This window comes from Vibrio sp. TRT 1302, assembly GCF_050113875.1.
Lineage (GTDB): Bacteria > Pseudomonadota > Gammaproteobacteria > Enterobacterales > Vibrionaceae > Vibrio.
On the sequence record NZ_JBNJOF010000005.1, the window covers coordinates 1 to 115,343 of the forward strand.

At 44.9% G+C, this 115,343-nt stretch carries 110 protein-coding genes (1 of these 110 running past the window's edge); 35 read left to right on the forward strand and 75 right to left on the reverse strand.

The window, feature by feature from the left end; translation table 11 throughout:
- Positions 1-228: 228 nt before the first annotated feature.
- The 5 genes from treC to gmhB all read right to left on the reverse strand — a co-directional run bounded on the left by treC (position 229) and on the right by gmhB (position 5,571).
- On the reverse strand, positions 229-1,911 hold the full coding sequence (gene treC / locus ACQEXP_RS08865; RefSeq protein WP_426969494.1) for an alpha,alpha-phosphotrehalase: 1,683 nt from the start codon (positions 1,909-1,911) through the stop codon (positions 229-231).
- 81 nt (positions 1,912-1,992) lie between these two features.
- Positions 1,993-3,417, reverse strand: coding sequence for a PTS trehalose transporter subunit IIBC (gene treB / locus ACQEXP_RS08870; RefSeq protein WP_426969495.1), 1,425 nt, complete (start codon positions 3,415-3,417; stop codon positions 1,993-1,995).
- A 199-nt stretch (positions 3,418-3,616) separates the two neighbouring features.
- Positions 3,617-4,564: a trehalose operon repressor TreR gene (gene treR, locus ACQEXP_RS08875; protein ID WP_426969497.1), complete on the reverse strand. Its 948-nt coding sequence runs from the start codon at positions 4,562-4,564 to the stop codon at positions 3,617-3,619.
- Positions 4,565-4,632: 68 nt separating this feature from the next.
- Entirely contained in the window at positions 4,633-4,977 is a 345-nt protein-coding gene (locus tag ACQEXP_RS08880; protein WP_269376723.1) for an MliC family protein, read from the reverse strand.
- 42 nt (positions 4,978-5,019) lie between these two features.
- Complete coding sequence (gene gmhB / locus ACQEXP_RS08885; protein ID WP_269376722.1) at positions 5,020-5,571, reverse strand: D-glycero-beta-D-manno-heptose 1,7-bisphosphate 7-phosphatase; 552 nt, start codon at positions 5,569-5,571, stop codon at positions 5,020-5,022.
- Positions 5,572-5,794: 223 nt separating this feature from the next.
- On the opposite strand from gmhB, the gene metN reads away from it, so the two are divergent.
- The 3 genes from metN to ACQEXP_RS08900 are packed head-to-tail and all read left to right on the forward strand — an operon-like array spanning position 5,795 to position 8,353.
- On the forward strand, positions 5,795-6,829 hold the full coding sequence (gene metN, locus ACQEXP_RS08890; protein ID WP_426969500.1) for a methionine ABC transporter ATP-binding protein MetN: 1,035 nt from the start codon (positions 5,795-5,797) through the stop codon (positions 6,827-6,829).
- Positions 6,819-7,496, forward strand: a complete 678-nt coding sequence (locus ACQEXP_RS08895; RefSeq protein ID WP_269376720.1) for a methionine ABC transporter permease — start codon at positions 6,819-6,821, stop codon at positions 7,494-7,496. Before metN ends, ACQEXP_RS08895 begins: the two co-directional genes overlap by 11 nt.
- A 47-nt stretch (positions 7,497-7,543) precedes the next feature.
- Positions 7,544-8,353 carry a MetQ/NlpA family lipoprotein gene (locus ACQEXP_RS08900; RefSeq protein ID WP_269376719.1) on the forward strand — a complete coding sequence of 270 codons (810 nt, stop codon included), beginning with the start codon at positions 7,544-7,546 and terminating at the stop codon, positions 8,351-8,353.
- Between the two features lie 52 nt (positions 8,354-8,405).
- Here ACQEXP_RS08900 and ACQEXP_RS08905 read toward each other — a convergent pair whose 3' ends face one another.
- The 4 genes from ACQEXP_RS08905 to ACQEXP_RS08920 form a co-directional block, all read right to left on the reverse strand.
- Positions 8,406-9,179, reverse strand: coding sequence for a substrate-binding periplasmic protein (locus tag ACQEXP_RS08905; RefSeq protein ID WP_426969502.1), 774 nt, complete (start codon positions 9,177-9,179; stop codon positions 8,406-8,408).
- Between the two features lie 218 nt (positions 9,180-9,397).
- Complete coding sequence (locus ACQEXP_RS08910) at positions 9,398-10,984, reverse strand: AbgT family transporter (protein WP_269376717.1); 1,587 nt, start codon at positions 10,982-10,984, stop codon at positions 9,398-9,400.
- Between the two features lie 375 nt (positions 10,985-11,359).
- Positions 11,360-11,485, reverse strand: coding sequence for a type B 50S ribosomal protein L36 (ykgO, locus tag ACQEXP_RS08915; protein WP_009847431.1), 126 nt, complete (start codon positions 11,483-11,485; stop codon positions 11,360-11,362).
- The gene (locus ACQEXP_RS08920; RefSeq protein ID WP_426969504.1) at positions 11,486-11,746 is read right to left on the reverse strand and encodes a type B 50S ribosomal protein L31; all 261 of its coding nucleotides are present in this window, start codon (positions 11,744-11,746) and stop codon (positions 11,486-11,488) included.
- Positions 11,747-11,865: 119 nt separating this feature from the next.
- Here ACQEXP_RS08920 and tsaA point away from each other — a divergent pair, with 119 nt between their 5' ends.
- Together tsaA and ACQEXP_RS08930 are read left to right on the forward strand one after the other, a co-directional pair.
- On the forward strand, positions 11,866-12,561 hold the full coding sequence (tsaA, locus tag ACQEXP_RS08925) for a tRNA (N6-threonylcarbamoyladenosine(37)-N6)-methyltransferase TrmO (RefSeq protein ID WP_426969506.1): 696 nt from the start codon (positions 11,866-11,868) through the stop codon (positions 12,559-12,561).
- Between the two features lie 110 nt (positions 12,562-12,671).
- Positions 12,672-14,387 (forward strand): proline--tRNA ligase, encoded by a 1,716-nt coding sequence (locus tag ACQEXP_RS08930; RefSeq protein ID WP_269376714.1) that lies wholly within the window; start codon positions 12,672-12,674, stop codon positions 14,385-14,387.
- An 83-nt stretch (positions 14,388-14,470) separates the two neighbouring features.
- On the opposite strand, the gene ACQEXP_RS08935 is transcribed toward ACQEXP_RS08930, so the two are convergent.
- Positions 14,471-15,316, reverse strand: a complete 846-nt coding sequence (locus ACQEXP_RS08935) for a class II glutamine amidotransferase (RefSeq protein WP_426969508.1) — start codon at positions 15,314-15,316, stop codon at positions 14,471-14,473.
- A 74-nt stretch (positions 15,317-15,390) separates the two neighbouring features.
- Complete coding sequence (gene lpcA / locus ACQEXP_RS08940; protein WP_269376711.1) at positions 15,391-15,969, reverse strand: D-sedoheptulose 7-phosphate isomerase; 579 nt, start codon at positions 15,967-15,969, stop codon at positions 15,391-15,393.
- Between the two features lie 306 nt (positions 15,970-16,275).
- Between lpcA and fadE the strand changes: the two genes are divergently transcribed.
- Entirely contained in the window at positions 16,276-18,729 is a 2,454-nt protein-coding gene (gene fadE / locus ACQEXP_RS08945) for an acyl-CoA dehydrogenase FadE (protein WP_269376710.1), read from the forward strand.
- Positions 18,730-18,849: 120 nt separating this feature from the next.
- Here the strand turns inward: fadE and ACQEXP_RS08950 are convergent, their stop codons facing one another.
- Together ACQEXP_RS08950 and dnaQ are read right to left on the reverse strand one after the other, a co-directional pair.
- The gene (locus ACQEXP_RS08950) at positions 18,850-20,100 is read right to left on the reverse strand and encodes a TIGR03503 family protein (RefSeq protein ID WP_426969511.1); all 1,251 of its coding nucleotides are present in this window, start codon (positions 20,098-20,100) and stop codon (positions 18,850-18,852) included.
- An 8-nt stretch (positions 20,101-20,108) separates the two neighbouring features.
- Positions 20,109-20,846 carry a DNA polymerase III subunit epsilon gene (gene dnaQ / locus ACQEXP_RS08955; RefSeq protein ID WP_269376708.1) on the reverse strand — a complete coding sequence of 246 codons (738 nt, stop codon included), beginning with the start codon at positions 20,844-20,846 and terminating at the stop codon, positions 20,109-20,111.
- 56 nt (positions 20,847-20,902) lie between these two features.
- Between dnaQ and rnhA the strand changes: the two genes are divergently transcribed.
- The gene (gene rnhA / locus ACQEXP_RS08960) at positions 20,903-21,367 is read left to right on the forward strand and encodes a ribonuclease HI (protein WP_269376707.1); all 465 of its coding nucleotides are present in this window, start codon (positions 20,903-20,905) and stop codon (positions 21,365-21,367) included.
- Here the strand turns inward: rnhA and ACQEXP_RS08965 are convergent.
- Positions 21,364-22,107 (reverse strand): class I SAM-dependent methyltransferase, encoded by a 744-nt coding sequence (locus tag ACQEXP_RS08965; protein ID WP_269376706.1) that lies wholly within the window; start codon positions 22,105-22,107, stop codon positions 21,364-21,366. The two genes, rnhA and ACQEXP_RS08965, sit on opposite strands and share 4 nt — an antisense overlap.
- Positions 22,108-22,145: 38 nt before the next feature.
- On the opposite strand from ACQEXP_RS08965, the gene gloB reads away from it, so the two are divergent.
- The 3 genes from gloB to ACQEXP_RS08980 all read left to right on the forward strand — a co-directional run bounded on the left by gloB (position 22,146) and on the right by ACQEXP_RS08980 (position 25,220).
- Positions 22,146-22,904, forward strand: a complete 759-nt coding sequence (gloB, locus tag ACQEXP_RS08970; protein ID WP_269376705.1) for a hydroxyacylglutathione hydrolase — start codon at positions 22,146-22,148, stop codon at positions 22,902-22,904.
- Between the two features lie 70 nt (positions 22,905-22,974).
- A complete protein-coding gene (locus tag ACQEXP_RS08975; RefSeq protein ID WP_269376704.1) occupies positions 22,975-24,537 on the forward strand; it encodes a LysM peptidoglycan-binding domain-containing protein in 1,563 nt (520 codons plus the stop codon).
- Positions 24,534-25,220 carry a YIP1 family protein gene (locus tag ACQEXP_RS08980; protein ID WP_269376703.1) on the forward strand — a complete coding sequence of 229 codons (687 nt, stop codon included), beginning with the start codon at positions 24,534-24,536 and terminating at the stop codon, positions 25,218-25,220. Before ACQEXP_RS08975 ends, ACQEXP_RS08980 begins: the two co-directional genes overlap by 4 nt.
- 4 nt (positions 25,221-25,224) lie before the next feature.
- On the opposite strand, the gene ACQEXP_RS08985 is transcribed toward ACQEXP_RS08980, so the two are convergent.
- The 21 genes from ACQEXP_RS08985 to rpsB form a co-directional block, all read right to left on the reverse strand.
- On the reverse strand, positions 25,225-26,067 hold the full coding sequence (locus tag ACQEXP_RS08985) for an endonuclease/exonuclease/phosphatase family protein (protein WP_426969514.1): 843 nt from the start codon (positions 26,065-26,067) through the stop codon (positions 25,225-25,227).
- A 57-nt stretch (positions 26,068-26,124) separates the two neighbouring features.
- Positions 26,125-26,463, reverse strand: coding sequence for a nitrogen regulatory protein P-II (glnB, locus tag ACQEXP_RS08990; protein ID WP_004415234.1), 339 nt, complete (start codon positions 26,461-26,463; stop codon positions 26,125-26,127).
- A gap of 101 nt (positions 26,464-26,564) precedes the next feature.
- The gene (locus ACQEXP_RS08995) at positions 26,565-26,879 is read right to left on the reverse strand and encodes a c-type cytochrome (RefSeq protein ID WP_426969516.1); all 315 of its coding nucleotides are present in this window, start codon (positions 26,877-26,879) and stop codon (positions 26,565-26,567) included.
- 50 nt (positions 26,880-26,929) lie between these two features.
- Positions 26,930-28,252, reverse strand: coding sequence for a tRNA lysidine(34) synthetase TilS (tilS, locus tag ACQEXP_RS09000; protein WP_426969690.1), 1,323 nt, complete (start codon positions 28,250-28,252; stop codon positions 26,930-26,932).
- Positions 28,253-28,344: 92 nt separating this feature from the next.
- On the reverse strand, positions 28,345-29,304 hold the full coding sequence (gene accA / locus ACQEXP_RS09005; RefSeq protein ID WP_138973444.1) for an acetyl-CoA carboxylase carboxyl transferase subunit alpha: 960 nt from the start codon (positions 29,302-29,304) through the stop codon (positions 28,345-28,347).
- 38 nt (positions 29,305-29,342) lie between these two features.
- Entirely contained in the window at positions 29,343-32,822 is a 3,480-nt protein-coding gene (gene dnaE / locus ACQEXP_RS09010; protein WP_269376700.1) for a DNA polymerase III subunit alpha, read from the reverse strand.
- A 91-nt stretch (positions 32,823-32,913) separates the two neighbouring features.
- Positions 32,914-33,531, reverse strand: a complete 618-nt coding sequence (rnhB, locus tag ACQEXP_RS09015) for a ribonuclease HII (RefSeq protein WP_426969517.1) — start codon at positions 33,529-33,531, stop codon at positions 32,914-32,916.
- Positions 33,532-33,535: 4 nt separating this feature from the next.
- Positions 33,536-34,678 (reverse strand): lipid-A-disaccharide synthase, encoded by a 1,143-nt coding sequence (gene lpxB / locus ACQEXP_RS09020; protein ID WP_426969518.1) that lies wholly within the window; start codon positions 34,676-34,678, stop codon positions 33,536-33,538.
- A 93-nt stretch (positions 34,679-34,771) separates the two neighbouring features.
- A complete protein-coding gene (gene lpxA, locus ACQEXP_RS09025) occupies positions 34,772-35,560 on the reverse strand; it encodes an acyl-ACP--UDP-N-acetylglucosamine O-acyltransferase (RefSeq protein WP_138973448.1) in 789 nt (262 codons plus the stop codon).
- 1 nt (position 35,561) lies between these two features.
- Positions 35,562-36,014, reverse strand: coding sequence for a 3-hydroxyacyl-ACP dehydratase FabZ (gene fabZ / locus ACQEXP_RS09030; RefSeq protein WP_138973449.1), 453 nt, complete (start codon positions 36,012-36,014; stop codon positions 35,562-35,564).
- Positions 36,015-36,109: 95 nt separating this feature from the next.
- Positions 36,110-37,141, reverse strand: a complete 1,032-nt coding sequence (gene lpxD / locus ACQEXP_RS09035) for a UDP-3-O-(3-hydroxymyristoyl)glucosamine N-acyltransferase (RefSeq protein ID WP_269376697.1) — start codon at positions 37,139-37,141, stop codon at positions 36,110-36,112.
- A 6-nt stretch (positions 37,142-37,147) separates the two neighbouring features.
- Entirely contained in the window at positions 37,148-37,657 is a 510-nt protein-coding gene (locus ACQEXP_RS09040) for an OmpH family outer membrane protein (RefSeq protein ID WP_269376696.1), read from the reverse strand.
- A 16-nt stretch (positions 37,658-37,673) separates the two neighbouring features.
- Positions 37,674-40,085, reverse strand: a complete 2,412-nt coding sequence (gene bamA / locus ACQEXP_RS09045) for an outer membrane protein assembly factor BamA (RefSeq protein ID WP_269376695.1) — start codon at positions 40,083-40,085, stop codon at positions 37,674-37,676.
- A 38-nt stretch (positions 40,086-40,123) separates the two neighbouring features.
- Positions 40,124-41,482, reverse strand: a complete 1,359-nt coding sequence (rseP, locus tag ACQEXP_RS09050; protein ID WP_269376694.1) for a sigma E protease regulator RseP — start codon at positions 41,480-41,482, stop codon at positions 40,124-40,126.
- Positions 41,479-42,687: a 1-deoxy-D-xylulose-5-phosphate reductoisomerase gene (gene ispC / locus ACQEXP_RS09055; protein ID WP_426969521.1), complete on the reverse strand. Its 1,209-nt coding sequence runs from the start codon at positions 42,685-42,687 to the stop codon at positions 41,479-41,481. Before ispC ends, rseP begins: the two co-directional genes overlap by 4 nt.
- Before the next feature lie 41 nt (positions 42,688-42,728).
- A complete protein-coding gene (locus ACQEXP_RS09060; RefSeq protein WP_426969523.1) occupies positions 42,729-43,571 on the reverse strand; it encodes a phosphatidate cytidylyltransferase in 843 nt (280 codons plus the stop codon).
- 11 nt (positions 43,572-43,582) lie between these two features.
- Entirely contained in the window at positions 43,583-44,338 is a 756-nt protein-coding gene (locus tag ACQEXP_RS09065) for an isoprenyl transferase (protein WP_269376691.1), read from the reverse strand.
- 96 nt (positions 44,339-44,434) lie between these two features.
- On the reverse strand, positions 44,435-44,992 hold the full coding sequence (gene frr, locus ACQEXP_RS09070) for a ribosome recycling factor (RefSeq protein ID WP_269376690.1): 558 nt from the start codon (positions 44,990-44,992) through the stop codon (positions 44,435-44,437).
- A 97-nt stretch (positions 44,993-45,089) separates the two neighbouring features.
- On the reverse strand, positions 45,090-45,821 hold the full coding sequence (gene pyrH, locus ACQEXP_RS09075) for a UMP kinase (RefSeq protein ID WP_138973457.1): 732 nt from the start codon (positions 45,819-45,821) through the stop codon (positions 45,090-45,092).
- A gap of 225 nt (positions 45,822-46,046) precedes the next feature.
- Positions 46,047-46,889, reverse strand: coding sequence for a translation elongation factor Ts (gene tsf / locus ACQEXP_RS09080; protein ID WP_269376689.1), 843 nt, complete (start codon positions 46,887-46,889; stop codon positions 46,047-46,049).
- Between the two features lie 131 nt (positions 46,890-47,020).
- Positions 47,021-47,749, reverse strand: coding sequence for a 30S ribosomal protein S2 (gene rpsB / locus ACQEXP_RS09085; protein WP_269376688.1), 729 nt, complete (start codon positions 47,747-47,749; stop codon positions 47,021-47,023).
- Positions 47,750-48,111: 362 nt separating this feature from the next.
- On the opposite strand from rpsB, the gene map reads away from it, so the two are divergent.
- The 3 genes from map (at position 48,112) to ACQEXP_RS09100 (ending at position 52,238) form a co-directional block, all read left to right on the forward strand.
- Positions 48,112-48,990, forward strand: coding sequence for a type I methionyl aminopeptidase (gene map, locus ACQEXP_RS09090; RefSeq protein ID WP_269376687.1), 879 nt, complete (start codon positions 48,112-48,114; stop codon positions 48,988-48,990).
- A gap of 103 nt (positions 48,991-49,093) precedes the next feature.
- Entirely contained in the window at positions 49,094-51,715 is a 2,622-nt protein-coding gene (gene glnD / locus ACQEXP_RS09095) for a bifunctional uridylyltransferase/uridylyl-removing protein GlnD (RefSeq protein ID WP_269376686.1), read from the forward strand.
- A gap of 139 nt (positions 51,716-51,854) precedes the next feature.
- Positions 51,855-52,238, forward strand: a complete 384-nt coding sequence (locus tag ACQEXP_RS09100) for a DUF3461 family protein (protein WP_269376685.1) — start codon at positions 51,855-51,857, stop codon at positions 52,236-52,238.
- A 156-nt stretch (positions 52,239-52,394) separates the two neighbouring features.
- Here the strand turns inward: ACQEXP_RS09100 and pgpA are convergent, their stop codons facing one another.
- From pgpA to ACQEXP_RS09170, 14 genes are all read right to left on the reverse strand, one after another.
- Positions 52,395-52,901 carry a phosphatidylglycerophosphatase A gene (gene pgpA, locus ACQEXP_RS09105; RefSeq protein ID WP_426969526.1) on the reverse strand — a complete coding sequence of 169 codons (507 nt, stop codon included), beginning with the start codon at positions 52,899-52,901 and terminating at the stop codon, positions 52,395-52,397.
- 13 nt (positions 52,902-52,914) lie between these two features.
- Entirely contained in the window at positions 52,915-53,880 is a 966-nt protein-coding gene (gene thiL, locus ACQEXP_RS09110) for a thiamine-phosphate kinase (protein ID WP_426969528.1), read from the reverse strand.
- Positions 53,881-53,957: 77 nt separating this feature from the next.
- Positions 53,958-54,425, reverse strand: a complete 468-nt coding sequence (gene nusB / locus ACQEXP_RS09115) for a transcription antitermination factor NusB (protein WP_138973464.1) — start codon at positions 54,423-54,425, stop codon at positions 53,958-53,960.
- The gene (gene ribH, locus ACQEXP_RS09120) at positions 54,425-54,895 is read right to left on the reverse strand and encodes a 6,7-dimethyl-8-ribityllumazine synthase (protein ID WP_078534915.1); all 471 of its coding nucleotides are present in this window, start codon (positions 54,893-54,895) and stop codon (positions 54,425-54,427) included. Before ribH ends, nusB begins: the two co-directional genes overlap by 1 nt.
- Positions 54,896-55,083: 188 nt before the next feature.
- Positions 55,084-56,193 carry a bifunctional 3,4-dihydroxy-2-butanone-4-phosphate synthase/GTP cyclohydrolase II gene (gene ribBA / locus ACQEXP_RS09125; RefSeq protein WP_426969530.1) on the reverse strand — a complete coding sequence of 370 codons (1,110 nt, stop codon included), beginning with the start codon at positions 56,191-56,193 and terminating at the stop codon, positions 55,084-55,086.
- A gap of 59 nt (positions 56,194-56,252) precedes the next feature.
- On the reverse strand, positions 56,253-56,906 hold the full coding sequence (locus tag ACQEXP_RS09130) for a riboflavin synthase (protein ID WP_269376681.1): 654 nt from the start codon (positions 56,904-56,906) through the stop codon (positions 56,253-56,255).
- Positions 56,907-56,908: 2 nt separating this feature from the next.
- Positions 56,909-58,015 (reverse strand): bifunctional diaminohydroxyphosphoribosylaminopyrimidine deaminase/5-amino-6-(5-phosphoribosylamino)uracil reductase RibD, encoded by a 1,107-nt coding sequence (ribD, locus tag ACQEXP_RS09135; protein WP_426969533.1) that lies wholly within the window; start codon positions 58,013-58,015, stop codon positions 56,909-56,911.
- Between the two features lie 12 nt (positions 58,016-58,027).
- Positions 58,028-58,477, reverse strand: a complete 450-nt coding sequence (gene nrdR / locus ACQEXP_RS09140; RefSeq protein ID WP_138973468.1) for a transcriptional regulator NrdR — start codon at positions 58,475-58,477, stop codon at positions 58,028-58,030.
- A 104-nt stretch (positions 58,478-58,581) separates the two neighbouring features.
- Positions 58,582-59,832 carry a glutamate-5-semialdehyde dehydrogenase gene (locus ACQEXP_RS09145; protein WP_426969534.1) on the reverse strand — a complete coding sequence of 417 codons (1,251 nt, stop codon included), beginning with the start codon at positions 59,830-59,832 and terminating at the stop codon, positions 58,582-58,584.
- A gap of 11 nt (positions 59,833-59,843) precedes the next feature.
- The gene (proB, locus tag ACQEXP_RS09150; RefSeq protein WP_269376678.1) at positions 59,844-60,977 is read right to left on the reverse strand and encodes a glutamate 5-kinase; all 1,134 of its coding nucleotides are present in this window, start codon (positions 60,975-60,977) and stop codon (positions 59,844-59,846) included.
- A gap of 168 nt (positions 60,978-61,145) precedes the next feature.
- A complete protein-coding gene (gene crl, locus ACQEXP_RS09155) occupies positions 61,146-61,535 on the reverse strand; it encodes a sigma factor-binding protein Crl (protein WP_269376675.1) in 390 nt (129 codons plus the stop codon).
- Positions 61,536-61,638: 103 nt separating this feature from the next.
- Positions 61,639-62,886, reverse strand: a complete 1,248-nt coding sequence (frsA, locus tag ACQEXP_RS09160; protein ID WP_269376674.1) for an esterase FrsA — start codon at positions 62,884-62,886, stop codon at positions 61,639-61,641.
- A 99-nt stretch (positions 62,887-62,985) separates the two neighbouring features.
- The gene (tet(34), locus tag ACQEXP_RS09165; RefSeq protein ID WP_138973473.1) at positions 62,986-63,450 is read right to left on the reverse strand and encodes an oxytetracycline resistance phosphoribosyltransferase domain-containing protein Tet(34); all 465 of its coding nucleotides are present in this window, start codon (positions 63,448-63,450) and stop codon (positions 62,986-62,988) included.
- Between the two features lie 239 nt (positions 63,451-63,689).
- Positions 63,690-64,979, reverse strand: a complete 1,290-nt coding sequence (locus tag ACQEXP_RS09170) for an NCS2 family permease (RefSeq protein WP_269376672.1) — start codon at positions 64,977-64,979, stop codon at positions 63,690-63,692.
- 1,018 nt (positions 64,980-65,997) lie between these two features.
- Here ACQEXP_RS09170 and ACQEXP_RS09175 point away from each other — a divergent pair.
- From ACQEXP_RS09175 to ACQEXP_RS09190, 4 genes are all read left to right on the forward strand, one after another.
- Positions 65,998-67,467 carry an aminoacyl-histidine dipeptidase gene (locus ACQEXP_RS09175; RefSeq protein ID WP_269376671.1) on the forward strand — a complete coding sequence of 490 codons (1,470 nt, stop codon included), beginning with the start codon at positions 65,998-66,000 and terminating at the stop codon, positions 67,465-67,467.
- A 283-nt stretch (positions 67,468-67,750) separates the two neighbouring features.
- Positions 67,751-68,191: an ATP-dependent zinc protease family protein gene (locus tag ACQEXP_RS09180; RefSeq protein WP_269376670.1), complete on the forward strand. Its 441-nt coding sequence runs from the start codon at positions 67,751-67,753 to the stop codon at positions 68,189-68,191.
- Positions 68,191-69,096, forward strand: coding sequence for a 30S ribosomal protein S6--L-glutamate ligase (gene rimK / locus ACQEXP_RS09185; protein WP_269376669.1), 906 nt, complete (start codon positions 68,191-68,193; stop codon positions 69,094-69,096). Before ACQEXP_RS09180 ends, rimK begins: the two co-directional genes overlap by 1 nt.
- Positions 69,056-70,144 (forward strand): succinylglutamate desuccinylase/aspartoacylase family protein, encoded by a 1,089-nt coding sequence (locus tag ACQEXP_RS09190; RefSeq protein ID WP_426969537.1) that lies wholly within the window; start codon positions 69,056-69,058, stop codon positions 70,142-70,144. The genes rimK and ACQEXP_RS09190 overlap by 41 nt, the downstream gene beginning before the upstream one ends.
- Positions 70,145-70,250: 106 nt before the next feature.
- On the opposite strand, the gene ACQEXP_RS09195 is transcribed toward ACQEXP_RS09190, so the two are convergent.
- Positions 70,251-71,273 carry a hypothetical protein gene (locus ACQEXP_RS09195; RefSeq protein WP_426969539.1) on the reverse strand — a complete coding sequence of 341 codons (1,023 nt, stop codon included), beginning with the start codon at positions 71,271-71,273 and terminating at the stop codon, positions 70,251-70,253.
- Positions 71,274-71,376: 103 nt separating this feature from the next.
- The gene (locus tag ACQEXP_RS09200; RefSeq protein WP_426969540.1) at positions 71,377-72,285 is read right to left on the reverse strand and encodes a hypothetical protein; all 909 of its coding nucleotides are present in this window, start codon (positions 72,283-72,285) and stop codon (positions 71,377-71,379) included.
- Positions 72,286-72,514: 229 nt separating this feature from the next.
- Between ACQEXP_RS09200 and ACQEXP_RS09205 the strand changes: the two genes are divergently transcribed.
- The 5 genes from ACQEXP_RS09205 (at position 72,515) to ACQEXP_RS09225 (ending at position 79,046) form a co-directional block, all read left to right on the forward strand.
- The gene (locus ACQEXP_RS09205) at positions 72,515-73,696 is read left to right on the forward strand and encodes a hypothetical protein (RefSeq protein WP_426969542.1); all 1,182 of its coding nucleotides are present in this window, start codon (positions 72,515-72,517) and stop codon (positions 73,694-73,696) included.
- 403 nt (positions 73,697-74,099) lie between these two features.
- Positions 74,100-75,290, forward strand: a complete 1,191-nt coding sequence (locus ACQEXP_RS09210) for a hypothetical protein (RefSeq protein ID WP_426969544.1) — start codon at positions 74,100-74,102, stop codon at positions 75,288-75,290.
- Positions 75,291-75,710: 420 nt separating this feature from the next.
- Positions 75,711-76,901: a hypothetical protein gene (locus ACQEXP_RS09215; protein ID WP_426969545.1), complete on the forward strand. Its 1,191-nt coding sequence runs from the start codon at positions 75,711-75,713 to the stop codon at positions 76,899-76,901.
- Between the two features lie 103 nt (positions 76,902-77,004).
- Complete coding sequence (locus ACQEXP_RS09220; protein ID WP_426969547.1) at positions 77,005-77,985, forward strand: hypothetical protein; 981 nt, start codon at positions 77,005-77,007, stop codon at positions 77,983-77,985.
- An 80-nt stretch (positions 77,986-78,065) separates the two neighbouring features.
- Positions 78,066-79,046: a hypothetical protein gene (locus tag ACQEXP_RS09225; RefSeq protein ID WP_426969549.1), complete on the forward strand. Its 981-nt coding sequence runs from the start codon at positions 78,066-78,068 to the stop codon at positions 79,044-79,046.
- A gap of 64 nt (positions 79,047-79,110) precedes the next feature.
- On the opposite strand, the gene ACQEXP_RS09230 is transcribed toward ACQEXP_RS09225, so the two are convergent.
- From ACQEXP_RS09230 to ACQEXP_RS09240, 3 genes are all read right to left on the reverse strand, one after another.
- Entirely contained in the window at positions 79,111-80,475 is a 1,365-nt protein-coding gene (locus ACQEXP_RS09230; protein WP_426969550.1) for a sodium-dependent transporter, read from the reverse strand.
- Between the two features lie 221 nt (positions 80,476-80,696).
- Entirely contained in the window at positions 80,697-81,440 is a 744-nt protein-coding gene (locus ACQEXP_RS09235; RefSeq protein ID WP_269376655.1) for a YggN family protein, read from the reverse strand.
- A 56-nt stretch (positions 81,441-81,496) separates the two neighbouring features.
- Positions 81,497-81,973 (reverse strand): GreA/GreB family elongation factor, encoded by a 477-nt coding sequence (locus ACQEXP_RS09240; protein WP_426969552.1) that lies wholly within the window; start codon positions 81,971-81,973, stop codon positions 81,497-81,499.
- Between the two features lie 78 nt (positions 81,974-82,051).
- Between ACQEXP_RS09240 and ACQEXP_RS09245 the strand changes: the two genes are divergently transcribed.
- On the forward strand, positions 82,052-83,986 hold the full coding sequence (locus ACQEXP_RS09245) for a RecQ family ATP-dependent DNA helicase (protein WP_426969554.1): 1,935 nt from the start codon (positions 82,052-82,054) through the stop codon (positions 83,984-83,986).
- Here ACQEXP_RS09245 and dinB read toward each other — a convergent pair.
- Complete coding sequence (dinB, locus tag ACQEXP_RS09250; protein WP_426969556.1) at positions 83,983-85,074, reverse strand: DNA polymerase IV; 1,092 nt, start codon at positions 85,072-85,074, stop codon at positions 83,983-83,985. The genes ACQEXP_RS09245 and dinB overlap by 4 nt on opposite strands.
- A 129-nt stretch (positions 85,075-85,203) precedes the next feature.
- Between dinB and ACQEXP_RS09255 the strand changes: the two genes are divergently transcribed.
- Complete coding sequence (locus ACQEXP_RS09255) at positions 85,204-86,448, forward strand: GGDEF domain-containing response regulator (protein ID WP_426969558.1); 1,245 nt, start codon at positions 85,204-85,206, stop codon at positions 86,446-86,448.
- 33 nt (positions 86,449-86,481) lie between these two features.
- Here ACQEXP_RS09255 and nqrM read toward each other — a convergent pair whose 3' ends face one another.
- The 9 genes from nqrM to bolA all read right to left on the reverse strand — a co-directional run bounded on the left by nqrM (position 86,482) and on the right by bolA (position 94,460).
- A complete protein-coding gene (nqrM, locus tag ACQEXP_RS09260; RefSeq protein ID WP_138973485.1) occupies positions 86,482-86,715 on the reverse strand; it encodes a (Na+)-NQR maturation NqrM in 234 nt (77 codons plus the stop codon).
- Positions 86,716-86,737: 22 nt separating this feature from the next.
- The gene (locus ACQEXP_RS09265) at positions 86,738-87,742 is read right to left on the reverse strand and encodes an FAD:protein FMN transferase (RefSeq protein ID WP_269376650.1); all 1,005 of its coding nucleotides are present in this window, start codon (positions 87,740-87,742) and stop codon (positions 86,738-86,740) included.
- Between the two features lie 132 nt (positions 87,743-87,874).
- Positions 87,875-89,098, reverse strand: a complete 1,224-nt coding sequence (nqrF, locus tag ACQEXP_RS09270; protein WP_426969560.1) for an NADH:ubiquinone reductase (Na(+)-transporting) subunit F — start codon at positions 89,096-89,098, stop codon at positions 87,875-87,877.
- Between the two features lie 33 nt (positions 89,099-89,131).
- The gene (gene nqrE / locus ACQEXP_RS09275) at positions 89,132-89,728 is read right to left on the reverse strand and encodes an NADH:ubiquinone reductase (Na(+)-transporting) subunit E (RefSeq protein WP_269376648.1); all 597 of its coding nucleotides are present in this window, start codon (positions 89,726-89,728) and stop codon (positions 89,132-89,134) included.
- A 7-nt stretch (positions 89,729-89,735) separates the two neighbouring features.
- Positions 89,736-90,368 (reverse strand): NADH:ubiquinone reductase (Na(+)-transporting) subunit D, encoded by a 633-nt coding sequence (locus ACQEXP_RS09280; RefSeq protein WP_269376647.1) that lies wholly within the window; start codon positions 90,366-90,368, stop codon positions 89,736-89,738.
- Positions 90,368-91,138, reverse strand: a complete 771-nt coding sequence (locus ACQEXP_RS09285) for a Na(+)-translocating NADH-quinone reductase subunit C (RefSeq protein WP_269376646.1) — start codon at positions 91,136-91,138, stop codon at positions 90,368-90,370. Before ACQEXP_RS09285 ends, ACQEXP_RS09280 begins: the two co-directional genes overlap by 1 nt.
- Positions 91,128-92,372, reverse strand: coding sequence for an NADH:ubiquinone reductase (Na(+)-transporting) subunit B (locus ACQEXP_RS09290; protein WP_269376645.1), 1,245 nt, complete (start codon positions 92,370-92,372; stop codon positions 91,128-91,130). The genes ACQEXP_RS09285 and ACQEXP_RS09290 overlap by 11 nt, the downstream gene beginning before the upstream one ends.
- A gap of 6 nt (positions 92,373-92,378) precedes the next feature.
- A complete protein-coding gene (locus ACQEXP_RS09295; protein ID WP_269376644.1) occupies positions 92,379-93,719 on the reverse strand; it encodes a Na(+)-translocating NADH-quinone reductase subunit A in 1,341 nt (446 codons plus the stop codon).
- 432 nt (positions 93,720-94,151) lie between these two features.
- Entirely contained in the window at positions 94,152-94,460 is a 309-nt protein-coding gene (gene bolA / locus ACQEXP_RS09300) for a transcriptional regulator BolA (protein WP_426969563.1), read from the reverse strand.
- Positions 94,461-94,597: 137 nt separating this feature from the next.
- On the opposite strand from bolA, the gene ACQEXP_RS09305 reads away from it, so the two are divergent.
- The 4 genes from ACQEXP_RS09305 (at position 94,598) to ACQEXP_RS09320 (ending at position 98,363) form a co-directional block, all read left to right on the forward strand.
- Positions 94,598-95,728, forward strand: a complete 1,131-nt coding sequence (locus ACQEXP_RS09305; RefSeq protein ID WP_426969565.1) for a methyltransferase — start codon at positions 94,598-94,600, stop codon at positions 95,726-95,728.
- A gap of 60 nt (positions 95,729-95,788) precedes the next feature.
- Positions 95,789-96,358 (forward strand): YajG family lipoprotein, encoded by a 570-nt coding sequence (locus tag ACQEXP_RS09310; protein WP_269376641.1) that lies wholly within the window; start codon positions 95,789-95,791, stop codon positions 96,356-96,358.
- Complete coding sequence (locus ACQEXP_RS09315; RefSeq protein ID WP_269376640.1) at positions 96,358-96,903, forward strand: peptidylprolyl isomerase; 546 nt, start codon at positions 96,358-96,360, stop codon at positions 96,901-96,903. Before ACQEXP_RS09310 ends, ACQEXP_RS09315 begins: the two co-directional genes overlap by 1 nt.
- Positions 96,904-96,974: 71 nt before the next feature.
- Positions 96,975-98,363: an AmpG family muropeptide MFS transporter gene (locus tag ACQEXP_RS09320; RefSeq protein WP_426969567.1), complete on the forward strand. Its 1,389-nt coding sequence runs from the start codon at positions 96,975-96,977 to the stop codon at positions 98,361-98,363.
- Between the two features lie 55 nt (positions 98,364-98,418).
- Here the strand turns inward: ACQEXP_RS09320 and ACQEXP_RS09325 are convergent, their stop codons facing one another.
- The 3 genes from ACQEXP_RS09325 to ACQEXP_RS09335 all read right to left on the reverse strand — a co-directional run bounded on the left by ACQEXP_RS09325 (position 98,419) and on the right by ACQEXP_RS09335 (position 100,300).
- Positions 98,419-99,081 (reverse strand): ChrR family anti-sigma-E factor, encoded by a 663-nt coding sequence (locus ACQEXP_RS09325; protein WP_426969568.1) that lies wholly within the window; start codon positions 99,079-99,081, stop codon positions 98,419-98,421.
- Entirely contained in the window at positions 99,078-99,662 is a 585-nt protein-coding gene (locus tag ACQEXP_RS09330; RefSeq protein WP_269376637.1) for a sigma-70 family RNA polymerase sigma factor, read from the reverse strand. Before ACQEXP_RS09330 ends, ACQEXP_RS09325 begins: the two co-directional genes overlap by 4 nt.
- Before the next feature lie 65 nt (positions 99,663-99,727).
- The gene (locus ACQEXP_RS09335; protein ID WP_426969570.1) at positions 99,728-100,300 is read right to left on the reverse strand and encodes an LON peptidase substrate-binding domain-containing protein; all 573 of its coding nucleotides are present in this window, start codon (positions 100,298-100,300) and stop codon (positions 99,728-99,730) included.
- 345 nt (positions 100,301-100,645) lie between these two features.
- On the opposite strand from ACQEXP_RS09335, the gene ACQEXP_RS09340 reads away from it, so the two are divergent.
- The 4 genes from ACQEXP_RS09340 to csdA all read left to right on the forward strand — a co-directional run bounded on the left by ACQEXP_RS09340 (position 100,646) and on the right by csdA (position 104,277).
- Entirely contained in the window at positions 100,646-101,470 is an 825-nt protein-coding gene (locus ACQEXP_RS09340) for an outer membrane protein OmpK (protein WP_426969572.1), read from the forward strand.
- Between the two features lie 109 nt (positions 101,471-101,579).
- Positions 101,580-102,467 (forward strand): 2-dehydropantoate 2-reductase, encoded by an 888-nt coding sequence (panE, locus tag ACQEXP_RS09345; RefSeq protein WP_426969574.1) that lies wholly within the window; start codon positions 101,580-101,582, stop codon positions 102,465-102,467.
- Complete coding sequence (locus ACQEXP_RS09350; RefSeq protein WP_426969576.1) at positions 102,467-103,066, forward strand: DJ-1 family glyoxalase III; 600 nt, start codon at positions 102,467-102,469, stop codon at positions 103,064-103,066. The genes panE and ACQEXP_RS09350 overlap by 1 nt, the downstream gene beginning before the upstream one ends.
- Positions 103,066-104,277, forward strand: a complete 1,212-nt coding sequence (gene csdA, locus ACQEXP_RS09355) for a cysteine desulfurase CsdA (RefSeq protein ID WP_426969578.1) — start codon at positions 103,066-103,068, stop codon at positions 104,275-104,277. The genes ACQEXP_RS09350 and csdA overlap by 1 nt, the downstream gene beginning before the upstream one ends.
- Positions 104,278-104,308: 31 nt before the next feature.
- Here the strand turns inward: csdA and radA are convergent, their stop codons facing one another.
- The gene (gene radA / locus ACQEXP_RS09360; protein ID WP_138973504.1) at positions 104,309-105,688 is read right to left on the reverse strand and encodes a DNA repair protein RadA; all 1,380 of its coding nucleotides are present in this window, start codon (positions 105,686-105,688) and stop codon (positions 104,309-104,311) included.
- A 152-nt stretch (positions 105,689-105,840) separates the two neighbouring features.
- Here radA and ACQEXP_RS09365 point away from each other — a divergent pair, with 152 nt between their 5' ends.
- Complete coding sequence (locus ACQEXP_RS09365) at positions 105,841-108,180, forward strand: PilZ domain-containing protein (protein ID WP_426969579.1); 2,340 nt, start codon at positions 105,841-105,843, stop codon at positions 108,178-108,180.
- A 27-nt stretch (positions 108,181-108,207) separates the two neighbouring features.
- Here ACQEXP_RS09365 and serB read toward each other — a convergent pair whose 3' ends face one another.
- Positions 108,208-109,188, reverse strand: coding sequence for a phosphoserine phosphatase (gene serB / locus ACQEXP_RS09370; protein ID WP_426969581.1), 981 nt, complete (start codon positions 109,186-109,188; stop codon positions 108,208-108,210).
- A 104-nt stretch (positions 109,189-109,292) separates the two neighbouring features.
- On the opposite strand from serB, the gene ACQEXP_RS09375 reads away from it, so the two are divergent.
- Positions 109,293-109,898 carry a YtjB family periplasmic protein gene (locus ACQEXP_RS09375; protein ID WP_269376628.1) on the forward strand — a complete coding sequence of 202 codons (606 nt, stop codon included), beginning with the start codon at positions 109,293-109,295 and terminating at the stop codon, positions 109,896-109,898.
- 159 nt (positions 109,899-110,057) lie between these two features.
- On the opposite strand, the gene deoD is transcribed toward ACQEXP_RS09375, so the two are convergent.
- From deoD to deoC, 4 genes are all read right to left on the reverse strand, one after another.
- Positions 110,058-110,777, reverse strand: coding sequence for a purine-nucleoside phosphorylase (gene deoD, locus ACQEXP_RS09380; RefSeq protein WP_005473519.1), 720 nt, complete (start codon positions 110,775-110,777; stop codon positions 110,058-110,060).
- A gap of 75 nt (positions 110,778-110,852) precedes the next feature.
- On the reverse strand, positions 110,853-112,073 hold the full coding sequence (locus tag ACQEXP_RS09385) for a phosphopentomutase (protein ID WP_426969583.1): 1,221 nt from the start codon (positions 112,071-112,073) through the stop codon (positions 110,853-110,855).
- A 66-nt stretch (positions 112,074-112,139) separates the two neighbouring features.
- Positions 112,140-113,468: a thymidine phosphorylase gene (gene deoA, locus ACQEXP_RS09390; RefSeq protein ID WP_426969585.1), complete on the reverse strand. Its 1,329-nt coding sequence runs from the start codon at positions 113,466-113,468 to the stop codon at positions 112,140-112,142.
- A 93-nt stretch (positions 113,469-113,561) separates the two neighbouring features.
- Positions 113,562-114,338: a deoxyribose-phosphate aldolase gene (gene deoC / locus ACQEXP_RS09395; protein ID WP_269376625.1), complete on the reverse strand. Its 777-nt coding sequence runs from the start codon at positions 114,336-114,338 to the stop codon at positions 113,562-113,564.
- Between the two features lie 115 nt (positions 114,339-114,453).
- Here deoC and ACQEXP_RS09400 point away from each other — a divergent pair, with 115 nt between their 5' ends.
- Positions 114,454-114,609: a hypothetical protein gene (locus ACQEXP_RS09400; RefSeq protein ID WP_331418456.1), complete on the forward strand. Its 156-nt coding sequence runs from the start codon at positions 114,454-114,456 to the stop codon at positions 114,607-114,609.
- Here the strand turns inward: ACQEXP_RS09400 and ACQEXP_RS09405 are convergent.
- Positions 114,602-114,772, reverse strand: a complete 171-nt coding sequence (locus ACQEXP_RS09405) for a XapX domain-containing protein (RefSeq protein ID WP_138973512.1) — start codon at positions 114,770-114,772, stop codon at positions 114,602-114,604. The two genes, ACQEXP_RS09400 and ACQEXP_RS09405, sit on opposite strands and share 8 nt — an antisense overlap.
- Before the next feature lie 372 nt (positions 114,773-115,144).
- Positions 115,145-115,343, reverse strand: partial view of a NupC/NupG family nucleoside CNT transporter gene (locus tag ACQEXP_RS09410; RefSeq protein ID WP_269376624.1) — the end only. It continues 1,064 nt past the right edge of the window; 199 of the gene's 1,263 nt are visible here — the last part of the coding sequence; its start codon lies beyond the right edge, outside the window; its stop codon occupies positions 115,145-115,147.

Here is a 115,343-nt window from a genome sequence, read left to right on the forward strand (position 1 = left end):
GAGTGGCCAAAGGGATCAGACTGTAAATCTGCTGGCACTGCCTTCGATGGTTCGAATCCGTCCCCCTCCACCATATTGAAGAAACCAGCTCATCGAGCTGGTTTTTTTTCATCTCTACAAAATCACACCCATCTCTATCTATTTAGAATCAAACAAAAAAAGCCCCGACAATGCGGGGCAAGTATCAGAACCAATAGGTTCTGATGAAGCAAACACGACTAGGGGGTGTTAGCTTTCGACTAAAATAATACGAGTTTCATAAGGTCTAAGTTTCTGCACCTTGTCGACCTGCGGTCTAAGCTCAGCATAGTTAGCTAACAGGTACCTAGCACGTGACACATCGAAGTTGTCTGGCAAAGTACACTCTGTCTCTTGACCATAATAGTTGTTTAGACAGATCAAAGTGGCTGTTTCGGTTTGACGTCGATAACCGAATATCGCGTCATGATTAGGGTAAAGATCCAGATAATCACCTGTTGTGATCACATCCCACTCTTTACGTAACTCAATCAGCTTCTGATAGAAATAAAAGACCGAGTTTTCGTCTTCTATGGCCAACTTGGCATTCACTTCACGGTAGTTTTCTGCCACTTCAAGCCATGGTGTCGTTTTGGAGAAACCAGCAAACTTATCGTCATTCCACTGCATTGGTGTGCGGGAATTGTCGCGAGACTTTTGTGCCAGAATAGCCATCATATCGTCGTGTGAGACACCTTGCTGATTGACCATTATGTCGTACATATTGGTGCTTTCCACATCACGATACTGATCAATGCGGGTATAGCCAGGGTTGGTCATGCCAATCTCTTCGCCTTGATAAATATAAGGCGTCCCCTGCATCATGTGTATTGATGCGCCAAGCATTTTGGCGGATTCAACCCGATACTGTTGATCGTTACCTAAACGGCTTACCACTCGAGGTTGGTCATGGTTACACCAGAATAACGCCCCCCACCCTTTGCCATTAAGACCCGTTTGCCAGTGGTTGAAAATTTGTTTTAACTGGATAAAGTCAAAAGGAGCCTTGGTCCACTTTTCTCCATTTGGGTAATCCGCTTTCAAGTGGTGGAAGTTAAACACCATCGATAACTCTTTGTTATCTATTGACGAGTATTGCTGACAATGCTCCAGTGTTGTCGAAGACATCTCACCAACGGTAACACTGCCATACTTATGAAATACCGCTGAACTAATCTCGCGGAGAAATTCGTGAACACGAGGACCGTCGGTGTAAAAACGACGTCCGTCACCGATATCATCGTTCGGAAAGTCTTGCTGCTTAGAAATCAGGTTAATCACATCAAGACGGAAGCCATCGACCCCTTTTTCAGCCCAGAAGCTGATCACCTCTTTAACTTCAGCGCGAACCTGAGGGTTCTCCCAGTTCAGATCGGCTTGCTGCTTAGCAAATAGGTGGAGAAAATACTGTCCCGTTTGTTGATCGAATTCCCATGCACTTCCGCCAAATTTTGATTGCCAGTTATTTGGGCACTCTCCATTAACCGGATCTCGCCAAATATAGTAGTCACGATATGGGCTGTTCTTGTCGCCCAACGCAGACTGGAACCAATGATGATCAGTTGAGGTGTGATTCACGACGATATCCATAATGATACGAATACCGCGTTGATGGGCTTGCTCAAGCAACTGATCAAAATCCGCCATAGTGCCAAAGTCTGAATTAATGGCGTAGTAATCCGAAATATCATAACCATTATCAATCATTGGCGACTGGTAAATTGGAGTCAGCCAGATTGCATCGACACCAAGGCGCTTTAGATAGTCGAGCTTAGAAATAATGCCTTGAATATCCCCCGTACCCTTACTTCCGCTATCACAGAAACTTTTTGGATAAATTTGATAGATCGAGGCGGTTTTCCACCAATTTGGATCATTAGCCATAGCTGTCATTTCTAAACTCACTTACCAAATAAAAAATTGAATCTTTGAAAAGAGGAGCGGTGACTGCCCGCTCCTAAATGTATTGCGGAATTACGCGTTAACAGGCTCCAATTCGCCCTTCGTTTGTGCGCGCTTATAGAAGAACAGAGTTAATACTGCTGGAAGCGCGATTGCGACTAGCATCGCAACAGCATAAATGCCCCAAAACTGTGGTTGGATTGAGAGAATGCCAGGTAAGCCACCCACACCAATACCATTTGCCATCACGCCAGCACTACCACAGATTGCCGCTGCAACCGCGCTACCGATCATGGCACTAAGCATAGGGAATTTGTATTTGAGGTTAATACCGTACATAGCAGGTTCCGTGACACCTAGGTATGCAGAGATCGCTGCTGGTACAGAGATATCACGCTCGCCATGTTTTTTACTGATGATAATGATTCCAGCAACTGCTGAGGCCTGAGCGATGTTTGACAAAGCAATCAAAGGCCAGATAGGGGTACCACCAAGATCTTGCATCAACTGAAGATCCACAGCATTGGTCGTATGGTGTATACCCGTGATAACGAGTGGCGCATAGAGGAAGCCAAATACCATTGAACCAATGACTGCGAAGTCGCCTGTCATGGCTGCTTTAGCGGCAAAAGCCACACCGTCACCCAAAACTCGACCAAATGGACCAATTAGTGAGTGCGCCAGAACCACAGAAACGATAATGGATACAAATGGGACAACAACTAGGTAGAGGTAAGATGGAACAATACGTTTCAAATTAGTTTCGATAAAGGCGAGTGCAACACCCGCTAACATCGCAGGGATGACCTGAGCTTGATAACCCACCTTCTCAATGACAAAGAGGCCGAAGTCCCATGCTTCTGGTACTTGCTTACCAATCAAATATGCATTCATCAACTGAGGAGAGACAAGCGTCACACCCAATGTGATACCTAAAATTGGTGTACCACCCAGTTTCTTCACCGTAGACCAACACACACCGACAGGAAGGAAGAAGAAAATGGCTTCGCCGATTAACCACAGGAAGCTGTGTACCGTTGCCCAAAATTGACTGATTTCAGTCAGAGTCTGACCATCAAACATCTTGATGTCACCAATGACATTACGGAAGCCTAAAATTAAACCACCAGTAATAATCGCAGGTAGAAGCGGAACAAAAATTTCAGCTAAATGGGAGATTCCACGTTCTAGGATGTTCATGTTTTGGCGAGCCGCGAGCTTAGCCTCATCTTTCGATGCCGCTTTTTGTCCAGTCAGCTCAATCAGAACTTTATACACTTCATCGACTTCAGTACCGATAACCACTTGGAACTGACCCGCATTGGTAAAGCAACCTTTTACCATTGGCAGCGCTTCTAATGCTTTCTCATCGGCTTTCTCAGTATTGTTTAGTACAAAGCGAAGACGCGTTAAACAGTGGCTTACGCTCGCGATATTGTCGCGTCCACCGACTAACTCAATCAGACGCTCAACTTCTTGTTTCGCAATCTTACTCATATCCATGTCCACCCTAATTGGATTCTCATTCATGTCTAAATCAACATCAGACTTACAAACTGACCTGTTTTTATAGTTATGGGAATGTTCCCATTTATGCTTGTTATATTGTCAGATCCTATACTAGATAAAAATGGGAACAGTCCCATTAATTGAATGAGATCACAGTATAATTTTAATTCACTTTGAAACTAATGGCTTAGAGAGCAAGCGGCTGCTGAGTGATGTGAACCTGTTTTAGCTCACCATTTATTTGAGAGATCAATAAGTTAGCGGCCTTTTCTCCCGCAAGGGAATAACCAGGATCAATGCTAAAGACTTTTGGAAAAAGGAAAGAAAGTAGTTCATTTCCCCCGACCCCTGTCACCACGACATCTTCTCTGTCGAGCTCTTGAAGGCGTTTTATTACGCCAAGTGCCAACGTATCACTGGCGCAAACAATCGCTTCTGTTTTGGCATCGAGCACGCTATCAACTAGTAAGTAGGCACTTTCATGATTGAGTTGCCCTGTTTGATAATTGGCTTTAATTGCATGCTGTTCACACCAATTCAGGTAAGCCTCTAAACGTAGCTTTCCCGTTGTTTTATCGCTCGGTGATACTCCGATAAACGCGATGTGTTGGAGTGACTTTTTCTGCAAATATTCCAGAGCTTTGGTGATCACTTGCGTGTTGTCGTAGTTGATTGAAGAGACTTGATCGGTATCCATGGCAATAACGACTGAGCAATTTTTCCAGCTCGCCAGCTTGGAAATATCGAAATCGCTAAAGCCAAACACAATGACACCATCAACATTTCGTTTTTTCAGGACATCGAGATGTTCATTGGTTTTCTCGCGATCGAACTGGCTCTCCATAATAACAACATCATAGCCTGCATCGTATAAGGTGCTTAGCATGCTGCCGACGGCTTTATTTTCTGATGGCGAATCGAGGCGAGATATAATGACCCCAACCACCTTCTGACTGCCTCCACGCATGGCTTGTGCAGATTTTGATGGCACATAACCAGACTCTTGAATCACCTGCTCGACTTTGGCTCGAGTTTCAGGCTTCACCTTAGGATCATTGGTCAAGACGCGAGACACCGTCGACTTGCCGACACCAGACAGCTTAGCTATATCAAGAATGGTTAATTTTTTGCTCATAGGTTATTGGGTCTAATAGTTAAATGTTAAAAGGAGGCGAACGCCTCCTTAATACTATCCGAACAGATTTATTGACTGATACAATTTTTATACACGACACGCCCTAACTCTAAGCGAGCTTCACTGCCCTTAGTATAGAGGGTCACTGGGTTGAGGGTCTGCGCCGTGCCATCATCAAGAATGTATTTTGTCCCTGAGCCAGAAGGAACTTGAACCAGTCTATAGTCATGCTCCGGTAACCTCAGCAATGCCAAAGGTTGATTGGGCATAAAAGCGACTTTGAAGGTTTTATCTGCACTGCACTGATAAAATTCGAAATCACCTTGATAGGCACTATCACGCTCTACAGCATTATAGGAACACGCTGTTAAAACGAGTCCAATCATCGCCGTGAGTAACACTCTAGATTTCATGATTCCCTCCAGACAAGACTATAGCGGCCAACCTGATTTTGTTTACTTGGCGAGATAGTCTGGTACTTGCTTAATGCTATCGAGTACCACTGAGGCTAACGCTTCACCTTTCTCAGTCACTGGTTTGCCAGTACGAACAAGTATCTTGGTTCCGACACCAGCAGCGTCAGCCGCCATCATGTCTTCCGCCTTATCACCAACCATCACTGAGTTGGCCATATCAATTTTTAAAAAGTCACGAGCAGAGATAAACATCCCAGGTTTTGGCTTGCGGCAATCACAATCTTCCTTATATTTACCCTGACCTTGCTCTGCATGGTGAGGGCAGTAATAGATCCCATCAAGCTCAACGCCATTATCAACGAAATTCCAATCCATCCACTGAGTTAGTGATAGAAAACGATCTTCACTGAACATGCCACGTGCAATACCAGACTGGTTAGTCACAAGGACAAGCAGATAGCCCATCTCTTGGAGCTTTTTCGTCGCTTCAAACACACCTTCAATAAACTCAAAATCGTGTTCGTCATGCACATAGCCGTGGTCAACGTTGATTACGCCATCTCGGTCTAGAAAGACTGCAGGTTTTGCCAAAATATGCTTCTCGTTTTTGCTTTGATTAATAAGAATTATTGCACGCTTTATTTCTTTCATCACTATCTAATTACCAAACGATTGGGCAAAAAATACGTTTAGACGTCTAGACGTAAAAATATCTATTGACACAAATCACGCAAACCCATAGCATCCTCTAGTAAATGAGATGTGGCTCAAAATAATCTTCTGCTGCTCATCCAATCTGATAGTGGGTTTCTCGATGATTGAAATTAATCAAGTTAATAAGGTTTTCTTCCAAGGCACTAAGGAAATTCACGCCTTGAAAGAGATAAACCTTCATATTCCTCAGGGAACAATCTTTGGTGTTATTGGCTCATCAGGAGCAGGGAAAAGTACGCTTATTCGTTGTGTCAACATGCTAGAAGCACCAACGACAGGCTCGATCGTGGTTGATGGTGTGGATCTCACCAAGCTGTCTAAATCTCAGTTGAGCGAAGCTCGTCGTAATATTGGGATGATCTTCCAGCATTTTAATCTGCTGTCGTCACGCTCTGTATATGACAACGTGGCGCTGCCGTTAGAGCTCGCGGGCAAAGATAAAGCGCATATCAACCAAAAAGTCACAGAGCTACTTAAATTGGTTGGCCTAGAAGATAAACACGAAAGCTACCCTGCTAACCTGAGCGGCGGTCAAAAGCAGCGTGTTGCCATCGCTCGCGCACTGGCTTGCGATCCTAAAGTGCTTCTATGTGATGAAGCCACTAGTGCACTAGATCCAGCGACAACTCAGTCTATTTTAGAGCTGCTCAGAGAAATTAACCGCAAGCTCAACATCACCATTCTCCTGATCACTCACGAGATGGATGTTGTTAAAAGTATTTGCCACCAAGTAGCCATTATTGGTGGTGGTGAATTGGTAGAGAAAGGCAGTGTTGGTGAGATCTTCGCGCACCCTAAAACCGAGCTAGCTCACCAGTTTATTCGTTCAACATTGGATCTTTCTATTCCTGAAGATTACCAAGTTCGTCTACAAGAAACGCGCGTTGAGAACAGCTACCCACTAGTGCGTTTAGAGTTTACTGGTGCGACTGTTGATGCACCACTCATGAGCCAGATTGCTCGTAAATTCAATATTGATGTCAGCATTTTGAGTTCCGATCTCGATTACGCTGGCGGCGTTAAGTTTGGCATGATGGTCGCCGAACTGTTCGGTAACGAACAAGACGATAATGCTGCCATTGAATTCCTGCGCGAACACAACGTAAAAGTAGAGGTACTGGGTTATGTCCTTTAACGAAATTTCACAGTGGCTGAACTTAAACAGCAACCTACTTATTGGCGCGACGCTTGAGACTCTCTATATGGTCGCTGTCGCTGGTATTGTCGGCTTTGCAATAGGTATCCCTTTAGGCGTTGTTTTACACACGACTAAAAAAGATGGCCTGCTCGAAAACACTAAGCTCAACAGTGCGCTTGGTGCCATCGTAAACATTGGTCGCTCTGTACCATTCCTTGTCTTGATGGTGGCGATCATTCCAGTCACTAAGTTATTAGTGGGAACCTTTATCGGTACAACAGCGGCAATTGTTCCTTTGACCATAGGTGCGATTCCATTTGTCGCTCGTCTTATCGAAGGCGCATTGCTTGAAGTCCCAACGGGGCTTGTCGAAGCTGCGCAGTCTATGGGCGCGACACCGTTACAGATCATCTCAAAGGTATTACTCCCAGAAGCAATGCCAACTATCGTCAACTCCGTCACTATCACGTTAGTCACTCTAGTGAGTTACTCTGCAATGGCGGGAACGGTCGGAGGTGGAGGTTTGGGTGACGTAGCCATTCGCTACGGATTCCACCGCTACGATGTGGTGATCATGGCAGTAACAGTCGTCATGCTCATCGTACTAGTACAAATTATTCAATCTATTGGTGATGCGATTGTTCGTCGCGTCGATCACCGTTAATAATAAATTAAACATTAATCACAGATTTTATTTATAAGGAGATAGTGATGAAATTCAGTCTTAAAGGTATTTTGGCTATCGCAGCAGCAGCGTCTGCACTGGTTCTGGCAGGTTGTGGCGATAAAGAAGTGGACACAAGCAAAATCAAAGTTGGTGTTATGGCTGGTGCTGAAGCGCAAGTTGCTGAAGTAGCAGCAAAAGTGGCTAAAGAAAAATTCGGCCTAGACGTTGAGTTAGTGACTTTCACCGATTACGTAACACCAAATGCGGCGTTGGATGACGGTTCAATCGATATCAATGCATTCCAACATAAACCGTACCTTGATCAGCAAGTAGCAGACCGCGGTTACAAACTGACAATTGCAGGTAACACCTTTGTTTACCCAATTGCAGGTTACTCTAAGCAAGTAACATCTGTTGAAGAGATCCAAGATGGTGCTCGTATTGCTGTACCAAACGATCCAACAAACCTTGGTCGTTCTTTACTGCTTCTTGAGCAACAAGGTCTTCTGAAACTTCGCGAAGACGTCGGTCTACTAGCAACAGTTCGTGATATCGTTGAAAACCCAAAAAACATCACAATCGTAGAACTTGATGCGGCTCAACTACCACGTTCACTTGATGACGTTGCACTTTCAGTGATCAACACAACATACGCGAGCTCTATCAATCTAACACCACAAAAAGACGGTATCTTCGTTGAAGACAAAGAGTCTCCATACGTAAACCTTATCGTCGCTCGTGAAGACAATGTTCAAGCTGAAAACGTGCAAAACTTCGTTAAGTCTTACCAAACTGAAGAAGTGTACAACGCAGCATCAGACATCTTCCAAGGTGGCGTAGTTAAAGGCTGGTAATCAACAACTCGCTCAAACAATCGCTAAGGGCTGACGAGATTCGTCAGCCCTTTTATTTTTGTTCCGGCTTTTTGATACGTTCAAAATAGTTATCAATAATGGCTTCATAGCGACCATCTTGTTTCATTTCTCGCAATGCCTCGTCGAATCGATCTCGCAGCCAAGCATGTTCTCTCAACTTAGAAAAAGCGATATAACTGGGTGTCGCTTCAATAGGAGGAGAGAGAATTTCTAACATCTTATCCATCCCCTCACTGGCGATGATACTCCGAGCGCCAAAACTGTTGTTCACCCATATATCTGCCCGTCCGGTTCTTACCAAGTGTGCACAATCTCGAGTATGGTTACGCCTAAAGACCATTTTGAAACGACTCTCCGCGAGTAAAGCATCCATTCTTGCACCGTAACTCACTCGGTTTACAACGCAGATAGTTGAATTAGATAAATCAGAGGTTAAGAATAAGTCGCTAGAGATATTACTGTTTGTCTTCACGACTAAACTGATGTTTTGTGTGAACAATATCTGGTGACTAAAATCGGCAAACTGTTCTCTTTCTGGATTTTTAAATGCTGTAAAAATTGCATCTGCTCGACCAAATTGGACATTACTTAACGCCCTAGCCCATGGCAATACTTCGATAGAAATTGGCACATTGAGTTGTTTAAATACCGCTTCTACTAATTCGACCGCCACTCCGGATAGTTCATCTTCGTGGCTGACAATATACGGTGGGTATTCAAGGGTAACGAGCTGAATTGGCGCTTCACTACGGACGTTAAAAGCGAGCCCAAAAAACAATGCAGATAACGCGATACGTCGAATCATGAACAAAGGAACTCAAAAGAGTTGAACGATTCTGTTAAGCGCCGTTTAGCCGCGAGAGATACCACTGGCTGATTTTCATTTAACCTCCGAACTAACTGCTATAGAGGTAAGTAAAGTTCACCGCATTCACTTGTCAACTCGAATAGCACCAATCATCATTCACAAAAAAGCCAGAGCGAATGCTCTGGCTTTCAAACTAACCAATATCTATATCTTGGTTAAGGTGTGTAATACGTTGCCGCACCAGGACCTACAGGTAGACCCAAGACAAATACCCACACATAGAACAGCAGACTCCAACCGACGATGAAACAGATAGAGTAAGGAAGCATAGTTGCGATAAGCGTACCGATACCTAGATTCTTCATGTAGCGAGTCGCTACGGCTAGGATAAGACCAAAGTAGCTCATCATAGGTGTAATGATATTGGTGGTCGAATCACCGATACGGTATGCAGCTTGAATCGTTTCTGGCGCATAACCCACTAGCATTAGCATTGGAACGAAGATAGGTGCTGTCACTGCCCACTGAGCAGACGCTGAGCCGATCATTAGGTTAATGAAGCCACACATCAAGATGAATGCGAAGAACAACATAGGGCCTGTCAGACCGATATCTTGTAGGAAGTTAGCACCTGCAACAGCAAATACCTGACCAAAGTTAGTCCACTTAAAGAATGCAACAAACTGAGCAGCGAAGAACACCAACACAATGTACATACCCATAGAAGACATCGATTTAGCCATCGCATCGATCACGTCGCGATCCGTCTTCATCGTGCCCGTTACTTTGCCGTAAACAAAGCCCGGGATGGCAAAGAAGACAAAGATAAACGCTACGATACTCTTAAGGAATGGCGAACCAGCAACGGTACCCGCATCTGAACGAAGTACACCATCTGCAGGAACAATCGTCCAAGCAAGAAGAGCCGAAACGACAACAACAGCTAGACCGGCTAATTTAAGGCCTTTCTTCTCAATATCCGTCAGCTTGCCCATAGAGTCGTTTGACAGATCTTCCGATGCTTCCTCATCACTGTATTTGCCAAGCTTAGGCTCAACAATTTTCTCAGTAACAAACGCACCCATTGCGGCGATAAAGAACGTCGACACAAACATGAAGTACCAGTTAACTTCTGGACCAACCGTGTAAGTCGGATCGATCATTTGTGCTGCGGTTTCTGTAATACCAGAAAGTAGCGGGTCAACGGTACCAATCAGTAGGTTCGCAGAGTAACCACCAGAAACACCAGCAAACGCAGCTGCAAGACCAGCAAGAGGGTGACGACCTAAAGAGTGGAATAGCATTGCAGCCAGTGGGATTAGAACCACATAGCCAAGTTCAGACGCGGTATTTGAAATGATACCAGCGAAGACTACCGTAACTGTAACCATGCGCTTTGACGCACCCATTACCATGCCGCGCATTGCAGCTGATAGAAGGCCAGAGTGCTCTGCGATTGCCACACCTAACATAGCAACGAGTACGGTACCTAACGGTGCAAAACCAACAAAGTTTTTAACTAGGTTAGTGACGATCAGTTGGAGACCTTCTGCGTTAAGCAGGCTCACAACATGAATCATGCCATCTGCTGCACGGCCCTTAGCGCCTTCTGGGCGAGGGTCCATAACAGAAACTTCAAAGTATCCAGCAATGCCTGATGTAACTAGGATCGCTAAACAGAAGATGGCGAAAAGAGTGATTGGGTGGGGTAAAAGGTTCCCCAAATATTCAACAGTATCAAGAAAGCGTGTAAACAGCGGCTTTTTTGGCGAGTTTTGTTTAATCGAAGCAGATGAACTCATCTGTTCCCTCCTTGTAGTTATTCCTGTGCAAATGTGACAAAAATGTTCCAAATGCCCGCAGAGATTACTCGACAAAACTCTCAATTAGAAATTCAAAATGTTACAAAGTGTGTAACATTCAATTCATTTTAACTAAAAACAAACAAAAAATTAGCAAACACGGCTAATTTTAAATCAAAAACCAGAGTTATAATTCAACAGGACGCATTTACTATCAGAATGAAACAAAATCTAACCTCTTGATTCGATTGAGCGTGTTAGAAAAGCGGCCAAGATGAGAGTGACCTATTGAAAATCATCTTGGCCGATTAAAACCCTTGCTGAAGAAAAAGAGTCAATTGACGATTTTTAAACCAACCTCAAACATCCGTCGCACTATTTTTGCACCGCTTTAAACCTTGGGTTCGATTTACATATCACATAGAGTCGCCCACGACGTTTTACGATCTGGCAGTCAGGATGACGACTCTTGGCACTCTTTAATGATTTCACTACTTTCATCTATTTGTCCCCTTTTTCAAACTGACCGAAACGACGTCTAAAGTTCGCCACACGACCCTCTTTTTGAATCACTCGTTGCTTACCTGTATAGAAAGGATGAGATTTCGAAGAGACTTCAACGGTGAAATAAGGGTAGGTTTTCCCGTCACGCCATTCGATTGTTCGATCTGTTTGTAGTGTAGAACCAATCAGAAAATACTCATCGACACTGGTGTCGTGAAAAACAACTGTTCGATATTGTGGGTGGATATTTGCTTGCATGATAAGCCCCTTTAAATTGTTATGTTATAACATATTAATTAGTAATCATTCTCAACAATCATTGCAAGCTTTTTTTATGATACTTTTGCTGCAACCCTATCCACCGAGTAAAGAAGACCATGTACTCCGTAGAGCCAATCGGTTTTATTGAAAGCCCATACAAAGAGAAATTTGCCGTTCCCCGTCAACCAGGTTTAGTGTCCGCTGCCCGCTCTCGTGTCAGATTAACAGGAGCAGCAAACAGCCCAGAATCACTGCGCGGCATTGAGCAGTTCTCTCATGTTTGGTTGCTGTTTTTGTTTGATCAGAATCTAGACGCAGGCTGGAAGCCAACCGTTCGTCCACCTCGTCTTGGCGGCAATGAACGCATTGGTGTCTTTGCTTCACGTTCGACTTTTAGACCGAACGGCATCGGTATGTCTGCGGTTAAAATAAAGGGAGTCACCAAACAAGGTGATCAGATCTACTTAGATCTCGGAAATGTCGATTTGGTTGATGGCACACCTATCATAGATCTCAAACCCTACATCCCCTACTCCGACGCGATTCCGGAGGCGAGTGAAGGCTACGCAGAGGGAGAACCCGTGACTTATCCCGTCGACTTTTCGGCCGCCGCCTTATCTCAGTTGCAGCAGCACGACGAGACTGAGTATGTTAAAGCGGTGATAGAACAGGTTTTGGCACAGGATCCTCGCCCAGCCTATAAAAAGAATAAGCCCGACAGTAAGGAATATGCGGTAAATTTGTTCGATCTTAACGTTAAGTTCATGGTCACCGATAACTTAATAACAGTTACTGCGATTGAAAGCTTTTGACAAAGGCAATTGGCTGATATTATAAGCGGCTAACAATTTTCCCTTGTGGGACTTCCATACTTCAATCCATTCCGGCTTGAGTATCTAACTTTAATAAACGGATAAGTTAAATGCGTACCAGTAATTATCTTCTTTCTACTCTGAAGGAGACTCCAAACGACGCAGAAGTAGTGAGCCACCAGCTCATGCTACGTGCAGGTATGATCCGTAAGCTGGCTTCAGGTCTATACACCTGGCTACCTACCGGTCTACGTGTTCTGCGTAAAGTCGAAAACATCGTTCGTCAAGAGATCGACAATGCAGGCGCTGTCGAAACTTTGATGCCCGTTGTTCAGCCGTTTGAACTATGGGAAGAAACAGGTCGCAGCGAGAAGATGGGCCCTGAGCTATTACGCTTTACTGACCGTCACACTCGTCCGTTTGTACTTAGCCCAACTGCTGAAGAAGTGATCACTAGCCTAGTGCGTAATGAAGTGAGCTCTTACAAGCAGCTGCCGCTAAACCTGTACCAAATCCAAACTAAGTTCCGTGATGAACGTCGCCCACGTTTCGGCGTAATGCGTGCTCGTGAATTCTGCATGATGGATGCGTACAGCTTCGATATCGACAAAGCGGGTCTAGAGAAATCTTACCAAGCGATGCATGACGCTTACTGTAAAGCGTTTGACCGCATGGGTCTTGAGTACCGTCCTGTACTGGCAGACTCTGGTGCTATTGGTGGTAGTGGTTCTCAAGAGTTCCACGTACTAGCTGAAAGCGGCGAAGACCTCATCGCCTTCTCTACTGAGTCTGATTACGCAGCGAACATCGAGAAAGCGGAAGCGGCAGCTCCTGCTGGCGATCGTGCAGAACCAACACAAGAGATGACGCTAGTCGACACGCCAAACGCGAAAACTATCGCTGAACTCGTAGAGCAATTCGATCTACCAATCGAGAAAACGGTTAAAACTCTATTCGTTAAAGCATCTGATGAAGTAGACGCAGAGATCATCGCGCTTATCATTCGTGGCGATCACGAACTTAACGAAGTAAAAGCGGAAAACCTACCTCAAGTTGCTGCGCCTCTAGAGATGGCAACCGAAGAGCAAATTCGTGCACTTATCGGTGCAGGCCCAGGCTCTTTAGGCCCTGTTGGTCTTGAGCTACCATTCATTGTTGACCGCACTGTAGCGGTAATGAGCGACTTTGGTGCTGGTGCGAACATTGATGATAAACACTACTTCGGTATCAACTGGGGTCGTGATGTAGAGCTAGGCCAAGTTGAAGATCTGCGTAACGTTGTTGAAGGTGATCCAAGCCCATGTGGTCAAGGTACCCTAATGCTGAAACGCGGTATCGAAGTCGGCCATATCTTCCAGCTAGGTAACGTTTACTCGGAAGCAATGAACTGTGGCGTTCTTGGTCCTGATGGTAAGAACGTCATCTTAGAGATGGGTTGTTACGGTATTGGTGTATCTCGCGTAGTGGCTTCTGCAATCGAGCAAAACCACGACGAGTACGGCATCATCTGGCCTGACGCACTTGCTCCTTTCCAAGTTGCTATCGTACCGATGAACATGCACAAGTCAGAAGAAGTACAGCAAGCGGCCGAGAAGCTATATGCAGAACTCACTGCAATGGGTATTGAAGTACTATTCGACGATCGTAAAGAACGCCCAGGTGTGATGTTCTCGGATATGGAACTTATCGGTATTCCTCACACTATCGTGATCGGTGACCGTTCAATGAAAGAAGGTAACTTCGAGTATAAGAACCGCCGCTCAGGTGAGAAAACTGCCGTAGCGATGGCCGACATTGTTGACCACGTAAAAGCTCAGCTAGCATAAGTTTTCGCTAAGATATAGAAAAGGCCGATGGAGACATCGGCCTTTTTTTGTTCTGAAGAGTTGGATGATTAGCGCTCGTTGCGCTAAACCAAAGGTTCCGTAGGTGCCTGACTGGCGACCTTTTTGGGAGCAAAAGGGACATCCCTTAGCGCCGCAGAATTGCCATCGATAAGTTCACCAAAATGGAAAATACCAAACTCTCCTGGTTTCATGCGATGCCACTCTTCGTTATCAGTCAATGGTTGCGTCGCAATGACAGAAACGATGTCATTAGGTGTTGTTTCTTCTTGGAAATTGATCTCTACATCTTCATCAATCAGTGACGCTTTACCAAACGGAGCACGACGCGTTATCCAATAAAGATGATTGGTACAATATGTCATGACAAACTCACCGTCTGACAGCAGCATATTGAAGACACCTTTCTCTTTCAGTTGTTCGCAACACTCGGCAATAAAGCGAAATACACCAACCATATCTTGTGGAGGCTGTGGGTAGCGCTGCTCCATTTGATTCAATAACCAGCAAAATGACAGTTCACTATCTGTTTGGCCGACAGGGCGATGACGACCCGAATCTAAGTCTTGATAGTCAGTGAGTTGCCCATTATGAGCAAAAGTCCAGTAACGTCCCCAAAGCTCTCGGGTAAATGGATGGGTGTTTTCAAGGTTCACTGCTCCACGATTCGCTTGGCGAATATGGCTAATCACTGCACAGCTTTTGATTGGATAGTTCTGGACCAGTTCAGCTATTTTTGAATCACAGCTAGGGTTGGGATCTTTAAAATTACGAAAGCCCTTGCCTTCGTAAAAAGTAATGCCCCAACCATCACGATGCGGACCGGTATTGCCACCACGTTGCATAAGACCGGTAAAACTAAAACAGATATCGGTTGGCACATTGGCGCTCATTCCGAGCAGTTCACACATGGTTTTAAAAACTCCCTATACAGCAACCGTATTAGTGCAAAGCACTAATACGGTTTATAACCCTTGAGAAAAGGTTACTTTTCCATTTCTTTTTCAATCAGTTGGATCACAATGTGAATAATCTTGATATGGATCTCTTGGATACGGTCTGCGTAACCAAAATGAGGTACACGGATTTCAATATCCGCTAGACCTGCCATTTTGCCACCATCCTTACCGGTTAAAGCGATGGTCTTCATACCCTTAGCTTGCGCAGCATCAATCGCTTTAAGGATATTGCCAGAGTTGCCTGAAGTCGACAGGCCAAATAGCACGTCACCTTTTGAACCTACCGCTTCTACATAACGAGAGAAAACATACTCGTAACCAAAGTCATTGCTGACACAAGATAAATGGCTTGGGTCTGAAATCGCAATGCCTGGCAAACCAGGACGATTTTCACGGTAACGGCCTGTCAGTTCTTCTGCAAAGTGCATTGCATCACAGTGTGAACCACCATTACCACATGACAGCACTTTACCGCCTTGTTTAAATGAATCCGCAATCATTTTCGCCGCAGCTTCAATTTGGGCGATGTTATTTTCGTCGCTCAAGAACTTGTTTAGAACATCAGCAGCTTCATTCAATTCGCTTTTAATCAGGTCTTGGTACATAGGTTTTTCTCTAATTTTTGTAATAAATAGTTCTGTGAACAAGACAGAAACGGTTATCTACAGAGTTTACTCAAACAATTCTCACTGTCGATAGCTTGCCGATAACATTTACCGCTTTCTTGCCATTCTCCGCTCACAATTTCCGCACAGCTCGCCATTTTTAGACCTTTGACTCTACTTAGATCACTTTTTGAACAAATACAGGTTTTACATTTTATTAATATTTTGATTACACTTAACTGGTTAGACCTCTTACTAGTCACCGGCGAATAACCAACTATAAATCGCCGCAAAAGGAACATACATATGGACATTTTGCTCTCTATCCTTGGCTTTACCACGGTACTGGCAGTCTGCCTCTATCATCGCACCTCACTGCTAGTGTCGATTGCTGCGCTGACCGTAACCATGATTGCGCTTTCAATTTACGGTTCTGCTGGTTCACTTAGCTGGATACTGTTTATCGCGGCAATTGCTACCTTAGCGGTTCCATCAATCCGTCAATCTCTGATTAGCAAGAAAGCACTATCCTTGTTTAAAAAGGTGTTGCCTGCTATGTCTCAAACAGAGAAAGAAGCACTCGATGCAGGTACGGTTTGGTGGGAAGCAGAACTCTTCAAAGGCAAGCCAGATTGGAAGAAGCTTCACGATATCAAAGCGCCTCAATTGAGCGCAGAAGAACAAGCTTTCCTAGACGGCCCTGTGAACGAAGTCTGTGCCATGGTCAATGATTACCAAGTCACTCATGAACTTGCCGACTTGCCACCTGAAGTGTGGCAATACCTAAAAGACAACAAATTCTTCGCGATGATCATTAAGAAGAAATATGGTGGCCTAGAGTTTTCAGCGTATGCACAATCCCTAGTATTGCAGAAACTGACCGGTGTATCTGGTGTGCTGTCTTCAACGGTTGGCGTTCCTAACTCATTGGGTCCAGGTGAACTGCTGCAACATTACGGTACCACTGAGCAAAAAGAATACTACTTACCTCGACTTGCAGAAGGTAAAGAGATCCCATGTTTTGCCCTAACTAGTCCTGAAGCTGGTTCAGATGCGGGCTCAATTCCAGATTTTGGTATTGTCTGCAAAGGCGAGTGGCAAGGTAAAGAAGTGCTTGGTATGCGCCTAACGTGGAACAAACGCTACATCACACTGGCACCGGTTGCGACTGTGTTGGGTCTAGCGTTTAAACTGCGCGACCCAGATGGCCTACTTGGTGATCAACAAGATATTGGCATCACCTGTGCTCTTATCCCAACACATTTAGAAGGTGTTGAAATTGGCAACCGTCATTTCCCACTTAACGTGCCTTTCCAAAATGGTCCAACACGTGGTCAAGACCTTTTCGTTCCTCTTGATTTCATCATCGGCGGTCCAAAAATGGCGGGCCAAGGCTGGCGTATGTTGGTTGAGTGTCTGTCGGTAGGTCGTGGTATCACTCTGCCTTCAAACTCAACGGGTGGCATTAAGTCCGCCGCTTTAGCCACTGGCGCCTATGCTCGTATTCGCCGTCAATTTAAGCAACCCATCGGCCATATGGAAGGTGTCGAAGAGCCATTAGCACGCCTTGGCGGCAATGCTTATGTCATGGATGCTGCAAGTAACCTAACAGTGGCAGGTATTGACCTTGGTGAGAAACCATCCGTCATCTCTGCGATTGTAAAATACCACTGTACTCACCGTGGACAGCAAAGCATCATCGACGCTATGGACATTGTAGGCGGGAAAGGCATCTGTCTTGGCCCTTCTAACTTCCTAGCTCGTGGTTATCAAGGTGCGCCAATAGCGGTAACAGTGGAAGGTGCAAACATTCTGACTCGCTCTATGATCATCTTTGGTCAAGGTGCAATTCGTTGTCACCCTTACGTATTGGAAGAGATGAATGCGGCCTACTCAGAAGCCTCAGACGCGCTAGACAAGTTTGACTCTGCGCTAGCTGGGCACGTCAGCTTTACCATGAGCAATCTTGTTCGCAGCTTCTGGCTTGGTTTAACCGATGGTCGTTTCTCGGATGCACCAGTCAAAGATGCCACAACCCGTTATTACCAGCAGCTAAACCGATACAGTGCAAACATTGCCTTCCTCTCTGATATTTCGATGGCAGTGCTTGGCGGTTCACTGAAACGCAAGGAACGTCTCTCTGCTCGCTTGGGCGATATTTTGAGCCAGTTGTACTTAAGCTCTGCAACATTAAAGCGCTTTGAGAGTGATGGCCGTATTGCAGATGACCTACCTTTAGTGCATTGGGGACTGCAAGATAGTCTGAAACAAACTGAGCTGGCGATTGATGAGTTTTTAGCAAACTTCCCGAACAAACTTCTCGGTAAAGCCCTGCGTCTTGTCATCATGCCGTTTGGTCGAGTTCGTAAAGCGCCGAGTGATAAGCTGGATAGCCAAGTGGCTCAGATTCTGCAAACACCTAGCGAAACTCGTTCACGCATTGGTCGTAACCAATACTTGGCTGCAACTGAGTTCAACGCGGCAGGTCGTATTGAACAGGCTCTAGAAGTGATTCTGCAAGCAGAGCCAATATTCGACAAAATCTGTAAGCAGCTAGGTCAACGTCGTCCATTCCTGCGTCTAGATGAAGTCGCTCAACTAGGCCTCGAAAAAGGCATCATTGATGCTGACGATGCGAAACTACTGACTGAAGCAGAGCAGCATCGCTTATACGTCATTAACGTTGATGACTTCAGCCCAGAGGAACTGGCCGCAAAGCCAATGCCTCTGCTTCAACCAGAGATGGATGAAGTGGCGTAACCCAACTTGAAATTGAAATAAATAAAGGGCTGCAATTGCAGCCCTTTTTATATTCTTGTATCAAAGAATGCCTAGAGGAAAGGCGGTAGCCCCATTAACGCGGGCACCATTAACGACTCGCTACTTTTTAGGCATATCGAGTTGCATTTCCGGCAGTGCTTGTCTGCTTGCCTTTAGCTTACGCATAACAAACCAAACCGCGATACCCAATATCAGTACCACCAAATTACCCACACCAATGAGAATCATGGTTCGAGTGCGTTTAGCTTCGCGCATCTCCATCATTTGAATTTCTTCCAACAGTTTTTGCTGCTTGAGACGTTCTTCTTCCTGCAAACGACGGGTTTCGGCAATATCTACCTCTTCTACCACACTGTACGTGTGCTCACTGATTGGGAAAATGAGTGGTCGCTCAGAGCCCATTTCGGTTGCGAAGGCTTTACCATGCCACGCATAGAGGCCAAGATCAGCACTATAAGGAATCTCTAGCGTCAGCTTATTGCTCTCTTCGCTCGCACTGCCCTGAACTGTGGTCAATGAACCATTAGGAGAGGTATGCTCAACGTGACCGGCAATCGAGCCTGGTTTAATCATTCCCTGCTCACCGGCAAAGACAATCTGGTTAGGACTCATTTCTTCACGAGACTGAATAAAGGTCGCCAACAGCGGTGATGGATAAACTAAGACTTCTTGCTCCTGAGCACGCAAAAATACGCCATTCCCCGAAGTGATTCTGACACGATACTTGCCTGGCTCACTGGTAATAGGCAAAGCAACGGTGAAAATACCATCACCAGCAACTTCATCAAGATCCTGACCATCATCAGCGAACTCACCAATGACTTCAGGTAATGGACGAGCCTCCTTCACCAGCGACTCTTCGTTCTCGACATATTTCGTAAAGGTCACTTTCAGTTTCACACGATCAAGAAAATCTCTTAATACGAGTGGCTGATTGTCTGAGGTCAAGCGGGCATTAAACTTAATCGACTCTCCTTGATACAATCGAGTCGGCAGCGTGTCCGTGGACAGCTCAAGATGAGAAATCAGTTTTATCTTGTTCTTGGGAGTCACTTTACCAATGGCTTGCCAAGGGCCTGGCATAGGATTATCAATGGAAACGATGTCCATGGAAGGTTCTTGGTACCAGCGAACATTGTCTGGGCTGCGCCAAGCATAATATTTTTTGCCGTCGGGTCTCACTAAAACCACTGGCTGAGAACTTTGCGCTCGGTAGATAACAAAGGTAATTTGCTTAATCGACGGATCGACTCTAAAGCGATTATCCAACAACGACATTGAGGTTCCTTCGGCAGCATAGCCTAACGAACTAAATACAAAACCTAAAATGGCAATCCAGAACCTCAACATCCTTTCTCCTACTGACGCCAGAGACAGCTACCGCTTTTCTCTACTATGTCTAATCTACTTTGGTGGGCTTCTAATTCATCGGCTGTTGCACGTAAAACCTTTAGCGATTTTCGACCACTTGCCGCACGTTTTATGACTTCGCCCTCTTCACCTCCGGAGCTCCCAGCATTGAACTGCAGCGAAGTCTGTCCACCCGTCATTAGCAGATAAACATCTGCCAGAATCTCGGCATCGAGTAATGCCCCGTGGAGAGTACGGTGAGAGTTATCTATACCGTAACGATCACAAAGTACGTCAAGGTTGTTTCGCTTGCCTGGGAAGATTTTCTTCGCCATCGCCAGCGTATCGGTCACTTTACAATAGTCAATCGTCTTGCCGATGCTCGGGTCAAGCATTTGAAACTCATTGTCCATGAAGCCAACGTCGAAGGGCGCATTGTGCGCCACCAGCTCAGCCCCTTTGATAAAGTCTAGAAATTCAGCATGCACATCACGATAGTCTGGTTTGTCGACCAAAAACTCATCGGTAATACCGTGAACTTCTACCGCATCAGGCTGAATTTCACGATCGGGTTTGATGTAGACATGGAAATGACGCCCTGTCAGTTTACGGTTGATGATCTCCACAGCACCGATTTCAATGATTCGGTGGTCCTGATAGTGAGGTCCACCCTCACGGTTCATACCTGTGGTTTCTGTATCGAGTACAACGATACGATGTTGATTAGAATTGTTGCTGGTATTCATAACAATATGTGTGTCAGACTATGCCAATAATGTGCTTAACCCAATAGTATCAAATCATGACGAAACAGGTGGAAATTTTCACTGATGGTTCTTGTTTAGGTAACCCAGGTCCTGGTGGTTACGGAATCGTACTCCGCTATAAACAGGTCGAAAAAACGCTCGCAAAAGGTTTTACCCTTACCACAAACAACCGTATGGAAATGATGGCTACCATTGTCGCCTTACAAGCTTTAAAAGAGCCATGCGACGTAATTCTAACGACCGATAGTCAATATGTTCGTCAAGGTATTACTCAATGGATACACAACTGGAAAAAACGCGGTTGGAAAACAGCAGACAAGAAACCTGTTAAGAATGCCGATCTTTGGCAAGCGCTTGATACAGAAACACAGCGCCATAAAATCGATTGGCGCTGGGTCAAAGGTCACGCAGGGCATAGAGAAAACGAAATGTGTGATGAATTAGCCCGTACCGCAGCGGAAAACCCAACCGATGAAGATGTCGGTTATCAGCCTAGCTAGTTTGAACTAGACTGTCGGTTCGACACTTTGTAATTGACGCCAACTGGCGTCAATTTTCGTTTTAGCTTCCAGTGAGGCTTAATTGGCTTGAGTGGATAAGTACGTTTTCGCGCCACGATAAAATAGAGGCTTCCCGCTGGTGCGGCCCAATCGCCAAGACTGTTCTCCAACCAAGTCCACATAGTGCGATATTTCTGCATAGGAAACAGTGCGTAACTGTCGCACTCCAACACCTGATAGTTTAATAGCCCAAGCCAATCCTTAACGCGATTGGGCGTAAACATCCGACCGCTCCATGGTAAATTGTTGCGTCGCCAAGGCATTAAGCTTGCAAGCCCAGTAAAACTGATTGGGTTGAAACCCGTTATAATCAGGTAACCATCATCAATCATGACTCGGTCAACTTCTCGTAACATACGATGAGGATCGTTACAGTAGTCAAGTTGATGGGACATCAGCACGGCATCGAAACTTTTTTCCAAAAAGGGTAAATCGTAACCATCTGCAATCACATTGTGCAAAGGGTTCTGGATATCTAAGTGAACTTGATGTTGAATGTTACAGTTGAAGCTGGTTAACTCGCAGCTCAACCCGCCCAGCTTAAGTAGGTGATAACCGAATAGTTTTGGGCACCATTCGTCAATGCGGGTTTGAATTGAATCACTGACCCACTGGCCATTTTTTAGCTGAGACCATGAATGAGGCTTTTCAAGCTTTTTTCTGCTAAGTGCTGGTTTCATATATAACCTGCTTCACTCTGGTAACTGGAGACACAACCATGTTGAATATCAAAAGCATACCCGCATTTAATGATAATTACATCTGGCTAATTGAAAATAGCGATCGTCGTTGTGCTGTGGTTGATCCAGGTGACGCGACTCCAGTCCTCACTTACCTAAAAGAGCACGAACTGAGTTTAGAGGCAATTCTCATTACTCACCACCACAATGACCATATTGGTGGTGTTGCTGAGCTGGTACGACAGTTTCCTAGCGTCAATGTTGTAGGACCCGCCAACGAACCTGTACCGACCTTAACTCATGCCGTTGATGCAGGAGATCAAATAGAGCTCTTTGATGAAATCTTTTTTGTTCTAGGTTTAGAAGGCCATACGAGCGGCCATATCGGCTATGTCGGTGATGGAAAGTTATTCTGTGGTGACGTGCTGTTCTCTGCCGGATGTGGGCGTGTATTTGAGGGAACGATGGAACAAATGCATAACTCTCTCAACAAACTCGCAGCCTTGCCAGAAGAGACCGAGGTCTACTGCGCACACGAATACACCACCAGCAATCTGGCCTTTGCACTTGCCGTTGAACCAGATAATAGTCAGTTGCAACAATATCGAGACGAAGTAAACCGCTTAAGAGCGCAAAACAAACCGACGCTACCGACTACCATTCGCCGTGAAAAATGGATCAATCCATTTTTGCGTACCGATCAGCCTAGCGTTATCCGCTCCGTATCAAATAGAACCTCTCAAACTGATCCACTCGCGATTTTTACTGCATTACGTGAGTGGAAGAACGAATTTTAACGATTTGCTGCTTGTCACCTACTGAGAGAGGCAAGTATTATCAGCAGCCAAATAGAAAAAGGGCTGTGCAATGCGAGTTAAACACAGCTGGGTATTGGCATTACTCTTAGCAGGTTGTCAGCTTACCCAGCCGACCGATTCTGGGGAAGCCGTCTCTCCAGATACCAACAATCCAACCATAAAACCGACTGAGCCTGTTGCTCAGCCAGAAAAACCGGTAGTCAAAGTAGAGCCGGTGGTCACACCGCAAACTCAGCAAGACGTCTGGCAGCGTATCGCGATGCAACTCGATATGCCGATCCCTGACCACCAACTGGTCGATTACTACCGCACATGGTATTTGAAGCACCCAAATCATTTAAAAACGGTTTCGCAACGCGCTGAACCTTTCCTATATTTGATTACAGAGAAGATCGAGCAACGTGGCTTGCCATTGGAACTGGCACTTCTTCCTGTCGTTGAAAGTTCATTTGATGCCTTCGCTTACTCTCATGGTAGTGCCGCTGGTTTATGGCAGTTTGTTCCCGGTACGGGCGAGATGTACGGTCTCAAACAAAACTTCTGGTACGATGGTCGTCGTGATGTACCCGCTGCGACAGATGCTGCTCTCGATTACCTGACTTACCTAAATAAGCGTTTTGACGGTGATTGGACACACGCGATTGCGGCGTACAACAGTGGTGGCGGCCGTGTCTCCAGCGCTATCCGCAAGAACAACAAGCTCGGTAAGCCAATCGACTTCTTCTCTCTCGACTTACCAAAAGAAACCAGTGGTTATGTGCCAAAATTACTGGCTCTAGCAGACATTGTCGCCAATCAAGAAAAATACGGTATTGAAATTCCACCTATCGCCAACCAACAGGTTGTGGAATTGGTCAATCCAAAAGAACAGCTCGACCTTGCTATCGCGGCTAACTACGCTGGTATCAGTGTCAAAGAGCTGCAAAGCTTGAATCCAGCATACAACCAATGGGCTACAGCACCAGATGGTCCACACCAGTTGCTTCTACCTAGGGACAACGTCGCTCAGTTTAACAGTGCGGCTAGCAAAAACCGTGGTAAAGGGATGAAAGTGGTACGCTACAAAGTGAAATCTGGCGATACTTTGAGTGTTTTGGCTGAGAAATATAACACGACAGCCCAAGTCATCCGCACTGCGAACAATATTAGCGGCAATAACATCCGAGTCGGCCAACACTTGATGATTCCGACCTCAACTCGTGACGACAAAGCGTATGCTCTCAGCGCATCAAATCGCTTAGCGAAAACGCAGTCAGAAAGTCGAGGCCAGTACAAACTGACTCATACGGTACGTTCTGGCGACAGCTTATGGTCCATTGCTAAAGCCAACAAAGTTTCGCACCAATCTCTAGCGAAATGGAATGGAATGGGACCAAGAGATACCCTGCGAGTTGGGCAGAAACTGGTTATTTGGAAGAATAGCTCAGATGGCGCTGTCGTCAGAACCGTCTTCTATAGCGTTCGCTCAGGAGACACGATCAGTGGTATTGCCACCAAATTTAAAGTGAAGTCCAATGACATCGTCAAATGGAACGATCTGAGCAATCAGAAGTACCTCAAACCAGGTCAAAAGCTGAAGCTGTATGTTGATGTAACTAAGGTAAGTGTATGAGCCCCTCAAGTAACCCTATTATTATGCTGGTCGATATCTTCCGTTCGCCTAGCGCCTGTTTTCTTGCTCTCTACCAACGTGGAGCTTGGGGCTGGCAACCATACATTTTCTTGATTCTCTCTCCATTTTTATTTTGGGGAGCCTACTTTGATATGGTCAACTTTGATTGGCTGAGAGAAACGCTTGCGGCTCAGTTAGCGGTCACTAATCCTAAGCAACTTGAGCTTTTAGACGCAAACACCCTCATGGCCAGCGAAATCATCAGCGATATTGCAGGCAGAACCCTGACTATCTTGATGCTAGCATTTTGGTTCAACCTTGCGACTAAGCCAAGCCAGCATCAACATGGCTTTTGGAAGTGGTTCGCCGCGAGTGCAGTCATTACCTTCCCAGCAATCATTGGCGACTTAGCAAGTTACGTAAGTGCGCTACTGAAACATGGTCAGGTGTTAGTTTATGCCGCAGATCTCAATAGCCTTAATGGTTTTCTCAAGCTGCCACTCACCAATCCTTGGTCTCAGTTTGCCAGTTCATTCCCGATACTCCTCCCTTGGTACATCGCCTTGGGCTATGCAGCAGTCGGGACTTGGACTGAGTTTGAACGAGGTCAGGCTCTTGCCATTTCAGCGCTTCCATGGCTAGCCTACTACCTAATCTGGGCGCTTTATATTGTCATTTTTTAATCGGTTATAAGTGAAAAGTCACTAAGATTGGATTGTGATCAGAGGCGTCAGAGACTGGCGCCTCTGCTTTTTCCAACGTCAGTCCACGATAGAAAACATGATCCAAAGGTAAGCCGGTCATAAACTGAGTTCGGTTATCACTGTCATACGTCACCTCTTTTAATCCCAATGCACTTAGCGCTTCGGACATCACTCTCAAACGCTCTTGACTCCAGCTATTAAAATCACCTGCCACAATCACTGGCCCCTGATGTTCACTGAGTTCCTCTGCCAATACGTTTAACTGACGATGATATTCTTCAGTGCCATAGGTAAAGTTGACCGCATGGATATTCACGACCGCAAGTTGTTGCCCATTTGACAGCGGATAGAGTGCGTAGAGTGCCGATTTAGGTAGACGAAGCCAAGGTTCAAGCTCTGTATATGCACAGGCTTTTAGTGGCGTATTCAAAGACAGATTCAGTACCCCAGCAGTGGTATCAAACGCTTTAAAAGCATCAACTTGGCTACCAAACCACCGGCCTTGCTTCAGCCACTCTCTCAGCTCGCTTGTCATGCTAGCTTCCTGCAGCAAGACCAGTTGTTTACCTTGAGCATAGTTGCTCAAGCTAGAGCTCCAGTTGGATCGATTTTGCTTATAGATATTCCACACTAACAAGCTAATTTGCTGGTTATGATCAAGCTGTTCGGCCGTTGGGTTTTCGTAGCATGTCAGGGATAGCTGTTCTGAATCATGGTTATATGACGTTATTTGAGCCTGAGAAGGCAAACTAAAAACGCTCTTATATCCAATCAGTGCTGTACCAACGAGAAGCAGAGGAATTACAAACCAACGAGCTTTATTCATTTCTCACTATCCAAACAATAAAAAAGAGCCATGCGGCTCTTTTTCCAAGGTGTATCTTTAAATTGCGTCTTCGTCTTCTTCGCCAGTTCGGATTCGAACGATACGCTCAACATCTGTGATAAAGATTTTACCGTCGCCAATTTTACCCGTTTGCGCAGTCTCAATAATGGTGTCGACACACTGATCAGCCACTTCGTCAGTGACAACAATTTCAAGCTTTACTTTAGGTAGAAAGTCGACCATATACTCAGCGCCACGGTATAGCTCAGTATGACCTTTCTGACGTCCGAAGCCTTTTACTTCTGATACCGTCATACCTGTAATGCCTACTTCCGCCAGTGCCTCACGGACATCATCTAATTTGAATGGCTTAATGATGGCTTCAATCTTTTTCATGTTCATCCCTTAAACTATTGTTACTTGCGCCATTATCCCACGATAACTAGGTAATAAAAAGCCCGAGCGAATCATGCTCGGGCTGATTTCTCACAACTCGGTTACTTCAAGCTTGAGTAGTATGCTGCAAGATTAGCTACATCAGCATCACTTAAGGCTGCAGCCTGCGCTTGCATCACAGCCGCTAAACCGCCGTTACGCTCTTTATTTTTGTACGCATTGATTGCAGATACAAGGTACTGTTCATTCTGACCTTTTAGATTAGGATAACCAGGGATCATTGCAACACCATCAGCACCATGACACGCAGCACATACCGCGGCTTTTGCTTGCCCTGCTGCTGCATCACCAGCTGCCAACGCCTGACCACTTAGCAGCCCCATTCCTAATACCAATCCAATTGCGAGTTTCTTCATTGATCTTCCTTATAATTCCATGTTAGTTGTACGTTATTATGTATACAATTTTACATAAACAACAATGGCTTGTCCCAGACGAGTTCACAATCCTGACCTGCAAAATGACGATCAATAAATAAATCACCAACCGCAACAACTTGCTGATCACAAATTACTATAGGTGTTCTACGTCGTAGCCAGCTAGGTACATCATATTCTTGGAACAATTTTTTGAGTTTTCTGCTGTGCCCACGCTCAACGGGATGCGCACTTAACCCCTGAGGATCAAAAATTACCTGTAGCTGTCCCTTGCTTAGTGCTTGTTTTGATAATTGCCCATGCGACGAGCTACGAAGAATTAAGCGGCCTAAATCTTCAGGTAATACACACGCTTGATCGAATAGAAGGTCTTGCTGCCATTCCATCAAAGGTTGCCACTCTCTGACGAAATAGAGTCGATTGGCGTGACGTCTGATTTGTCCGTCAATCAAGGCGAGCTGAGGATTCGCATCTTGCTGAGCACAAGCAACCTGTGGCCATACAAGCTTCAACTGTTCACGCGAAGGCATACGAACGTTTTGCCGAGCTAACCACATACGCAATGCTCGAGTTCGAACCAGCTCACTATAGGTGGCCAACGTATTGATATCGAGACTAGCATCACTGTGAAGCGCATTGCTCAACTTGTCACTCATCAATTCATCAAGCAATGCCTCTTGCTCCGCACACAGTTCTGCGCTTCGCTGGACAGCTTGATTAAAGTAAGGCCACCGCTCCGTCAGCGGTGGAGAGACAGTATGTCGGATAAAATTACGGTCAAAGCGCTGGTCGAGATTACTTTCATCTTCCACCCAAGTTAGCTGTTTCTGCTTAGCGTAAAGTTCTATCTGTTGACGACTTATCGTCAATAGTGGTCTGACAATCTTAGCGTGTGCAAATGGCATCGCCTCTGCCATCGCAGACAACCCTTTAGGACCACTTCCCCGTTTGAGAGCGAGTAGGAATGTTTCTACTTGGTCATCGGCATGCTGTCCTGTCAGCAATAGATCATCGTTCTCGAGATGGTCAGCTAACGCCTGATATCTCGCTTCTCTAGCACTCTCTTCTAAACTGCGCCCTTTGCGATCCAGTTGTACTTTTTCAATCGCTAAAGGCACATTGAGTTGCTGACACCATTGCTGACACTGTCGCGCCCACTGATCGGCATTGGCACTTAATCCGTGATGAACATGTACCGCCAGACACTCAATCTGCTGACTCCGACAGTACTCAGCCATCAAGTCGAGCATGACCCGAGAATCCAATCCGCCACTTAACCCAAGTACAAGACGACCTTGAGCTTGAGCGTGACGTTCAATAACAGCGGCAAAGTGGGACTTAAGACTCATAATAGAAAGCATGTGACGATTCAAAACACTAGTTTATCACCGGAAACAAAAAAGGCTGAACCCTAGTTCAGCCTTTAAGCATAATCCGCTATAGATTAACAGTAACCGTAGCTCATTAGGCGTTGGTAACGACGCTCAAGAAGCGTGTCATTATCGAACTGTTCTAACTCTTCAAGCTGACGAACTAGCGTATCTTTCATGTTCTTCGCCATCTGAAGGTGATCGCGGTGTGCGCCGCCTAGTGGCTCTTCGATGATTTCGTCAATCAATTCAAGCTCTTTTAGACGAGGAGCGATAAGACCCATTGCTTCTGCAGCTTGTGGCGCTTTGTCAGAATCACGCCATAGGATTGAAGCACAACCTTCTGGAGAAATAACTGAGTAAGTAGAGTACTGAAGCATGTTTACGTAGTCGCCTACACCGATAGCAAGTGCACCACCAGAACCACCTTCACCTACAACGTTACAGATAACAGGTACTTTCAAACCCGCCATCACTTTTAGGTTGGTCGCGATAGCTTCAGATTGACCACGCTCTTCTGCACCAACACCTGGGTACGCGCCCGCGGTATCGATGAAAGTAATAATCGGCATATTAAAACGTTCTGCCGTTTGCATTAGACGTAACGCTTTACGGTAACCTTCTGGTTTTGGCATACCAAAGTTACGTTTCACTTTCTCTTTTGTTTCACGACCTTTCTGATGACCAATAACCATGACTGGACGGCCATTTAGACGAGCCATACCACCCACAATCGCCTTATCATCAGCGTAGTGACGGTCACCCGCCAACTCATCAAACTCAGTGAAAACATGCTCGATGTAATCAAGTGTGTAAGGACGTAATGGGTGACGAGCAAGTTGGGCAGTTTCCCAAGCACCAAGGTCGCTAAATGTTTTCTTCTTTAGTTCTAAGCTTTTTTTCTCTAGCTGTTCGATCTCTTTATCAAGATCAACACCAGAATCACCACCGTGACGAGAGACATCACGTAGTGCTTCAATTTTTGCTTCTAGCTCTGCGATTGGTTTTTCAAATTCTAAAAAATTCAGGCTCATCTATAGATCCTTTCTTATTCGGTAACCTTCTACCGAACTTAGTTAAATTCGAGTTCTACCTGGCCTTTCCCAAGTAGTTGTTTTAAATCATCTAATAATGCGTCGCTTGGCGTAACTCGCCATTCTGTACCCAACGTTAAACGCGCTCGCGCATCTGAGCGTTGGTAGTATACATGGACAGGAACGCTCCCCGCCCTATGAGGCTCTAGTATTTGACTAAACCGCTCAAAAAATCGGTCGTTAATTTGAGATTCATCAATTGAAACCGATAGGCCCCGTGCATATTTTTCACGAGCGGTTCCGAGATCCATGACCTCGCGCGCGGACATTTTAAGACCACCATTGAAATCATCAAAGCTGACCTGTCCTGAAACGACCAAGATTTTATCTTTTTCTAACAATTCTGCGTAGCGATCGAGCGCATCAGAAAACAGCATAACCTCCATTCGGCCACTGCGGTCATCCAGCGTCATAAGACCGATACGGGTACCACGTTTAGTTGTCATTACACGAGCAGCAATAACCAGACCAGCTAGAGTCACGCTCTGATCGCGCCTAGTAGGTGTTGCATCTTTTAATCGACAACTGGTGTACTTGCCAAGTTCCTTACTATACGCATTTATAGGGTGCCCTGTTAAATAAAGGCCAAGTGTGTCACGTTCTCCCTCTAGCCAGACTTTCTCAGGCCATGGCTCAACTTTGGTGTACTTGTGCTCAACTTCTTCCGGAGCTTCTGTCAGAACGCCAAAAAGATCACTTTGCCCAAATGCTTCAGCTTGGTGGTGTTGACTGGCTGCTTTTACCGCATCCGCAAGTGATGCCATCATCGCTGCTCGGTGTGGACCTAGGCGATCAAGCGCACCTGCATAGATAAGTTTTTCAATAACACGCTTATTCACTTTCTTAAGGTCAATACGCGCACAGAAATCAAACAGATCCTTGAAGTAGCCACCTTTGTTCCGCGCTTCAAGAATGGCTTCAATTGGGCCTTCACCCACGCCTTTAATTGCGCCGATACCGTAAACGATCGCACCCGTTTCATCGACATTAAAGCGGTATAGGCCCGCATTGATATCGGGTGGAAGCACCTTTAGCTTCATACGGAAACACTCATCAACCAGGCCGACGACCTTCTCGGTGTTATCCATATCAGCAGTCATTACCGCGGCCATAAATTCGGCTGGGTAATGCGTCTTTAACCAAAGCGTTTGGTAAGAGACAAGCGCATAGGCTGCTGAGTGAGATTTGTTAAAGCCGTAGCCCGCGAACTTCTCCACAAGGTCGAAGATCTTCATCGCCAGCTCGCCATCAACTCCGTTCTTCTCTGCGCCCTCTTTGAAGGTGCCGCGCTGCTTGGCCATCTCTTCAGGTTTTTTCTTACCCATTGCACGACGCAGCATGTCTGCGCCACCAAGAGTATAACCCGCAAGGATCTGAGCAATTTGCATTACCTGTTCTTGATACAGGATGATGCCGTAGGTTGGGTCAAGCGTCTCTTTTAAAGACTCGTGCTGCCAAGTTTCATCTGGGTATGAGATAGCCTCTCGACCATGTTTACGGTCAATAAAGTTATCTACCATGCCCGATTGCAACGGACCAGGACGGAACAGAGCTACCAGTGCGATGATATCTTCAAAACAGTCTGGCTGAAGTCGCTTGATCAACTCTTTCATACCACGCGATTCCAACTGGAATACCGCTGTCGTCTCTGAATTTTGCAGTAAGTTAAATGACGCCTGATCGTCAAGAGGGATCGATTCAATGGCGACGGCTGGCTTACCTTCGCGCTCAAGGCGAGGGTTGATCAAGCCTAGAGCCCAGTCGATGATGGTCAGTGTCCGCAGACCCAAGAAGTCAAACTTAACCAGACCTGCCGTTTCTACATCATTCTTATCAAACTGCGTAACTGGAAAGTTACCTTCTGCATCCGCATATATCGGAGCAAAGTCAGTAATAGTCGTCGGAGAGATAACCACGCCACCCGCGTGCTTACCAGCATTTCGTGTACACCCTTCTAGAATGCGACACATGTCGATAAGTTCTTTTACCTCTTCGTCGTTTTCATACAATTCAGGTAATGCTGGCTCTGCTTTAAATGCCTTTTCAAGGGTCATGCCCGGATCAGGTGGTACCAGCTTGGATATACGATCAACGAAACCAAAACCATGCCCAAGTACACGCCCTACATCGCGGATTACCGCTTTTGCCGCCATCGTACCAAAGGTAATAATCTGAGACACGGCGTCACGACCGTACATTTCTGCGACGTGATCAATCACCTGATCGCGCTTGTCCATACAGAAGTCGACGTCGAAGTCGGGCATGGAGACACGTTCTGGGTTAAGAAATCGTTCGAAAAGTAGGTCATACTCAAGCGGGTCAAGATCGGTGATCTTCAACGCGTAAGCAACAAGAGAGCCCGCACCAGAACCACGGCCAGGCCCTACTGGAATACTGTTATCTTTTGACCACTGGATAAACTCCATTACGATCAAGAAGTAACCAGGGAAGCCCATGTTATTGATAACTTCCAGTTCGACATCAAGGCGCTCATCATACTCAGGGCGTCGTTCTGCACGAACTTGAGGATCAGGGAAAAGGAACTCTAGTCGCTCTTCTAAGCCCTCTTTAGACTTCATGACCAAAAACTCGGTCTCTTTCATCCCTTCAGTTGGGAAGGCAGGAAGGAAGTACTCACCAAGACGTACCGTGACGTTACAACGCTTAGCAATTTCAACACTGTTTTCAAGCGCTTCTGGAATGTCTGAGAAGAGCTCACACATTTCTTGTTCGCTACGCAAATATTGCTGAGGGCTGTAGTTTTTTGGTCGACGAGGGTCTTCTAGAGTGTAACCATCGTGAATGGCAACACGAATTTCATGGGCATCAAACAGGGACTCATCGAGAATAACCACATCATTGGTCGCTACGACAGGCAGCTCCGCTTGTTCCGCTAACTCCAACGCGAAGTGAAGATAAGTCTCTTCATCAGCGCGTCCGGTTCGCGTCAGCTCAAGATAAAAGCGATCTGGGAAATGGGTTTGATAAAATTCAACACACTCAGACACGACTTTGTGGTTGCCCTTCAATAACGCCTTGCCAATTTCGCCATTTTTACCACCTGACAGTAAGATAACACCTTCAGACAGCTCAATTAACCACTCTCTATCAATGACAGGCTGGTGCTGAACATGACCGCGCAAATACGCTTTTGAGATAAGCAACGTTAGGTTCTTGTAACCGACATTATCAGCCGCTAGAACCGTCAACTTTGTTAACTCATCACCAAACTCAGCCGACTGCATCAAGAAATCGGCACCGATGATCGGCTTAACCCCACAACCATGCGCGGTACCGTAAAACTTCACCAAACCACAGAGGTTGGTAAAATCCGTTAGCGCCACCGCTGGCATGCCCAATTCAGCCACTTTCTTCACCAATGGCGGTACTTTTGACAAGCCGTCAACCATGGAAAAGTCACTATGAACTCGAAGGTGGATAAACTTAGGGTCTGACATGAATATCGTCCAGAAAGATAACTAATTTGGGAAGAGAATTGGGGTATTTTAAGTGAAAAACGCGTACTTATATACCCCTTAACAGGGCTTTCTACTCGATGCCAAGCGCCCGTTTTACGGGTTTAAAACTCTTGCGGTGCTGATCGATTACGCCATGCTGCTCAATTGCATCAAAATGCTCCTTAGTCGGATATCCTTTATGTTTTGCAAACCCAAACTCTGGATGCTGCTTGTCCAGCTCCTCCATCTCTTGGTCACGAACCACTTTTGCAATGATTGAAGCAGCACTGATCTCCGCAACTCGTAGGTCACCTTTTACAACCGCCTGTGAGTCCATAGGGAGCTGTGGGCAGCGGTTTCCATCAATAAGCGCGAGATCGGGTTGAATTGACAGCCCTGCAATAGCGCGCTGCATGGCAACCATGGTTGCTTGCAAAATGTTTAACTGGTCAATTTCTTCTGGACTGCAACGGCCGACAGCCCATGCCAACGCCTTCTCTTTAATTTCAGGTAATAAGGCGAGGCGTTTTTTCTCTGACAGCTTTTTAGAGTCATTCAAGCCTTCAATTGGATTGTTAGGATCAAGAATAACAGCGGCCGTCACCACATCACCAACAAGAGGACCACGCCCTACTTCGTCAACCCCCGCGATTAACTGATAACCCATTGGGTATTCAAATGGTGGGAGTTCATTTGTTTGTTTTGTCATTGTCTTACTCTCTGCCGATCAGTTTAAGCACCGCTTGAGCGGCTTGGTTATCGGCATCTTTACGGATCCAGTGATGCATTTCAGTGAACTTTTCAATCATCTTTTCACCACCATTTTCAATTAGACGAGCGACTTCGCGAGAAAGATTCTCCGGTGTGCACTCTTCAAGCAGGTACTCTTTGACTAACTCTTGGTCAGCAAGAATATTGGGGAGTGAAACGTATTTGGTCTTCACTAGACGACGAGCAATGAACGCGGTAATCGCATTGACTCGGTAACCAACTACCATAGGTCGCTTAAGCAGCATACACTCAAGTGCGACCGTTCCTGATGCCAGCATCACGGTATCCGCTGCGGTTATGACGTTTTTCGCCGTGTCATTAACCAATTTAAAATCGAGTTCTGGCGCGATGTGTTGCCAAGCTTGTTCAAATTGCTCACGGCGTTTTTCATTAACCAAGGCAACGACGAAACCTAACTCTGGATATTGCTTATTCAGTAACTGACAGGCTTTGATAAATGGCTCAGCCAGCATCTTAAGCTCACTACCACGGCTACCTGGCAATACCGCTAACCATTGCTTATCTTGCTCTAAACCTAATAGTTCTCGTGCTGGTGCCTTAGCCGATTCCATAGGAATCGCATCCGCTAATGTGTGGCCGATAAACTCACATGGAACATTAAACTTGTCATAGAACGCTTTTTCAAATGGTAAGAAAGCCAACACTAAGTTGGTTGCAGCTTCAATCTTGAAGATACGCTTTTGGCGCCACGCCCAAACAGAAGGGCTGACATAATGGACGGTTTTAATTCCCGCTTGCTTTAAATCTAATTCAAGTCGCAAATTGAAGTCAGGTGCATCAATGCCAACAAATACATCTGGAGGGTTATCGGTGAAGAACTTAACTAACTCTGCTTTGACTTTTAGCAAACGCGGCAGTCGACCTAATACTTCAACCAATCCCATCACCGCGAGCTCTTCCATCTCAAACAGTGATTGGCACCCTTGAGCGATCATCTTCGGTCCGCCGATCCCAACGAATTCAGCATCTGGGTATTTCGCTTTTATCGCCTTGATAAAGCCTTCACCCAACGTGTCCCCTGACAATTCGCCTGCGACAATTCCAATTCGTAATGGTTTTTCCATTGCTGACTGACCTATCTGATTTATTGCTTTTAAAACGCAAAAAAGACCGCAGCCGAAAGACTACGATCTTTTACCATTCATTTGACTGCTGGGTTAGCGAATAACGCCACGCTCAGACGTTTCCACAAACTCAATGAAGTGCTTGATTGAAGGCCAGTCTTTAGCCATCTCTTCCAAAACGACTTTGGCTTCAGCTTGAGTTTTGCCTGCACGGTAAAACTCTTTGTAGGCGTTACGTAGTGCACGCAGTTCTGCTTTTTCAAATCCATTGCGCTGTAAACCAACAAGGTTCAGACCAAATGGAGTCGCATGATTACCCTGCGCTAATACGTATGGCGGTACGTCTTTCACCACTGCTGAACAACCACCGATGTAGCTGTAAGCACCCACTTTACAGAATGGGTGAATCGCAGACAGTGCCATAACACCAGCGTAGTCTTCAACCGTTACGTGTCCACCAAGGATAGCGTTGTTACCCACGTGTGTGTGGTTACCAACGATAACGTCATGGGCGATGTGGGCATTAACACACAGTAGGTTGTCATTGCCAATCACAGTTGTAGCTTTGTCTTGAGTCGTACCACGGTGAATCTGTACCGCTTCACGAATAACGTTACGATCACCAATCACAACCGTTGTCGCTTCGCCACCATACTTCTTGTCTTGGTTCTCTTCACCAATAACAGCGTGTGGGAAAATACGGTTGTCTTTACCGATGGTAGTGTGACCTTTAATGACAACGTGAGACATGATTTCAGTGCCTTCACCAATCTCAATATTGCCTGAGATATAGGTAAACGGACCAACCGTCACGTTGGCAGCAATCTTTACATCTCCTTCAATCACTGCTGAAGGATGAATTTGAGCCGTTTCATGAATCATATTAAAACTCTCGACGAGCACATTTTAGCTCTGCAGAACAAACAACGTCACCATCCACTTTTGCGATGCCTTTGAATGCAGCAATGCCGCGACGCTCTTTGATAAATTCAACTTCGATCACCAGTTGGTCACCTGGAACAACCGGTTTACGGAATTTCGCACCATCAACACTAGCAAAATAGTAAAGTTCGTTTTCTGAAGGAGCACCAAATGATTTGAATGCGAGTAGACCTGTCGCCTGTGCCATCGCTTCAAGGATCAGTACGCCAGGAAATACAGGTAGTTGAGGGAAATGACCTGTAAACTGAGGTTCATTCACTGAAACGTTTTTAATCGCAGTTAGGTATTTCTCTTCTTGAAAGTCAATAACACGATCAATCAGCAAAAATGGGTAGCGATGAGGGAGTAATTCCTGAATTTCAGTGATGTTCATCGTTTTGTTTTCAGTAGTCAAAGTCATATTCCTATGTTGAATGCTAATTTGTATCTGAGAGGCATTATAGATGAAAAAGACCCGCAATACGCGAGCCTTTTTAATTTCATCTAGAACTAGGCGTCTTCTTTATTTTCTAGCTGTTTTTCTACAGCTTTCAAGCGCTTGTTCATATCGTCAATTCGATGAACACGTGCCGCAGTTTTTCGCCACTCTTTGTTCGTTTGTAGCGGAATACCTGAAGAGTACATACCTTTCTCTTCAATACCACGCATTACCATCCCCATACCTGTGATAGTAACGCCATCGGCAATTTCAATATGACCATTGATCACAGTGCCGCCGCCGATGATACAGTATTTTCCGATCTTAGTACTGCCCGCAACAATGGTACCACCAGCCATAGCAGTACCATATCCGATGTGTACGTTATGAGCGATCTGCAACTGGTTATCGATAATAACATTATCTTCAATCACAGTGTCATCCAGTGCGCCACGATCGATCGTCGTACATGAACCGATTTCAACACGGTTTCCAATACGCACAGTGCCAAGTTGAGGGATCTTAATCCACTCACCTTTTTCATTCGCATATCCAAAACCATCAGCACCGATCACTGTATTGGCTTGCACTAAGCAATCTGAACCTAGCTCAACACTGTGGTAAATGCTCACGTTTGACCAAAGTTTGGTATTCGCACCAATTTTGGCGTTTTTGCCAATAAAGCATCCAGCACCAATCACAACGTTATCGCCCAGTTCCACACCGGATTCAATCACAGCATTCGCACCAACAGACACATTGGTACCCAACTTAGCGTCACTCGCAATCACAGCAGACGGAGCAATTGATTCCGCAGGCATCGGAGTGGTATCAAGCGCTTGAGCGACTCTTGCAAACGCGACATACGGATCGGCGACGACCAGTACATTACCCACGCACAGTTCACGTTGCGCTTCTTTTACCATCACAACTGTTGCTTGGCAGTCTGATAAGTGTTTTGCATACTTAGGATTAGACAGGAAGGTAACGTGACCTGCCTGTGCTTTATCCATCGGCGCTACCATGGTCACTGTCGCATTCGCGTCACCATGTAGCTCGCCCCCGGTAATCGTCGCCAATTCGGCTAAAGAAAGTGTCGCCATAATCAATTATTTTAGTTGTTTAATTACTTTTTCTGTCACGTTGAATTCAGGTTTGCCGTATTGCATAGTTTGAATATCAACAATAATGTCGTAGCCTTCTTTTTCAGCCACTTTTTTCACTGCATCCTGAATAGTTCTAAACAGTTTTTGCTTCTCTTCTGCTTCACGACGTGCGCTAGCTTGTTCCAAAGCTTGGCCCTTGATCTTGTACTTGCTATCAAGCTGACCAATTTCAATGCGTAGTTTCTCTACTTCTTCCTGACCAAGTAGTTCACCATCACGCTGCAGCTTCTCAATCTTCGTTTTTGCTTGCGCTTTGATCGCCTTTAGCTCGTCAGCTTTGTCCTTGAACTCTTCTTGCATTTTTTGCAATACAACTTCACGTTGAGGAAGCGCTTGAAATACTTGAGCTGTATTCACATAGCCGATCTTTTGCGCCGCTTCAGCAGCATTTGCAAAAAAAGAAGACGTCATCACAACAAGGCTTAGACCAGCCGCTTTAATCGTTTTATTCACTTTTATTTCCTCTAGATTAGAAGGTTCTGCCGATGGTGAAAGTGAAGAACTCTTCATCATCACCTTCGTAACTTTCAATAGGTTTCGCAATGGAGAAGACTAATGGTCCCATTGGAGACATCCACTGCAACGCCGCACCATAAGATGCACGATAGTTTGTCGGGTCAGAGAAGTCACCATAGTATGGATCATTCGCATACTTAGGATCGTAGACAAACTCAGTGTCCCACACACTCGCGGCATCAATAAACACACTGGTACGGATTTGACTTCTCACTTCTTCAGAAGCGAAAGGCGTTGGTACGATAAGCTCTAGGCTTGCAAGAGCAACCGCGTTACCACCGACTGAATCGTCGGTTGCTGACACACAACTGCTGCTATTACAGGTATCTGGGTTGCCGCTGGTTGTGTAAACCGCTTTAGGACCTGCACTGTTTGAGCCAAAACCACGTAGGGTTGTAAAACCACCCGCATAGTAGTTTTCATAGAACGGGAATAGGTTGTCGTTGCCGTCGGTTTTGCCGTAGCCATTACCATAGCCCAAGCGACCACGCATTAGTAATGTAAACTCATGCTTCTTAGTGATCGGCACGTACTGTCTTACATCATACTGGAGTTTGAAGTACTGTGCGTCTGAACTCGGTACCGTTGCCTTAGCAAATGCACGTTGGTAGTTACCAGCGGTCGGGAAGTAACCACGGTTAAGGTTATTTCGCGTCCACGCAATGTTCATATCAAAGTCATTGGTAATGATATCACCGTCAGCTTGACCGATACTTTGAGCAAAACGTTGGGCTTGGTCATACGTCGGAACATTACCAATCTTGTTGTGCGTGTAGCCAACACCAATTTCAAAACGGTTCAGTTCATCGAATGGGAAGCCCCAAGTTAAGCTGGCACCATAACTTTCGTTGGTATAGTCAACGATACCCGCTTCCGACGCTTCAAACTCGTTGTAGAAGATCTTTCCGCCCAAACTTACACCATCAAGGTTCCAGTATGGATCACGGTAATCTAAGCTGATGTTTTTCTGGTAGTCGTTCATCATTGCATTGATACCAACGCGGTTACCACTACCTGCAAAGTTATCTTGCTGAAGACCAACCTGGAAGCTCACACCAGACTCGGTGCCATAACCGATACCAAAGTTAACGCTGCCTGAGTTTGCTTCTTTTACGCTGTAGACCAAATCCACTTGGTCTTCACTACCGGGTACGCGAACTGTCTGCACATCAACGGTTTCAAAGAAACCTAAACGGCTAAGACGGTTTTTACCAGTTTCAATCGATTTGGAGTTAAGCCAGCTGCCTTCCATTTGACGCATTTCACGACGTAAAACTTCATCTTTTGTCGCATTGTTACCCACAAAACGGATATCGCGAACATAGATACGGTTACCCGCTTCCACGTTCACCACTAGCGAAACAGATTGGTTTTCATCATCGAATTCAGGAACGGTGCGAACTTGAGGATATGCATAACCCGCTTCGCCTAGCAGACGTTTAACGCCTTCTTCCAATCCAGTTACCGCCGAACCGTTGTAGGTTTCACCCGGTTCAAAAGTGACTAGATTTTCAAATTCTTGCTCTTTACCTAGCAGCTCACCACGGAATTTCACATCTTTTACCGTGTAAGGCAGACCTTCATTAAGGCCAAGGGTGATGTAAACCCCTTTCTTGTCTGGTGAAATCGCAACCTGAGTAGAGTCGATCTGGAACTTCAGATAACCACGGTCTAGGTAATAAGATTTCAGCGCCTCAATATCACCGGCAAGCACTTGTTTTTGGTACTTGTCATCAGATAGGAAGTTCCACCAAGCGACATCTACGTTAAGTTCAAAGCGGCTTAGGAGCTCTTCATCGGTGTATTGTGTATTACCAATAAAGTTAATCTGCTTGATCTTAGCTGAAACGCCTTCAGTAAAGACAAACTTTAAGTCTGAACGGTTACGTGGCAGTGGCGTCACCACAGCTTTAACGTTCGCATTGTACTTACCTACGCTGTAATAGAAGTCTTCAAGACCTTTTTCAATCGTAGATAGCGTTGTGCGGTCAAGCGCTTCACCAACGCGGATACCTGATGCATCTAGGTTCTGCTGTAGTTGCTCTTCTTTGATAGCTTTGTTGCCAGAGAAAGAGATGCTTGCAATTGTTGGTCGCTCTTTAACTTGAACCACCAATACATCATTGTCTCTCAAAACTTTGATGTCTTCGAAGTTACCAGTGGCATAAAGAGCACGAATCATTTCAGAGACATCTTGGTTATCAACCGTGTCTCCAATACGAACTGGCATTTTGAGTAGTGCCGCACCGAGTGCAACACGCTGAAGGCCTTCAATTTTGATATCTTGAACTACAAAGTTCTCGGCACCATTTGCACTCACGCTTGTTGCTAACAAGGTGGCAAACAGAATATTTTTCATCGCCATATTTGTTTTAGTTATTCCTTACTTCAACCTTTACTCAGCTAAAGACGAGCAAAATCATTGAAAATTGCCACTGCCATAAGAGAGAAGATAATAGCTCCGCCGATGCGGAAACCCATTTCCTGTACCTTTTCTGGTACTGGGCGTCTGATTACAGCCTCAATAGCAAAAAACAATAAATGTCCGCCATCTAGCATAGGCAGCGGTACAAGGTTAATAATCCCTAAGTTCACACTGATTAATGCGAGGAACCCCAAGAAATAAACTAAGCCGTAATCGGCCGTCGTTCCGGCTCCTTTCGCGATAGAAATAGGTCCACTTAAGTTATTCAATCCCACATCACCTACTATCAGTTTCTTCAACATACTGATAGTCAGATTGATTACTTGACCTGTTTTCTCAACCGCTTTACCGACTGATTCAATTACACCAAATTGTAAGTCGAAGCGATAATTTTCTGGCCATTCTGCGACTTCAGGTGCGATTCCCGCAAAACCTATTACTTTATCACCTGATAGCTCACGACTATCCGGAATGATGGTCAGTAACAGAGTTTGACCATGGCGTTCAACGACGAGTTCAACCGGAGAGTTAGGGTGCTGCTGAATACTTGTCACCACCTGCTGCCAATCAGTAACTTCAACACCATCCACTTTGACTAAGCGGTCGCCGATTTCTAGCCCAGCACGTGCACCAGCCCCCTCAGGTGAGACACTGGTGAGTCGAGCCGTGATTTCTGGCGTATAAGGTACAAACCCTAACGCTGACATAGCAGACTCTTTCTCTGGGTCAAAGTTCCAATTACGCAGGTCAAACTGCTTAATTTCTTCGATACCAACACCTTCAGCCGGTGCAACGGTTATGGTGAGTTGATCATCGCCAATATGAGAAATCAAACCCATATTAACCGATTCCCAATCCGCAGTTTTGACGCCAGAAACGGCTTTTAGTTCCATCCCTGGTTCTAAACCTGCTTCGGCAGCAATAGAATAAGGAGTAACTTGACCAACTACAGGCTTCACAGCGGGAACACCGATCAGAAAAACCAACCAGTATGCAAAGATAGCAAAGAGGAAGTTAAATGCAGGTCCAGCGGCGACAATAGCAGTGCGCTTCCACAGTGGCTTTCTGTCGAACGCATATTGCTCGTCCCCTTGAGCCAAATCATCGACTCGACCATCGAGCATTTTCACGTAGCCACCTAGTGGAATAATCGACAGGCTGTATTCTGTACCGTCTTTACCCACCTTGCTCCAGATAGACTTACCGAAGCCGATAGAAAACTTTTCGACTCTTACACCACAACGGCGTGCTACCCAAAAGTGACCAAACTCATGGACTGCGACTAAGATGCCTAAAGCAACTATGAAGGAAACAAAGTTCCATAAAATACCGGTCATAGCTTACGCTCTCTTACCCAATTGGCCGCTAATTCTCTTGCCATTCTATCGACCTCGAGAATGCTTTCCAAGTCACGACAGTGCGACTGGTTAGTATCAGCACAGACTTTGTTCAGTACTTTCTGATTAACCACTGCGATATCAGTAAATGACAACTGTCGACCAAGGAATGCGCTGACCGCAACTTCATTGGCCGCATTGACAGCGGTCGTGGCATGTTGACCTTCATAGCAGGCATCAATCGCCAGCTTCAAACATGGGTATCGAGCGTAGTCAGGTTCTAGAAATGTAAGCTGACCAACTTTCATAAAATCAAGAGGTGCAACACCGGCTGAAACACGTTCAGGGTAAGACAGAGTTAACGCAATTGGTGTCGCCATATCAGGTTCGCCCATTTGCGCTAACACAGAACCATCGCGATATTGCACCATCGAGTGAATAACCGATTGAGGATGAATCAGTACTTTCAGCTGTTCGCGTGAAGTATTAAACAGCCACTTAGCCTCGATATATTCCAATCCCTTATTCATCATGGTCGCTGAATCTACCGAAATTTTCGGCCCCATAGACCAGTTAGGATGCGCGATAGCCTCTTCAGGTGTCACACGACTTAGCGTATCAATATCGCTGTAACGGAAAGGGCCACCTGAACCAGTAAGCAGGATATTTGAGATACCATGCTGATTTAAATCACAGCGACCTAAATTGGTTTGAATCTCGCTTGGTAAACATTGGAATATTGCATTGTGCTCACTGTCAACAGGCATTAGCTCTGCGCCATGCTGTTTGACGGCATCAATAAACAGTTGCCCAGACATGACTAAGGCTTCTTTATTGGCAAGCAGAACGCGTTTGCCCGCCTTCACTGCCGCCATCGTTGGCAGTAGACCTGCAGCACCAACGATCGCAGCCATAACGGTATCAACTTCATCAAAGGAAGAGACATGACACATTGCATCAACGCCTGAAAGTACTTCAGTGGCAATGTTCAGTTCTGCCAATTGCTGTTTTAGCGTCATGGCTGCACCGTCGTTTGCCATGACGGCATACTTAGGCTGCCATCTCTGGCACAGTTCGCGCATTTTCGCTACGTTGTTCCCCGCAGCAAGCGCGACAACAGAAAACTGTTGTGGGTTCTGTTCGATGACTTTAAACGTGCTTGCACCGATCGAACCAGTAGCACCTAAAATTGTTAGCTTACGCATAGCAATAAACCGATTGATGACTTAGGCAAGCCGAAGCTCGCCTAAAAAATGAAGTAAAGAAATGCAAAAACAGGGAATGCCGCTGTCAAGCTATCGATGCGATCCAGCACACCGCCATGGCCAGGGATAATATTACTACTATCCTTTATACCTGATACGCGCTTAAACATGCTTTCGACTAGGTCACCTAATACAGAAATCACTACCGTCACTAAAGTAATTACAATCATGACCAGTGGACTGGTAAATTCTATATCGAACCAATCAGCAGCTAACCAGCCAATAACCACAGCTGTGATAATACCGCCGATCAGACCTTCAATGGTTTTATTCGGACTCACATGGGGAGCCATCTTGCGTTTGCCCAAGCTCTTGCCGGCAAAATAGGCCCCACTATCGGCAGCCCATACGATCAAACATACATACAAAACAAGCTTGGCACCGTGGTACGCATCACTATCAATGCCTTCAGCACGCAGCAGTAACACACTCCAGAAGAAAGGTAACAGTGTGAGAATACCAAATGCGTGACGGAGTAATGTTGAGTTTTGCCACAGCGCAGAAGATTTGGGATAGGTAATCGCTAATAAGCTTGAGACAATCCACCAAACACAGCCCACTGCTAATACCATATAGTGCGGCTCTACTACTTGGTTGAGACTGATGGCATCCAACGGAATAAAGGCCATACTTAGCGCACTAACTAGTACTGCTGGAATAAGTGCCATCCAACGAGATTTCGGTTCTACAAACTGAGTCCACTCCCAATAGCCAATCAACATTACAGCAGCAATGGCTAGTGTAAACAGTGGCAGCGAGAGTTCAAAAATCCCCAAAATCACTAAAGGAGCAAGGATAAGCGCAGTTATAATTCTTTGTTTCAAACTTAGGTCCTTTATTCGCTTTCCATCAATGCCTTGATCTGTTCGCCAGTGCAACCAAAACGTCGCTCACGATTAACAAACCAAGTCACTGCTTCGATCAAGCTGTTTTCATCAAACTCGGGCCAGTATATCGGTGTAAAGTACATTTCTGCGTAGGCCATCTGCCAAAGCATGAAATTACTGATCCTACATTCACCGCTGGTCCGAATCATTAAATCAACTTCAGGTAAATCTGCCATGGTTAAGTGTTGAGTAATCAGCTCTTCGCTAATCTCATCACACGTTAGCTCACCGGCGGCAACCTTAGCTGAAATTGCTTTTGTTGCCTGCATGATATCCCACTTACCACCATAATTCGCTGCAATGTTAATGACCATGCCTGTATTTGAGGCAGTCATTGCTTCAGCTTGAGCGATTTTCTTTTGCAAGCGGTCATTGAAACGAGAGGTTTCACCAATCACTCGCAGGCGTAAGTTGTTCTTATGCAGCTTTTTCACTTCCGTTGAAAGTACTGTAATGAACAGTTCCATCAAGACGCCAACTTCTTCTTCTGGCCTTCTCCAGTTTTCACTGCTAAACGCAAAAAGAGTAATAGCCTTGATTCCGAGCTTTGCTGAAGTCGAAATGGCTTTTCTTACCGCTGCAACACCATTTTTATGGCCAAATACACGAGGTTTACCTTGTGCCTTTGCCCAACGGCCATTGCCATCCATAATGATTGCGATATGTTTTGGAAGTAAATCAGGGGAGAGTTGTGAATTATGCATAAGACGTTGATAGATAATCAGCAGGGGACAAAGAGTAGCATAAAAAAACGCTGTGCTGCGAGCACAGCGCCAATTATGCGTTAAGTTTATGGAGAATTAGACTTCCATCAACTCTTTTTCTTTTGCCGCTAGCACTTCGTCAACAAGTTTAACTGCTGCATCAGTCAGTTTTTGAATCTCTTCCTGACCTTTACGATCTTCATCTTCAGAGATTTCTTTGTCTTTAAGTAGTGCTTTTAACTCACCGTTTGCATCACGACGGATGTTACGGATTGCAACACGGCCACCTTCAGCTTCACCACGAACGATCTTAACAAGGTCTTTACGACGCTCTTCTGTTAGCGGTGGAAGTGGAACGCGAATAATAGTACCCGCAGACATTGGGTTTAGACCCAAATCAGACATCATGATTGCTTTCTCAACTTTTTGAGTCAGCTCTTTATCAAATACCGTGATTGCTAGCGTACGAGCATCTTCTGCAACAACGTTCGCCACTTGGTTAAGAGGTGTTGATGCACCGTAGTACTCGACAGAGATACCAGCCAATAGGCTTGGGTGCGCACGACCTGTGCGAACCTTAGAAAGGTTGTTCTTTAGCGCTTCAACGCTTTTTTCCATGCGCTCTTGAGCGTCTTGTTTGATTTCGTTAATCACAATATCACCTTAATGTGTAAATCTTTCTCGAAGAAAGCCTAATCGGGAGTCTTCAAAAGGCAATACCGCAGCATTAAATCTGCTGCGGCGATTGGAATTACTCTGCGTCGCTGATTAGCGTGCCTTCTGCTTCACCCATAACCACGCGACGTAGTGCGCCTGGCTTATTCATGTTGAATACGCGAATTGGCATTTTGTGGTCACGAGCTAACGTAAACGCTGCCAAATCCATCACTTTCAGTTCTTTATCAAGAACAGCATTGAATGAAAGCTTATCATACAGTTCTGCGTCTGGGTTTGCTACAGGGTCAGCACTAAATACGCCATCCACTTTTGTCGCTTTTAGAACTACGTCCGCTTCAATTTCAATACCGCGCAAACAAGCAGCAGAATCTGTCGTGAAGAATGGGTTACCAGTACCTGCTGAGAAGATAACCACGCGGCCTTGGCGAAGTTCGCGGATAGCATCAGCCCAGTTGTAGTCGTCACACACACCTTTCAAAGGAATTGCTGACATTACACGAGCATTTACGTAAGCACGGTGTAGTGCATCGCGCATTGCTAGACCATTCATTACTGTAGCTAGCATACCCATGTGGTCACCCACAACTCGGTTCATACCCGCTTCAGCTAGACCTGCGCCACGGAAAAGGTTACCACCACCGATTACCACACCCACTTGAACACCAAGTTCAACCAGCTCTTTTACTTCTTGTGCCATACGATCAAGGATCGCAGGATCGATGCCGAAACCTTCATTGCCTTGAAGAGCTTCACCACTCAGTTTTAACAGAATACGTTGATACGCTGGTTTAGGGTTCGTTGTCATGGAGTTTACCTTCCAAAAAGAGAGTTATTGATTAACAGTCATGGATAGAGGAAAGAACCTAGTGATTCGATCCAAGTCGCTAGAGAAGGCCTTTGCACTCTAGGGACTTGGCACTGACATCTAGGCATTATTTCCCCTATTCATCACGGCTAACCGTTTACTACCGTTATCGTAAAAAGACCGCAGCCAAGGCCACGGTCTAATATTTGCACAATTCGCTAAGGATTAACCTTTTTGAGCTAGTGCTACTTCTTCAGCGAAGCTTAGGCCTTCTGCTTTCTCGATACCTTCACCAACTTCTAGGCGAACGAACGTAGAAACTGAAGCACCTTTTTCTTTCAGCATTTCGCCAACAGTTTTCTTAGGCTCCATGATGAAAGCTTGACCAGTTAGAGAAACTTCGCCAGTGAATTTCTTCATGCGGCCTTCAACCATTTTCTCTGCGATTTCTTTTGGCTTGCCTTCGTTCATAGCGATTTCTACTTGAACTTCACGCTCTTTCGCTACTACTTCAGCTGGTACGTCTTCTGGGTTCACGTATTCTGGACGTGAAGCAGCAACGTGCATTGCAACGTGCTTAAGAGTTTCCGCGTCGCCTTCACCAGCAACAACAACACCGATTTTCTCGCCGTGACGGTAAGAAGCTAGTGCAGCACCTTCAACGTATTGTACGCGACGGATGTTGATGTTTTCACCGATTTTAGCAACTAGAGCTACACGCTCTTCTTCGAACTTAGCTACTAGTTCTTCAACAGATGATTTAGCTGCTAGAGCTTCTAGAGCTACTTTTTCAGCGAATGCTGTGAAGTTACCATCTTTAGCAACGAAGTCAGTTTGGCAGTTAACTTCAAGAAGAACAGCAACACCGTTTTCTTCTTTGATGATGATTGCGCCTTCAGCAGCTACGTTACCTGCTTTCTTAGCAGCTTTAGCAGCACCTGATTTACGCATGTTTTCGATTGCTAGTTCGATGTCAGCGTTTGCTTCAACAAGCGCTTTCTTACATTCCATCATACCTGCGCCAGTACGTTCGCGCAGTTCTTTAACTAGAGCAGCAGTAACAGCCATTCTCTATTCCTCAGTTGATTCTGGATTTGGTAAAAAACAGGGGCCTACATTTTCGGCCCCTGCTGATAACTATAACTCAGTTTATGCTACAACTTGGTTGCACATAGACTAAGTGTGACTCGGAGCCGCTATTATTCAGCTTCTACGAAACCGTCTTTCTCAGCAACAGCAGCTACGTCTTTGTTACGACCTTCAGTTACTGAAGCAGCAGCAGCGTTTAGGTAAAGCTGAACTGCACGGATCGCATCGTCGTTACCTGGGATGATGTAGTCAACGCCGTCTGGGTTAGAGTTAGTATCTACTACAGCGTAAACTGGGATACCTAGGTTGTTAGCTTCTTTAATCGCAATGTGTTCGTGATCAGCATCGATTACGAATAGAGCGTCTGGTAGGCCGCCCATGTCTTTGATACCACCAAGAGATTTCTCTAGCTTCTCCATTTCACGAGTACGCATTAGAGCTTCTTTCTTAGTTAGTTTGTCAAAAGTACCGTCTTGAGCTTGAGCTTCAAGTTCTTTTAGACGCTTGATTGATTGACGAACAGTTTTGTAGTTTGTAAGCATACCGCCTAACCAGCGGTTGTTTACGTAGTACTGGTTGCTTGCGATTGCAGCTTCTTTAACAGCTTCAGATGCAGCGCGTTTAGTACCTACGAATAGAACTTTACCTTTCTTCTCGCCAACTTTAGCTAGTTCAGCTAGAGCTTCGTTGAACATTGGTACAGTTTTTTCTAGGTTGATGATGTGAACGCGGTTACGAGCACCAAAGATGAATGGCTTCATTTTTGGGTTCCAGTAACGAGTTTGGTGACCGAAGTGAACACCAGCTTTCAGCATATCGCGCATTGATACAGTTGCCATTTTAAAATCCTCTATGGGGTTAGGCCTCCACATCCCCCATAACTCCGACTAGGCTTCTGCCCAGCACCCCGGAATATGTGACGGAATGTGTGTGATTTAAAGATATAAGTTAGTCGGAAGTAATCAGTTTCGCCACCTGATAAACGTTCAGCTAGAGAGAACAGACCACATTTCCGGCGCGCTTTATACCATATTTTTGCCCATCATGGCTAGTAAAAAAACGATTGTTGGCGATGTGAGTGCACTATTTTCATTCCCACACGTACTATCGAAAGATGAAGAATAATTCTCATTATGTTGCGTTCCTGATAGAATGCGCCGATTCGCACTCACTTGTGCACAAGAACAAATAGAGAAAGCCGATGTCAATCAAGATTAAAACAGCTGAAGAAATCGAACGTATGCGACTAGCGGGCGCGTTGGCCGCTGAAATCCTAGAAATGATCGAACCGCACATCAAAGAAGGTGTGACAACAGATGAACTAAACCAAATCTGTCACGATTACGGGATTGAAAAAGGCGCATATTCTGCACCTCTTGATTACCATGGGTTCCCTAAATCAATCTGTACGTCAATCAACCACATTGTATGTCACGGTATTCCAGCTTCAGCAGACGAAGTAGGCAGCAATGGGCAAATGAAACCTGCTGTGCTCAAAAATGGCGACATCATTAACGTTGATATTACCGTGATCATCCCTAACGATGCTGACGCTGATTTGTCTGTCCGCCCAGAGGGTTACCATGGCGATACATCGAAGATGTTCTTTGTCGGTGAAGTATCTCCTGCTGACAAACGTCTATGTATGGTCACTCAAGAAGCACTATACATTGGTATGCGTCAAGTAAAACCGGGCGCAACCGTGGGTGACATTGGCACGGCAATCGAGAAATACATCAAAACTAACAACAAGAACAATCCACGCAATAAGTTCTCTATTGTTAAAGATTTCTGTGGTCACGGTATTGGCAACGAGTTCCACGAAGAGCCTCAAATCGTTCACTACAAAAATAACGACCGCCGAGTACTAAAAGAAGGCATGTGTTTTACCATCGAACCAATGATTAACGAAGGTAAGTTTGGCGTGACTGTTGATGCCGAAGATGATTGGACGGTTTACACTGGTGATGGTAAGAAATCAGCCCAGTATGAACACACCATCTTGGTGACGAAAAACGGCTGTGAAGTGTTAACTCTGCGTAGCGATGACACCATCCCTCGCCTAATGAACAACGCATAATCACCGCAAGTTTCTCAAATATCCCCGCTCAGTCGGGGATATTTTTTTATCCTTATAAGTCTGATAGATTGGTCCTCAGGACTGTTTTGCATGGATTCGCTTTATGCCGTTTCAATCACCACTCACTTTTGACGATCAACAGCTCACAATTGCTGAGTTAAAAAACCAACTAGAAAAATTTGCTGATTACCAGAAACAAGAGTTTCTTACCCATCACCCAGTGACCGACTTGGTATTAGGCCGAGCTGAATATATCGACCTACTTCTCAACCGTTTGTGGCAACATTTTGGCTTTACCGCCTTACCTAACATTAGCCTTGTCGCTGTTGGCGGTTATGGTCGGGGTGAACTGCACCCACTGTCAGACATCGATATACTGGTTGTATCGCGTAAGACACTGCCAGATGCACTTGCCAGCAAAGTGAGTGAGTTCATTACCCTACTTTGGGATTTACGTTTGGAAGTCGGCCACGCGGTACGTAGTGTCGAAGAGTGTGCAGCCATAGGACGTGAAGACCTCACGGTGGCGACGAACTTACAAGAGGCTCGTTTGCTGTGTGGCTGCGAAGATACCTTTCATCAGTTAAAAATGGTGATTCATTCAGAATCATTTTGGCCGAGTGAGATTTTCTACAAGGCAAAGGTTCAAGAGCAGCGCGACCGACATGCTCGTTACCACGATACGACTTACAACCTAGAACCGGATATTAAGTCTACGCCAGGTGGTTTACGTGACATTCACACTCTGAGCTGGGTCGCACGCCGTCACTTTGGTGCTACGTCTCTACTCGAAATGAGTCGCTATGGATTTCTGACCGATGCCGAGTACCGAGAACTGGTCGAGTGTCAGGATTTTCTATGGCGCGTTCGCTTCGCCTTGCACATCGAGCTAAAACGCTATGATAACCGACTCACCTTTGCTCATCAGCCTCAGGTGGCTGAAAGCCTTGGATATACTGGGGAAGGAAATCGAGGCGTTGAGATGATGATGAAAGAGTTCTATCGTACGCTTCGCCGCGTAGCAGAACTCAATAAAATGCTGCTAAAACTCTTCGATCAGGCGATCCTCGACAACGGTATCGAAGATAAGCCAGAAGTTCTCAGCGAAGATTTTCAGCGTCGCGGTCATCTTATTGAAGCGCGTAAACCTGCGTTATTTCAGGCTCGTCCTGAAACCATCTTAGATATGTTTCTGCACATAGCGAATGACTCAACCATTGAAGGTGTCTCGCCACCGACCATGCGCCAACTAAGAACCGCTCGTCGACGCCTGAACAAATTTTTACACACCATTCCAGAAGCTCGTGAAAAGTTCTTGGAGCTTTGTCGTCATCCAAATGCACTACACAAAGCCTTCAGTCTGATGCACAAGCTTGGTGTACTAGCGGCCTATCTGCCTCAATGGAGCCAAATCGTAGGTCAGATGCAGTTTGATTTATTTCACGTCTATACCGTGGATGAACACAGTGTACGACTGCTAAAACATATCAATACCTTCGGCTACGCTAAAAACCACGATAAACACCCTATCTGCTGCGAAGTCTATCCGAGAATTCAGAAAAAAGAGCTGTTGATCATCGCAGCCATTTTCCATGACATAGGCAAAGGTCGTGGAGGAGATCACTCAGTTATTGGTGAAGGTGAAGCGTACGATTTTTGTATCGAACACGGCTTATCTAAGCCAGAAGCAAAGCTAGTTTCTTGGTTAGTTAGAAACCATCTACTGATGTCTGTGACCGCTCAGCGCCGTGATATCTATGATCCGGACGTGATTACTGAGTTTGCGAAACAAGTTCGCGACGAAGAGTATTTAGAGTATCTGGTTTGTCTCACGGTCGCGGATATTTGTGCCACCAACCCAGAATTATGGAACAGTTGGAAGCGTACCTTACTTGCGGAGCTTTTTTACTCAACGCAACGAGCACTGCGCCGCGGCTTAGAAAACCCTGTCGATGTCAGGGAACGTATTCGTCACAACCAACAATTAGCCTCGGCTTTGCTGCGCAAAGAAGGGTTTAGTGCCCGAGAAATTGAAGTATTGTGGCAGCGCTTTAAGGCCGATTATTTTTTACGCCATACACACAAACAGATCGCTTGGCACTGTATGCACTTACTTCGCCATGAAGACCATACCAAGCCACTGATCCTGATGTCTAAAAAAGCCACTCGCGGTGGTACCGAAGTGTTTGTCTATAGTAAAGATCAGCATGCGCTTTTCGCCACGGTAGTAGCAGAACTTGACCGACGTAACTTCAACGTTCATGACGCGCAAGTCATGACCAGCAAGGACGGTTACGTGCTCGATACCTTTATGGTTCTAGATCAGCATGGTGAAGTGATTGATGAAAGCCGCCATAAAGCAGTGATTAAACATCTCGCACACGTACTTGAAGATGGTAGACCAACCAAAATTAAGACACGCCGGATCCCGCGTAACCTGCAACATTTTCAGGTGAAGACGACGGTCGATTTCCTACCGACAAAGAGCAAAAAGCGTACCTTACTCGAGTTTGTTGCTCTGGATACTCCTGGATTGCTGGCAACGGTCGGAGCAACCTTTGCCGATTTAGGAATTGACTTGCACGCTGCTAAGATCACAACCATTGGCGAACGTGCCGAAGATTTGTTCATCATCACTAGCCAAAATGGTGGCAAACTGACAGAGGAAGAGCAGCAAGAATTGCGTGAAAACTTGATTAAAAACATCGCTGAACTGGCACCGTAAGCGATCTCGACCACAAGTTATTAACTTGGTTAAAAAAGCGCTGTCTACCACGAATATTGGCTGCTACATTAATAGTGAATTGTTTAATCCCTACTCGCTTTGAGTAGGGATAGTCACTGCAACACAATAGAGGTAGCCTATGTATCCACACCTCACTGGTTTAGGTATTCACGATCCTAAACAAATTGAGCGCTATTCCCTTCGTCAAGAAGCGCACAAGGATGTGTTAAAAATCTATTTTCACAAACAAAAAGGTGAGTTGTTTGCGAAAAGCGTCAAGTTCAAATACCCACGACAAGTCAAAAACGTTTTGGTTGATAGCGGAAGCCATCAATACAAAGAAGTGACTGAAATAAACCGCAACCTGACTCTAGTTATTGATGAGCTGAATAAGTTAACCAAGCCGGTTAGCAGCACTGAAGTCGACGTAAAACAGAAGATTCTTTCGGACTTACGCCACTTAGAGAAGGTGGTCTCAAGTAAGATTGCAGAGATAGAAGCGGATTTAGAGAAGCTGAAATAGAAGCAAAAATTTGGGGAAGGTTGACGTTAAGGCGTCAACCTTTTTTACTTTTACGTTTGAGAGAAAAGCCCCTAACAAGAAACGCGTTATCAGAGACCTACGCAGCTGCCAGAAGGTACACCTCTCGTCAGATAAGATCCGATTTAGACTCGGCTTTTAAACAAGCCAGCCCGCGTATTTGCCCACCAGATAAAGCGCCACACCCGCCATCACACCAGCGACAATATCATCCAGCATAATACCTAACCCGCCATGTACTCGCTTATCCAACCAACCGATCGGCCATGGTTTTACCATGTCGAAAAATCGGAACAGAACAAAGCCTGTTAGCAGCCACTTCCAGTCATATGTCGACAGGTTTAGTACTGGAACCACTAGCATTGTAATCCAAAAGCCAGCAAACTCGTCCCATACAATTGAGCCATGATCATGAACCCCCATATCATCCGAGGTGACCTGGCAAATTTTCACACCGACGATACAAGCAACGATGACGGCAACAAGGTACAAAGGCAGAGGTAGTTGCACCAGCAGCAAGTAGAAGGGGATCGCCGCTAGCGTACCCATCGTACCCGGCACGATTGGCGATAGACCACTACCGAAACCAGTCGCAAGTAGGTGCCATGGATTTTTTAATGAGATAAGAGAGAGAGGATTTGTCATAACTGATTATATCTTACTTAAAGTGATCGTAGCCGCTTAGGTGCCAGTCGATTGGTTGCCCATTACTGTGCAGTTCAAAGGTTCCCTGAGGACGAATCTGACCGATACATGTTACCTTAGCGCCACAATGTGCGAGTGCACTTTCAATCGACCCTTTGTTCTGCTCAGGGACGGTAAAGCACAGTTCATACTCTTCACCACTTGATAACGCATATTGCTGAGCAACATCTGCACTGCCTACAAACTGAGTAAGTTCATTAGAAACAGGAAGTTGTGCTACGTCAAGGCTTACCCCAACGTGTGAGCGATTTAATATATGCTTGATATCCGAAATCAGTCCGTCAGAAATATCGATAGCAGAGCTCGCCAAATTGAGTAGCGCTTGCCCCACCAGCACTCTTGGCGTTGCTAGGTAATGGCGATGCTCCAGTTGCTCAGCAAAAGGTTTACGACGCAAACTGTTATCAAGCACGACATCTAAGCCCGCTTTGCTGTCACCAAGCTCTCCGGTAACGTAGACCCAATCTCCAACCTGAGCTCCGTCTCGACGCAATGCTTTATCTGCATCAACTAAACCCTGCACGGTTAAAGTGATACTTAAAGGTCCTTTCGTGGTATCACCACCAATTAACTGGATTCCGTAGTAATCCGCCAACTCAAAGAAAGCATCACAGAAAGGAGCCAGCCATAACTCATCTGGACTTGGCATAGTTAACGCTAGTGATACCCAACTCGGGGTCGCCCCCATTGCAGCAAGATCGCTAATATTGGATGCCAATGCCTTGTGCGCAACCCAGCTAGGGTTTGCATCAGCCAGAAAGTGTGTCCCTGCAACTAAAGTATCGGTACTGATCGCTACAGAAAGGTTCTCTGGTACTTTGACCAATGCACAATCGTCACCTGCGGCAAGCACAACGTCTTTACGTTGCTTCTGACGATTAACAAAATATTTTTCAATCAGATTAAATTCACCAGACATACTATGACCGTTAACTTATTGAATGTTTGGACATAAAAAAGGTCAGCATTTGCTGACCTTTAGATAATCAAAATCGATTATTTCTTACGTACATGAGGTGCTGCTTTATCTAGCACTCCATTGACGAATTTGTGGCTATCTTCCGCTGCGAATACTTTTGCAAGTTCAATCGCTTCGTTAATCACCACTTTGTAAGGCACGTCTTCGCGACGTGTCATTTCATACATTGCTAAACGAAGAAGCGCTAGCTCCATCATATCCAAATCTTGCATTGGACGAGCAGTGTATGGACGAATCTTACTATCTAGCTCTGTGTGACTTAGCACAACACCTGTTAGTAGGTCACGGAAGTATGCGACATCTGTATCCGGAGTAGATAGTGCAGGTTCTGATGCATGATGTTCTTCTTCATCATACTTGCCACCTGACAAGAACTGCTCCTCAATCGTAGCAACATTTTCTTTAGTAATTTGCCAAGAGTAGATCGCTTGTAGAGCGAATCGACGTGCATTACGACGTGCGGCTGGTTTCACACTGGCCCCCATTAGGAATCGATTTCTGAAAGAACGTTAATCATCTCAAGTGCGCTTAGTGCAGCCTCTGCACCTTTATTACCAGCCTTGGTTCCTGCGCGCTCAATTGCTTGGTCAATTGTATCAACAGTCAGTACACCAAATGCGACTGGAAGACTGTATTCCAGAGACACCTGCGCAAGACCCTTGTTACATTCACTACAAACATAGTCAAAGTGTGGTGTACCACCGCGAATTACTGTACCTAGTGATACGATCGCATCGTACTTACCTGTTTTAGCTACGCGCTGAGCAACAAGTGGAAGCTCTACTGCACCAGGACAGCGAACGATAGTGATATTATCTTCGCTTACTTGACCGTGACGCTTTAAAGTATCGATTGCACCAGACAATAGACTTTCGTTAATAAAACTGTTGAAACGAGAAATAACGATAGCAATTTTTGCGTTTGGCGCTGGGAAGCCACCCTCGATCACTTTCATAAGCCTTCCTTTAACTATGTTCATCAAGTGAGAATCGCCGGATTCTAGCACAAATCTGTGAGCAATATCTAATAGAAATTTAACAGAACTCGTACCCAGCAGCTAAAGCATTTATCTAGTACAAGTTTTAGGCCTTGCACTAACAGCAAGGCCTGATTGAGTAGGTAGAATAAGGTCGGTGACCAAGATTACTCACATACGTATTCAACGACGTTCAAGCCAAAACCGCCAAGCGCATGGTACTTTTTGTTGGTTGATGACAATAGACGCATATCATGCACGCCAAGATCCGCAAGAATCTGCGATCCCACACCGACGCGGCGAGAGGTACCTTGTTTTTTCGCTAATGTTGGTGCTTGACCTTTGTCCTGTGCTTCGAACATTTTAACGCGGTGGATCAACAGTTCCGTTGACTCCTCATTACCAAGAATAACCAAAACACCACCCTGTTCACCGATACGTTTCATGGCCGCATCAAGCGTCCAACTGCGCTCAGCATTTCTATCGCTATGCAGTAAGTCAGTAAAAGTATCTTGCAAATGAACACGGACTAACGGTGCCTCTGCGGTTAAATCACCTTTGCAAAGTGCATAGTGGATTTGGTTGTCTATGGTGTCACGGTAAGTCACTAAGTTAAATTCACCAAACTCGGTAGGCAATTGACATTCAGCGACACGTTCAATGGTCGTTTCCGTGTTATTGCGGTATTCAATCAGATCCGCAATAGTACCCAGTTTAAGGCCATGCTTTTCAGCAAAAACTTCCAAGTCAGGACGACGTGCCATAGTGCCATCGTCATTGAGAATCTCGACAATCACACCCGCTGGTTCTAGCCCAGCAAGACGAGCTAAATCACAACCTGCTTCTGTGTGCCCGGCACGTGTTAAGACTCCGCCTTCTTGCGCCGCTAAAGGAAAGATGTGGCCCGGCTGAACAAGATCTGCAGCTTTGGCATCTTTCGCCACTGCCGCCTGAACCGTGCGCGCGCGGTCTGCAGCAGAAATACCAGTCGTTACGCCTTCCGCGGCTTCAATTGAAACCGTAAAGTTGGTGGTGTACTGAGCATTGTTGTCTTGAACCATAGGAGGCAAACCAAGACGCTCACAACGCGCTTTAGTCATGGTTAAGCAGATCAAGCCACGACCGTGAGTCGCCATGAAGTTAATCGCTTCTGGAGTCACATGCTCCGCAGCCATGATTAAATCGCCTTCATTCTCACGATCTTCGTCATCCATCAGGATAACCATTTTACCTAAACGAATATCATCAATAATTTCTTGTGGCGTACTAATTGGCATTTTTATATTCCTATCTTGGCTTCTAGCGGCTAATTAAATCGGTCAGACCATTGCCTAACCTAGGCAAATCCATTTTGCTGTAAAAATTCCATGGTGATGCTGGATTGTGTTTTTTGCTCTTCTCGACTGGTCAGTAAACGTTCCATATAGCGAGCAAGTACATCAACTTCAAGGTTCACTTTTCGACCGACATGGAAATCGGCAATGGTCGTCTCTTCACCCGTATGCGGAACTATGGTGAGTTTGAACGCGTTCTTGCGTAGAGCGTTCACTGTCAAGCTGATACCATCAACGGTAATCGAACCTTTTTCCGCAACGTATTTCGACAGCTCCTCTGGCATTGATACCCAGAATTCAATCGCACGCCCTATCATATTTCTTTCAACGATTTCACCGACTCCATCAACATGCCCAGAGACAATGTGCCCGCCAAAACGGGTCGTTGGTAACATCGCCTTTTCTAAGTTAACTTTGTCACCCGCTTGATAATCAGTAAATCCTGTTTTATCAAGGGTTTCTAGTGACAAGTCTGCGGTATAACTGGTGGAAGTAAAGGCGACGACCGTTAAACAGACGCCATTGGTGGCAATACTATCGCCAAGCTTCACATCACTCATATCAAGCTTGCCAACATCAACCGTCACACTAATGTCTTCGCCCTTTGGGGTGATTGCAGTCAACGTACCGACTGCTTCTACAATACCTGTAAACATGATTAGGATTCTTTCTTTTCAATTGTGGCAACGATGCGCACATCGCGACCAACTAGTCTGATATCTTTAAAATTAAGATCAATGACATCGGCCATTGACTCCAGCCCAAGTGCTCCGAGCAATCCTCGACCATCACTTCCCATAATCTTAGGAGCCAGATAGAGCACAAGCTCATCAACTAGATTTTGCTGAATTAGACTAGACGCTAATGTTGCTCCAGCTTCGACCCAGAGATGGTTAATGTTGTGAGCAGTCGCCAATTGAGAAAATGTCGAGGCTAAATCCATTTGCTGATTTGAGTTTAGCGTTGGCTGTACATCACCTTGTGGAGAAACGATTAAACGCTCCCCTTCAGTATGAAATAACTTTAACTCTGGCGTCAGTTGGCTTTGTCTATCCAGAATAACCCTGACCGGCTGGCGCAATTGCTGATGTGGGTACTTCGTCTGTACTGAAATAGGCAACTCTTCCCAACGCACATTCAATGAAGCATTGTCTTCAATAACGGTTTTGCTGGTAGAGAGTATCGCGCCGCTTTGTGCGCGGTAGTTTTGTACGTCCTGACGCGCTTGTGCAGATGTGATCCACTGACTTTGGCCATTGGACAAGGCTGTCTGACCATCTAAGCTTGCGGCCATTTTCAATTGAACAAACGGCATCCCGGTTTTCATTCGTTTGATAAATGCCGGATTAAGATTGATCGCATCTTGTTCTAACAGGCCAACTTCAACTTCTATGCCCGCATCGCGCAGCATTTGAATCCCGCGCCCTGCAACTTGGGGATTGGGGTCTTGCATCGCGCAAATGACTTTGGCCACTTTGGCTTTGATCAGCCCCTCTGCACATGGTGGTGTTCTGCCGTAATGAGAACAAGGCTCTAACGTCACGTATGCGGTGGCACCCACTGACTTTTCACCCGCCATTCGAAGGGCGTGTACTTCAGCATGGGGCTCACCAGCGCGAAAGTGAAAACCTTCACCCACGACTTCACCATCAAGGGTAATAACACAGCCTACATTGGGATTTGGAGCAGTGGTATAGATGCCCCCTTTTGCTAACTCAATAGCGCGGGACATCATGATAAAATCTTGCGGAGTAAAGGTAGTCATAGAGAAACGGCCTTAATCTTCTAACCTTGCAATCTCTTCACCAAATTCTCGAATGTCTTCGAAGCTACGGTAAACAGAAGCAAAGCGAATGTACGCAACCTTATCTAGCTCTTTGAGTTGATCCATCACCAAGTTACCTATCATTTCACTCGGTACTTCGCGTTCACCTGTCGCGCGAAGTTGTGACTTAATCATACTAATAGCGACATCGACTGCGTCGGCACTAACGGGGCGTTTTTCTAATGCCCGCTGAAGACCGCCCACCATTTTGTCTTCATTAAATGGTTCACGATTCCCGTTAGATTTAATCACACGAGGCATCACCAGTTCAGCGGTTTCGAAAGTTGTGAAACGTTCATTACACGCAAGACACTGCCTACGGCGACGAACCTGGTGGCCATCAGCAACCAAGCGAGAGTCGATCACTTTAGTATCATTCTCAGAGCAAAAAGGACAATGCATATCACCTCCATATAAGTGACAGACAGTTTAGCGGATTAACTATTCTTAATAAAAGTAAAAGGGGCCAGTTAGCCCCTTTTTCAACCAATGTTAACCGATATTTGTTAACTGCGCGGCAAGTAGTTCGCCTTACCAACCCATTTATAGCTGGTTAGCTCTTCTAGACCCATTGGACCACGAGCGTGAAGTTTTTGGGTTGATACCGCAACTTCCGCACCCAGACCAAACTGAGCACCGTCAGTGAAACGCGTAGAGGCATTGACATAAACCGCAGCCGAACCAGCAGAGTTAATAAACAACTCCGAGTTAACAAGACTGTTGGTCATGATTGCATCTGAGTGACTAGCATTGTGCACGCGCATGTGGTTGATAGCTTCTTTAACATCCGCCACCACCTTAACACCCAGAGTGTAGCTCAGCCATTCAGTATCAAAGTCACCCTCTACCGCATCGCGCTGCTGTTTAGCTGCACTCATAAAAGGCTTCGCACTAGCTTCGACAACAAAGGTAACTTGGTCGTTCATTCGCTCGATCAGCATTGGCAAGAATTCGGCCGCCACTTTCTCATGTACTAACAGAGTATCAAGTGCATTACAGGCGGAAGGGCGTTGAACTTTAGCGTTTTCTACCACATCCAGAGACTTCACTAAATCAGCGCTCTCATCAACAAAAATATGGCTGATACCAAAACCACCGATGATCACAGGAATCGTGCTGTTCTCTTTACACATCTTGTGTAGACCAGCACCACCACGAGGAATAATCATATCGACGTAATCGTCTAGTTTTAGTAGCTGAGAAACCAACTCACGATCTGGTTTTTCAATGTACTGTACTGATGCAGCCGGAAGTTCAGCTTTCGCTAACGCAGACTGAATAACCTTAACCAACTCCATGTTCGAGAAAAATGTCTCTTTACCGCCACGTAAGATACTGGCATTACCTGTTTTTAAGCACAATGCAGCAATATCGATGGTCACGTTTGGACGCGCTTCATAGATAACACCCACTACGCCAAGAGGAACACGGCGACGAGACAGCGTCATTCCGTTTTCTAACACTTTACTATCTAGTTCGCTACCCACTGGGTCATTAAGGCTGATAACGTTACGTACGTCATTGGCAATCCCCGATAGACGCTCTTGGTTCAGAAGAAGACGGTCAAGTAATGCGTCGCTCAAACCTGCATCACGGCCTTTGGCAATATCCTTAGCGTTGGCAGCTAGAATAGTGTCTGCATTCGCTTCAAGTTCATCAGCGATGATAGCTAGGGCTTTGTTTTTTTGCGCTGTCGAAGCAGTCGCTAGTTGGAACGCCGCATCTTTTGCCGCGATCCCCATTGAAATCAGTTCCACTTTGTTTTTCCTTATTCTTGGATGACGACCATATCATCACGGTGAAGCACTTCGTTGCCGTAATCGTACCCAAGTATTCCGATTATATCTTTACTATGCTTGCCAACGATCTTCGCCATATCTTGGCTGGAGTAGCTCGCGATACCACGTGCAATCAGCTTGCCTTTAACATCAGTTACTCGCACTACGTCTCCGCGAGCAAACTCACCACTGACTTTGGTTAAGCCTTTAGCCAATAGACTGCTGCCCTTTCCGACTACAGCATTCACAGCACCATCATCAATGACAATATCACCAGACGCAGCAGGCCCTGCCAGTATCCAGCGCTTACGGTTTTCCAGTGCCTCTTCACAAGGTAGGAAGCGAGTTCCTTGTGGATGTTCGCCCAATGAGTCGAATACTACGTTCGGTGCACTACCCGCCGCAATAATGACTTCTATGCCAGCTCGGCGTGCAATATCCGCAGCTTGCAGTTTTGTTGCCATGCCACCGGTACCGAGTGTCGTACCACTGCCACCCGCAATCTTGCGCAGGGTGTCATCAATGGTTTTTACTTCCTTAATCAACTCAGCATTAGGGTCTTTGCGAGGATCAGCAGTAAACAGACCTTTTTGATCGGTAAGAAGTAACAGTTTGTCAGCACCACAAAGAATGCCAACTAAGGCAGACAAATTGTCATTGTCACCCACTTTGATTTCACTGGTTGCCACCGCGTCGTTTTCGTTAACAACAGGAATAATATCGTTTTCAACTAACGCATTGATGGTGTCACGCGCATTTAAGAAGCGCTCACGATCTTCAAGATCGGCACGCGTTAACAGCATTTGTCCGATTTTTAGTCCATAAATAGCGAACAATGACTCCCAAGTCTGAATTAACTGGCTTTGTCCAACAGCCGCTAGTAGCTGCTTACTTGCCATTGAGTTGGGCAGTGCGGGGTATCCTAGGTGTTCGCGTCCTGCTGCGATCGCGCCAGACGAGACCATCACGACAGAGTGGCCTTGCTTTTTCAGTTCTGCACATTGACGAACCAACTCAACCATATGAGCTCGGTCCAAAGCCAGAGTGCCACCAGTTAAAACACTTGTACCTAATTTAACCACCACGGTCTGAGACTGTGATGCTTTTCCGCTTTCTTGATTCATTGCCTTTCTACTATGAAATAAATACAAAACCGTCACGACCCTAGCGCAAGAAGATAGGCTAACAAGATCGATTAGACCTGATGTTTTAGCAATCAAATGGCAAATTCACAAGCAGAAAAGGCGCTAAAAAGCGCCTTTTTGGTGAACAACAATGATAAGCAACGAAAATTAGACGAATTCTACCGACTCTTTATGCATTCCCACTGGTATTTCGAACTCCTTATCCAGTGTTTCTAACAGTTTCTGATGGAAGGCCTCCTGAGTGCGCGTCACATCTTCGACCGTTTTTTTCGGTAATGCTTTCTCCTGCCACTCACCGGTCACATCGTACAATCCAGTTCGATAGCGAGCTTCAAATAGGTCGCCATTTTTCTCGAGCTCTAACCACCAGCCCCAAAACTCCCTTTGTTCAGGGGATTTTTTGTCGTTTACACACACAGACAAGCAATCAAAGATATACATGCCATCTGTGCTCTGTGATTCTCGTAGATAAGGACCAATAGCTCTTAGGGTTGATAACAAGCGGTAGTGCGTTGGACTTTTCGTCGGTTCAGACATAATGAATCTCCATATTCATTGACTTATTATGATCGCCTACTAGAAAGGACTTAAAAGTCTGGGTAGTCGATATGATTAAGTGTTGTCTAAATTAGCTGAAATGTCATCTAATTAGCTCGTCCTCCAACCACTTTATCGCTAAATCGAGGGATTGCTCATAGCCTTGTGTAATTGTTTTAGCACTAATTTTCTTAGCTTTACCGTAATCACTAAAAAGTGCCACTAACTGATTGTCACTATAGGGTGAGACTGGATCATTCTCTAAACTCATAGCGAGAATCGGTACACGCGTTTTACGACTAGACAAAATTCCCTGAACTTTAAGAGACCATGCCATCAACTGACCTGCGAGACTATTAATATCCACCGCACTTTTGCCCAGACGCGATGCCAAGACATCTAAGTACATTTTGGGCATCTGCTTTAACTTAGCAGGCGAAGACAAGACATCGTGAATAGGTGCTCCTAATGATACGCACGCTTTGATTTTATCTTGCTCCATAAATGACAAACGCACCATCGCATTGCCGCCAAATCGAAAACCAATCAGACCAACTCTGTGATGATCGACCCATGGAATACTGTACAACTCATTCAGCACAGCCTGATGCAAACACGAAGTGTCCTCAGTCAGGTTCCAATGGATGTTGTGTCCAATCGAAGGCATATCGACCGTGAGCATTGCGATATTTTTTTTCGCCAAATGATCGCGGAACAAACTCCACAAGTCTGTTTGTAGGCTATCTAAGCCAGCACTGACCATCACTACAGGCTGAGGCTTTTCTGTACTGGTCAGATGGAGATGGGCAACGATACTCTTCTTCTGATACGGCACTTCAATACGCTTAACAATGTATCCGGTCTTTTTAGTGGCTTCAGTATAAGCGTTACTTGCCAATACCTGAGCTTGAGTCGCAAGGCGATCATTTTTCAAATGTGGGTAGCCTGCGATACTAAAACAGAGTGACGCATTAAATAGCTCATCTGCCGCCATTTCGCCCTTTAGCTCGGCAGAACGCTTCTGGTGTAGCATCCCCAATTTCGTCCATTCGTATGTCCAGTTACCACTGTGATACCCCATCACAGTGTCGAGCCACTCATCATGAGTACGTGAATGTTTCGAAGCCGCAATTTTAGCGAGGACAGATTCTATTTCGATAGGATCTAAGCCCTGCCACGCCCACTGCATTCTGCGTAAGTTTCGATACCACTTGTAACCATCTTTCAACTGTTTCTCTTCAAGAAACTTCTCGCTTGTTGGCATGTATTGGGTCAACGCAGAAGTCTCTTTCGCTTGCTTATGGTTAGCGAATAAGGTTTCTGAGAGGTTCTTACTGACTTCCTCGGACATTAGTACAACCTAATTAAAATCATTTTCTAAATAGTAATAAAAAAAATGACCCAATAAAGGGTCATTCATCAATTATTTGCTGAGATATCAATCTAGCGACTACTTTTGCTTACGATTGATTGGCTCTACGTACTGAATTGACATATCCCAAGGTTGCTCAATCCATGTGTCTTGAGCGATATCGACAACGTAGTCATCCAGCAGTTCAACACCCGCTGGCTTAGCACATACTGCGATCAGCTTGGCTTTTGGATACATTTCACGAAGTTTACGTGCCGTGTCACCGCTATCGACAAGATCTTCAACAATAAGGAAGCCTTCACCATCGCCTTGAGGTGCTTTAACAACCGTCATATCACGCTGGTGATCATGGTCGTAGCTAGAAATACAGATAGTATCAACATGACGAATACCCAGCTCACGAGCTAGGATTGCGCCAGGAACAAGACCACCACGGCTCACTGCCCAAATTCCTTTCCACTGCTCTGCTGGCATCTGTTTTTCAGCAAGTTCGCGACAGAACGTGTGCATTTGGTCCCAAGTGATGATGAATTTTTTACTCATTGTAATAACCTAATAATTTTTAAAATCTGCATCCCAGCAACGCGTCAAGAATCTCAGGACGATTGCACCAGACATATCTGGGGAAAAGCTACGCAAACGATTATTTTAACGGATGCGACATACAATACCAATGGGGAATTTGTCTCTACTACAAAAATAATCGCCATAACAGAGCAACTGTTATGGCGAAAAATAGCGTATTTGAGGTTAACTAGCGAACGAAATCACTGAGTTAGCGCTTAAGCGACTAGGTATTTAATAATGAATACCGCAGAAAGAACCCAAACACTCATAGAAACATCACGACCTTTGCCACTTAGCAGTTTGATCGCTGCGTAAGAGATAAAGCCAAGAGCAATACCTTCAGCAATTGAATAAGTCAGTGGCATAAGAAGACAGGTCACAACAACCGGAGCCGCTTCTGTTAGGTCACGCCAGTCAACGCTCACTAGACCTGACATCATTAGAATCGCAACGTAGAACAGAGCTCCAGCCGTTGCGTAGGCAGGGATCATACCAGCCAATGGTGAGAAGAATAGCGCCAGTAGGAACAGCACACCAACAACCACAGCAGTAAGACCAGTACGGCCACCAGCCGCCACACCTGCTGTTGATTCAACGTACGAAGTCGTGCTTGAAGTACCGATCATTGCACCAACAGACGTAGCCGTTGAGTCAGCCAAAAGCGCTTTGCTCAAACGTGGAAGCTTGCCATCTTCTTTAATAAGGTTTGCTTTGCTTGCAACGCCAACAAGTGTTCCCGCGGTATCGAATAGGTCAACGAAAAGGAACGCGAATACAACTGAAATCATGCCCACTTCAAAGACATCAACGATATTCATCTGCATAAATGTTGGTGCAACACTTGGTGGCATAGACATGAAGCCGCCCCACTGAACATCACCCACGATTAGACCCAATGCAGTGATAATAAGAATCGCGATCATAACCGCGCCGCGCACACCGCGGTACACCAAACCAATGGTCAGGAAAAAGCCCAGTGCAGCAAGAGCTGGTTGTAAACCTGTAATATGTCCTAGGCCAACAAGTGTTGCTGGGTTATCAACAACGATACCTGAATTTTGTAGACCGATGAAAGCCAAGAAGAGACCGATACCCGCAGAGATACCAGTACGCAGTGACATTGGGATTGAGTTGATAATCCATTCACGGATCTTAAATACGCTCAACGCCATGAAAATCAGACCCGATACAAATACCGCGCCTAAAGCAACTTGCCACGAATGGCCCATGCCTAACACTACGCCATAGGTGAAGAAGGCATTCAAGCCCATGCCCGGAGCTAGTGCGATTGGGTAGTTAGCGACAAAACCCATGATGAAACAGCCGATCGCTGCTGCAAGACAGGTTGCTACGAACACAGCACCTTTGTCCATACCTGCATCTGCAAGCATTGCTGGGTTGACAAAAATGATGTAGGCCATCGTCAGGAAAGTAGTAATACCAGCGATGATCTCAGTTTTAACGTTGGTGCCGTTTTCACTGAGCTTGAACAGTTTTTCGAACATGATCGAATCCTAAAAGGGTAAAAAGTAAACGGTTGCGTAATCGATTGGCTCGAATTATAAAGTCATCAAATAGTAAATTCCAGATAGAATTATGACTCTAATCAATATTTCTAACTGTAAAACGACATTTCAAACAAACAACAATGAGAGGCAAACGTGTTTTCTTGTTTTATTTCAGTCAATAAACATCATTGAGTAGAGAGTTTTCAAAAGACATTTTTTTACTCAAACGGAAAACTCTTCTTAGGAAACTCACGCGAAAAAGCAAACAAATATGTGCCTAAATGCGTAATAAGTAGGTAGATAGGTCGATACACCTAAATCAAGAAATATGTTGAGTAGAGGAAAAGGATAGATAAAAAAACGCCACTCAGATTGAGTGGCGGTTGAATCATGTCAGCTATATAGGAGCCGTAAAAAATTCCAATAATAGGGGTGAACAAACTGTTCGAGAGTGACAAGCTTAGGGTTAGTAACCGAAGCTTGTTGGGTAAGTAAAGCTGCCTGTGTAAACAGAGCTGTTTAGCCAGAACGCTGCACTTGGTAAACCTTTCATAACTATCACCTTCTAAATCAATTAAAACAGATTACAAATATTGATTTCTCGGTTCCTTGGAGGCGACAAATCGGACTCATCCTTTGAGCATTTCTTTCTTCGCTTGGGAAGTTGGTTACAAATATACCTCAAAGAAATTTAATTACAAGCATTAAAGTGATTAAAGTCACAAAAAATTTAAAACTTGATAAGGATCATTATAATTTCGTAATTAAATTACAGAATTATCAACTTGATGTTGTATTTTCCTACATTTCATACGAATCTAGCCACATACCGTAGTAGAGACAATTCCGCATTCTGTGATAGCCACAAGATAATTCAGCTGCGGTTTCACTACACCCGCGACTCTGGGAGTGATATTCTGTGCCTCTACTTAATAGGCCAGATGCAGATTAATTCTCTACATTATTAAGATTACAAATCATATGATCTGGCATTATTCTTAAAAAGGAGTCATCCGTGTCTGAATTCCATTCTGAAATCAGCAACTTATCACCTGCTCCACTTTGGCAGTTTTTCGATAAGATCTGTTCTATTCCTCACCCTTCAAAGCATGAAGAAGCCCTTGCACAGTACATTGTTAACTGGGCAACAGAGCAAGGCCTAGATGTTCGTCGTGATCCAACAGGTAACGTGTTCATTAAAAAGCCCGCGACACCAGGCATGGAAAACAAGAAAGGTGTTGTTCTCCAAGCGCACATCGATATGGTGCCGCAGAAGAACGAAGACACAGATCATGATTTCGCAAAAGATGCTATCCAACCTTATATAGATGGGGAATGGGTTACCGCAAAAGGTACGACACTAGGTGCTGACAACGGCATTGGTATGGCTTCTTGTTTAGCGGTGCTTGCTTCAACAGAGATCAAACATGGTCCAATCGAAGTTCTGCTTACTATTGATGAAGAAGCAGGAATGACTGGCGCATTTGGTTTGGAAGCGGGTTGGTTGGAAGGCGATATTCTTCTAAACACAGACTCTGAACAAGAAGGTGAAGTCTACATGGGTTGTGCGGGCGGCATCGATGGTGAAATGACGTTCAATATTACTCGTGAAGCTATTCCTGCTGGTCTTGTTACTCGCCAGCTGATCCTCAAAGGACTTAAAGGCGGTCACTCTGGTTGTGATATCCACACAGGTCGCGGGAACGCCAACAAATTACTTGCTCGATTCTTAGCGGGTCATGCTCAAGAGTTAGATCTTCGCCTAATTGAGTTCCGTGGTGGTAGCTTACGTAATGCGATCCCTCGTGAAGCATTTGTTACCGTCGCAATTCCAGCGGAAAACGAAGCTAAACTGGCTGAACTGTTTGACTTCTATACCAACTTGATAAAAACCGAACTGGGTAAAGTTGAAACTGACATTGTCTCATTTAATCAAGCAATCGAAACTCAGTCAGAAGTGCTTTCCATTGCTGACCAACAACGTTTTATTGCGGCATTGAACGCTTGCCCGAATGGCGTCATTCGTATGAGTGATGAGATAGAAGGCGTTGTTGAAACGTCGCTAAACGTTGGTGTTGTAACGACTGAACAAGATCACATCAACGTACTATGCCTAGTACGATCGCTGATCGATTCTGGTCGCCAACAAGTTGAAGGTATGTTGACTTCTGTTGCTGACCTCGCTGGTGCAAATATCGAGTTTTCTGGTGCATATCCAGGTTGGAAACCAGATGCTGACTCAGAGATCATGGCTATCTTCCGCGATATGTATGAAGGTATCTACGGACACAAGCCTAACATCATGGTCATTCACGCAGGTCTTGAGTGTGGTTTATTCAAAGAACCTTACCCTAATATGGATATGGTTTCTTTTGGCCCAACCATTAAGTTCCCACACTCTCCAGATGAGAAGGTTAAGATCGATACTGTCGCTCTATTCTGGGACCAAATGGTGGCATTATTAGAAGCAATTCCTAATAAATAATATTCACTGTTCCATTAGTAAAAGTAATTCAAAAAGCCAGCTCACATTAGCTGGCTTTTTTTGTTTTATATACTACTGTTTAATAAGTATAATTTGTTGTGACGGCAATTTTAATTCGTTAGTCACACCATGGCATGGTTGCTACAGTCGCCGTCCTTGAAGCGCCTTAGGGTAAATTCTCATACCCTCTTCAAGCCATATAATCGGTAGTCAACCGCGTTATGTCGGGGATGCTCACTTCATTAGAGTGTCTTAAATTCTCTCTAAATATATTGTTACTGCGATGAAAGAAAAACTATTAGTAGGTTGGCGAGAAACCCTCAGCCTGCCGGGTTTAGGTATTGAAGAAATTAATGCAAAAATTGATACCGGAGCCAGGACCTCATGCTTACACGCATTCAAAGTAGAGAGCTTTAAAAAGGACGAAGCTCTTTGGGTTAGATTCTGGATACACCCAATGCAACATAACACGGACTTCGAAACTGTATGTGAAGCGAAAGTTATTGATGAACGTATAGTTCGTGATTCGGGCGGACATGAAGAGTCACGCTATGTTATCGAATCAGAAATAAAACTTGGCGGAAAAAGTTGGCCAATAGAAATTACTTTAACTAATCGCGAAAATATGGCTTTTCGCATGTTATTAGGTCGAACAGCAATGCATAATCGTATCATCGTCGACCCTGTAGAATCGTTTTTAGTCCCTTTCGAGGAAAACAAATAATGAAAATTGGTATTCTGTCTCGCAACTCGACTCTTTACTCAACGAAGCGTCTAATTGAAGCGGCAAAAATCCGTGGTCACGAAGTAAAAGTGATTGATGCGCTACGTTGTTATATGAATATCAACTCAGACAAACCAGAAATTCACTTTAAAGGTGAAGAGCTATCTGGCTTTGATGCTATTGTTCCTCGAATTGGTGCTTCGGTTACATTTTATGGCACTGCGGTATTACGTCAGTTTGAGATGATGGGCGTATATCCAGTTAACGAATCGGTCGCAATCACTCGCTCGCGTGACAAATTGCGTTCGATGCAGCTATTATCACGTAAAGGCATTGGTATGCCTATTACTGGCTTTGCAAGCAAACCTGACGATGTAAAAGACCTTTTAGACATGGTTGGTGGTGCTCCAGTAGTGATAAAACTACTTGAAGGTACTCAAGGTATTGGTGTTGTTTTAGCTGAAACTCGTAAAGCGGCGGAAAGTGTTATTGAAGCCTTTATGGGTCTTAAAGCGAACATCATGGTGCAAGAGTACATTAAAGAAGCTGGCGGTGCTGACATTCGCTGTTTCGTCATTGGCGATAAAGTGATTGCGTCTATGAAACGTCAAGGTGCAGAGGGTGAATTCCGCTCCAACCTACATCGTGGTGGTAGCGCATCATTAGTAAAAATCACCCCAACTGAACGCCGTACAGCAGTTGCAGCCGCTAAAATTATGGGTCTAAATGTGGCCGGTGTGGATCTATTAAGATCAGACCGCGGTCCATTAGTCATGGAAGTAAACTCATCTCCAGGTCTTGAAGGTATTGAGACCGCAACTGGTAAAGACATTGCTGGAATGATTGTCGAATTCATAGAGAAAAATGCGGCAAGTAAAAGGACTAAAACTCGTGGCAAAGGCTAAAAGAAATAGCATTTTTGAATTTCTCGGTGAGTCTATCTCACCGGGAGAACGTAAGGTCATAGAGTTAGATGCAGCAAGACTTTATACCCATTCGCCACTATCCATTCCGGTTGAGGTCATCAACGGCAAGCTAGCAGGACCAGTCCTCATGGTTAATGCGGCGATCCACGGTGATGAACTCAACGGAGTTGAAATCGTAAGACAACTGATTAACACCATTGACGTTAACAAGCTAAAAGGAACACTCATTGCTGTACCTATAGTTAACGTTTTTGGTTTTATTCACAAATCACGCTATTTACCTGATAGACGAGATTTAAATCGCTGCTTCCCTGGTAGTGAAAAAGGTTCACTAGCATCACGTATGGCATACACATTTTTCTCTCAGGTAGCCAAACGTTGTGACTACATACTTGACCTCCACACGGGTGCCATCCACCGAACCAACCTACCTCAACTGCGTGCCGACTTGAGCAATCCTGAAACACTTCGTATTGCTCAGGCATTTGCGACTCCAGTGATCATTGATGCTCCTCTGCGAGATGGCTCTTTACGCAGTGAAGCTGAACGTCTGGGTATCCCTGTTCTTACCTATGAAGCAGGCGAAGCATTACGCTTTGAGCCAATCTGTATCAGTGCTGGATTTATTGGAGTTCAGCGAGTAATGCAGGCTATCGGTATGCTACGCTCAAGTCGCAAAAAACTGCCAACACACGTTATTGCTAAGTCTACCAGTTGGCTGCGTGCGGAAAGTGACGGTATTCTTCGCACTGTGGTGACTCTGGGTGAGAAAGTCGAAAAAGGGCAAGTATTGGCATACATCAGTGCTCCACTAGGACACAGTGAAATCGAACTTATCGCCCGCAAAGGCGGTATTGTTATCGGTCAACAAACACTGCCACTGGTCAACGAGGGTGATGCAATATTCAACCTAGCCTACTTTGAACAAGATGACGAAGAAGTAGAACAGGTGGTAGAGGAATTCATTGAGAAAGTGAATGATCTGGATGTTGACCCACTCACAACAGGTCAAATTACGTCTTCATAAGCGTTATTTAGGTATCTCAACTTGTTGCAAATACTGACGTTGAGATACCTTTATCCACTGACATTCAAGTGGGTTTCACTATCAACGTTAAACACTCTGAGCACATCTAAAAGACGAGCGGCCTTTCTTTAACACAAAGTGCCGTTACCTTGTGCCAATCATTTTCATCCACGAGCCTCTTCAGGTGTGACGACAATGATGATTGATAGCGTAACCCGGGGGACTTCGAATAATCGGCTAACCAATACGAACCTAATTGAGGCCAACCATAATCAAGGTAGGGACCATATGGATAGGTTATCCCTGAATTAATATAAGCGCGCAACGCAATGTGCTCTTTCCAATTTGGCAGTCGGTAACCGATCCCTTCACAATAGCGCTCTGCACTTTGAAAAGTGAACCAAGGTAGAATCGCATTAATGATGCCGGAAGGATATCCCATAGTTTGAGTTGAATTATAATCGCCAATTCGCTGATGAATTGGAGGGCATTTAAATGTAAGCTCCTTACGCTGTTCAGGTAAAAGCACAACAATCTCTGAGATCCCACACTCTACTGGGTAGTTAGTGATATCCGCGTCATAAACATAAATTTCAATCTGATCCTGATATCCCTGGTATTCTACGATCACATCGGCTAACCCCTCCGCGACAGCTAGCACTCCTCCTTTATACATAGGATTAAGCATAACCACAGAGTTATCGCTAACAGACCAGTTCGCGATATCGGTGACATCTTCGACCTGACCGTTATTATACTCAGCACTCGCGTAAAAATTGCGCCCCCCTCCCGTATTCATATTGGGTGAGTACGCTATTTCAATCGACGTTGCGAGTGCGATTAACTTAACGCCTACCACCTTTTCGTCCTCAACCCGAACATTGAGCGTATTCGACACTAAGCCAGAATATTTTGCCGTAATATCGACACTTCCGCGTTGTATAAAGATCAATGCCTGATAGCTCTTGTCATAAAATGCGATGCTAGGATCACTCACATTCCATTCAATTAACCTCGCATCGATCGGAAAGCGATCCCCCTGATGATCAATGAAGTCTACCTGTGGTTCAATAATACTGCCCACGGCTGGATTACTCTGTAAGCGGACAGATATTTCAGATTTACCCACTAGGGTTTTTCCACTATCAAATAATCTGTCCCCTCCTCCTTTGCAGCCAAAGAGTAGCAGGCAAGTAAATAGTAATGAAAAAAGCTCTTGAGGGCGCATAACATCAATCTCGCGCTAGTTTGAAAACTTTCAACTTTACCCTCCGCTCTTGCTCTATATTCTTATTTGGATAGGAATCGCTAAGCGGATGGTGATCAGACATATTGATAACGTCTATTTTAGAGTTGGGATATCTGGACTTCAGGATACGTTCAATGTTTCTTGCTCGCTCAATGGAAGTAATAATCCGCTCACTGTCAGCCCGATAGCCGAAAACGACGAAGTAATCTCCATCATCGAACTCGTAAAGTGCTTGTGCATTGGAGAGCTCACTCGAATTATCGGTGAAATAGATGGTGATGGTTTGCTCCTCGGCATAACTAGCCGGAGAGTCAATAACCGAAGGAGAGTGTGATGCATCAACATATTCTGGCGAACTCGCGAACCCCGTATTTATCTGGATGCCGGCAACAAGTAAGTCCGAACTTGATTTGTAATAGTTTGGATAGAAATCAATCTTAAATGCGATGCCAAGATCGAATCCATCTATACTTTTTTCAATGATAAAGGATTGAATGATGCTCTCGCCAAAGTAAGAATCATATTTGTCGTCACGCCACATTGAAAGTCCTAGACCGAGCTTTAAATTGAGTGACTGACTCAAACTGATATTGTAATAGGGGACGATACCCAAGGATCTGATGGTTATCTTGTTGGTTTCAGAAGATGAATAGTTATACGCAACCAACGCTTCAAAGTTAGAAAAATTAGCTCGGATCGAATATGGATTAAAGTCAAACTCTGAAAATAGTTCATAACTTAATGCCGTCCGCTCACAGGTGTACTCTTTGGTATTGCAAATATTTTCACTAAACAAACCACCCACTCCCAAACCGAATTTGACATCATTGTTAGAAAATCCGTAGCTATTAATTGAAAAAAATGCAAAGAGATATAATAACTTATTTGTCATTACAATATCCCCATATGCCATTTTTGATAGTGCTAAATTTGATAGATTTAAGTTTAATTACAACAAAACCACCCACAAACTAACAAACAAAAATTCCGATTACACGACATTGACATTTAAGGTAATAAAATTATTGATTAGCCTTCCATAATAAACTTATATTCTTTATTAACCTAAACACCCTTCTACATTGTAATTACTTCAATAAAAATCACATGGAGTATTAACAATGTTCATTATAAATAAATTGAACAGTAAATTTGTCATTTGGGCTTTATCCATTCTGTTCATTCCTCCTTCCGTCTATGCATCAATTCAAATAGAAAGCTATTTGGGTTCTTTAGAAACGACGCCAATAGATGTGCCAATAATTGCTAGGGATAATGACGAACCTTTAAGTAGATATACTCACGACGGTGAACTGAAAAGGTACATATGGTTAGATAATGAAAATCAATTCCTATCAGAAAATCTATTTTTTATTCCTAGGAAAGAACGAGTAGGCAAAGAGGTGCGCCTATGTGAAGCAAAGAATAGATCCATGGACTGTTCCAATCAGCTAACGGTGACAGACCCTAGTCTTAATAACCGCTCATACAGCAGATCGACGTCACTCAGCTCATTGTGGCAATACCAAAACACCTTTGAGAGCAACATTATCTATAGCTACGGAGTGGAATGGGATGTTAAAACATCCTTTCACTTTACAGGTTCAGCACACACAATTAGCGGCCCCATGCCATGGTCTGTCGGTGTAAGAGTAATCGACGTTGCGACTGGCTCAGATCTGGTTTTTATCCCACCTACGTATCCAAATCCAGGAACGTACTCAGACTTTGAGGCCACTTTTTCTATCAACGCAAACCTCGGAGACGCCACAATGATAAGGTTATGCTCGGTGATTTTTGCCATAGAAACTGTTCCCCCTCTTGTTATCGATGACGAAAAATGTGTCGAGAAAATGGTACGCGATAGCGACATTGAATCTGAGAACAGCATCTATTTTTATCCTCCTTCAGTTGCACAATACCAAGCTTTGTTTAATGAGGTTCTATTCAAAAACACGACGAGTGTTGTGCATGGTAACAAAATTAAACAATACATCCTTGGCCCTAGAATCTACGGTAATAACAATAATTTACTCGTTAAATATTGCGATGCAATTGGCGAGGGCGTGAGACCATTAAACGAAGAAGAGCTAACACGTTTTCTCGAGTCTGATACTTTCGACTCAACATGGCCGAAAAATACAGGATATTGGACCGATGAGAATGACGACACACCACCTTGGTCAGCAACAATTCTCAATGGAGCTGGAGTGGTTGGCGGCATCATGCCAGACAATAACGTTCAACTTAGCCCTGCGCCAAATTCTTACTATCGCGGGTTCTATATTTGCATCAGACAATAGCCATAAAATATAAGTTAGTGGAAGGCAATCAACACCACTAACTTATATCCAAAACCAGAAATACACTTTAACTCCCCCGCATAAAAACATTATTAACATCCTCATATATTAAAAAGCGCAAAATATGTGGCTCACATAAAACAAGAACACCAAAGACAAAAATGACAAACAAAACAATAAGAAAGCACTCATTCGTCATAACTCTAATTTAGCAATAATAATATTGACATCCATTCACATTAGAAAACAAACAAAAAAATAGTAATAAAAAATCGCTAAAAAACCCGCTAAGTTAAAAATCAACAAGCTATCACTAAATAAGTAAAAATTGATACTAGGAGGTGTACACAATCAAAACCAGTCAGTTGACAAATTAATTAATATAAACAAAGGAAATCTATTCATGAAATCAGGAAATAAATATAAGCAGTACACAGGCTTGATATTGGCTCTTGCGTTCAGTTCATCTGCATCTGCAATTGATATTCAAAGCTACTCTGGCTCATCTACTGCAACTCCAGCGGGCACCCCTATTTTTGCTAACGGAAATGATGGACAACCGCTACAAAAGTACAACCCAGATAGTTCAGTCAATCACTATGTCTGGGTAGATAAACTGAACAATGTTCTTTCACAAAGTTTAATCTTTACACCTAAAAGCACTCATATTGGCAGTGAAGTTAAATTGTGCCAGGTAAAAAACGAACAGATGGATTGCTCAAACGAATTGGAAGTCATCAATTCAACAATGATATCGTCTGGCAATGATCGTAATCGAGCACTTCGCTCAATTACTCCTTTTGAAAGTGTTTGGAACTATAGCAGCCAATTTGATGATGACATTCTGCTGATCTCAACAACATCATTCAGTACAACCACCCACTTTACTTATAGTGGACAGCAAACCAGTGGCCCTCTTCCAATTGGTTTAGTACCTCGTATTACCGATCAAGATGGAAATGCACTCGTTTCATTGCATGTTCCAATGGCCCCTACCTATTCAGATTTTGATTTTACCTTCATCGCCAATGTCAACCTTGGCGCTGATACTCAAATCGTTAACTTCTGTCCCGATCTATTAGTGACCGACACGTTCCCACCAACACTAAGTTCGGATAGCAAATGTATCTCAAAACTACTCAGAGATGGTGACATTGAAAACAACAATTCGACCTATTTTTATCCGCCATCGCCCGCTCAATTTGACGCACTCTTCCCTAATGTCAACTTTACTCAGACCGAAACTGTAACGTTTAATGGCGAGTCTAAAAACTTTGTTTCCGCTCCGCGTATCAATGACTTAGGGGTTGACTTACTCGAAAGCTACTGTAGCGCCATCAGTGAGAACATCGTTCCTCTCGATCAAAATGAAATGGAAATTTTTGCCAACTCAAGTGATTTTGTCCCAGGTAATTTCTGGCCTGTCACTACCGGGTATTGGACGAATCAGAATGACAGTACTCATCCTTGGGCCGCATTAATCCCTGGCGGAATGGGGGTGGTAGGCGGTCTTACATTGCCAAGTGGTACCCCTGAGTTTGCTTCAGGTTCGAACTCTTACTACCGTGGTTTCTATGTCTGTAAGAAGCTTTAAGTTTAATAAGCTAATCTAGCTTGTAGGTAAGTTGTTTTTATGCAACTTACCTACTCTCTCCACTCAATTCCCACTCCCTATCACTGAGAATATTTGTAATATCTTCCTTAGAAAGGGGAATTTACCCTACGCAACCCAACCAATTATCTTATTAAAAAAGAGAATAAACACTATATATAACAAGAAATGAACCTATAGAAATTAAATTACTTATCAAAAATGACAATTAATTAATTGATCCCCATTCATATTAGAAACTAAAAATATCATCAATCTAAAAAAGCACTAATTAATAAATTAAATACTGAATAAAATAACCAACCATTAATTAAGTGAATGAGAATTATAAAATTGGCATTAGAACCAATAACCATCCTCTTCGTCAGTTTACGAAATAACAATTAAGATTAAAGGACAACTATGGACATAATAAAACATAGAGAGATAGCAGGCGTAATATTGGCATTAGCTGTTAGCTCTTCTGCATTTGCGATCGATATCGAAAGCTACTCAGGATCATCGAGTGTCACCCCAGCTGGCGTGCCCATTTTTGCAAGTGGAAGTGATAATAAACCACTACAAAAATACAATCTAAACGGCTCAGTCAATAACTATGTATGGCTTGATCAACGCAATAAAGTTCTGTCACATAGTTTAATTTATTCGCCAAGAAACAATCTCATCGGTAAACGAGTGAAGCTTTGTAAGGTGAGCAGTAATCGAATGGACTGCTCAAACTCACTGCGTGTAACCAGTGCCAATGCTGCAACTCAGAGCCCAAGAAGTGCTATGACTAGAGGCGCTCGTATGATCGCCCCTTTTAATGCCTTCTGGAACTACAGCAGCCAGTTTAGTGATGAAATTTTACTCACATCGTCAAACACAGTGAATACAGTGACTAACTTTACCTATACTGGGGCGGGTAATTCAGGCCCACTTCCAACGGGCTTGGTTCCACGTATTACCGACCAAGATGGTGTAGCACTCGTTTCGCTGCACGTACCGATCAATGAAGGGTATTCAGACTTTACAATCACCAATAGCGCTCAAGTAAACCTTGGAGCAGGGACACAAGTCATCAATTTTTGTCCAGATCTACTAGTCACTGATACCTTCCCTCCGGTCATTACCGATGATAGTAAGTGTGTGTCTCGTATGCTTAGAGATGGCGACCTAGAAACCGCCAACTCAACATACTTTTACCCGCCATCACCCGCCCAGTTTAATGCGCTTTTCCCAAACGTCAGCTTTAAACAAACAGAGACGGTAACATCGGGGAGCCAAACTAAAACGTTCGTATCAGGCCCACGTATTGATAACTCAGGCAACAACCTACTTGAGCAGTACTGTCGCTCTATCGGCAACAACATTGTGCCGCTTGATCAAAATGAAATGGAAGTATTTGCCAACTCAAGTGAGTTCACTCCTGGTAACTTCTGGCCTACCACCACTGGCTACTGGACAAATGTCGATGATACGGCTCATCCATGGTCATTCATACCTGGCGGTATGGGGGTTGTCGGCGGTTTAACGTTACCAAGCGGAAACACCGAATTCTCATCAGGAGCAAACTCATACTATCGCGGCTACTTTGTGTGTAAGAAAGCGTAATTAGCTCCAGTTAAATGGAATTGCGAACACCCCCAAGTAGGCAAGCGAAGTCATTGATTAGCTTGCCTGCTTCTCAAATACAGCCTTATCAGGGTACGAATCAATGAAAACGTTTATATTTACTATCTTTATTAGTCTCTTTTCCTATTCAGTATTTGCTGACGAAGTGACAATAAACAGCCACAGCAATAACATGCTTACTGGTTTAGTAAACAATGATATTGCGACCAACTTTGACCCAAACTCTCAGTTTCGAAACATCTATTGGCAGCTACGTTCGGGAGCAATTGTCTCCAACAAACCCTATTTTTTAAGCAATAAGCCCCGCTCTATCTCTGTCAGATTCTGCGTCCAAAATACCAACCAAGTGGCTCAGTGTTCTGGCTATGTTCAAGTTCGCAAACAGAGAGCCAGTCGAAGCATCCAACTAAATTCAGGGAATATTACCCACGATGTTAACGGCGGAGAGAACCTTAATGTCGGCGATACATTCTGGTCCACAAGTGTCTTTAACGTTTTACAAGGCCAATTTTCGTTCCTGTACCATCAAGTTGAAGATCAAGATGGCAACGTATTAAGTGCCAGTTTCACTGAAAATTCAGTAAGCACCTTAAGTAATATCACTCTGCCTACAAATACAGTATCCGTCCGTGCCTGCTCGATAGGTGGTTTTACCCATGGCTTCCCTACCTCCATCTCTAACTGCTCTCAACCTATCGATGTTATCGATGCCAATGCTGAGCCTGTTTACGAAACGAATAGCCGAATGTTTTATACCCATTGGGGGCCATTCAACAGTCGACAGGAAGGAAGGGATGCCTGCAGTAACTCTACTTACGCTAATTACTCCGATTGGCGTTTAGTCAGATCTCACGAGCGCCCAATGACAGTCCCCTTAAATCTCGTCCGAGAGGCACCTTACAATCTCAAATATACGGGGGAATATGAAGCGGGGGTGGGTATGGCTGAAGACACATTCTTCTACTGGACTTACGCGACCACAGGCCAAATTGTCGAACACAAATTCATCTGGTCACCACAGCAAATCACATATGGCACAGCGATTTGCACGCGTCTTAAATAGTCATTGGTATTTGAAGTCGGCAAGTTATTTTCATATGACTTAGCTGCCCACTACTTTACTCCCACAATAAGAGAAAAATAATGAAGCAGTTCATCCTAGTACTATTTATTAGTGTTTGTTCTAGCTGGGTACACGCCAGCGAAGTAACGATACAAAATAGACAAAACATCATGCTTACAGGCATGATCGACCAAGAAATTGCCACCAACTTTGATTCATATTCAACCTTTCGATCTATCTACTGGCAGACACGTTCCGGCTCTATCGTATCGAGTAAGCCTTACTATATCGCCAACAATGCACTCTTATCTTCCGTCAGATTTTGTGTGCGTAAAGGCAACCAAGCCGCTAAGTGCTCCGGCTATTACAGACCTGCTAATCAGGTAAATAGTAGAAGCATTCAGGCTAACTCAGGGAATGTTACCGACACCATCAACGGTGGAGAGAACCTAAACGTAGGCGATACATTCTGGGCAACAAGTGAGTTTACTATTTTACAAGGCGAGTTTTCGTTCCTGTACCATCAAGTTGAAGACCAAGACGGTAACGTTTTAAGCGCCAATTTCTCTGATAGTTTAGTGAGCACCCTAAATGGTATTTCTCTGCCCACTGGCACAAATTCTGTGCGCTCTTGCTCGATAGGCGGTTTTGCCTATGGCTTCCCAACATATGTCTCAAACTGTTCTCAGTCCGTAGCGGTTATATACGGGCCAACTCAGCCTGTTTATGAGACGTATAGCCACATGTACTACACACAATGGGGGCCATTCTACAACCGTCAGGAAGGAAGGAATGCATGTTTCAATTCAACCTACGCAGGTTACTCCGACTGGCGACTCGTCAGATCGAATGAACGCCCGATGACGAGGCCACTAAGACGTGTAAGAGAAGCGCCATATAATCTCTACTACACCGGTTACTCCGAGGTAGGATATGGCATGGCTGATGACGTGTTTTTTAAATGGAAATACTGGTTTCCAGGAAAAATGATGGAAGTCCGCTTTGTTTGGTCATTGTTCCCAATCACCTATCAGACCGCCATTTGTATCAGAACGAAGTAACGGTGGCGTTACTCTCTAACGTAGCCCGCATTACGCGGGCTACGCTAGCAAATTGAGCTTTGCTTTAACCAAATGATGCCCATATCACGGTGGCAACGAGTACTGGACAAACGAACTTGACATAAATTGGCCATACTTTACCAAACCAGCTTTGAGTGAACTCAGGATACCCCTGTTCTAGCTCTTTAACTTTGCTATTTCGGCTCCACACCCAGCCACCAAACAGACAGAACAACAGCGCTGCGGCCGGTTGCAAGTATTGAGTCGCCACCGTTGCTACCGCCCCAAACATAGCGCCAAAATTGTAAACAATAACAATACTAAACAGAGCGATAAGCCCAGCCAAAACCCAGCTTGTTGTCTTACGTTTGGTATTGAAACGCTCACTAACCAACGCCACTGGACACTCCAGCATAGATATTGATGACGTCAAAGCCGCGATAGTCAACAGTAAGAAAAAGACAATGGCAAACAATTGGCCCAACAAACCTAAACTATCGAACATCAGAGGTAATACGGTGAAAACTAAGGTATCCGAACTCAATAACGACCCATCTTCCGCGTAAATATGCACACCTTTTTGCATCGCAACAAACATAGCAGGCATAACCACTAGACCGGCGATAAACGCCACTGCTGTATCAACTAAGGTGACATTCATCGCCATCTTTGGCAGATTTTCCTTCTTGCTCAAATAAGAGCCGTAAATAAGCATTGAACAACCACCAATCGTAAGCGAGAAAAAGCCCTGCCCCATCGCTGCCAAAATGAGTTTTCGATCCATTACCTTTTCAAAGTCAGGTATCAAATAGTGTTTTAACCCCTCAATCGCACCGCTTTGAGTCATGATATAGATAAATAGCAGACCAAATAGAACAAATAGTGCTGGCATCAAGCGAGTTGACCACTTTTCAATCCCCTGTTTCACACCGCCTTGAACGATCAATACGGTTAGAACATAGAATGCAATCGTGCCGAACAAATTACGCTCTACGCTAAATCCCTTAAACCAAGCGGTTGCCAGCTCAAACCCTAGAACGTCGGTGATGGCTCCCAGTAAAAAGCAAATTAGCCAGCCGCCTACAATGCTATAGAAAGCCAATACTGCACTTGGCACACTTAATCCGATCCAGCCTACCGTTGCCCCTACTTTTTTACCCAGAGGGTTACTAGTAAGTGAGCGCATACTATCTACTGGATTTGCCTGACCATATCGACCGATTGCCATTTCAACGACCAACATGGGAAATGCAACCACTAGAATCATCACTAAATAAACTAGCAGAAATGCACCACCGCCATTGCTGGCGGCTTGAGTAGGGAAGCCCCAAATATTCCCAAGACCTACCGCAGCGCCTGCCGCAGCAAGAATGAAACCGAGACGAGAACCAAAATGCTCACGTGTTTGTGTGTTATTTGTTTGAGCCATACAACCTATTCGCACCAATGAACTAGCTAACTAGTACACAAGTATAAAACACCAGTTAAAACTAAACAATCAACACACACAGGTAGTTTTCAGGATATCTGCAACAAATTAGCCCTAAATGTGCAAAAATCACACAATAATTCACCACTTCAACACTCAAGATACAAAAAAAGCGCCGTACAGGCGCTCTTTATTCAATACAATCGAAATTGTAAATCTGATTAGATGGTGAAGATTTGGTAATCCTTCAATTGCGGGATCTTATCGTGAAGTTGCTGTTCTTGCTCCGCCATTTGATCAAGAGAATCACAAAAATCTTCACTTTGCTGCTCAACTTCAGCCGCATGCTCGGCAAGACGTTTAGCAACTCTTTCTTTAAGCTCCGCCATTGAGTTGGCCATTTCAGTTAAATTAAGTCCACCTTCCGCCTTCATTTTCGCTGACATCGCATCAAAGGCACTCGTAATAAACTCTTCATTAAACAGTGCCTTGGCTTTTTCTAAGTCTTCAGCCCATGTTTCATTTAGCGATCCAAAGCTTTCGGCGGGTAAAACCAAATCACCATTCTTGTAGTATCGAGCTTCAATATCGGCATAAAACTGCTTCATAGCCTCTTTGACGCTATCAAACGCCTCTGGCGCGTCAAAGCTCTCTGCCACATCATCAACAATATCATTCGCGAGTGCTAAGCCATCTTGGGCGATTTGCTTCGCTCTAGGCAAATAGTCATTAATATTTTCTCGATATTGGGCAATAGCTTGTTTCTGGCTATCATCCAACTCAATTTTTTCACCATGAATCGTTAGGCCATTGTCTGCATCGACAACCGCGGTTTCACCACCAACTTGGTGAATTTCAATTCTCTCACCATTCAAGTGAATTTCGTTTTTTAAGTCAACTTTACACTGTGCAGCGTAAACTTGGCTGGAAAGTAATAAAGGTAATGTCAGTAATACTTTTTTCATTGTTACCTCTCGAGCAGTTATTGATGCCTACCATAGCAGAAATCGTTTGATGTTTGTCAGCTTATGGTTTCAATCTCGTAACAATGTTCTACACCGGCAACCTTGTAAGCCACTTCATCTCCCACTTTCTTTGACTTGAGAGTCTGGCCTAATGGCGAATCAAACGTTACTAATGTGACGCTCTCATCGTCGATTGACACTTTTAAACCACCTGCACATGGTGAGATAAAAAAGCGTTTGCTCTGATCGTCATCGTCCAGTAATGAAATCACACATCCGAGTGCCACTTTTTCTGGCTCGATAGGCAAAACAAGTTCTTTCATCACGCGAATTTCTTGTTCACATTCCTGTAAGCGCATTGCCTGACCATGAGCAAGATATGATGCCTCAAGGGCTAAAGTGTCATACTTATGCTCAGGAACCGTTTCTTCGTCCGTCGCCGATTCAATCGCCCTTTGAACTGAGCTTTGCGCGATTTGCCATTTTTGTTCTAGCAAATCCAGAATAATGCGTTTTAGTTCCAACTTATTCATACTAAAACCATGTTCCAATCATTTTAATGCCCTTAGAATAGAGCTCATTGCCCTTTAAAGATACTGGAATCAAGTATTATGTTTAGCCCCAACCACGAATTCGATCTTCAGCAGACACTCCTTCACACCTTTGGTTTCGAATCACTTCGTACAGGGCAGCAAGCGGTTATCGAAAAAGTGATGCAAGGGCAATCATGTGCAGCAATTTTTCCTACCGGTTCAGGCAAATCTCTCTGTTATCAACTTCCCGCTGTCGTCTTGCCTCATCTGACCTTGGTAGTTTCTCCTCTGCTCGCATTGATGAAGGATCAGCTCGCCTTCCTGAACAGTAAACAAATTCCTGCGGCATCCATTGACTCTAGCCAAACCCGTGAAGAGTCCTTACAGATCATGAATCAGGTAAAACAAGGACATACCAAGGTTTTGATGATTTCTGTCGAAAGGCTGAAGAATGAGCGCTTTAGGCAGTTTATTTCCCAAGTACCTATATCTTTGCTGGTCGTCGATGAGGCTCATTGTATCTCTGAGTGGGGCCACAATTTCCGTCCAGACTACCTCAAACTGCCGCACTATCTGAAAGAATTAAATATACCTCAAGTCCTATTGCTTACCGCGACAGCCACACAAACGGTTATCGAGGATATGCAGAGCAAGTTCTCCATTGAACCTGATGATGTTGTTGTCACTGGCTTTTATCGTCCTAATCTCGATATTTCTGTCTCACCATGCTTGGACGAAAACAAGCCTGAAGCGCTGCTGAGTTTAATTAAGTCAAACTCAAAACTGCCCACCATTGTCTATGTGACCCTGCAAAATACTGCCGAGCAGGTTGCCCGCTTACTGGCTGATAATGACCTTAACGTCAGTGCCTATCATGCAGGCATGGGCAATGAAACGCGTGAACAGATTCAAAATCAATTTATGCAGGGGCAGCTAGATTGTATTGTCGCGACAATCGCTTTTGGAATGGGAGTGGACAAATCTGATATTCGCCGAGTCATTCACTTCGATCTGCCCAAATCCATCGAAAACTATGCGCAAGAAATAGGTCGTGCAGGACGAGACGGGCACCCGTCCCAATGCGTATTACTCGCGAACAAAAATAGCATCAGCACCTTAGAGAACTTTATTTTTGGCGACACGCCTGAGACAAGCGAAATTGAGTTTGTCCTCAAACAAGCGATTGACTCATCTCCTCAATGGGAAGTCGTGCTCAGCAGACTCTCGACAGAAAGTAATATTCGCCAGCTTCCGTTGAAAACGTTATTAGTGTACATGGAGATGGAAGGTGTCATAGAGTCACAATACAGCTATTTCGCGGACTATCGTTTTAAGTTTCTCACCGATAAACAGAACATTGTGAATCATTTTGATCCACAACGTCGTGAGTTTATTACCGCTCTATTTAACTGTTCACCCCAAGCTCGTACTTGGTGTCAGGTCGATTTTGAGACCTTATGGCGAGAGTTCCAAGGTGATCGTTCAAGAGCCATAGCCGCACTCAACTACTTCAACGAGAAAGGCTGGATAGAGCTAGAAAGTAAACTGATGACTGAGGTCTATCGAGTTTCGTCAAAAGCCAGCACGACCGCGCAGCTCGCTGAGAAACTATCCTCTCTGTTTAAAAATAAAGAAACCAATGATGTGAATCGTATTCGAGAACTGCTGGATTTCTTTGAATCAAGTCAATGCCTTAGCGCAAGGTTGGCCAAGTATTTTGGCGATAAACACGCACCTTCCAATTGCAACCACTGTAGTGTTTGTCGTGGCGAAGTCGCACACTTACCCAAGTTAGTACAACGCGAAACTGATCAAGAACAAGTTCGTGAATGGCTGGCTCAATTGGATACCAAAGCTCGTGCGCCTTTGTCGCTCAATCTAAGAACAAAATTTCTTTGTGGGATCACCACACCTGTATTTACCAAGATCAAGGCACGCTCTTTAGCAGGATTTGGTCAACTTGAAGCCATCCCCTTCAGTGAGGTTAGGCAGAGGGTAGAAAGCCTAGATTAAAAAAAACTCAGTTGTTTACTCTGTTCCTCGGGTTTAAGCATCACGCTTAGACCCAGTAATCGGATTTCTCGGTCTTGTTGACGTTTAAGAATGTCATGCAATAGCTGTTTAAAATATTCTAACTCCAACTGCGAGTGAATATGTTCTATCGTCGTTAATTGAAAATCAGCAAATTTAACTTTAATCCCCTGCTTGATGATCGCCTTGTCTGGCGATGCTTTTTCTAGCCTTTGTTCTAATTCAGGAAACAACTTGTCTTCTATGACACGCCAACATTCATCGTATGAAAAAATGTTTTCGGCAAATGTACGCTCGACCCCAACCGATTTTCTTTCCCTTTCAACCACGACTTCACGATCATCAACACCATGACTCTTGTTCCACAACGAGGCTCCAAGCCGGCCGAACTTGAGTAGTAAATCGCGATAGTCACTGTTTTTGACGTCTTGCCCTACATACAACCCAGCTTGATGGAGTTTTTCCAGACTCACTTTGCCAACCCCCGGAATTTTCTCTAATGGCAAATTGTCTATCTCACTTTGAACTCTATCCGGAGGAATCACATACTGACCATTGGGCTTATTCATATCGGAAGCAATCTTGGCGAGAAACTTTACTGGCGCGATACCCGCTGATGCCGTTAGCTGTAGCTCATTCCAAATATCGCTACGAATAGCTTCAGCAATTAGGGTTGCCGAGCCTTTATGTAAAGGACAATCCGTCACATCGAGGTACGCTTCATCAAGAGACAGGGGCTCAATAAGCGCTGTGTAACGTGAAAAGATAGCGTGTATCTGTTTTGAAACCGCTTTGTAGACATGCATTCTTCCCGGTACGACAAGTAACTGTGGGCATAACTGCAATGCTCTAGAGGTTGGCATTGCACTGCGGATGCCGAACTTTCTCGCTTCATAATTGCAGGTACTTAACACACCACGTTGTTTTTCATGCCCCCCGACGGCGAGTGGCCGTCCACGATATGAAGGGTTATCACGCATTTCCACTGCCGCGTAAAAACAATCCATGTCTATATGTATGATTTTTCGCGTTTTCTTATCCACTTTCGACGACCGGAATAAACTGTACATATAAACAGTATAATAAATCACATATATATCTCAAAGTACAAATTGTCTGCAAATTTGTCCTGTTCGATACTCGCAAGTTTGTTGGATGCAGTTATTATTAATTCTATAGGTAATAAAAGAGGCACCGCTTTGAACAATAAAGTCTTGGTTGTAGAGGATAGTCGCGCTTACCAAAATTTCTTAAAACAGCAGCTCACTACTTTAGGCTGTCATGTCTGCTGTGCAGAATCTTTTGCACAGGCCGAAGAGCTATTGCAAAGGCACAAGGAGTTTCGCTTCGCTGTTCTCGATTACTGCCTACCCGATGCCCAAGATGGTGAGGTTATTGACCTTGTCCTCTCATACAAGCAAAAAGTTATCGTATTAACAGCGACCTTTAACGACCAAGCACGTGAACGATTTATTGCAAAGGGGGTGCTGGACTACATATTGAAAGACAGCATGGCATCCATCTCCTACCTACTTCCTCTAGCTAAACGGCTTATTAATAACAGCAAACACCATGCCCTCATCGTTGATGACTCAGCGACAGTCCGACGCCATGTGACACAGTTGCTCGAACATCAGTACATTCGCACTACGCAGGCGGAAAACGGTCAAGTCGCACTCGAAAAACTGCAAAGCTGTTCCGATATCACCTTTGTTATCACTGATCACGACATGCCGGTTAAAGATGGCATATCCATGACTCGCGAAATGCGCCAGATGTACGATAAGAACCAACTCGCCATCATAGGTCTATCTGGCAACGAATCGAAAACCCTTACCGCCCAGTTTCTAAAAGCGGGAGCAAATGACTTTCTCACCAAGCCATTTAATCAAGAAGAGTTTTACTGTCGGGTTCACCAGTTGCTTGATATGAAGGAAGCAACCGATGAGTTACACAAACTCGCTAATCAAGACGCTCTCACAGGGTTGTGGAATCGAAGATTTCTCTTTAGTCAGGCTTGCTCTGGTTGTCAGCTACGTAACATTGCAATGATTGATATCGACCTATTCAAACAGGTCAATGACAATTATGGTCATGACGGGGGCGATGCTGCTCTTAAAACAGTCGCAAATATCCTGAAGATATATTTTCCTGATGATGTTGTGGTGCGTTTTGGTGGGGAAGAGTTTTGTATTCAATCGTGCACGCCATACGATGATTTCATCAATCGAATTGAAAACATGAGACAACGTGTCGAGAAAACCCCCGTTAAGCATAATGGACGTATCATACTTGTTACCGTCAGCATAGGCATAAGTAATATCAGTGGGGACATTAATGACCAAATTAAGATCGCTGATGATCGCTTATATTTGGCGAAGAAGTTGGGACGTAACCGGACTATTTTCACCGACGAAATGTTAAAAAAAACACCAGTCGAGTGACTGGTGTTTGTATTTTGTATTAGCAGGACGGGACTAAGCGATGCGGTCTTTTTCCCATGCGGCTAGCTTTTCTTGACGGGCCGCTTCACGTGCTTCACGCTTCTTACGTGCATCACATGGTTCAGGACAATTACATACCTTTTCGATACCAACCGCACCTAAACCACCACAGCTACCTTTAACAACTTTCTTCTGAATGATATAGCCTATGGACATCGCTGCAATCACGGCCATAAACACACCAAATGTAATCAAAAATGTACTCATAATGACATGCTCGCTCGAGTTATTATTTATTCGTATAAGGCTTATATGCAGAAGAGGCTAGTTCTTTAAAACCCTCTTCCGTTTTGACGATCATAAGCACAGGAATGTTGTTTTCTTCAGCAATCTGCATGCCTTTCTCTTCGCCTAATACCATCAGTCCAGTCGCTAACCCATCCGCCGTCATAGACGATTGGTCAAGAACCGTTACCGATACAACCTTATGGCTAATCGGCTTACCCGTTTCTGGATTGATAATGTGTGAGTATCGAATTCCGTCATGCTCGAAGTAGTTACGGTAATCGCCGGATGTGGCAACCGCCATATCGCCTGGCTCAATAATTTCTTGAATCGCACGCTCTTCAACCGACGGTTTTTCAATAGCAATTCGCCACGCAACACCTTCACGGTTCAAGCCTTTTAGGCGCATTTCACCACCTACTTCAACCATATAGTTCTGAATGCCTTGCGACTGGATGTAGTCAGCAACGACATCAACACCCCAACCTTTTGCAATTGTAGACAAATCTACATACAAGTTAGGAATATCTTTCACTAAAGCATCACCATTCACACTCAGATGCTGGATGCCCGTCATTGCTTTACGCGCGGCGAGCTCTTCAGCTGTTGGAACAACCTCCGGTCTGCCTTCTGGGCCAAAACCCCATAGGTTGACGAGTGGACCAACAGTAACGTCCAATGCACCTAAAGTAAGACCGTTAAGTCGAATCGCTTCTTTCACCACTGTCGCTGTTTGAGGCGAAACGGCAAAGGCTTCAGCTGACTGACTCTGGTTGAAGCGACTTAACTCGGAGTCTTTACGGTAAGTCGACATTTGGTCGTTAACTTCTTCGAGTAGACGATCAACTTCTTTCTGAATCGCTTCAGGTGTAGGTTGCCCTTCAGCCGAAATATACTTGATATTGTATGTGGTGCCCATGGTTGGGCCACTGAGATGGATCTGCTCAACTGGTTTTTCACAACCAGCTAGTACTAACAGAGAAGCAAATGCAACAAGCCACTTTTTCACTTGTTAGACTCCTGTATATTGAGGAACGGGAATAGCGCATACGTTACTTTACAACGTATCGACTATTACCACTCTAAAACAACAATGGCTGACTCTGACGAGCCAGCCATAGATTTCAATCACTTAGGTAGATTAACCACCGAAGTCATCCAGTAGGATGTTTTCATCTTCCACACCTAGATCTTTCAGCATACCGATTACGGCTGCGTTCATCATAGGTGGACCACACATGTAGTATTCACAATCTTCAGGAGCTTCATGATCCCTTAGGTAGTTTTCGTACAATACGTTGTGGATGAAGCCTGTGTAACCATCCCAGTTATCTTCTGGCATTGGATCAGACAGAGCACAGTGCCATACGAAGTTGTCATTTTCTGCTTGTAGGCCATCGAAATCTTCTACGTAGAACATTTCACGCTTAGAACGCGCACCGTACCAGAACGACATCTTACGAGTAGACTTCAGACGCTTAAGTTGGTCGAAGATATGTGAACGCATTGGCGCCATACCCGCACCACCACCGATGAAGACCATCTCGTTGTCTGTATCTTTAGCAAAGAACTCACCAAATGGACCAGAAATAGTACACTTGTCGCCTTCTTTTAGAGACCAGATGAACGAAGACATGATACCTGGTGGTACATCAGGATTATTAGGCGGCGGCGTAGCGATACGCACGTTCAGCATAATAATACCTTCTTCTTCAGGGTAGTTAGCCATTGAGTAAGCACGGATTGTATCTTCACTTACCTTAGACTCGTAACGGAACAGGTTGAATTTGTCCCAATCTTCACGGTATTCCTCTGGAATATCGTAATCAGCGTATTTAATGTGGTGAGCAGGTGCTTCAATCTGGATGTAACCACCAGCACGGAAAGGTACTGATTCGCCATCTGGAATTTGCAGCTTAAGCTCTTTGATGAATGTCGCTTTGTTATCGTTAGAGATAACTGTACATTCCCACTTCTTAACACCGAAGATCTCTTCAGGTAGCTCGATGTCCATGTCAGTTTTCATTGCAACCTGACACGCTAGACGCTCACCTTCGCGCGCTTCACCTTTAGTAATATGGTCAAGCTCGGTTGGTAGAATGTCGCCACCGCCTGATTTAATTTTTACGCGACACTGACCACATGAGCCACCGCCACCACAAGCAGAAGATACGAATACACCAGCACCTGCTAGAGCACCCAGAAGCTTACCGCCTGGCTGAGTAACGATCGCCAAAGAAGGGTCATCGTTCACAGAAATTGTAATGTCACCTGTTGGTACAAGCTTAGACTTAGCGAAAAGAATCACTAGAACTAGAGCCAGTACGATCAGAGTAAACATCACGACACCAAGAATAATGTCCATTGACTATTCCTTAATTGTTGCGGTTTACCCGACTTACAGTTGAACACCAGAGAAAGACATAAAGCCTAACGCCATAAGACCTACAGTGATGAACGTGATACCTAGACCACGTAGACCAGGAGGTACGTCTGAATACTTCATTTTCTCACGGATACCTGCAAGCGCAACGATTGCTAGCATCCAGCCCACACCTGAACCAAAGCCGTAGACAACGGATTCAGCAAAGTTGTAGTCACGCTGTACCATGAAAGATACACCACCGAAGATCGCACAGTTTACTGTGATCAGCGGTAGGAAGATGCCTAGAGCGTTGTACAGAGGTGGGAAGAAACGGTCTAGAACCATCTCTAGGATCTGTACAAGTGCCGCAATTACACCGATAAAGGTGATGAAGTTAAGGAAGCTAAGGTCCACACCTTCAACTAACGCGTTCTCTTTAAGTACTAGGTTGTAAACAAGATTGTTCACTGGTACTGCGATAGTGAGCACTACAACTACCGCTACACCTAGACCAAATGAGGTCTTAACTTTCTTAGATACCGCAAGAAACGTACACATACCTAAGAAGAAAGACAACGCCATGTTTTCGATGAAAATCGATTTGATTAGTAAACTAATGTAATGTTCCATGCCGTCCTTACTCCTTCGCTTCTACTTGTTCAGGCTTAAATATGCGAATCGCCCAAATCATAAAGCCGATTAGGAAGAATGCAGATGGGGCTAATAGCATCAGACCATTTGGCTGGTACCAACCACCATTGCTCACTAGAGGAAGTACTTCCATACCGAAAAGTTTGCCAGAGCCAAACAGTTCACGGAAGAAACCAACAGTGATAAGAACGAAACCGTAACCAAGACCGTTACCAATACCATCGATCAGTGATGGAACTGGAGCTGACTTCATTGCGAACGCTTCAGCACGACCCATTACGATACAGTTGGTGATGATAAGACCTACGAATACAGATAGCTGTTTAGAGATATCGTATAGGTAAGCTTTTAGCACTTGGTCTACCACGATTACTAGAGATGCGATGATCGCCATTTGGACGATGATACGCACACTGTTAGGAATGTGGTTACGGATTAGAGATACACAGAAGTTAGACAGCGCAGTTACGAAGGTTACCGCTAGTGTCATTACAAATGCAGTCTCTAGTTTAGTTGTTACTGCAAGAGCAGAACAAACACCGAGAACCTGTAGCGCGATTGGGTTGTTGTCCAATACAGGCGCTAGAATGCTCTTTTTAATGTTTTGTGCACTAGACATTAGTTCAGACCTCCGTCACGAACTTTTGCTAGGAATGGACCAAAGCCCATATCGCCTAACCAGAAGTCAAATGTGTGTTGAACACCGTTACTAGTTAGTGTTGCACCTGATAGGCCATCAACACCGTGCTCAGAACCTGCTGGCGCACCACCTTTAACAACCTTGATAGCTGGTTTGTGGTTTTCGTCAAACAACTTCTTGCCTACGAATTGAGCGCGCCAAGATGGGTTTTCAACTTCACCACCTAGTCCAGGAGTTTCGCCCTGCTCGTAGTATGTGATACCAGATACAGTGTTACCGTCAGTTTCAACAGCAACGAATGCGTACATCATTGACCATAGGCCATTACCGTGAACCGGAATAATAACCTTAGATACTGCGTTACCTTCTTTAACTAGGTAAACAACACCTGTGTTAGCACGACGAATGATCTTAGCTTTGTCGTCTTCAGCAGAAAGCTTGATAGACTCAGCAGGATCTTTAGCCGCTTTACGTTGATCGTAAGTGGCAGCGTCGCCTTCAACAAACTCACCAGTTTCAAAGTTAACTAGGCGCGGTTCGATGAACTCAGCAAAAAGCTCAGGTACTTTTTTACCTTCAGCTTCAATGCCAGCTACTTCAACGATCTTAGTTTGCTTATCTAGTACAGCGTTAGCTTTTTGCTTATCGCGTAGACCCACGGCTGCTGTTGATACGATGATTGAACAAACAAGGCTCAACCCGATAACAACACCCAGCGTCTTTTTAATGCTGTCGTTATTACTTGCCATAGCGTGCTTGTCTCCGCTTGATGTTCTTCTCGATAACTATGTGGTCGAACAGAGGTGCAAACAGGTTCGCAAATAGGATCGCCAGCATCATACCTTCTGGGTACGCTGGGTTTACTACACGAATCAGAACACACATCACGCCGATCAGCGCGCCGTACCACCATTTACCTTTGTTAGTAAATGAAGCAGATACAGGGTCTGTTGCCATAAAGAACATACCGAATGCAAAACCACCTAGAACTAGGTGCCAGTGCCATGGCATGTTGAACATTGGGTTAGTATCAGAACCGACAACATTGAACAGAGTCGCTGTTGCAATCATACCAATCATTACACCTGCAATGATGCGCCATGAAGCAATTCTCATGTATACGATCATCGCTGCACCGATCATCAGTGCTAGTGTTGATACTTCACCAATAGAGCCTGGGATGTTACCGATGAATGCGTCCATCCAAGTGATTGGAGCGCCTGTCACTGCATTAACTAGTGCACCGTTACCACCTTGAGCCCACTGGCTTAGTGCGGTTGCACCAGAGAAGCCATCAGCTGCAGTCCATACTACGTCACCTGAGATTTGCGCAGGGTATGCGAAGAACAGGAACGCACGGCCAGCAAGAGCTGGGTTTAGGAAGTTACGGCCCGTACCACCAAAGATCTCTTTAGCGACAACAACACCAAAGGTAATACCTAGTGCAGCTTGCCATAGAGGAAGTGTAGGCGGAACGATCAGTGCAAACAGGATAGAAGTTACAAAGAAACCTTCGTTAACTTCGTGCTTGCGCACCATACAGAACAGTACTTCCCAGAAACCACCAACGATAAATACCGTTGCGTAGATTGGTAGGAAGTAAGTTGCACCAAGGATCATCTTACTGCCAACGCCAGCATCAGCCGCTAAAGTGCCGCCAAGCATTTCCGTTAACCAGTAGTGCCAGTTACCAGCAACAATCGCTGCTAGCTGATCACCAGCGTACATGTGATTTAGTGCTGCAATAGCTTGGCCACCTGCGTTGTACATACCCCAGAACATTGCTGGGAATACCGCAAACCAAACCATGATCATGATGCGTTTTAGGTCAACGCTATCACGAACGTGCGAGCTTTTCTTTGTCACTAGACCAGGTGTGTAGAACAGAGTCGCTGCTGCTTCGTAAAGCGCAAACCACTTCTCATGTTTACCACCAGGCTCAAAGTGATGCTCGATGTCTTCAATAAACTTTTTAAGACCCATGGAAAATTACCCTTCCTTCTCAATGATATCTAGGCATTCACGTAGTAACGCACCGTACTCGTACTTACCAGGACACACAAAGGTACACAATGCTAAATCTTCTTCGTCTAGTTCAAGCAAACCTAGTGCGATAGCACTATCCGTATCACCTGCACATAGATCACGAAGTAGCAGAGTAGGTTCCATATCAAGAGGCATTACGCGTTCGTAGTTGCCAATTGGAACCATAGAACGGTCACTACCATTCGTTGTCGTTGTCATATTGAACAACTGACCTTTGAATAGATGACCAAGGAATGAGCGAGTAATCGAGAACTTGTTCTTGCCAGGAGTAGCCCAACCGAACAGCTCTTTTTCACGGCCTTCACGTAATACAGAAACCTGCACGTGGTAACGACCAAGGTAAGCGTGAGGACCAGTTGCATGAGTACCTGTTAGTACTGAACCAGAAATCACACGAACTTCACCTGGCATTAGCTCGCTATCTGTTACGTCTTCTAGGCTTGCACCAATAGAAGTACGAACTAGACGAGGGTTATTCACCACTGGGCCTGCCAGAGAGATAACACGGTCAGTGTAAAGTTCACCAGTTAGGAACAACTTACCAAACGCAATAACGTCTTGGTAGTTGATGCTCCACGCCACATTTTCTGCATTCACTGGGTATAGGAAATGCATGTGGGTGCCAGCTAGACCTGCTGGGTGAGGGCCATCAAATACATGCTCTTCAACATTAGACTGAGAAGAACGAGGAAGACTTGTACCAGATTTACATACGTAAACCTTGCCATCAGTCAGAGTTGAAAGCACATCTAAACCAGCAACAAACGCTTCTTGTTGTTCATTAATGATCAACTCAGGCTGAGCCGCTAAAGGATTAGTATCCATAGCAGTTACGAAAATAGCCTTCGTAGAAGATTCGATTGCAGGAACCTTGCTGAACGGACGAGTACGTAAAGCAGTCCAAAGACCTGAGTCAACAAGCTGAGTTTTAACCGCTTCACGGTCAAGACCTGCTAGTTGGCCAGCTTCAAACTTATCGAATGTCACCTGCTCTTCACCTGCAACTTCAATCACAATAGACTGAAGCACACGCTTAGCGCCACGGTTAATCTCGATCACTTTACCAGCTGCTGGTGAAGTAAATTTCACTCCCGGATTCTTCTTATCTTCAAAAAGAACTTGAGCTTTCTTTACTTCATCGCCTACGCGGACATGCATAGTAGGACGCATGCCGACGTACTCTTCGCCAAGCAAGGCGACTTTTTTGATGGTCTTACCATCATTAATCACCTGGGTAGGAGTTCCTGCGATAGGAAGGTCCAAACCCTTCTTTATTGTAATCATACGCACTTGCACTACTTTTATCGGGAAAAAGATTCTTTGATTGCGTAACTTTTAGACACGACACTAGTGTCCGGTTTCGGTGCTGTTTTAAACACCAAAATCGCAACATCCTATTAAAAATCTCGTCACAAGAAATCGGCGAGATTTATCAGGTGCGATAGTCTAGCATCTTTTAGGAAGTTGATGCCATGACCAATGCAGGGAATAAGGTACATATTTCGAAGGAATTGAGTTTAAAAGGCTAAGGAATAGTCATAAGTTTGAGCCATCGCACAAACAGAAATAGCCATAAAAAGAGTAATGACACTACATATTCACATCGTGAAACAATCTTATTTAAAACTAACCACTGCATTTATTTGTTTCTATGTTGTTAACAATACCTCTTTGGGACTAACTAAAAAGGGCAGCCATGCTGCCCTTTTTTAGACGTTATTTGTCACCACCCATACACATAGGACTGTCCGGCGCGATTTGATTCTGTTGCTGCCATTCTTGCTCTGTGTAGGTATGCATCGATAACGCATGGATGTGGTTTGACAGTTCCTCAGCCAGTGTTTGATTCACTTGACGATGGCGAGCAATCAGCCTTAATCCCTCAAATTTTTCACTCACAATCACCACTTTAAAGTGGCTTTCTGAACCGGCTGGCACGTTGTGCATATAGCTCTCGTTAACAACACTTAGGTAGCTAGGTTCAAATGTATCTGTAAGTTTGCTTTCTATTATTTCCTGCAGCATTGCACTTTACCATCAGACTAAACAACATAATGGGCTAGATAATAGTCGCCTTAAGCGCAAAGCTAAAGGTTTTAGTTTTCACGACCGCGGCGTTTTGCGACAATTCCCCCAATGACCGATAACCTTGCGTTGCTATTATGATCACTGAGCTTTCACTGCATGAGCGAACCCTTTCTTTATTCCGATACCCAAAGAGAAACAACGAAACTCTTCAGGCATGGGATGCGGGGGACGAATACCTAATCAACCATGTTGAAGATATGGGACTAGAGCCCAACCAGCATATCTTGATTATTAACGACAGCTTTGGGGCACTCAGTTGCTGGTTTAGTGACAAACATCGTATCACGATGATGAGTGACTCTTTTATTTCTCAGCAAGGTACTCTTGCGAACATGCAACACAATCAGTGCCCTAGCGTCGACTTCATAACAACTATGGATGAAGTACCATCCGACGTAGATTTGGTTTTGATTCAGTTACCCAAAAGCAATAGGCACCTAATTTGGCAACTCAGTCAGTTGCGTCAAACACTGAACGAGACAATTCCTGTTATTGCGGTCAACAAAGCAAAAGAGATCCACTCCTCGACACTTAAGCTTTTCGAAAAACATTTGGGTGCAACAAAAACCTCACTTGCTTGGAAGAAACACCGTCTAGTCTTTAGCTCAGCAAATAGCGCTGGTGCCACTCAAGTCTCTGCCAATACTCAATGGTCAGTAGAGAAAGAGAATATTACGCTTAACAATCTGCCAAATGTCTATTCAGGAGAAAGCTTAGATTTGGGTGCACGCTTTATGCTTGAGCACTTGCCAACAAATCAAAATCTTAAACATGTGGTCGATCTAGGTTGTGGTAACGGTGTCCTTTCCGTAAAAATGGGGCAATTAAACCCACAAATTAAATTAACCTGTGTTGATGAGAGTTTTATGGCGGTCGAGTCGGCTCGACAAAACCTGCTGACCAATCTTGGTAGTGATAGAGAAATAGAGTGCGTTGCGAATAACTGCTTAGATGGAATGACGGCGAACGATGTGGATATGGTCATGTGTAATCCCCCATTTCATCAGCAGCAAGCTATCACCGATCATATTGCATGGCAGATGTTCTGTGATGCAAAGCAAATTCTTACTGTTGGTGGGCAATTATTAGTTATCGGTAACCGTCACCTCGGCTACGATGGAAAGCTATCTAGGCTATTTGGTAAGTCAAACGTCAAAGTGGTCGCTGCCAATAAGAAATTTGTTATTTTACAAGCGACTAAATAGTCCTCTATTATCTGTTTACGTTTGTATAAGCTCGCAGAGTTACAAAGAAAGGAAATTACAATGAGAAAACTGGTTCTAGTCGCGTCAATGGCACTACTTACTGCGTGTTCAGCTCCGCAGCAAGAGCAAATTAATTTTATGCCTAAAGCTGTCCTTAGCAACAGCGATCTTGTTCAAGATGCGGCATTTACGCTAACCAGTAAAGACGTGCGTTCTGCACAATACGTTGCTCTTGTCGATAGCGGTCGTTCAAATATTGAACCGATTCACTCTAAACAAAACGTACGTATCTCAATTGAAAATGCGCTATTGGAGCAGTTCCAGTCACAAGGTTTCCGCAGTACCGTCAATAGTGAAAATTCAATTCAAGTAGAAGTTCAAGAAGCCTTAGTATCCGTTCAGCACACTGTGATGGAAAACCAGATGGATGGTAAGGTAGTCATTGAAATCACAGCTGAAACGCCACAAGGTAAACTGGTTAAGACCTACACTGGTACAGCGAAGCGCACGGGTGCACTCAGTGCTTCTAACGAAGAAATTGAAGTTGTTCTTAATGACGTGATCAACTTAGTTCTTCAAGAAGTGGCCAACGACCGTGAACTTCAGAACTACATGCAGGAGCGTTTCTAATGTTGAAAATGGCAATTGCCTCACTCGCATTAGTCAGTTCACTTGCGCTGGCGGGTCCAAAGGTAGAATTTGAAACAAACCTAGGCTCTTTTACAGTCGAGCTAAATGAAAACAAAGCACCGATTACCGTTGCTAACTTTATAAAGTATGTCAACGATGGCAGCTATGTCGGTTCTCAGTTCCATCGAGTCATTCCTGGCTTTATGGCTCAGGGAGGTGGTTTTGATGAGAATATGAAACCCCTACCGACATACTCTCCTATCAAAAACGAAGCGTATAACGGGCTTAAAAATGATAGTGCGACCATTGCCATGGCACGTACTAACAATCCAGATTCAGCGACTCGACAGTTTTTTATCAATTATAAAGACAATGGCTTCTTGGATTATGACCAACGTCCACCTGGCTACGCTGTATTTGGCAAAGTGACACAAGGCTTTGACGTGATCCAAACTATGGCGAGCAAGCCAACAACAACCAAAGGGCGCTACCGCGATGTGCCAGTAGAACCCATCATTATCACCAAAGCCACACTCATCAAATAATCATATTAGGCTCTACTTTGTTAGAGCCTTCTGTTTTCTTGCTGACCAAACACTCAAACAAGGATTTGTGTATGTCTTCAGACTCTCCTTCTATGTCTTGGCTAGAGACGATTCGCAGTTATATGGACAAGCGCCTAATGTGGGTATTTATGCTTGGCTGTTCGAGCGGCTTTCCTTGGGTTCTGATCGGTTCAAATATGTCAGGTTGGTTAAAAGACGCGGGACTCACACGTGCAGCAATAGGCTACTTTGGTAGCGTATTTGCCGTTTACGCCATTAATTTCCTGTGGGCACCGCTCGTTGACCGAGTCCGTATTCCTCTTTTACATGCAATGCTCGGACAGCGAAGAAGTTGGGTCTTTCTTTGTCAGTCAATCGTGCTAGTTTGTACTCTATTAATAGCCGGTGTCGACCCATCACAAAACCTAATGCTCACTTCAATGCTTGCTCTAGGTATCGCTATCTCGTCAGCAACTCAGGACATCGCCATTGATGCCTTTCGTATCGATACATTCCCTAAATCAGAGCCCTCTAAATTGCCACAAGCGTCAGCGATGGCGGTTATCGGTTGGTGGACGGGCTACTCGGTGCCAGGTTACTTAGCTTTTATCAACGCTGACTCTATTGGCTGGAATGGGGTTTACTATGGAATGGCGGCGATTGTCGTCCTACTCATGATTTTCACGCTCTTAGTTGGTGAACCAAAAACTCAACGCGACGCGTTGCAAGCGCAAGCCGAACAACGTCACAGTAAAGTCGTTGGTAACCGTATCGTCGCATGGATCACGGTCACTGTCGTTGAACCTTTCCTCGATTTCTTCAGAAGTAACGGATTTAGAGTCGCAATCACCCTACTACTGTTTGTTTTCCTCTTTAAGATTGGGGAAGCTTTCTTAGGTCGAATGTCGATTACCTTCTATAAAGAAGTAGGCTTTACTAACGAACAGATTGGTTACTATTCAAAACTGATTGGTTGGGGGCTCACGATTGTGTTCACCTTAATCGGCAGTATGGTTAACGTGAAGTTCGGTATCGTACGTGGCTTAATGATCGGTGGTATTGCCATGGCGTCAAGTAACCTCATGTTTGCTTGGATAGCGAAAGTAGGGCCGAGTGAGCAATTATTCTTAGCCACTTTGGTTGTCGATAACTTCACTTCTGCATTCTCAACCGTTGCCTTTGTGTCATTCTTGACAGTGGTCACAGGTCAAGCGTTCTCTGCTACTCAGTACGCTTTACTCGCCTCTTTAGGCAACTTCGGTAGAACAACACTCGCCTCTTTCTCGGGAGAACTTGTTGACTACCTCAACAACTGGTCAACCTTCTTCGTCCTGACGGCACTGATGGTAATACCGAGTTTGATTATGCTCTATTCGCTGCGTCATTATTTCACGGATATGTTAAGCAGAGCTCAGCAGAGAGATACTCAACCGGCAGATCAACAGAACACAGCGCAATAATAAAAATAAAGGCTTGGTTTCTCACCAAGCCTTTTTTCTCGCATCAGTTTTCTGACTATGGGTAAAGCCCCTTGCCAAATAAGTTGAATACTCTGGCGACACCTTGAGTGAATATCATTGGCTGAGTGAGTACAGTCAAGCACAAACAATCTTCACCCTGTTTAGTGTATGGGCTGTGTTTTACTGTTCCATCTTTGAACAAGAAGTCCCCCACTCCATATTGCCCATCTTCATCGCTAAAGCTACCATGAAGAACCAATGTCGACTCCGTGCCTTTGTGAGTGTGCTGGGGAATAGCCACATTTTCGCTAATGTACATCAGGTTAATTCTAGCATCTGGCGAGATATCTATTGCCGCGCTAAATACCTTACCTCCGTAGCTCTTCCAATCGCTGATCCTGTCTCTAAAACGCGATAGCGACAGAGGAAGACGAAAAGACTTGCCATTCACTTCAACAAACGTCGGCATACGAGGAAGCCTCATAGGATCACTGTTTTGCTCAAGAGCGACAATCTTGTCGAACATAGCATCAAAATCATCGTTGACGCTGATATCGCTTGCCACTAGCTCTTCGCCGTATAGCTGTTCAAAACCGTTAATTTGGCTTCGACAGCATGGACAACTTTCGATGTGGGTGGCTATCGTAAAAGCGCTCACATCATCCAACGTACCTTGAGCGTATGCTTGCAAAACGGATGCATCTGGATGGTAACTCATAGTGTATCTGCCTCTATCGAAATTCGAAGTTTCTCTACTGCTAAGCGCAACCGTGACTTAACCGTTCCAAGGGGAATATCAAACATCTCTGCGACTTGCTGATGCGGTAACTCTTCCAAGTAAACTGCCTGTACGACTTTGCGTTGCGATTCCGGCAGCAAATCCAAATATTTAACCACCTGTTGTTTAAGTAATTCGGCCTCAGGAGAGTAATGTTCCACCATATCTGGCGGACAATAATCATTAGGCCAAATGTCCTCAGAATGTATATGCGCATCCCTACCTTTCTGTTTGCGCAAAATGTCAAAACAAAGGTTACGCGCTATCGTAAAAATCCATGTAGAAAGCGAACTCTTACTGCTATCAAACAACGCGCTTTTTTGCCATACGGTTGTCATCGCTTCTTGAACGATTTCGACGGCAATCTGCTCATTGCCCATGTGCCTGAATGCAAATTGCTTGAGACGTGGAGAAAAATGACTAAAAACCAATGCAAACGCATGTTTGTCCTGCTGTTTCACTTTTTCCATACACTCAGCCCAATCTGCTTTGGTGAAAGCTTGGGTATCTGAATTGGCCATTTCGATATCCTTAAACGGTGCCCTTAGACAGTATATACGCTTCAATTCATGGAAAGATCATTTAGCTATTGGCTAAAGAGCGCTTTATTTAAAAACTGTATCGCCTCACGACAATCACGCGCAGCAGCAAGCTGATCAAACTGGCCTTTGGACAGAGGCAATATCTCAAGCCATCTTTGACTAACCCAGCTTGCATCATCCAGAAACTTTTGGTCATACAGGTTGCTCACTTCGGGAAAACGCTCATAAACCTGTGCGAGATGTTGAGCGACAGACTCTGTCTCGATACTAAGCTGTTCAACGTTCCAGTTGGGTAGCTTAGTCACTTTCGCATAGCGAAGACCATCATATTCAACGCGCACCTGATCTATCTCAAATCTTTCCAATCCGGTCACTGTGATTCCTAACAGACCCGCATCTAACACTTCAAAATCAACGATTTTTGCCAGCGTCCCGATCTTAGATAGCTCATTTTCACCAGACTCTTTCGCCTTTTCAAACATACAAATGCCAAAAGTGCCATCCGCACGCATCGCTTGAGAGACTAAACGTTTATATCTCGACTCAAAAATTCTTAGTCGCATTTTTCCCTCAGGGAGAACTATTGAACTTAGAGGAAATAGCATTACTTCGGCCATATAAAATCACTCCCAACCATTTTATTAACAGTTACGTTACAGGTCGCAAAAGCGATCATTAACCGAATGTGTTGAATAGTTGATAGACATTAAATTTAGAGTAAACGCTTGCGTAATCGATACCCGTTTCACTTTTTGTGCAACGGGATGAAAGTTCCGTTGGAACGTTATTTTTTGCTTGTTAATGAGATGCAGATCACCTGTTTTATGTTTTTTTACATCAGTTGCACATGGCTTTTGAGATTTTTATCGATATTATTCACATCCATAAAGCACAGCTAAGATTGTGCAACTAAGTAAATATCAAACGAATATTGAAATTAACAAACATAGAGAGTTCCCACTATGCGTAAATCACTTTTAGCTCTAGGTGTTGTAGCAGCAATGTCTGCACCGGCTATCGCTGCTGACTATTCTGACGGCGACATTCACAAAAACGACTACAAATGGATGCAGTTCAACCTAATGGGTGCATTCAATGAGAAACCTGGTTTCCCAAATGATTCAACTCACGATTACCTAGAAATGGAATTTGGTGGTCGCTCTGGTATGTTCGATCTATACGGTTACATCGACTACTTCAACATCACTGGCGATTCAAGCAGCGATAAATCTGGTTCAGACAAATTGTTCATGAAGGCTGCGCCTCGTATGTCTCTAGATGCGCTGACGGGTAAAGACCTATCTTTCGGCCCAGTACAAGAAGTTTACGTTGCATCTGAGCTAATCCTTAATGGTGGTTCATCAGAAGGTCAGTACAAAATTGGTCTAGGTTCAGATATCAATGCACCTTGGTTAGGTAAAATGGGTCTTAACCTTTACAGCACTTACGATAACGGTAAGAAAGATTGGAACGGTTTCCAACTATCAACTAACTGGTTCAAACCTTTCTACTTCTTTGAGAATGGTTCATTCATCTCTTACCAAGGTTACCTAGATTACCAGTTTGGTATGAAAGATGAGTACGCGACGGCAAGCAACGGCGGTGTAATGTACAACGGTATTTACTGGCACTCAGATCGCTTTGCAGTTGGTTACGGTCTAAAAGCGTTCTACAACGTATACGGTATCAAAGACGGTAACGACATCCTAGATGACAACAACAACGTAGTTGGCAAAACAGACTCTACTGGTTTCGCACACTACATCGCTGTTACTTACAAGTTCTAATTGAACAACAAGTAAAAGAATCATAAATGGCACCTTAGGGTGCCATTTTTATTTGCTTTCTCTCTATATAGCCTTATCCTCTTTGCCAAACCCACCGACTTGCGAACAGATGAATATTGTAGTTCTCGGCCCCGGCGCAATTGGCTCTCTTTGGGCGTCTCATTTGCATACCGCCGGACACTCGGTCTCCGTTTGGTCCAGACAAACGACCCCAACGCTGTCTATTCAACTCGAACAGAATTCTCCCGTTCGTTTTGATAACAACGTCATCGACTCACTAAACAATGCTGATCTCATACTGGTGACACTTAAAGCACCTCAAGTAACAAAAAGTTTAGCCTCCTTGGCGCAACACATTGCCGGTGAGACCATGATCGTACTCATGCACAACGGGATGGGAACCGCAGAGAAAATATCGACCTTGCTGCCGAATAACCCACTGCTTATCGCCACAACGACTCACGGTGCGATTCGAGATAGTCACGGCATTGTCCGCCATACTGGCCACGGCAATACCCAGATAGGCGGATATAATACCGCAGGCAAACGCTGCGAATTCCTTGCCGAAGTGCTTCAACACAGCTTGCCGGAAGTCAGATGGAATCCAAATATCCTTAGCGCATTGTGGAACAAATTGGCGATCAACTGTGCCATCAATCCCCTATCGGCGATTAATCAGGTTCCAAACGGGAGACTTGCTGACCAGCAGTTTGCAGTAACCATAGATGCAGTGGTGGAAGAAGTCGCGCAAGTCATGTGGGCAGAAGGGGTAGAAACCACCAAAGAGGAAGTTGCAACCAACGTTCTCAAAGTGATAGAAGCGACGGCAAATAACTTATCGTCGATGAATCAGGATATTGTTCATAAACGCCAAAGCGAGATAGACTTTATCACAGGATACTTGCTCGAAAGGGCACAGTGTCATGGTATCCCTACACCAGTAAATCGTACTCTCTATGACGAAATCAAAAACATAGAACAAAGTTGGAATCAATAATGACAAAGAAAGTCCTCGTCCCTATCGCACCCGGCACAGAAGAAATGGAAGCCGTTACCATCATCGATACGATGGTCAGGGCTGGCTATGAAACCATTGTTGCGAGTGCAGATTTCGATGGTCAGTTAACCATGAAAGCATCACGAGGAGTGACACTGACCGCTGATTGCAAGTTGGTTGATATCGCTGACGATGAATTTGATGCGGTGATCCTGCCTGGCGGAGTACTAGGTGCAGAAACATTCCGTGACAGTACGGTGCTGGTTGAAATCGTTCGACAACAAATGTACGAAGGCAAGCTCGTCGCTGCGATTTGTGCAGCACCCGCTTTAGTACTGGCCCACCATGGTCTTTATCCCGACGCTCTCATGACTTGCCACCCTAGTTTTGAAAGCCACATTCCAGCTCAAAACTGGCGTGTGAAGCGCGTGACTTACGATACCAATCATAACCTTTTAACCAGCCAAGGACCGGGTACCGCACTTGAGTTCGCGATGGAAGTAATTATTAATCTCTCAGGTAAAGCACACGCATGGAGTGTCGCAGAACCAATGGTCACTATGCCTACCTTGCAGTACCACAATCTAGGTGAAGAGTAATGTTTGATGTCCAGCAAATCGCGGCGCAGTTTCCAGCACTGAAACAGCAGATAAACCAACAAAGGCTGGTTTATCTAGATAGTGCAGCGACGACACAAAAACCTCAATGTGTCATAGACGCCATCTCTCGCTATTACAGCCAGCAAAATGCCAACGTTCACCGCGGTAGCCACAGCTTGACCGCTCAAGCCACCAGCCAATTTGAGAGTGCTCGTGAAACAGTGGCCCGCTTTATCGGAGCGAACTCAAGTAAAGAGATAATCTGGACTCGTGGGGCAACTGAAGCTCTCAATCTAATCGCTCAAACTTATGCGCGAAGCACACTCAAGCCAGGTGATGAAATACTGGTTGGTGAGATGGAACACCACGCCAACATTGTGCCGTGGCAAATCGTGGCACAGCAGACTGGTGCCAAAGTCGTTAAAATTCCCATGACAGCACAGTGTCAACTGGATCTCTCTGCATTTGATTCTTTGCTAAGCGCTAAGAGCAAAATCGTCGCTGTGGCTCATATCACGAACGTAACAGGGACTCGACAACCAATCGAAGAGATCATCACGCGCTCTCACACAGCAGGAGCTGTGGTGGTGGTTGATGGTGCTCAGGGAATTGTCCATGAGTCTGTCGATGTGACTAAACTGGGTGCCGACTTTTACGTTTTCTCTGGTCATAAGCTCTATGCTCCAGCAGGGATCGGAGTGCTATTTGGAAAGCAGGCTCTGTTAGAAGCGATGCCACCTTGGCATGGTGGCGGAAAGATGGTTGAACGCGTCTCTTTTGAAGGTACGACATTTAGCGAACTGCCAGGTAAATTTGAAGCTGGAACGCCTAACGTAGCAGGTGCGATCGCACTGTCCACCGCCATCGATTGGTATCAAGGATTAGATCATCAAAAACTTGAGGCGCATATTCATCACTTAGTGACTCAGGCTAAATCAGGGTTAGAACAACTTGATGATGTCCGTATCCTCGGCTACCAAGAAGACTCATCGGTGATCTCGTTTATTATCGAGGGAGTCCACCATCAAGACGTTGCCACTCTACTCGATCAGCAAGCTATCGCGGTAAGAGCTGGTAATCACTGTGCTCATCCGCTCATGGATGCCCTCGGAGTTAAAGGCACCATTCGCGCTTCTTTTGCCGCCTACAACACTGAAGAAGATGTAGAGCGATTGATAGAAGGTGTTGCTAAAGCAGTAGATATGCTTTAGCGAGAAGCGCTCTGGTTCTCACGGAGCGCTATTAAAGCTCATCAAACGCTTCAATCGCTTCGCTAAGCTTTTTAACCCCATGAATCTGCATTCCAGCAATACCACCTTTTGGCATATTTGCCGCAGGCACTATCGCTCGCTTAAAACCGTGTTTAAAGGCTTCGTTGAGTCGCTCTTGACCACTTGGAACAGGGCGAATCTCACCGGCCAATCCGACTTCTCCAAACACCACCACATCCTTAGGCAGTGGTCGATCTCTGAAGCTAGAGAGTAATGCCATCACTAATGCTAAATCAGCACTGGTTTCTGTCACTTTTACCCCACCGACGACATTGACGAAAACATCTTGATCCGCCATCTGTAGGCCACCATGCTTGTGCAGCACTGCAAGTAAAAGCGATAAACGATTCTGTTCGAGACCAACAGCAACACGACGTGGATTGGCCAACTGTGAATAATCAACCAACGCCTGTATCTCGACAAGAAGTGGGCGTGTTCCTTCCCAAACAACCATCACCGAGCTGCCTGACGTCTCTTCCTCGCCACGAGAAAGGAAGATTGCAGATGGATTGCTCACCTCTTTTAAACCTTGACCCGTCATAGCGAAGACACCCAGCTCATTCACCGCACCAAAACGGTTTTTATGGCTGCGTAAAGTACGGAAACGACTGTCAGCCCCACCATCGAGCAATACGGAGCAGTCAATGATATGTTCCAATACTTTTGGCCCCGCCAACGTACCATCTTTGGTGACATGACCAACGATAAATACCGCAACATTGTTTTGTTTCGCGTAGCGTGTGAGCGCAGTAGCAGACTCTCGTACCTGAGCCACACTACCTGGTGAAGATTGAACGTCTGATACATGCATAACTTGAATAGAGTCAATCACCATAATTTTGGGCTGCTCTTTTTCAGCAATCTGACAAATTCGGTCAACATTGGTCTCCGAAAGCATTTTTAGATTGTCTTTCGGTAAACCTAAACGAGAAGCGCGCATCGCGACCTGTTGCAACGATTCTTCACCGGTCACATACAAGGTCGGCATTTGTGATGCCAAATAGCACATGGTTTGTAGTAGCAGTGTGGATTTACCTGCCCCTGGATTACCACCGATAAGGATCGCAGCCCCAGGAACGACACCGCCACCCAGAACTCGATCGAGCTCTTTAAAGCCGCTCGTGAAGCGAGGGACTTCTTGCAGATCGATCTCTGACAGTGTCTGAACTTTGGTTTCCGTAGTTGAACCTGCATATCCCGATAGACGTTCGTTACGAGCAACACTTGGAGATGCTGCCAATCGAACTTCACTGATAGTGTTCCACGCGCCACAGGCGTTGCACTGCCCTTGCCAACGTGGGAAATCTGCACCGCAGTCATTACATACGTACGCTGTTTTCGCTTTTGCCATGTAACCTCAGGTCTTAAATTTTGTATTTGTGACATAAACTACGACGGAAGTAGCTTATATCATCTTCTCTACTTGATTCGCAGTAACATATCACTAAAGATCTTTATATCAAGGCCGATATGAAATGAGTAAGGGATACTCTAACAAAAAATATGCAGCAGCCAGAAATACTCTCTCTCGCGGAACGTCTCATTCCCGCTTATCACTCAGAAGACTTCGATTATCTTCTCGGTCAAATGACCGAGGGGGATCCTCCTTCCGTTAAGATCCTAGTAAAAATGGAGCTTAACCGTGTTATGGCGCCTTGCACTAAACCCATCGATTTACGCGGACGAGTCAAGGGAGAGTGCCGCGAATACGAACTCGATGGTCTCAAGCACTGGTTAGATGATGTCGCTTTCAACGCCTATCACAAGAACACCCGTAAATTTGGTGGGTATACTGAGGGTGTGTGGGAAGCGCTTTGTAACACCCATAATAATTTCCGCGTCATGCAAAAGCGTGGCAAGCCCCTAGGCACTGAAGTCAGCATAGAAAGGAATGGCATCGACGTCGAAGCAATCACCTTAGGCTATGATCTTAAGCGTAAAGAGAACCGCCTAAAACTCTCTTCTCAAATAGAACTCAAGTTGGCCAATAGACAAGTTGTCCACGCGGTCACCATCGATCTCTCTCCTTCAGGCGCTAAGTTTAAAGTCCCTTCCGCATTTGATTACAAACTCGGGGAAGTGATCGATGTTCGTCTGGTAGAACTGAGCAAAAATGTCGACATTGATGGTATTGATTCAGTTATCCCGTACCGCATTGTTGGGATTGATGAGTCATACGAAAACGATGCGGTTAAGTTCCTTCGCCTACTAAAGCTTGATACGTCAAACATCATTGAACAAGTTATCGACTACGTGGTGAAAAGTGACACGCAGAAAGCACGTCATGACAATCAGGACAAGATTATCCGTGCGCGTTCACGTGGTTTTGAGCACACCTATTTAAAGCACACTTGCAACTTGCCTGTCTTTTTTAGCGGTAATGAGCTTAAGCTCGTGCTGATGACGGAAAATAATCAGCCTATCTGGCAGTACTGGCATGATGAGCGCAATCAACAGACGCTAAGCAACCTTTTTCACGAGCAGCGCATGACGCAGCTAACGGCTGAAGGCATGAGAGGCAGTAACAACGTACTTTACTCGTTCACTCATGAGCATAAAGATAAAACCCTCTTCTTCTCAATGATGATGCCGGAAGCGACTCGTGAATTGCGTCAGTTGTTTTGGCATATTGGAGCCAGAAAGGAGAGCTGGAAGGCGTTCCGCCTGTCTGTGTTTGAGTTGTCTGAAGCAGAGAAACAAACACTGGCAAATCACTCCAGTGAGTTGGAAACAGAGTCTTTGACTCACTGCGGTATCTTACAAGAGATCGCCGACGAAAGTAGCCGACAGGACTATCTGCTAACGGATAAACCTCAGCTCGCAAGTAACGAGCTCAATCGTTTTCGACATGCTAGAAACCCTGAAAGCAATCCTGCTTGTGTCTACTTTGATGCAAAATCTCGACGCAGAGAACCTAGGTATCAGTTCCGTTCCCCTATTACGCTTTCACATACAAGTGGTGAGAGTATTGAAGGCGTCAGTGTCGATATTTCCAAACACGGTATGAGCATCGCATTGACACAGCCGTGCCGCTTAAAAGCGGGAGATACTTGTACGATTAACTTCAAAGAACTTCAGCTTTACGACAAGAAGCTGCCTTTAGATGCGGTGCCATACACCATTGTTCGCGTCAGCCCAGGCGAAAAAACGCTCCAACTTGCCATCATTGAAGATAGCCAGATGATGCGGACTATTGCCTTTTTCGGCAAGTTAATCGAACACAACCAAGATAAACTCATCGCTAAAAAAGAGTTGCTCCCAAGTAATGAGCTATTGGAAGGTTTGCACAACATCCTACTCGATAAGATGGTCAGCACGCCTCTCTACGTAGAGAAGAAAGGGGGAAGTCTCAGACCTAAAGCGATTGGAGTGAACTATCCACTCAAGTCTTATCTCACAATCTTAGCGAAGCTAGGCGATGAAAAGAGCTTCTCCTTAGCACCAATCTATAAGGGACGGACAAATACGCTGCTAGCACAACCAATGAAGCGTATCGAGGGTGCTGAGCCTCAATACCACGAACTCTACCTAGCAACAGTCAAGTTCGGCACACGAATCCAATCTGTCGAATCAAAACTGAGCAGTGAATTTGCCAATATCAAAGAACGCATTATGTTTATCAAAAAGTCACAAACAATGGGTGAGTTTTATGCCATCCGTATTTGTGGTGCCCCAGTATTTGATCCGATAACAGCTTTAGTGCGCAAAGACTTAAACGAATTGGCTCAAATCAGCATGCATCAAGCTCGGAGCTTAGAAAAAGAGATGCATAGTATTGTTGGCTACGGTGAACTTATAGACATCACTGAAGAAGTCTTAATCCGACTGGAGTTAACTCGATAAAAAAGCGAGACAATGTCTCGCTTTTTTTTAAGGTTGAGGCTTAAAGCTAACCCGTTTCTGCTTAACTAGGATTGCAGATAGAATGCAGATTATGCCGCCCAGCCCAGCGTAACGCACGGCACTTCTTGCTTGCTGCTCTACCTTAGGTTTAGCGTGATAAGCAACACCCAATCCAGCCGCTTCCATCATCACTAGATCATTAGCGCCATCACCAACCGCAATGGTATTGTGCGCTTCAATATCATACTGCTCAGCCAATTCGAGTAGGATGTCAGCCTTCGTCTGTGCAGATACCACTTCACCAACCACCTTACCGGTTAGTTTGCCGTCGACAATCTCTAGTTGATTCGACTGTGCATGGTCGAGCCCAAGGCGCTGCTGAAGGTGTTCAGAAAAGTAGGTAAAGCCACCGGATGCGATAGCGGTCTTCCAACCATACTGCTTTAGCGTACCAATCAGTTCAGGCAAATCAGGCATTAAAGGGAGTGTTTGACGTACCTCAGACAATATAGATTCATCTGCGCCCTCAAGTTTGGCAACACGCTGACGCAAGCTCTGCTCAAAATCGAGCTCGCCTTGCATTGCACGTTCGGTCACTTCTGCCACTTCCTCGCCAACACCTGCTAGCTTAGCGATCTCATCGATACACTCAATCTGAATTGCCGTTGAGTCCATATCGAGCACCACCAAACCCGGCTTAGTCAAATCGGGCATATCATGCAGAGCGGAATAGTCTAACTTCAGCGCTTGTAAAATTTCCTCATGCTCGGCGGTGAGCTCCCCCGCCATTAATGCGACTTCGTAGTTTCCAACTTTCCACACATCAACAACGGCATTGTCATAGCCGACGAAGAAATCAATATCATTAAACTGATCTGGGCATAGATAGTCAGCGAAAACGACCCAGCCAGCTTTCGCTTTGTCAAATTGGGTTGCCAGTCGGGTTTCAGGTAAGCGGTTAATTAAAGGGGTATGTTTACGAATAGAGAGAGTCTTCAACGTGTCCATGTTTGCAATTCCTATAAAATCTCCCATCACGTTAACCTATTGCAATTTGGATGCGCAAGTCTCAATATGATCTAAAGTACAATTAAGCTCGATTTAGGTGAAAAATGGACACCTCTCTATTCTCATTTCGAATGGCCATGAAGGTGCTAGGAATTGTCTCCTTGATTGCGATGGTGGCGTCTATCGCGATCAACAGCGTCAAAATAACCAAGGGCAATGAACAGATTCAGGCTAATCAGTTAGAAACGCTAACCAATATTCTGATTTCACAGGCTTCACTTTCCGCTAGCGATATGATCGTGAATCAGGATCAAGAGCGCCTACTGAGACTGACCAATCAGCTGGCTAAAGACAATCTGGTTCTTGATGCAACCATTTATGATGCTGAGGGTGTGAAACTGGCAGCCAGTGATCAAGCCAAATCCGTTCGAGAGATGCTCGGCCTTGATACCCCTCTACAGACTGCACGTATTGGTAAACAGCAACTGGTAGAGCCGGTTTTGCACGACGGTTCTGTTATCGGTTTTGTGCGCATTACCTTTGAAACCGGTAAGTTAACCGCCTTCTCTGATCACTATTACCGTAAAAGTGACCGCTATATGTACACCATGGTAGGTCTTAGCTTTGTGGCGGGATTGCTACTCACACTGATCGTGCGACGTAAGCCTAACAAACGCAAAGGCGAGAATTTGTTGTTGAAGGATATGTAGCGAGAAAAATATAAAGGGTTGGCACACAGTGCCAACCCTTTTTTAATTCAGCCAGTTAAGCTCTAACAAGAGCCCATGCTGCCCGCCACTTTCGACTCATTAACCACGACCACGGCTTGAAAGCCGCCATCTGGTCTCGGAGCGAAGCGCCGCTCGCTCTTACTCTGCGTCACCTAGTAGCACAGAATCCAGCGCAATGATCATCATATCGTTGAAAGTCGTCTGACGCTCATCTGAAGTCGTTTGCTCACCCGTCTTGATATGGTCAGAAACAGTACAGATGGTTAGCGCTTTCGCGCCGTACTCAGCACATACGCCGTAGATACCAGCGGCTTCCATCTCAACACCTACGATGCCGTACTTGTCCATAACATCGAACATTTCTGGATCTGGCGTGTAGAAAAGTTCTGCCGAGAATAGGTTACCTACTTTGACTTCAATACCACGAGCTTTCGCAGCATCTTCAGCTGCACGAACCATCTTGTAGTCAGCGATTGCAGCAAAGTCATGACCTTTAAAACGGATACGGTTCACTTTAGAGTCAGTACACGCGCCCATGCCGATAACAACGTCGCGAACTTTAATGTCTTCGCTTACTGCACCACAGCTGCCTACGCGGATAATTTTTTTCACGCCGAAGTCTTTGATAAGTTCCGTCGCGTAGATCGAGCACGATGGGATACCCATACCGTGACCCATTACTGATACTTTACGGCCCTTGTAAGTGCCCGTGAAGCCGTACATGTTTCGTACGTCACATACCTGTACAACATCTTCCAAGAAGGTTTCTGCAATGTATTTAGCACGTAGCGGGTCACCCGGCATTAGAACAACATCTGCGAATGCACCCATTTCTGCGTTGATATGTGGAGTTGCCATGATTCAATTTCCTTAGTTAGAAATGACAAAATAATAGAGGGACTAGCCCTCTATTTTTCAATTAAACTGCTTGGATTACAGGAAGTTTTTACCGTAATCCATTGGCGAAATACCAAAGTGACTCGCCAATGTCTGGCCGATATCAGCGAATGTATCACGACGGCCTAAAGAACCCGCTGGGACTTTTGGACCATAAACGATCACTGGAATGTGTTCACGAGTGTGGTCAGTACCTGGCCAAGTTGGGTCACAACCGTGGTCAGCCGTCAGGATAAGAACGTCATCTTGCTCCATTAACTCTAGTACTTCGTTGATTCGTCCATCGAAGTATTCTAGTGCAGCAGCATAACCCGCCACATCACGACGGTGGCCGTATGCAGAGTCAAAGTCGACAAAGTTAGTGAACACGATAGTGTTATCGCCAGCTTCTTTGATTTGCTCAAGAGTCGCTTCGAACAGCGCAGGGATACCTGTTGCTTTCACTTTCTTCGTAATGCCGCAGTTAGCGTAGATATCAGCAATCTTACCGATTGAAACAACATTGCCTTGCTTCTCTTCTACGAGTTTTTGTAGAACAGTGGCTGAAGGTGGCTCAACTGACAAATCGCGACGGTTACCAGTACGCTCAAACTGACCTTTAACAGGGCCAATGAAAGGGCGAGCGATAACACGACCAATGTTGTAATCTTCCAGCTCTTCACGCGCAATTTGGCACAGTTCAAGTAGACGGTCTAAACCAAATGTCTCTTCGTGACACGCAATTTGAAATACTGAGTCAGCCGAAGTATAGAAGATCGGTTGGCCCGTTTTCATGTGCTCTTCACCAAGATCATCAAGAACTTGCGTTCCTGATGCGTGGCAGTTACCTAAGAAACCATCCAAACCTGCACGCTCAAGGATTCGGTCTGTCAGTTCTTTAGGGAAACTGTTTTGTTTATCTGTGAAGTAACCCCAGTCGAAAAGTACAGGCACGCCTGCAATTTCCCAGTGACCAGATGGCGTGTCTTTGCCTGAAGATAGCTCGGCAGCATGGCCGTATGCGCCAATGATTTCTGCATCAGCGTCAAGACCCGGAGCAAAACTACCTGTCGACTCTTTGTGAGCCATCGCAAGACCAAGTTTAGACAAGTTTGGTAGACGAAGAGGACCACTACGCTCTGCGTTATCCGCTAAGCCTTTCTCACACTGCTCTGCAATATGACCTAAGGTGTCAGAACCGACATCACCAAAGTCTTTTGCATCTGCAGTTGCACCGATGCCAAATGAGTCTAGGACTAAAATAAATGCTCTTTTCATTGCTCTTTCCTTAGGCCCACTCAACTTTGACTATTTGTGGTGCAAGCAGGCCTTTGTGTAATTTAATTAAACGTCTTCCGCGCGAATCTGGCAGTAAACTTCTGGCGTTGGAATGTACTCACCGCCAATCGTAATTGCTTTCTTCAGCGCATCTGCCGCTTCCTGCCATTGCTCTTCACTACGTGCGTGAATAACAGCGAGAGGTTTATCATTCGAAGCTTGTTCGCCTAAACGAATAAAATGATCGAAACCGACAGCATAATCAATCGTATCAGTTGCAACTCGGCGTCCACCGCCCATCGCAACCACGGCCATACCAATTGCTCGAGTATCCATAGCAGAGACTACGCCCGATTGTTCCGCATAAACCGGCTTAATAATTTCTGCTTTATCTAGGTAGCTATCATAGTTTTCTACGAAGTCAGCAGGGCCACCAAGACCAGCGACCATTTTACCGAAGCATTGCGCCGCTTTACCGTTATCAAGTACTTCCATCAGTTTAGCGCGTGCTTGTTCAGTATTGTCAGCGAGTTTAGCTAACACCAACATTTCAGCACATGACGCCATCGTCACTTCAAGAAGACGCGGATTACGATACTCGCCAGTCAGGAACTGAACGGCTTCACGCACTTCTACCGCGTTACCGGCTGAGGATGCTAGAACTTGGTTCATATCGGTTAAGATTGCCGTTGTCTTAGTACCCGCACCGTTTGCAACGGCAACAATAGATTTAGCTAATTCTTCAGATGCTTCATAAGTTGGCATAAAAGCGCCAGAACCCACTTTGACATCCATCACAAGCGACTCTAGACCCGCAGCAAGTTTCTTAGAAAGAATCGATGCCGTGATCAGAGAAATGTTGTCAACGGTTGCTGTGATATCGCGAGTCGCGTATACACGTTTATCGGCAGGAGCGAGATCACCCGTCTGGCCAATAATCGCTACACCAGCATCTTTAGTCACATCACCAAACACTTCATTGGTCGGCGTGATATTGTAGCCAGGAATCGATTCAAGCTTATCCAGAGTTCCCCCCGTATGACCAAGACCACGGCCTGAGATCATCGGAACGAAACCACCACATGCAGCAACCATAGGACCGAGCATAAGCGAGGTCACATCACCGACACCACCCGTTGAGTGTTTATCAACAATTGGGCCGCCAAACTCTTTGTCGCTCCAATCGATAACCATACCAGAGTCACGCATTGCACATGTGAGTGCGATACGTTCTGGCATTGTCATTTCGTTGAAAAAGATGGCCATAGCAAACGCTGCGATCTGACCTTCAGATACAGTGTTCTTCGCTACACCTTGGATAAAGAAGTTAATTTCGTCGGCAGTAAGAATTTCGCCATCGCGTTTTTTACGAATGATTTCTTGAGGTAAATACATTAGATCCTCCCATGCTTTTTTAGCAATGGTTGTAAGGTAAAGAGGTAATGGGGAGCAGCATCAACACTGCTCCACCTGACAGACTATTTAGAATTAGTAAGCTGCAGGATCTGCAGTTTCGTCTGTTACTTCTAATGTATTAAGTAGGTTCGTCAGCAAGCTTGACGCACCAAAACGGTAGTGACGAGCATCTACCCAGTTGTCACCAAGGATTTCGTCAGCCATTGCTAAGTATGCTTGCGCATCTTCCGCTGTACGCACACCACCTGCTGGTTTAAAACCAACAGTTTCAGCAACGCCCATGTCACGAATCACTTCCAACATCATGCGCGCGTATTCTGGAGTTGCATTTACTGGCACTTTACCTGTTGAAGTTTTAATGAAATCTGCACCCGCTTTGATACAAATTTCTGATGCTTTCTTGATAAGTGCTTCTTCTTTCAGCTCACCCGTTTCGATGATAACTTTTAGAAGGATATCGCCACACGCTTCTTTACATTGCTTAACCAGCTCGTATCCCACTTCTTCGTTACCCGCCATTAGGGCACGGTATGGGAATACAACGTCAACTTCATCAGCACCGTAAGCTACAGCAGCTTTTGTTTCAGCAACTGCGATTTCGATATCGTCATTACCGTGAGGGAAGTTTGTTACTGTTGCAATGCGAACTTCTGGCGTACCTTGCTCACGAAGTGTCTTCTTAGCAATAGGAATAAAGCGAGGGTAAATACAAATTGCAGCCGTGTTACCTACTGCTGATTTTGCGTCATGACATAGAGAAATAACTTTCGCATCAGTGTCATCATCATTCAGCGTAGTTAGGTCCATTAGTTTAAGTGCACGTAGTGCTGCTGCTTTTAAATCGCTCATTTCTATCTCCGATCAATATTCAAAAAAGTTACTGTTCTGCATCGTTTGCAGAACTGCAGTCATTTATGAACGGACTTGGTTCCTTGAAGACTCGGCATATACAGCGAATTTTAATATGCCAATTGCTATCCTTGTCACCGCACAGTACCAGTTTGGTCTATGGCACAACAATCTACGATTGCGGTGTCTAACGTATATGGGTTTTAACCCAAGCAACGGTCAGTTGCTGCCAGCGCCAATCATACTCCTTGTATTAATTATCGCTAGCTAAAAAACCTTTCAATAATCCATTGATAGGCTACACCACCTAAGTACACTCCGACGATGCCCATAACGCCTGCCAAAACAGGTGGCGCAGGTACCGGAAGCTTGATGGCGGAAAACAGGACTCCAACGACAAAACCCGCTAAGGTTGCGAGGATAACTTCGTTCATAAGTTTAACCCTACTTTCTATAGATACCTACATTATAGATATTTGTCGCAGAACTGTAGTGGCTCATAGAGCGCAAACGGTTTGTATCTCAAAAAAGATTCTGCTTAACGTTTGCTCAGAATCAAACACCGGCAAACTCAGCGAATCCCCTAGCCTAAATCAACCCTAGGCTTGTGGCTCATTCCGCTCATACCGTCGGTAATCACAGTGTGCCAAGGTCTATATTCTCCAGTACAGTGGCAGCGATCCGCACTCGCTGATAGCTCATGCCCTTGACGCTTTCACTATGCCGAAAAATAAAAAAGCCCCGCAGTAACAGAGTTACTACGAGGCTTGATAAAACGGCGTCTATATAATCTTTCGCTTACTAAATTAGAAAGATAGGAAGAAGCCAGCGATTGTCGCTGCCATTAGGTTAGATAGCGTACCAGCACAAACCGCTTTAACACCCATACGAGCGATGTCGTGACGACGGTTTGGAGCTAGACCACCTAGACCACCTAGTAGGATCGCGATAGAAGAAAGGTTCGCGAAACCACATAGAGCAAATGCGATGATAGCTTGAGTCTTC

Excerpts from the sequence above, each read along its gene's own strand:
- ACQEXP_RS09130 (WP_269376681.1), bottom strand. The coding sequence starts at position 56,906 with ATGTTTACAGGTATTGTAGAAGCAGTCGGTACGTTGACTGCAATCACC.
- ACQEXP_RS09305 (WP_426969565.1), top strand. The coding sequence starts at position 94,598 with ATGATCACTGAGCTTTCACTGCATGAGCGAACCCTTTCTTTATTCCGA.
- ispC (WP_426969521.1), bottom strand. The coding sequence starts at position 42,687 with ATGCGTAAGCTAACAATTTTAGGTGCTACTGGTTCGATCGGTGCAAGC.
- ribBA (WP_426969530.1), bottom strand. The coding sequence starts at position 56,193 with ATGCCAATTAGTACGCCACAAGAAATTATTGATGATATTCGTTTAGGT.
- ACQEXP_RS09385 (WP_426969583.1), bottom strand. The coding sequence starts at position 112,073 with ATGAAAAGAGCATTTATTTTAGTCCTAGACTCATTTGGCATCGGTGCA.
- proB (WP_269376678.1), bottom strand. The coding sequence starts at position 60,977 with ATGAATCAAGAAAGCGGAAAAGCATCACAGTCTCAGACCGTGGTGGTT.
- ACQEXP_RS09200 (WP_426969540.1), bottom strand. The coding sequence starts at position 72,285 with ATGACAAATAAGTTATTATATCTCTTTGCATTTTTTTCAATTAATAGC.
- lpcA (WP_269376711.1), bottom strand. The coding sequence starts at position 15,969 with ATGTACCAAGACCTGATTAAAAGCGAATTGAATGAAGCTGCTGATGTT.
- ACQEXP_RS09235 (WP_269376655.1), bottom strand. The coding sequence starts at position 81,440 with ATGAAAAAAGTATTACTGACATTACCTTTATTACTTTCCAGCCAAGTT.
- ACQEXP_RS09290 (WP_269376645.1), bottom strand. The coding sequence starts at position 92,372 with ATGGGTCTTAAAAAGTTTATTGAAGACATCGAGCATCACTTTGAGCCT.
- ACQEXP_RS09325 (WP_426969568.1), bottom strand. The coding sequence starts at position 99,081 with ATGAGTTACCATCCAGATGCATCCGTTTTGCAAGCATACGCTCAAGGT.
- tsaA (WP_426969506.1), top strand. The coding sequence starts at position 11,866 with ATGTACTCCGTAGAGCCAATCGGTTTTATTGAAAGCCCATACAAAGAG.
- treR (WP_426969497.1), bottom strand. The coding sequence starts at position 4,564 with ATGAGCAAAAAATTAACCATTCTTGATATAGCTAAGCTGTCTGGTGTC.
- ACQEXP_RS09245 (WP_426969554.1), top strand. The coding sequence starts at position 82,052 with ATGTTTAGCCCCAACCACGAATTCGATCTTCAGCAGACACTCCTTCAC.
- ACQEXP_RS09350 (WP_426969576.1), top strand. The coding sequence starts at position 102,467 with ATGACAAAGAAAGTCCTCGTCCCTATCGCACCCGGCACAGAAGAAATG.
- rnhB (WP_426969517.1), bottom strand. The coding sequence starts at position 33,531 with ATGACAAAACAAACAAATGAACTCCCACCATTTGAATACCCAATGGGT.
- ACQEXP_RS08965 (WP_269376706.1), bottom strand. The coding sequence starts at position 22,107 with ATGAAACCAGCACTTAGCAGAAAAAAGCTTGAAAAGCCTCATTCATGG.
- lpxD (WP_269376697.1), bottom strand. The coding sequence starts at position 37,141 with ATGGCGACACTTTCTTTAGCCGAATTGGCGACGATTACCGGGGGCGAG.
- map (WP_269376687.1), top strand. The coding sequence starts at position 48,112 with ATGTCAATCAAGATTAAAACAGCTGAAGAAATCGAACGTATGCGACTA.
- ACQEXP_RS08995 (WP_426969516.1), bottom strand. The coding sequence starts at position 26,879 with ATGAAGAAACTCGCAATTGGATTGGTATTAGGAATGGGGCTGCTAAGT.
- frsA (WP_269376674.1), bottom strand. The coding sequence starts at position 62,886 with ATGTCCGAGGAAGTCAGTAAGAACCTCTCAGAAACCTTATTCGCTAAC.
- glnD (WP_269376686.1), top strand. The coding sequence starts at position 49,094 with ATGCCGTTTCAATCACCACTCACTTTTGACGATCAACAGCTCACAATT.
- ACQEXP_RS09400 (WP_331418456.1), top strand. The coding sequence starts at position 114,454 with ATGCCAATTGCTATCCTTGTCACCGCACAGTACCAGTTTGGTCTATGG.
- dinB (WP_426969556.1), bottom strand. The coding sequence starts at position 85,074 with ATGTACAGTTTATTCCGGTCGTCGAAAGTGGATAAGAAAACGCGAAAA.
- ACQEXP_RS09205 (WP_426969542.1), top strand. The coding sequence starts at position 72,515 with ATGTTCATTATAAATAAATTGAACAGTAAATTTGTCATTTGGGCTTTA.
- ACQEXP_RS08975 (WP_269376704.1), top strand. The coding sequence starts at position 22,975 with ATGCGAGTTAAACACAGCTGGGTATTGGCATTACTCTTAGCAGGTTGT.
- nqrM (WP_138973485.1), bottom strand. The coding sequence starts at position 86,715 with ATGAGTACATTTTTGATTACATTTGGTGTGTTTATGGCCGTGATTGCA.
- lpxB (WP_426969518.1), bottom strand. The coding sequence starts at position 34,678 with ATGGAAAAACCATTACGAATTGGAATTGTCGCAGGCGAATTGTCAGGG.
- deoD (WP_005473519.1), bottom strand. The coding sequence starts at position 110,777 with ATGGCAACTCCACATATCAACGCAGAAATGGGTGCATTCGCAGATGTT.
- ACQEXP_RS09285 (WP_269376646.1), bottom strand. The coding sequence starts at position 91,138 with ATGGCAAGTAATAACGACAGCATTAAAAAGACGCTGGGTGTTGTTATC.
- ACQEXP_RS08930 (WP_269376714.1), top strand. The coding sequence starts at position 12,672 with ATGCGTACCAGTAATTATCTTCTTTCTACTCTGAAGGAGACTCCAAAC.
- ACQEXP_RS09225 (WP_426969549.1), top strand. The coding sequence starts at position 78,066 with ATGAAGCAGTTCATCCTAGTACTATTTATTAGTGTTTGTTCTAGCTGG.
- bolA (WP_426969563.1), bottom strand. The coding sequence starts at position 94,460 with ATGCTGCAGGAAATAATAGAAAGCAAACTTACAGATACATTTGAACCT.
- treC (WP_426969494.1), bottom strand. The coding sequence starts at position 1,911 with ATGACAGCTATGGCTAATGATCCAAATTGGTGGAAAACCGCCTCGATC.
- nrdR (WP_138973468.1), bottom strand. The coding sequence starts at position 58,477 with ATGCATTGTCCTTTTTGCTCTGAGAATGATACTAAAGTGATCGACTCT.
- radA (WP_138973504.1), bottom strand. The coding sequence starts at position 105,688 with ATGGCAAAAGCGAAAACAGCGTACGTATGTAATGACTGCGGTGCAGAT.
- ACQEXP_RS08920 (WP_426969504.1), bottom strand. The coding sequence starts at position 11,746 with ATGCAAGCAAATATCCACCCACAATATCGAACAGTTGTTTTTCACGAC.
- tsf (WP_269376689.1), bottom strand. The coding sequence starts at position 46,889 with ATGGCTGTTACTGCTGCTCTAGTTAAAGAACTGCGCGAACGTACTGGC.
- rpsB (WP_269376688.1), bottom strand. The coding sequence starts at position 47,749 with ATGGCAACTGTATCAATGCGCGATATGCTGAAAGCTGGTGTTCACTTC.
- lpxA (WP_138973448.1), bottom strand. The coding sequence starts at position 35,560 with ATGATTCATGAAACGGCTCAAATTCATCCTTCAGCAGTGATTGAAGGA.
- ACQEXP_RS09180 (WP_269376670.1), top strand. The coding sequence starts at position 67,751 with ATGAAAGAAAAACTATTAGTAGGTTGGCGAGAAACCCTCAGCCTGCCG.
- ACQEXP_RS09315 (WP_269376640.1), top strand. The coding sequence starts at position 96,358 with ATGTTGAAAATGGCAATTGCCTCACTCGCATTAGTCAGTTCACTTGCG.
- ACQEXP_RS08900 (WP_269376719.1), top strand. The coding sequence starts at position 7,544 with ATGAAATTCAGTCTTAAAGGTATTTTGGCTATCGCAGCAGCAGCGTCT.
- dnaQ (WP_269376708.1), bottom strand. The coding sequence starts at position 20,846 with ATGAATACCAGCAACAATTCTAATCAACATCGTATCGTTGTACTCGAT.
- deoA (WP_426969585.1), bottom strand. The coding sequence starts at position 113,468 with ATGTATTTACCTCAAGAAATCATTCGTAAAAAACGCGATGGCGAAATT.
- ACQEXP_RS08980 (WP_269376703.1), top strand. The coding sequence starts at position 24,534 with ATGAGCCCCTCAAGTAACCCTATTATTATGCTGGTCGATATCTTCCGT.
- serB (WP_426969581.1), bottom strand. The coding sequence starts at position 109,188 with ATGGACACGTTGAAGACTCTCTCTATTCGTAAACATACCCCTTTAATT.
- ribH (WP_078534915.1), bottom strand. The coding sequence starts at position 54,895 with ATGAAAGTGATCGAGGGTGGCTTCCCAGCGCCAAACGCAAAAATTGCT.
- ACQEXP_RS09065 (WP_269376691.1), bottom strand. The coding sequence starts at position 44,338 with ATGCATAATTCACAACTCTCCCCTGATTTACTTCCAAAACATATCGCA.
- ACQEXP_RS09335 (WP_426969570.1), bottom strand. The coding sequence starts at position 100,300 with ATGGCCGAAGTAATGCTATTTCCTCTAAGTTCAATAGTTCTCCCTGAG.
- nqrF (WP_426969560.1), bottom strand. The coding sequence starts at position 89,098 with ATGGACATTATTCTTGGTGTCGTGATGTTTACTCTGATCGTACTGGCT.
- rnhA (WP_269376707.1), top strand. The coding sequence starts at position 20,903 with ATGACGAAACAGGTGGAAATTTTCACTGATGGTTCTTGTTTAGGTAAC.
- dnaE (WP_269376700.1), bottom strand. The coding sequence starts at position 32,822 with ATGTCAGACCCTAAGTTTATCCACCTTCGAGTTCATAGTGACTTTTCC.
- ACQEXP_RS08895 (WP_269376720.1), top strand. The coding sequence starts at position 6,819 with ATGTCCTTTAACGAAATTTCACAGTGGCTGAACTTAAACAGCAACCTA.
- metN (WP_426969500.1), top strand. The coding sequence starts at position 5,795 with ATGATTGAAATTAATCAAGTTAATAAGGTTTTCTTCCAAGGCACTAAG.
- rseP (WP_269376694.1), bottom strand. The coding sequence starts at position 41,482 with ATGACCGGTATTTTATGGAACTTTGTTTCCTTCATAGTTGCTTTAGGC.
- ACQEXP_RS08950 (WP_426969511.1), bottom strand. The coding sequence starts at position 20,100 with ATGTTGAGGTTCTGGATTGCCATTTTAGGTTTTGTATTTAGTTCGTTA.
- ACQEXP_RS08910 (WP_269376717.1), bottom strand. The coding sequence starts at position 10,984 with ATGAGTTCATCTGCTTCGATTAAACAAAACTCGCCAAAAAAGCCGCTG.
- thiL (WP_426969528.1), bottom strand. The coding sequence starts at position 53,880 with ATGTCTGGTGAATTTAATCTGATTGAAAAATATTTTGTTAATCGTCAG.
- crl (WP_269376675.1), bottom strand. The coding sequence starts at position 61,535 with ATGTCTGAACCGACGAAAAGTCCAACGCACTACCGCTTGTTATCAACC.
- ACQEXP_RS09230 (WP_426969550.1), bottom strand. The coding sequence starts at position 80,475 with ATGGCTCAAACAAATAACACACAAACACGTGAGCATTTTGGTTCTCGT.
- gloB (WP_269376705.1), top strand. The coding sequence starts at position 22,146 with ATGTTGAATATCAAAAGCATACCCGCATTTAATGATAATTACATCTGG.
- ACQEXP_RS09240 (WP_426969552.1), bottom strand. The coding sequence starts at position 81,973 with ATGAATAAGTTGGAACTAAAACGCATTATTCTGGATTTGCTAGAACAA.
- ACQEXP_RS09375 (WP_269376628.1), top strand. The coding sequence starts at position 109,293 with ATGGACACCTCTCTATTCTCATTTCGAATGGCCATGAAGGTGCTAGGA.
- ACQEXP_RS09220 (WP_426969547.1), top strand. The coding sequence starts at position 77,005 with ATGAAAACGTTTATATTTACTATCTTTATTAGTCTCTTTTCCTATTCA.
- ACQEXP_RS09295 (WP_269376644.1), bottom strand. The coding sequence starts at position 93,719 with ATGATTACAATAAAGAAGGGTTTGGACCTTCCTATCGCAGGAACTCCT.
- ACQEXP_RS09365 (WP_426969579.1), top strand. The coding sequence starts at position 105,841 with ATGCAGCAGCCAGAAATACTCTCTCTCGCGGAACGTCTCATTCCCGCT.
- ribD (WP_426969533.1), bottom strand. The coding sequence starts at position 58,015 with ATGACTACCTTTACTCCGCAAGATTTTATCATGATGTCCCGCGCTATT.
- pgpA (WP_426969526.1), bottom strand. The coding sequence starts at position 52,901 with ATGACAAATCCTCTCTCTCTTATCTCATTAAAAAATCCATGGCACCTA.
- ykgO (WP_009847431.1), bottom strand. The coding sequence starts at position 11,485 with ATGAAAGTAGTGAAATCATTAAAGAGTGCCAAGAGTCGTCATCCTGAC.
- ACQEXP_RS08905 (WP_426969502.1), bottom strand. The coding sequence starts at position 9,179 with ATGATTCGACGTATCGCGTTATCTGCATTGTTTTTTGGGCTCGCTTTT.
- accA (WP_138973444.1), bottom strand. The coding sequence starts at position 29,304 with ATGAGCCTGAATTTTTTAGAATTTGAAAAACCAATCGCAGAGCTAGAA.
- ACQEXP_RS09170 (WP_269376672.1), bottom strand. The coding sequence starts at position 64,979 with ATGTTCGAAAAACTGTTCAAGCTCAGTGAAAACGGCACCAACGTTAAA.
- ACQEXP_RS09190 (WP_426969537.1), top strand. The coding sequence starts at position 69,056 with ATGCGGCAAGTAAAAGGACTAAAACTCGTGGCAAAGGCTAAAAGAAAT.
- deoC (WP_269376625.1), bottom strand. The coding sequence starts at position 114,338 with ATGAGCGATTTAAAAGCAGCAGCACTACGTGCACTTAAACTAATGGAC.
- panE (WP_426969574.1), top strand. The coding sequence starts at position 101,580 with ATGAATATTGTAGTTCTCGGCCCCGGCGCAATTGGCTCTCTTTGGGCG.
- nusB (WP_138973464.1), bottom strand. The coding sequence starts at position 54,425 with ATGGGGGCCAGTGTGAAACCAGCCGCACGTCGTAATGCACGTCGATTC.
- bamA (WP_269376695.1), bottom strand. The coding sequence starts at position 40,085 with ATGGCGATGAAAAATATTCTGTTTGCCACCTTGTTAGCAACAAGCGTG.
- fadE (WP_269376710.1), top strand. The coding sequence starts at position 16,276 with ATGGACATTTTGCTCTCTATCCTTGGCTTTACCACGGTACTGGCAGTC.
- ACQEXP_RS09215 (WP_426969545.1), top strand. The coding sequence starts at position 75,711 with ATGGACATAATAAAACATAGAGAGATAGCAGGCGTAATATTGGCATTA.
- pyrH (WP_138973457.1), bottom strand. The coding sequence starts at position 45,821 with ATGACAACGAACCCTAAACCAGCGTATCAACGTATTCTGTTAAAACTG.
- ACQEXP_RS08880 (WP_269376723.1), bottom strand. The coding sequence starts at position 4,977 with ATGAAATCTAGAGTGTTACTCACGGCGATGATTGGACTCGTTTTAACA.
- ACQEXP_RS09320 (WP_426969567.1), top strand. The coding sequence starts at position 96,975 with ATGTCTTCAGACTCTCCTTCTATGTCTTGGCTAGAGACGATTCGCAGT.
- treB (WP_426969495.1), bottom strand. The coding sequence starts at position 3,417 with ATGAGTAAGATTGCGAAACAAGAAGTTGAGCGTCTGATTGAGTTAGTC.
- ACQEXP_RS08985 (WP_426969514.1), bottom strand. The coding sequence starts at position 26,067 with ATGAATAAAGCTCGTTGGTTTGTAATTCCTCTGCTTCTCGTTGGTACA.
- rimK (WP_269376669.1), top strand. The coding sequence starts at position 68,191 with ATGAAAATTGGTATTCTGTCTCGCAACTCGACTCTTTACTCAACGAAG.
- ACQEXP_RS09100 (WP_269376685.1), top strand. The coding sequence starts at position 51,855 with ATGTATCCACACCTCACTGGTTTAGGTATTCACGATCCTAAACAAATT.
- ACQEXP_RS09405 (WP_138973512.1), bottom strand. The coding sequence starts at position 114,772 with ATGAACGAAGTTATCCTCGCAACCTTAGCGGGTTTTGTCGTTGGAGTC.
- nqrE (WP_269376648.1), bottom strand. The coding sequence starts at position 89,728 with ATGGAACATTACATTAGTTTACTAATCAAATCGATTTTCATCGAAAAC.
- ACQEXP_RS09210 (WP_426969544.1), top strand. The coding sequence starts at position 74,100 with ATGAAATCAGGAAATAAATATAAGCAGTACACAGGCTTGATATTGGCT.
- ACQEXP_RS09340 (WP_426969572.1), top strand. The coding sequence starts at position 100,646 with ATGCGTAAATCACTTTTAGCTCTAGGTGTTGTAGCAGCAATGTCTGCA.
- ACQEXP_RS08935 (WP_426969508.1), bottom strand. The coding sequence starts at position 15,316 with ATGTGTGAACTGCTCGGAATGAGCGCCAATGTGCCAACCGATATCTGT.
- glnB (WP_004415234.1), bottom strand. The coding sequence starts at position 26,463 with ATGAAAAAGATTGAAGCCATCATTAAGCCATTCAAATTAGATGATGTC.
- ACQEXP_RS09330 (WP_269376637.1), bottom strand. The coding sequence starts at position 99,662 with ATGGCCAATTCAGATACCCAAGCTTTCACCAAAGCAGATTGGGCTGAG.
- ACQEXP_RS09310 (WP_269376641.1), top strand. The coding sequence starts at position 95,789 with ATGAGAAAACTGGTTCTAGTCGCGTCAATGGCACTACTTACTGCGTGT.
- ACQEXP_RS09280 (WP_269376647.1), bottom strand. The coding sequence starts at position 90,368 with ATGTCTAGTGCACAAAACATTAAAAAGAGCATTCTAGCGCCTGTATTG.
- csdA (WP_426969578.1), top strand. The coding sequence starts at position 103,066 with ATGTTTGATGTCCAGCAAATCGCGGCGCAGTTTCCAGCACTGAAACAG.